A 113,921-nucleotide genomic window follows, 5' to 3' on the forward strand; every position below is an offset into this window, starting at 1 on the left:
GCTCGTCGGTGAGGCTCATGCTCCGGTTGTCCGGTGCGGTGGCCGCCTGGGCGCGGTCGTTGTTGCCGCGGTCGAGCGAGGCGAGCGTCAGACCGCCGCCGACGAGCGCGACGGCGGTCGCCACCGCGGCCCGGCGCTTGTTCTTCTTCCAGCGGGCCAGCTGCCGGCGGCGGGCGGCGCGTCCCTGGCCGGCGGGCGGGGCGTCGGTGACGTCGGCGGGCGGTGTGCCCTCGGCGTCGGCGGGCGATGCCGAGGCAGGCTCCTTGGCTCCGAACCAGTCGTCGGCGGCGGGCCGTACGGCCGTGACGGCGGAGGTGGAGCGGGGCGGGGCTATGTCCGGGGCGTAGGCACCGCACCCCGGGCAGACCAGGGCGCCGTTGAGGTGCCGGCGGCACGAGGAGCAGTAGTCCATCTGTGGTCTTCCTGAGTCCAATGGGGAGCGGGCGACCGTCACGGTAACGAGCCTTTCGAAAGGCTGTGTGCAGCCCGTGTGGCACTCCTGCGCAGATTTGCGGGGGCCTTTTGCCGTGTCCCGGCCGGGTCCGGGCCGTTCGCGTCGGCATAGTGGCGGGCGTCTTCCGCACCGGACGCAGGAGGAGACGCATGCTCGGCACGGAGTTCCGCACCGGCTCGCCCATCTGGATCGACCTCGGCAGCCCCGACACACAGGCGGCCGCCGCCTTCTACACCGCCGTCTTCGGCTGGGAGTTCGCCTCCGCGGGCCCGGAAGGCGGCGGCTACGGCTTCTTCCAGAAGGACGGCGGCACGGTGGCCGGTCTCGGCCCGCTGACCGAACAGGGGGCCAGGTCCGCCTGGATGACGTACTTCCGCAGCGACGACGCCCAGGCCACCGCCCGGGCCGTGACCGACAGCGGGGGCACGGTGCGCGCCGAGCCGATGAGCATGGGCGAGACCACCTTCGCCCAGTTCACCGACCCGCAGGGCGCGCAGTTCGCGGTGCTGCAGAACGGGCAGGGTCTGCAGCGGGCGTCGGAGGACGGGGCGCTGGTGTGGGTGGAGCTGCACGTCGGCGACCCGCAGGCGGCCATCGGCTTCTACCGCGGGCTGTTCGGCTGGCGGTCGCAGGAGATGCAGGCGCCGGGCATGACGTACCAGGTGCTCAGCATCGCGGAGGGCGACCAGCAGGAGGGTTCCTTCGGCGGTGTGGCCCCGACGCGGGACGACTCGGAGGGCGCGCGCTGGGTGCCGTACTTCGCCGTGACCGACCCGGACGCGATCGTCACCTCGGTCGACGCCAACGGCGGCTCGGTGCTGATGCCGGCGGCGAACGTCCCCGGCGTCGGCCGCATCGCCTGGCTGGCCGACCCGGCGAAGGCGGTCTTCGCCGTCCTCAGGCCGGACCCGCGGCAGACCTGAGACGACAAGCCCGCATCGGCCGTTGGCACTCAGGCTCCGGTACGGGCGAGCCCCTCCCGCACGGGCGCGGTGACCCGCCGTCCCCACGGCTTGAACACGGACAGCACGACCATCGCCAGACACAGCAGCAGCGCGACGGCCGGCACGATCACCGTGTCGTAGCGGACGAACCCCGGATGCATGGCCGCGATCGGCATGACCCTGAGCTTCCTGCCGGCCTTCCTCTCACCGGTGCGGACCCCGCGCGGCACCTCGCTCACGACCCGGTAGCCGACCGGCCGTCGGTGCCGTCGGTGCCTTCGTGGCCGACTGCCGAGGACCGTGTCCGTACGACGGCCTGGTCGCCGCGCGGGCCGTACAGGTGCAGGATCTCCACCGGGTGGGCGTCGGCCGGACCGAACCAGTGGGGCTCTCTCGTGTCGAACTCGGCCACCTCACCGGGCCGGAGCGTGCAGGCGCGGTCCCCGAGGACCAGGCGCAGCTCGCCGGCGAGGACGTAGAGCCACTCGTACCCTTCGTGACTCACCAGTCTCGGCTCGCGCGGAGCGAGCACGTGCTTGAAGACCTGGACGCGGCCGGGGTACCGGGTCAGCGGCACGAGGACGCTGCCCTGGCCTCTGCGCAGGGGGGTGAGATGCACCCGGGGGTCACCGGTGGCCGGTGGGTCCACGAGCTGGTCGAGTGCGACGCGGTGGGCCCGCGCGAGGGGGATGAGCAGGTCAAGCGTCGGCCGGCGGCCGCCTGATTCGAGACGGGACAGCGTGCTCACGGACAGCCCCGTGGCGGCCGCCAGCGCCTGAAGGGTCAGTCCGCGGTAGCGGCGCAGGGCACGCAGCCGTGGCCCGATGGCGTCGAGGGTCCGCCGCAGTTCCGTGTCCATGCCCATACGGCTCAGTGTCCGGTCTCCGCCGCGGTCCCCGTCCGGTTTTTTGCGGTCTTCGCAAAGCTCCTCGGCGGCGGCCGGCGCCCTGTCCGAGCCTGGCCGCTCAGTGCTCCCGAAGCGAGAGGCAGACCGGACCATGACCACCACGACGACTCTTTCGGACCCGCCCGTTCCGAGTGCCCGCAGACGCTGGACGGTGCTGGCCGTCTGCTGTCTGAGCATGTTCCTGGTGGGCCTGGACACCACCATCGTCAATGTGGGTCTGCCGGCCATCGGGCAGGGCCTGGGTGTCGGGACACGCGGTCTCGAGTGGACCGTGGACGCCTACACCATCGTCCTGGCCGGTCTGCTCATCTCCTCCGGTGCGCTGGCGGACCGGTTCGGGCGCCGCCGGGTGTTCCAGACGGGTCTGGCCGTGTTCGGAGCGGCCTCGCTGGTCTGTGCTACGGCGGACTCGGTGGGCGCTCTTGTCGCGGCCCGCGCGGTGCAGGGCGTCGGCGCCTCGATGCTCAGTCCCGTGGCGCTGGCCATCGTGGTGAACGCGATGCCGGACCCGAGAGAGCGGGCGCAGGCGATCGGCATCTGGGCGTCCGTCTTCGGGCTGAGCATGGCCGCCGGCCCCATCACGGGCGGCGTCCTGGTCGCGGAGCTCGGCTGGCGGTCGCTGTTCTGGGCGGGCCTTCCGGTCGTCGTGGCCGCTCTGCTGCTCAGCGTGGTGTTCGTGCCCGAGTCCAGGGGGCCGCGGGCGCGGCGCCTCGACGTGCCGGGGCAGGTCCTGCTCAGCACCGCGATCGCCGTCTGGGTCGGCGTCCTCATCGAAGGGCCGCGCATCGGCTGGACCGCACCGGCGGCGCTGGCCGCGTACGGGATCGGCGCCGTGGCCACGGCCGGACTCGTCCGGGTGGAGTCCCGCCGGGCCGAGCCGCTCATGGATCCGGGGCTCTTCCGCAGCCCCGCCTTCAGCGGCGCGGTGCTCGGCGCGGTGGCGGTGTTCGTCGCCCTGAACGTGACGCTGCTGCTGAACACCCTCTATCTGCAGCACGCCCGCGGGTTCACGCCGCCGGCCGCCGGGCTGGCGACCCTGCCCATGGCCGTGGGGGCGACCGTCTGCGCGCCGTGGTCCGGGCGGCTGGTCGGCCGTAGGGGAGCGCGGCTGCCGTTGACCCTGGCCGGCGGCTTCCTCACGGGCGGCGGACTGTGCCTGGTGGGGCTCGACCGCACCACAGGCCTGCCGCTTCTGCTCCTCGCGTACTCGCTCATCGGCATCGGGTTCGGTTTCGCCAACGCGCCGATCACCAACACCGCGGTGAGCGGGCTGCCTTCGGCCCGGGCCGGCGTGGCCGGAGCGATCACCTCGACGGCACGACAGGTCGGCTCCGCCCTCGGTATCGCCCTGGCCGGCGGCCTGGTGGCGGACAGCACCCCGGCCGCCCTGGCCCACGCCTCCCGCCCGGGCTGGATCCTGGTGGCCGCCTGCGGACTCCTGCTGCTCGTCCTGGCCCACGCCGCACGGACGAAGCACGCGGGAGGCCACGGCGCGTGAGGCGCCGGGCCGGGCAGCCGGCCTCTCCTGCCGGCACAGCGCGCGTTGTTCACCCACTGTTCGAACGCGCTTTCCGGTACCCCCCGTGCGTCATCACATACGGTCCTGCTGCCGACGAGTGATCGCTGTCGCCCGGAAGAGCGCTGCGCGAGTCGCGCGCGTCGGGGCTGCACGGCCGTACCCCGGGATGCGAGGGGCCGAGACGCTCGCGGCGGACAAGCACGCACTCTTCAGGGGGCTTCGAGTTGAGATCTCGCACGCGCCGCCATCTCGCGGCGCTCACGTCGGCCGCCTCGCTGGCGGCCGGCCTGCTCGGTGCGACCGCGCCGGGCGCGCAGGCCGCGACGGACGACGTGACGGCTGGTCAGGTCAGCCTGTACGGCGGCTCCACAGGAGTGGAGACCGTCAACCCGGACGGGACGGGACTGCGTTCCGTGCCCAACATCCCGAACTACGGCTACACCCCGAACTGGGCGCCGGACGGCAGCAGGGTCGTGGCCGGCTGGAGCCAGCTGGCCACCGGCCGGGTCACCGGCACCACCTCGCTCGTCACGCTGCCGTGGGCCACCAAGGTGCGCTCCAGCGCGTCGTACGAGGACCCCACGTTCTGGCTGGACGGCCGGTATGTGGTCTTCAGCACCGCCGGCCAGCTCGCCTACGGGCCCTCGGACGGGTCCTGGGCGCCGGAGCCGCTGCTGACGGACACCCAGGAGCCGTCGACGGTCTGTGACGTCCACCCGACGGCGAGCCCGACGGGCACGCTGGCCTTCGAACGGCGGCACAACTACGGCTGCTACGACAGCCAGGGCATCTGGACCTTCAACCCGTCCACCAAGGCGCTGAAGAACATCATCGCCTCGGGTTCCTCGCCGGTGTTCTCGGCGGACGGCACCAAGCTGGTCTTCACGCGCGAAGTGGACGGCTGGACCCAGCTGTTCACGGCGAACGCCGACGGCAGCGACGTCAAGCAGGTCACCAGCGACGCCTCCGACCACCTGTCCCCGACCTGGGACCCGGACGGCGGACGGATCGCCTACGAGGCGCACAGCTCGCACGCCGGCTGGTCCGACGACGTGCAGACGGTGCGCGTCCTGGACCTGGCGAGCGGTACGACGAGCGAGGTCACCGGCGCGGGCAAGGGCGCCAAGCCGGCCTGGCAGCCGCTGCGGAAGAACACCCTGGTCCGGGTCTACGGCACCGGCTCCACCGGCATCGACGCCGCCGCCTCCCGGTGGACGTTCGACACCGTGGGCGCGACGCACGTACCCGGCCTGATCACGGCCAAGTCCGCTGTGCTGGTCAACAAGGGCAACGCCACCTACTCGGCCCCCGCGATCGCGCTGGCCGCCGAGAAGCAGGCCCCGGTCCTGATGACCTCCGGCAGCGGACTGGACTCCGCCGCGGCGCAGGAACTCAAGCGCTCGCTTCCCAAGGGCAGCACCGTCTACCTCAACGGCAGCACGCGCATCCTCGCCTCCAAGGTGGCCAGCCAGGTCCAGGCGCTCGGCTACAAGCCGCTGCGTCTCGACGCCCCCGACCTGTCCTCGCTGTCGGCCCGGGTCGCCAAGCAGATCAGCGCGACCCCGAGCTGGATCTTCGTCGCCGACGGCAACGACTACCACGACCCGATCGCCGCCTCCACGGCCGCCGGCGCGCTGGGCTACCACGGCACCGGAGTGGTCCTGCTGACGAACGGCAAGACGGTCCCCACCTCGGTGAAGAACTACCTGAACGCCCTGAACCCGGCGGCCACGAACATGGTCACGGTCGGCTACAACGCCACCCAGGCGATGGAGCACGTGACGCTGAACAAGTCGTGGAGCTTCTGGACGATCGGCGGCAAGACCCACGAGGACGTCGCCGCCAACCTGGCCCGCTTCTGGTGGACCGCGCCGACGCAGGCCGCCGTGGAGGACACCTGGACCTGGCAGAACGCGGTCGCGGGCGGCGCCGCCACGGCCACGTACGGCCCGATGCTCTGGTCGACCGAGTCCACGCTCTCGGCACCGGCCTCGTACTACCTGGGCCAGGAGGCCGCGAGCATCTGGGTGGTGCAGACCTTCGGCGGCAACACGTCGTACGCGGCGGCCAACCGCACCGCCATCGCCTCGGCGATCGCCGCGAGCAGCGCCTGGACGACCACCTACTGGGCGGCGAACGGCGGCCTGCCCGCGACGGCCACGGCGCGGTCCACGTTCTCCTCGGCGCCGTCCGCGGCCGACGGCGCCCGGCCGGTGCCCGACCCCACCGTGGTCCCCGACCGGCAGCACCTGCCGGCACGCGACGCGCACACCGCCCGCTGACCGGAGACGGTTCGCGGTCCGCAACCCCCGGGTCGTGTCCGGCCCGGGGGTTGCGCCGGGATCCGGCGCCGTAATGCGGCGGTCCTCCCGCCGCGGGCGGGCTAGGATCCCGGGCATGGCCCTGACCATGAGCGACGTGGACCGGTTCGAGGCGTCCAGGCCCCGGCTGGAGGCCATCGCCTACCGGCTGCTGGGCTCCGCGAGCGAGGCCGAGGACGCCGTGCAGGAGACGTTCCTGCGCTGGCAGGCCGCCGACGTCGAGCGGGTCGAGGTCCCCGAGGCCTGGCTGACGAAGGTGCTCACCAACCTGTGCCTCAACCAGCTCGCCTCGGCCCGCGCGCGGCGCGAGACCTATGTGGGCCAGTGGCTTCCCGAGCCGCTGCTCGCCGGGGACCCGATGCTCGGCCCCGCCGACACCGCCGAGCAGCGCGAATCGGTGTCGTACGCGGTCCTCGTCCTGCTGGAGCGGCTCACCCCCAACGAGCGGGCGGTGTACGTGCTGCGGGAGGCCTTCGGCTATGCGCACCGGGAGATCGCCGGGATCCTCGACCTCACCGAGGCAGCCAGCCAGCAGATCTTCCACCGCGCCAGGAAGCACGTCGCCGACGGCAGGGCCCGCACCGAGATCGACCAGGCCGCCGCCCGGCGGGTCGTCGAGGAGTTCCTCGCGGCCGCCACCAGCGGGAAGACCGAGCCGCTGGTACGGCTGCTGACCCAGGACGCCGTCTCGATCGGCGACGGCGGCGGGAAGGTCCCGGCTCGCGCCAAGGCGTTCGAGGGCGCCCTCGCGGTCGCGACGTTCATGCGGGGCCTGTTCAAGCCCAGCGAGGCCAAGCGCCGCCTGGTCGGCGGCTCGTCCGAGCTGTACGTCACGACCGCCAACGGCGAACCCGCCCTCGTGGCGGTCGTCGACGGCCGGGTCATCGGTGTCATGTGCCTGGAGATCACCGCCGAGGGCATCGCCGCGTTCCGCAACCAGGTCAACCCGGACAAGCTGGAGCGCGCGAACCGGCGGTGGGCCGCCGCCGACCACGATGAACCCCTGCTCCGCATCTTCTGATCCGCATGTGAGCTGGTTCACACCCGACTCCTGTCAGGAATCGGCGGGCCGCCCGGTTCAAGGGGCGGATCCGCTGAAGGCAGCGGCTGAAGACAGCAGCAGACAGGAGCCGGGAAATGCAGCACCGTATCGTCGTCCTCGGAGCGGGATACACCGGAGCCGTCGCCGCCGGGCGCCTCGCCAGGCGGCTGCGCCCCGAAGACGTCGCCATCACCCTCGTCAACGCCGAACCCGACTTCGTGGAACGCGTCCGGATGCACCAGCTCGCGGTCGGACAGTCCCTCAAGACCCGGCCCCTCGCCGAGATGTTCGCGGGCACCGGCGTCGAACTGAAGCTCGCGCGGGTCACCGGCGTCGACGCCGACCGCAGGACCGTCGCCGTCACCGGCGCGGACGGGGCCGAGGAACTGGCGTACGACACCCTCGTGTACGCCCTCGGCAGCGGCTGGAACGACCAGGGCGTCCCCGGCACCGCCGAGCACGCCGAGCAGATCGCGAGCCGCCCCGGAGCGCTCCGGCTGCGCGAGCGGCTGGCCGCCCTGGACGCCGGACGGCCCGTGGTCGTGGTCGGCGGCGGCCTCACCGGCGTGGAAGCCGCGACCGAGATCGCCGAGGCCCGCCCGGACCTCGACGTCGCCCTCGTCGCCCGCGCCGGCCTCGGCGACTGGCTCTCCCCGAAGGGCCGCGGGCACCTGCGGAAGGTCTTCGGCAAGCTCGGCGTCACCGCGCACGAGGACACCGCCGTCACCGCCGTCGAGGCCGACCGCGTCATCACCGCCGACGGCACGTCGATCCCGGCCGCGGTCACCGTGTGGACCACCGGCTTTGCCGTACACCCGATCGCGCGGGCCACCACCCTGGAGGTCACCGGCACCGGTCAGATCGTGGTCGACCGGACCATGCGCTCGGTCTCGCACCCGGACGTGTACGCCATCGGCGACGCGGCCATGGCGATGGGCCCCGGCGACAAGCCGCTGCGCATGTCGTGCGCCTCGGGCGGCTTCACCGCGTGGCAGGCCGCCGACGCCATCGTGGCCCGCCTGACCGGCGGCAAGCTCCCCAAGGTGCCGATCCGCTACTTCAACCAGTGCATCTCGCTGGGCCGCAGGGAAGGCCTGATCCAGTACGTCACCGCCGACGACCGGGCCGTCCGGGCGGCCCTGACGGGACGGTTCGCCGCCGTCTACAAGGAACTGGTCTGCAAGGGCGCGGCCTGGAGCGTCGCCAACCCGATGCTCGGAATGCCGGCCCGCCGCCGCCACGCCGTACCGAAGCCGACCCGGACGACCACACCGGCCACGGCACAGGCCTGACCGGGGACCTCCGGCGCGGGGCGCGGCGCCGACGCTCCGCGCCGGCGCGAACCCGGCTAGTGCTTCCCGCCGCTTCGGCCGTCGCCTTCCTGGCCCTTTCCGGACGTGTTGTCCGTGCCGCCAGAGGCGCCGCCGGAGTTGTTGCCGGACGTGCCGTTGCCCGAGGTGCCTGTGCCGCCCTTGCCGGTGTTGTCCGACTTGCCTGTGGCGGCCGGCCTGCTCGGTGTGGCGGTCGTGCGCGTCAGCTGTTCGGAGCAGTACGCGGCGACCTTGTCCTCGCCGCCGGCGGCCGTGACGAGCCGTTGCCAGGCCGTCGCGTCGAGCGCCTTGCCCCGGCTCCGGACCTGCTCGTAGGCACGGCAGTGGGCCTCGGTGTCCTGGGCGGACGGCGGGCGGTCCGCCGACCGGTTGCCGTCGGAGGGAGCCGACGGCCCGGTGCCGCCCGGCCGCTCGGAGGCGACCGCCGACGGGTGCCCGGTATGCGGGCCGGCGCCGGTACCGCCCGTCGACGAGCCGGCGGAGCCGATGGCGGCGACGGCGACGCCGCCCAGGGCGAGGCTGGCGAACACCGCGCCGAACGTCATCTTCAGCGGGCGCCGGGCCCGCCGCTCCGCGGCCGGCCGCCAGTCGTCGCGCCGCCGGGTCCGTGCGTGGTGCGTCCCGGTGGCGCGAGCGTCCCGGAACGCGGCCACGGCGTGCTGCTCGGCCCGGGGGTCGATTTCGCCGGTGCGCAGGACGGCGGCCAGCGCCTTCTCCAGCGCGGCCTCAGCCGCACCCGGCGCGGACACGGCGCCGGGCCGCACACGTCGACGGCCCTGGACTCCGTCGCCGCTCAGCCGTTCACCCATGTCCGTCTTCCGTTCTCGTCCGTTCCTGTCCGGCCGTTTCGATTGCTTCGATGCACCGGGCCGTTCGGGGCACCGGGTCGTGCGGTGCGCCGGGCCCGGCACCTGTCCGTCGGCCGCTGTGGCAGGAGTCGTTCATATCGACTCCCCCAGCGTTCGTGAGGCCCCATCCGTCACACCCGTCTCCGCCTCGCCGCCGATTCCGAGTTGCCGCGCGAGGCGTTTCAGGCCCCGGTGGGCCGCGGTGCGCACCGCTCCGGGGCGCTTGCCGAGGACGCGTGCGGCGGCGGGGCCGTCGAGTCCGACCACGACCCGCAGCAGCACGGCCTCGGCCTGGTCCCGGGGCAGCCCGCGGACGAGTTCCAGGGCCCGCTCGGTGGAGAGGGACTCCAGGGCCTGCTCGTGGGTGCTGTGCGGACCGGGCAGGTCCAGCACGTCCTGCTCGGTCCCGCCCGCCCGGGGCCGCACCCGCTGGCGGCGCAGATGGTCCAGCGCCCGGTGCCGGGCGATGGTCGCGGTCCAGCCGCGGAAACCGGCGCCGTCGCCCTTGAACCGCCCGAGGTCGCGGGCTATCTCCAGCCAGGCGTCGGCGGCCACGTCCTCGGCGTCGTCGCCGACGATGCCGTGCAGATAGCCGAGCAGACCCGGCTGCACGAACCGGTAGGCGACCGCGAAGGCGGCCTCGTCGCCCTCCTGGGCCCGTGCGACCGCCGCGCCGAGTTCCCCGTCGTACGCCTGTACGCGCCGGGGTTGCCGTACCTGGCCCAAAATTGCCCTCGTTCGCACCGGTTCATAGCGATTTCCTGCCGTCCGTCGCGCTCCGGACGCATCGACGGCCCCCCACAGTGACCAGCGTCCGCGCTCACAGAAATGTCACAACGCACCAGGAGCCCCTCACGCGCCACCGTTGACCGGCGGCCACGGCCGGGTGACGTTTCCCCCGGGCGGCGCGCTGGGGGAGTGCCGGGTGCGGCACACGCGGGCCGGCCGACCGATCGCCCGCACCGCTGCCGCAGCCCGCCCCGGACCCCTCTCCGTGTCGTCCGTGACTCCCCCCCTTGGGCGGCACGGAGAGGGATGGGGCGGCCAGGGCCCCGACCACTGCACAGGGCCCGGCCGCCCCGCGCGCCCCGCACCGCCCTCGGCCTCCTCGCGCCCCGCACCGGGGGCGGCCGGTCCGGACCCCCTCCCGTTACGGCCGCGTGATGCTTAGGCACCCCCGTGCGCTCCTTGTGGCATGAGCGCGTACCTCCGTCTGCGAGCGGTGCCGCCGCCGGCACTGCGCAACAGCCCGACCTGGCTGGAACGGCTTTTCGAGGGTGACTCGGAGACCGTCCGCCGCTACCGCGACCAGGAGCGCCTCTACGCCGGCGCTTCCCCGCACCCCCTTGCCCAGGACCGGCCCCAGACCCAGGTGGTGCTCGGCGGCCGGCCGGTGTTCCGCACCGACCGGCACAAGCCACCGCTGCTGGTGCTGACGGCGGCCCAGACCCGCCGGGTGTCCGGGTTCCTGGCGATGGCCGACTTCGACGCCCTGTGGCACTTCGCCCGGGACACGCTGCTGCCGCGCTACGGCGGCGTGCGAGCGGAGCCCGAGACATGGAGTGCGTTCGCGGCGGCGCACCGGGAACTGACCGCGTTCTACACGCACACGGCCGAGCGCGGGGACGCGGTGGTGAAGTGGCTGCCCGAGGAGCCCGAGGGGTGCGCAGTGCCTGCCGAGGGGTGAGGTGTAACAGTTCCGGGCCGCCGCGCTCTGTCCATGCGGACGACCATGTCGGTCGGCCAGGACAGGGGACACGACTCGTGCGGTGGACGGACGAAAGCGGCAGAACGTACGGCGAGGAGCCGTACGGCGGTGCCGGGTACGGGTATGCCTACGGTCACGACGGCGGCGGCGCCTTCGCCGACACGGCCACGCTGTCGTACGACGCCGCGCGCCAGGCGCAGTGGCCGTACCCGCAGCCGGCGGTGTGGGACGCCGCGTACGGGGACGTCGGCACCGTGCCGTCCCCGGCCCCGCAGACCGACACACAGCCCATCCCTTTCGCTCAGCCCATCCCTTTCGTGCCGGAACCGGGCTGGTCGGAGCAGAACTGGGGAGCGGGGCAGAACTGGGAGACGGAACCGGTCCCGGACGGTGAGCCGGGCACATCGGCGAGCGAGCCGGAGCGGCCCGTCTTCGTGGACTCCTCGGGGCAACGCCAGCGCCGCGCGCTGCGCGCCGCCCGGCTGCTGATGATTCCGGCCGGCGGCTATGTCGCCCTGCTGATCAGCACCCTGCTGGGCGGTCCGAGCGTCAGCGCCCCGTTCGTCCCCCAGCCGGACACCGCGCACCCGGCCAAGCCCGGCGTGACCACGCCCGACTCCCCCGCCGGCACCGGCCGCCCGGCGGGCAGCGCGAACCCCGCCGCGGTGCACGCAGCCCCCCGTCCCACGGCGCGGAAGACGTCCGGCCGGACGGCGGCCCCGACCGCCCCCGCGGCCACGGCCGGGCCCGCCGGGACCACCGCGCCGACCTCCACCTCGGCCCCCGCCCCGTTGTCGAAGGGGCGTGCCCTCGGCTCGTCCCACAAGCCCGTGAAGTGATCCAAGGCCCGAAGTGACCGACCGCCGACGCCGTACCGCCCCCGCCCGCCGCAAGGCCCCTGTCCGCCGCCGCGGCCGCACCCGCCAGATCACACCGCGCACCCACTGGCTCCTGCTGAGCGTGCTCATGGTGACCCTGTCGACGGCCCTCCTGCTGCAGGGCTACACCCACCACATGTTCGGGATCAGCCAGGACGACGTGACCGGTGCCCGCGGCCGTGCCGACGCGGTGCCCGGCCGGGTGACCCACGGCGGCCCGGTGATCGCGAACGCCGCCGGCTCCCCGCACACCGTCCGGGTCGAGGACCGCACCATCGCCCTCACCTTCGACGACGGCCCCGACCCCACCTGGACGCCGCGCGTCCTCGACGTGCTGCGCCGCAACCACGTGCACGCGACCTTCTTCGTCGTCGGCACCGAGGTCGTGGACCACCCGGACCTGGTCCGCCGGATGCTCGCCGACGGCCACCAGATCGGCATCCACACCTTCACGCACCCCGACCTGGCCCGCCTCGCCCCATGGCAGCGTTCCCTGGAACTGCGCGAGACACAGCTCGCGGTGGCCGGCGCGGCCGGGGTCACCACCGCACTGCTGAGACCGCCGTACTCCTCGAAGAACGCCGCGCTGGACGACGCCGACTGGTCCGTCCTGAAGCAGGCCGACCAGGCGGGCTACGTCACGGTGCTGTCCACCCAGGACGCCGAGGACTGGCAGCGACCCGGCACCGCCCGCGTCCTCGCGAACGCGACCCCGCACGGCCACGCCGGGCAGATCCTGCTGATGCACGACGGCGGCGGTGACCGCTCCCAGACCGTCGCCGCCCTGAACACCCTGATCCCGCGGCTCAAGGCGCACGGCTTCCGGTTCGCGACGGTCGGCGCGGCGGTCGGCATGGCCGGCCCCGTCCAGCGCGCCGGCCTCGGCGACCACCTGCAGGGCATGGCCCTCATCGCCGTGCTGAAGACCGGCGACTGGGCCGTCCGGCTGCTGGGCGTGCTGATGTACGCGGCCGGAGCGATCAGCGTGCTGCGCGCGGCGGTCGTGCTGATCGCGGCCCGCCGGCACCGAAAGCTGCGCACGGGGCGCCGGGGCCGCTCCTGGGGGCCGCCGGTGGCCGAACCGGTCAGCGTCATCGTCCCCGCGTACAACGAGAGCGCCGGGATCGAGGCGGCCGTGCGCTCCCTCGTCGCCTCGGACCACCCGGTGGAGGTGATCGTGGTGGACGACGGCTCCACCGACGGCACCGCGGACCTGGTGGAGTCGCTGCGGCTGCCCGGGGTGCGGGTGATCCGGCAGGAGAACGCGGGCAAACCGGCCGCGCTCAACACCGGGCTCGCCGCGGCCTCCTGCGAGCTGGTGGTCATGGTCGACGGCGACACGGTCTTCGAACCCGGCACCGTCCGCACCCTCGTGCAGCCCTTCGCCGACCCCCGGGTGGGCGCCGTCTCGGGCAACGCCAAGGTCGTCAACCGCGGCGGCCTGCTGGGCCGTTGGCAGCACATCGAGTACGTGATCGGCTTCAACCTCGACCGCCGGCTGTTCGACCTCGCCCAGTGCATGCCGACCGTGCCCGGAGCGGTCGGCGCCTTCCGCCGCCGGGCCCTGCTGGACCTCGGCGGCGTCAGCGACGTCACCCTCGCCGAGGACACCGACCTCACCATGGCGCTGTGCCGCGACGGCTGGCGCGTGGTGTACGAGGAGGGGGCGGTGGCCTGGACGGAGGCACCCGCGTCCCTGAACGCCCTGTGGCGGCAGCGGTACCGCTGGTGCTACGGCACCCTGCAGGCGATGTGGAAGCACCGCGGCGCGCTGGTGCAGCGCGGCGCCGCCGGCAAACTGGGCCGCCGGGGCCTGGTCTACCTCCTCCTCTTCCAGGTCCTGCTGCCGCTGCTCGCGCCGGTCGTGGACATCTTCGCCGTGTACGGCCTGGTCTTCCTCGACCCCCTCCGGATCGCCGGCCTGTGGCTGGCCTTCCTGCTGCTGCAACTCGGCATGGGCCTGTACGCCTTCCGCCTGGACGGCGAACGCCCCGGCCCGCTGTGGAGCCTGCCGCTCCAGCAGTTCGTCTACCGGCAGCTGATGTACCTGGTGGTGATCCAGTCCGTCTTCACCGCCGTGTCCGGCTCCCGCCTGCGCTGGCAGCGCATGGAGCGCTACGGCAGCCTGCAGGCTCCGCCGGGCACGGACCTCTCCGGACCCTCGGGCCACGCCCCGACCACGGCGGAACCGTACGGGGGCGTTGCACGGCCGGACCCGTACCGGGGCGCCGCGCAGCCGGAACCCTACGGGGGACCTCCCCGGCCCGCGCCGGTCCCCGTGCCCCCGGCCGGCCACGAACAGCCGGTCCCCCGCGACGCCACCCAGTGGTACTGAAAGGAAAGTGATCCGAGCCCATGAGCGGAACCCGGCGCCGACCGCCGCAGCGCGGCAGCTCCGGCAGCCGTGCGGCGGCCGGCCGCGGCAGGCGGCGCCGTACCGGCGTGCGGAAACGTTGGATCGACTATCCCAGAGCGGGCCGCACCGGCCCGCGCCGCTGGCTGCCGTCGTGGCGTCAGGTGGCGTCGTCGTTCCTGTTCTGCGTCGGCGCCGTGGCCGCGGCGGTCGGGTACGCCTACGCCACGATCACCATTCCCGACCCGAACCCCAAGGCGCTGCTCCAGAACAACGTCTACTACTGGTCCGACGGCAGCGTGCTGGCGACCGACGGCAGCGTCAACCGGGAGAACGTCACCCTGGCGCAGGTCCCCGCCGACGTGCAGGGGGACTTCATCGCCGCCGAGAACGCCTCCTTCTACACCGACCCGGGCATCGACCCGCAGGGCATCGCGCGCGCCCTCGTGCACATGGCCGAGGGCGGCGACGTCCAGTCCGGCTCGACGATCACCCAGCAGTTCGTCAAGAACACCTACCTCGACCAGTCGCAGACGCTCTCCCGCAAGTTCAAGGAGGTGCTCATCTCCGCCAAGATCGGCGCGAGCATGAGCAAGCAGCAGATTCTCCAGGGCTATCTGAACACCTGCTACTTCGGCCGGCAGGCCAACGGCATCCAGGCCGCGGCCCGCGTGTACTACGGACTCCCGGTCGAGAAGCTCAGCGTGAGCCAGGGCGCGTTCCTCGCCGCCGCGGTCAACGAGCCGAGCCTCATCCAGTACGCGGACACCGACCCCACGGCCCGGGCCCGGGCGCAGGCCCGCTGGTCCTGGGTGCTGGACCGGATGGTCAAGACCGGCAAGCTGACGGAGCGGCAACGCGCCCGCATCGCGGCGGCCGGCTTCCCGACGCCCAGGAAGTGGGCCCCCGGATCCGGGCTCACCGGCCAGACCGGCTATCTGGTCCAGCTGGCCCGTTCGTACGCCCAGGCACACGACCCCGGCATCACCGACAGCGGCCTGAGCCGGGGCGGTTACCAGATCCACACCACCTTCGACCGCAAGCGGACGGCGGAACTGGCCAAGGCCGTGGCGAAGGTGCGCACGGAACGCCTCGACCCCGCCCACCGGACCGCCGACCGGAACGTCCAGGTCGGCGCCGCCTCGGTGGACCCGGCGACCGGCCGGATCCTGGCCGTCTACGGCGGCCCCGGCTACCAGCAGGCCCACTACTCGGACAACGCCGACACCTCCGGCGTCCCGGTGGGGTCCACGTTCAAACCTGTCGTCCTCGCCTCCGCGCTCCAGTACGGGGCCGTCCTCAAACCCGGCACGCCCCCGGCACCGATCACCCCGAGCAGCAAGTTCGACGGCGACGACGGCATCCAGATCAAGGACCGGCAGGGCAACTACGTCACCGACGACAAGGACCCCACCGGCCTCCTCCACCAGCACAACGACACCACGCACCGCTGGGGGTACATCTCCCTGCGCACGGCGATGGAGCAGTCGGTCAACACGCCGTACGTGCAGCTCGGCGAGGACGTCGGCTACGACGACGTGGCCCGCACGGCGAAGACCCTGGGCCTGCGCCCACAGAGCCTCGCCGCGTCCAGCGCCGGCTTCTACATCGGCACCTCCACCCCGAGCGCCATCCGCATGGCGGGCGCCTACGCGACCTTCGCCGCCTCCGGGATGCAGGCCGACCCGTATTCGGTGACCAAGGTGACCCACAACGGTTCCGTACTGCCCGGCTTCACCGCCCCCGCCCCCGTACGGGCCCTGCCGGCGGCGGTCGCCGACAACGTGACCGACGTCCTGCGGGGCGTCATCGCCCGGGGCACCGGCACCAAGGCCCAGGCGCTCGGCCGTACGGCGGCGGGCAAGACCGGGACCACCGACGACTACCGCTCGGCCTGGTTCATCGGCTACACCCGGCAACTCGCCACCTCCGTCGTGCTGTTCAAGGAGGACCCGGCCCACCCGCAGCTGCAGTCCCTGGCCGGTGTCGGCGGCCTGCAGAAGGTGTTCGGCGGGGACATCCCGACCGAGATCTGGACCCGGTACATGCGCGACGCCCTGTCCGGCCTGCCCGACCTCCCGTTCCCCACCCCGGCGTCCCTGGGCGCCGGCAGCAACGAGCCCGGCATGCCGTCGCCCAAGCCCAGCCCGACCCGCAAACACGCCGACAGGCCGGGCAAGCGGCCGACCGCCACGGTGACCCCCAAGCCGGGCCAGCAACCGACGCCCACCAAGTGCCATGCGCACAAGTGCCGTTGACGGCATTGACGGCACTTCGCCCCGCCGGACGACCGGCGGGGCGAAGTGATCCGTTGGGTTCGCTCTGTTACTTGGTGAAGGCGGCGACGCCGTTCGGGGTGCCGAGACCCGTAGGCCCGTCGTAGCCCTTGCCCGCCTTGCACAGGTAGGTGCCGCAGGACCCGTTGGAGCCGTCGGTGACGTCGTTCAGCTTGTCCGGGTGGGCGTAGGGGTAGGACGCCGGGACGTCACCGGAGCCCGGCGTGCCCGCGAGGGCGTAGACGCCGGCGACGAGCGGCGCCGAGGCACTGGTGCCGCCGTACACGTTCCAGCCGCCGGCCTGGTAGGTGTCGTAGACGGCGAGACCGGTGGCCGGGTCGGCGACGGCCGCGACGTCGGCGACGGCCCGCTTGGCGCAGCCGGTGTCCTTCTGCCAGGACGGCTTGGCGTCGAACTGCGAGCAGCCCGAGCCCGCTCCGTCGCCGCCGGCGGAGGTGCCCCACACGGACTCGGACCAGCCGCGGCTGCTGCCGTCCTTCTTGAGCGAGGTGCCGCCGACGGCCGTCACGTACTGCGAGGCGGCCGGGTACTCGGTGCCGTAGCCGCTGTCGCCGGAGCTGACGGTGATCGCGACGCCGGGGTGCTTGAAGTACTTGTCGTCGGCGGAGGCGTCGGCGGCCTCCTCGCTGCCGCCGTAGCTGTTGGAGACGTACTTGGCGCCCTGCTTGACCGCCTGGTTCACGGCCGCGCCGAGGTCGTCCATGCCGGCGGACTTGGCCTCGACGAGCAGGATGTGGCACTGCGGGCAGGCCGCGCTGACCATGTCGACGTCGAGGGAGATCTCCCCGGCCCAACCGGCGTCCGGCGCAGGATAGTTCGTGCCGCCGTCCTGGTCGATCTTCTTGAAGCAGCCGTTGCCCGTGCTGCACTCCGGCAGGCCGTACTGGGACCGGTAGGCCGCCAGGTCCTTCTCGGCGTTGGGGTCGTCGTTCGCGTCGACGATCGCGACGGTGGCGCCCTTGCCGCCGTCCTTGGGGAGGTCGTAGGCGGCCTGCAGATCCGCCGGTCCGAAGCCCTTGGGGGTGTCGTGCCGGCCGAGGGACGTCCGCGGTGTCAGGTCGGTGCGGACGACCGCCTGGCAGGCCATGTAGCCGGGCTTGCCGGGCTCCGCACACAGCTGCCGTGTGTGTACGGCGGATGTGGTGGGGGAGGCGAAGGCCGCCGCCTGGGTGGCGACCGCCAGGCCGCCGGTGATCAGGGCCGCTGCGGACAGGAGCGCGGGCGCGCCGCGGCGTATCAAGGTCCTTCTGCGGTGAGACTGCAATGAACTGCCCTCCGTGGGGGGATGGATGGCGGCTCCGCACCGACGGCCGGATCGAGGTCGGTCATGGCCTAGCTAGTCATGTCCATGACAACCACTTTCCGCTGGGGGTGGCCGATGAGAGCCGATTGCCTGTCGGGCATCTCGCTGATGCTGCCACCCCGGTCAGTGGTGGCTACACATGAGGCTATGGACAATGTGCCGAAGAGAACAGGGGCGGTTGGTAAAAAACTCGCACCCAACTCACCGGCCGCGCCCGGTACGTTGTGCAGCCATGGAGCTTGAAGACGGGACCATCAACGACCTGATGTCGCTGGGCCTGGCCCGGTACGAGGCACGGGTCTACCTGACCCTCATCAGGCGTGGTTCTTACACCGCCGCCGAGGTGGCGCGCGAGGCCGACGTACCGCGCCAGCGCGTGTACGACGTGCTGGACGCCCTCGTACGGCGGCACCTGGTCACCACCCACCCCGGTCGGGTGGCCACGTACTCCGCCGTCACGCCCGAACTGGCCCTCGCCCGCCTGATGACCGCGCAACGGGAGTCCGTCGACCGGCTGGAGCGGGTCTCGCAGGACTTGGCCGGCATCCTCCAGCCCCTGTGGTCCCAGGGCCGGGACCACACCGACCCGCTGGACTACATCGAGATCCTGCGCGACCCGAAGGCGATCGCCGAACGCTTCGCCGACATCCAGCGGCAGGCACGGCACGAACTGCTCACCTTCTGCAAACCCCCGTTCGTCGCCCCCACCGAGAACGCGGACGGCCTCGCGGTGGTCCACCGGCTCAACCGCTCGGGCGGCACCGTCCGCGCGATCTACCTCGACGACGCCCTGGACGACCCCGAGACGGTGGACCACGTACGGCGCTTCGCCGCGGCGGGGGAGGAGGCCCGTTTCGCCCCCGAACTCCCCCTGAAACTGGTCATCGCCGACGCTTCCCTTGTCCTGTGCGACATGCCCGACCCCGTGGCCGGCGCCGACTCCACCACCACCCTCTTCATCGAGCACCCGGCCCTCGCGGGCTGCCTGCGCCTGGCCTTCCACACGGTGTGGACGAACGCCGCGCCCGCCCCTCATGACGGTGCGTGAAGTCGGCCCGCACTGTGGGGCGTGCCGCTGTCCGGGTGCTCGTGGGGCAGCGAGGCGCGCACGAATCGGGCGCAGTACTCGTCGCACGAGCCGAACGCCGCGAAGTTCCGTCGTGCCTGACCCAGGCTGAGGTCGAGGTTGGACCCGCCGCGCACCACATGGGCGTCGTGCTGGTCCTGCCCGTCCTCCGCCCCGCCGCAGACATTTGTTCCGCGGGCCACCTGTGGCTCGGTGAAATGGTCGCCACCGCGGGGCTGGTGCTGCTCGTCCTCGGGCTCGGACGCACCGGCCGGGACCGCCTCGCGCCGGTGGCCGTGGCGTCGTACATCGGAGCGGCCTACTGGTTCACGTCCTCCACGTCGTTCGCCAACCCGGCCGTCACCATCGGCCGCGCCTTCACCGACACGTTCGCCGGTATCGCACCCGCCTCGGTCGGCCCGTTCGTCGCGGCACAGATCGCCGGCGCCGTACTCGGCCTCGGACTCGTGGCCTGCGTGTTCGCCCACCCGGCGCCCAGGCGGGCCGCCGCCGTCCCGGCCCAGGGCGACCCCGAACTCGCCGCGCCCTCCCGCTCCTGACCCGCCGCACCGGAAAGAACCCCGCCATGACCCCTGCCGACCAGCGCCCCTGCGTCCTCTTCGTCTGGTGCGCTCCGCCGGCTCCGCACCCGCCGACAGCGTCAACCCCGCTGTCGTCGCGGCCATGACCGAGGTCGGCATCGACATCGCGGCCGAGGTGCCCAAGGTGCTCACCGTGGAGGCGGTCCAGGCGTCCGACGTCGTGATCACGATGGGCTGCGGCGATACCTGCCCCGTGTTCCCCGGCAAGCGCTACCTCGACTGGGAGCTCCCCGACCCCGCGGGGCAGGGAGTCGAAGCCGTCCGCCCGATCCGCGACGAGATCGAGAAGCGCGTGCGCGGCCTGATCGACGAGATCACCCCGTTGGGCTGACCATTTCGTACCGGTTCTCACTACTTAGTGTTAGCCCACGCTGATGATGTCAGTGGCTCGGCCGCGGACCGGCCGCCGGGTCGCCCTACTGGAGCCGGCCTGCGGAAACGAGGCTGAACCACTGCGTGTCCAGCCTCTGGGGCGGCGTGTGTGCGTGGCGTTCGGGCGTACCTGGGGCAGACACCCGACGTGGAGATCCATCACCGCAAAGTCTTTCTTATTTACACTTGCGCCGTCACACAGCGTGAGGACTAATGTGAGAAGCGTGATCGAAGCGCTGCGTAGCCCGCGGCGCAACCATGTGCTCGGCGCAGTGCTGACCGTTGCGCTTGTCGCGCAGTCAGCAGCGCTCGTCGCCCAGCAGGTGCAGATCGACGATCTGCAGACCCAGCCCATCGACTTCCAGGACCAACAGCTCGTGCCCGGCCCCTCCGGCCCGTCCGGCCCCTCCGGCCCTCGCGGTCCTGCCGGCCCCATGGGCCCGCCGGGCAAGGACGGGACCGACGGGAAGGACGGGACCGAGGGGCGTGCCGGGAAGGACGGGAAGGACGGGACCAACGGGAAGGACGCTGTCGCCCCGCCGGCGCCTGCGGCGAGCTAGACCCTCGACCGCAGGCTTGCGAGGCCGGATGGCGCCATCGCGGTTGCGGACGCTCGCCCGGGAGCGGGTCGGTGCCCCGGCCCCTGGTGCGCCCGCTTCGGCCAGGCCGTGAAGTCGCGCCTTGAGCAAGTGAATACGGGCTACGTGCTCGCTTCCGTCACACAGCGTGAGGAACGATGTGAGAAACGTGAACGAGGTGTTGCGCGGCCCGCAGCGCCGCCTTCTGCTCGGCGCACTGCTGACCATCGCGGTCGCCGCGCAGTCAGCTGCGATCGTCGCCCACCAGCAGCAGCTCGACGCAATCCAGTCACGACGCATCGACCTCCAGGGCGACGGCGTCAAGCAGGGCCCGCCCGGCCCGCCCGGACCCTCAGGTCCCTCGGGTGCGGCCGGTCCTACCGGCCCGCCAGGCAAAACGGGCCGCCACGGCAAGGACGGTCATCCCGGTAGGCCGGGCCCCAACGGCAGAAGAGGACACAACGGCAGGAACGGGCAGGTCATCCACCTCGACCCAGTACGGGATGAGCCCGACTAGTCGGGGAGGAAGCCGGCCGGACGCGCTGATCGGTCTCCAGGCTCTGCCTGGGGGTTCCACCTGGAGCGGAGCAAGAGAACCTCCGCTGCCGGCCTGGCCGTCGGCATCCCCTCGTTCCCGGCGGCCGCAGGGGCGCGGTACCTTCGACGCCCCAGCGTGCCCCCGGGAGGAACCCACAGTGACCGTCGAACGCGTTGGCCCGCCCCTGTTCGGTACGGAGCGCGAGACGCTGCGGGCGTTCCTGGAGTTCCACCGGGCGACCCTGGCGATGAAGTGCGAGGGCCTCACGGAGGAGCAGCTCAAGGAGCGGTCGAGCCCGCCGTCCACCCTCTCCCTGCTCGCCCTGGTCCGGCACATGGCCGAGGTCGAACGCGCCTGGTTCCGCCGCGTGTTCGACGACAACGCCGCCCCGATGCTCTGGTCGGACAAGGAGTTCGACTTCCAGGCCGCGTACGACACCACGGGCGCGAGCGCCGAGGAGGCGTTCGCGGTGTGGGAGGCCGAGGTCGAGCACTCGCGCCGCATCGAGCGCGAGGCCGAGTCCCTGGACCTCGCCGGGTACCAGCCGCGCTGGGGCGAGGACGTGTCCCTGCGGATGGTGATGCTTCACATGATCCTGGAGTACGGCCGCCACAACGGCCACGCGGACTTCCTCCGCGAGGGCGTGGACGGCACGGTCGGCGCCTGACCCGAGCGCCCGCGACGGAAAGGGACCCGGGGCCGGCGCTCCGGGTGCGGACATGCCACACCGGTTGTCGCCGGAGCAGCCCTCGCGGCGACAACCGGGGGAACCAGGCCGGTACCGCCCTCGTGCGGCTCGCGGCTCAGTGCCGAACCGTTGGCCCCTACGGGACGCGGTTCGCGCGTCCGGCCGGCCACTGGCCGGGTGCCACATCCTTCGGGTTCCAACCAGCGGACGGCGCATCACCTGCCGACGTTCGCGAACTTCACCAGCCGAGCGCACCCTCGTCCGCTCGTGCGTCCCTGGCCGGCGCGGCCGGGGGCGCGTCGTGGCAGGTGAAGCCGAGCCGGGTCAGTGCCCGGCGCATCTCGACCACCGTGAAGTCCCGGCGGTTCTGCCTGGTGATCACCTCGCCGACCTGCATCACGGGGTAGACGCGGCGGTCGATGGTCACGGACACGCCGGTGACGGGTTCGGGCGTGATGCCGCTCATGGACTGCTCGACCTCGCTTTTGATCAGGTCGAACGGGAAACGGGCGATGACACAGCGCATGGATGCCTCCACAGGGGGATGGGGAAGGACGCCGGAGAGGCCGGCCGCGCGACGGCGGCCGGGCGGGGGCGGACGACGCTCAGGGCGTGAGAGCGAGGACCCCCAGGGCGTAACCGTGCTCGTCGATCACGGGGGACACGTCCAGGGTCCGGTCCCGCATGGCGGCTTCCGCCTCGCTGAGCACGGCCATGGACGGGGTGAACGGTCCGCGGTCGAGCGGGATGTCCCGCAGCCGCGTCCGGTCGCTGTACCACGTGCCGCCGCGGTGCGCGGCGAGCTGGTCCCGGGTGACCAGTCCCGCACACCGCCCGTCCTCGTCCCGCAGGAGCAGGTGCGGGACGCGGGCCCCGATGAGCACGGACAGGGCCACGTCGACCGCCATGTGGTCGTCCACCTGGGGTCCGGGAGCATGCATGGCGTCACGTGCGGTCAGACCGGTGCCGTCGGGCTGTCGTGTGCGGGGCGGAATCGGCGTCAAGCGCTTCTCCTCTTCGTCGGTCCGGGCGGGCCGGGTCGGGCTATGCGTTCTTCCTCGCGGTGAAGCGACGGGCTCGGGCGGCGGCCCGGTCGCTCCCGCCACGGCCGGCGGCCCGGCCTCTGCGGCTCCGGGCGGCGGATCCCGCGCCCTCGCGCGGTCCGTCGGCCGCCGCGGTGACGGTGACGGGCACGCCGGAGGGGGTCCGGGCGCCGGTGATGCGCTGCAACTCCGCCTCGCCGGGACGGACCCGGGCGGCACGCGGGGTGATTCCGGCGTCGGCCATCAGCCGGTCCATCGCGCGCCGCTGGTGCGGCAGGACGAGGGTGACGACGGTGCCGGACTCGCCGGCGCGGGCGGTACGGCCGCCGCGGTGCAGGTAGTCCTTGTGGTCGTTCGGAGGGTCGACGTTCACGACGAGGTCGAGGCCCGCGACATGGATTCCGCGGGCGGCGACGTTGGTGGCCACCAGGACCGTGACATGGCCGTTCTTGAACTGGGCGAGCGTCCGGTTGCGCTGCGGCTGGGACTTCCCGCCGTGCAGGGCCGCGGCACGCACCCCGACGGACAGCAGGTGCTTGGCCAGCCGGTCGACCGCGTGCTTGGTGTCCAGGAACATCATCACGCGCCCGTCACGGGCGGCGATCTCGGTCGCGGCGGTGTGCTTGTCGTCGTCGTGCACGTGCAGCAGATGGTGCTCCATGGTGGCGACGGCTCCCGCGGACGGGTCGACCGAGTGCACGACGGGGTCGTGGAGGTAGCGGCGTACCAGGAGGTCGATGTTGCGGTCCAGGGTGGCCGAGAACAGCAACCGCTGGCCGCGCGCGGGGACTTGGTCGAGCAGCGCGGTCACCTGCGGCATGAAACCCATGTCGGCCATCTGGTCGGCCTCGTCCAGGACGGTGACGGCGACCTGGTCCAGCCGGCAGGCTCCTCGCTCGATGAGGTCCTTGAGGCGGCCCGGCGTCGCGACGACGACCTCGGCTCCGCCGCGCAGCGCACTCGTCTGCCGGCCGATCGACACGCCGCCCACCACGGTGGCGAGCCGCAGGCGCAGGGCGCGGGCGTAGGGGGTGAGCGCGTCGGTGACCTGCTGGGCCAGTTCCCGGGTCGGGACGAGGACGAGGGCGAGCGGCTGGCGGGGCTGGGCGCGCTGACCGTCCAGGCGGGCCAGCAGCGGCAGGCCGAAGGCGAGTGTCTTGCCCGAGCCCGTACGGCCCCGGCCCAGGACGTCCCGGCCGGCCAGCGCGTTCGGCAGCGTGGCCGCCTGGATCGGGAAGGGAACGGTCACGCCCTCGGCGCCGAGGGCGGCCAGCAGGCGTGCGGGCATGTCCAGTTCGGCGAACGTCTCGACCGCCGGCAGCGGCTCGGTCAGGGTGACCGGCAGCGCGAACTCCTGTGCGCGTGCGGTGGAGCGCGTTCCCTGGCCGCCCTTGCGCCCGGTGGCCGGACGGGGGCCCTGCCGGCCCGGCTCCTGACCTCGGAAGCGGCTGCCGCGAGCGGACCCTGCCGAGCGCGCGGAACTCTTGTCGGTGCGGGAGCGGCTCTGGTCCGTGTGGAAGCGACTGGAACTGCCGCCGGTGCGACGGGTGCGGTTCATGGTGGAACCTTCCTCGATGCGGCGTATCGAGGAATTCCCACCGGCGGCGCGCGGCCGTACCGGGAATCACAAGAATGAGCCGGAGAAAAAAGAGAAAAGCTGGGACCCGCGCCCAAGAGCGCGGGCCCCAGCCATGTCATGCGCGAACCATTGGCTCGCGACGATTCGCGTCAGCGTCAGGCGGGAACGATGTTCTCGGCCTGCGGGCCCTTCTGGCCCTGCGTGACGTCGAAGGTCACCTTCTGGCCTTCCTGAAGCTCGCGGAAGCCGCTGGTGGCGATGTTCGAGTAGTGGGCGAACACGTCAGCGCCGCCGCCGTCCTGCTCGATGAAGCCGAAGCCCTTTTCCGCGTTGAACCACTTCACGGTGCCAGATGCCATATTGAATCTCCCTTGGGGGGCAGTGCCGGACTCCGCACTTTGCGAAGCCGAGTCGCCGCGATGATCACCCCTCCGGAAAGATCCGGAAAGCTCTGCAAAGAAAAAATCTCTGGCAACCAAAACTGCAACTGCTATCACGCTAACACAGTCGGGTGGCAGCGCCCATGATGTTTTTGGGCGCGTCCGGCAATTCTCGTGCCGACATGGCCCGTAATTCTGTACCGGCGGGACTAGATATCCGCGTGGGGCTCGTCCAGCTTCCGGCGCATTTCCCGGTTCCGCCGCAGGGCGTCGTCGAGCTGGTCCTCCAGGGAGACGATGCGGCACGCGGCCTCGATGGGGGTGCCCTGGTCGACCATCTCACGGGCGCGGGCGGCGACGCGCAACTGGCGGCGCGAGTACCGGCGGTGGCCGCCTTCCGAACGCAGGGGAGTGATCAGCCCGGCTTCGCCGACGGCGCGGAGGAAGGCAGGGGTGGTGCCGAGAACGTCCGCGGCCCGCCCCATCGTGTAGGCGGGGTAGTCGTCGTCGTCGAGGTTGCCGGTGACAGGGGCGTTCTCGGCGGGCATAGCACCTTCGTTTCGGGGACGCGGCGGGGGGACCCGGGCGTGCGTGGCACCCGCGCTCGAAGACTCGGCGCCATCTGCCTCGTCCGACAACCCTAACTCCGCAGGGCGCGCAGATGTGGCCTCGCCGTGACAGATTTCCACCTGCGGCCGCACCAGCCGCGGTACGAAGTGACCGCATGCGCTTCCTTCGGGCCGTGGGCTTCCGGTGGGCCGTGTGTCTCATCGCGGGTTCCCCGTCGTGCCGTCCGGGCGCCGGGTCTGGCCGAGTGCCGGCGTTCGGGCGGCGGTCAGGGGGTTCTCTGGGTCGGCGGCGGCTGTCAGCAGCCGGGCGGCCGAAGGGGCGGGCTCCTCGGGCGGTATCAGGAGGAGCACCCGGCGCCCGACGGTGCCGCGGTCGACGGTGATGACGTGGGCCCCGCCCTCCGGGTCCGGCCGGCTCCCCGTCGTGCCGTCCGGGCGCCGGGTCGGTATCAGGAGGAGCACCGGCGCCCGACGGTGCCGCGGTCCACGGTGATGACGTGGGCCTCGCCTCCGGGCCCGGCCGGCTTCACGGCGACCCGCCGGCCGGGCGCCATGACCGTGTGCGTGGCGCCGGGCCGATCGGCGGGGTCACCATGACCCGTACCGTCGTGCCCGTGTCCGGATCCAACGAGCCGACGTACGGGGGAAGTTCGAACTTCAGTCCGTCGTAGCGCGGCCACCGGGCCCCGCCCTGCGGGCCGTGGCCGCCCACCGAGGTGAGGGTGTGCGCGTCGGCCGGCGTTCCGCTGGGTTCCATCGTGCGGCCGGGAACGGCACCGCCGGTCGCGCCGCGCGATACCGCCAGGTGCGGCCTGGGGCGACGAACCCCAGGCCGCTGACCTGGGGTTTCAATCAGGGGCGTGGCAGGGCCACGAGGCGGGCTCCGTCAGGCGCTCCGCGAGTAAGACCGACACGTCACCGGTGAACTCCTCCTCGTTGACCCAGACGATGCCGACCTCGCCATCCGGCGCGTCGATGACCACCTTCGCGCCATGAGGGATGCCCCGGACTCGCTCCACGCGCCATTCGTTGGTCTCCATGCGGACACCCCATCCCCAGATACCTTTTTGCGGTCAGACCCCGCCAGAGGTAGACGGAATGGAACCACGCGAATACAGCGCGTGTGTAGTGATTGGGTGAAAGTCCTCAAATGTCTATTTATCGAGGGAGTCACCGTCGGACGCGAGACCGCGCAGCCGGCGCTGCACACGCGTCCATTCCCGGATGTCCTCGGCCTTCTCGGCCCTGTTCTCCGGGGCCTGCTCGGGATCGCGCGTGGCGAAGACGATCAGCCGCATGCCCTTGCGCTTCAACTCGATGACGTCGGTGTCCACGAGCTCCCCGTCGGCCAGCTCGTGCTGGATGCGGGCCGGGAGCCGTGACACGAACCCGGCGGCGTCCCCTGAGTCGGACGCCGGGGTCTCGGCGGCCGGCCCGGGTATGGCCGAATCCGTCACCAGGGTGGGTGTGCCGCCCTCCAGGACCGTCCTGGCGCTTCCGGGTGCCCAGCCCAGAGCCCTTTCGATCTTGTCGATGGTGAGCGGCATGGTCTTGTAGCCGTCGCTGGACTCTGCGCGCTGCACCGTGGAGTAGCCGGTCCCCGCCGCTTCCGCGAGGTCTTCCTGTCTCCAGCCGCGCGCCTTTCGTGCGTCACGGATGGCCTCTGCGAGGCGCTTCCAGTCTCGGGGGGTGGTGGTCACAGTTGTCATGATGCCTCACCGTAGGGCAACACATACAGATACTTTCAAGCTGTTGACCAGTAACGAGTCTGGGTCCCGGCCGGTAATCCGTTGCCCTGGTGGATTCAGCCTCACCAGTGACACGCCCAGCTCGCCGGTGACACGTTCATTGGCCCCTCCGTGCGGTTGACGAGCCTGGTCAACGCATCACGGTGATGTATTCCCACTTCTCCCGATTGCATTCACTCCTTGCGGTGAGGTGTGTCACTCGCTAGTGTCCTCCCCGTGACACCTAACGGAGCCACGATTCGCGCCTTTCGTGAAGCGCGCGGGCACTCGCTGAGGAGCCTTGCAAGCCTCACGGATAGGCATCCCAGCACCATCATGCGCATCGAAGAAGGATGCCGGGGTACGACCCCCGAGACCCTGAGGCGGATCGCCGCAGCTCTGGAGATCCCCGTCGAGGCCATCACCAGGGAGGGGCCGTGAGCGAGGAATCGTTCCTGTCCCGTCGGGTGGGCGGTGGCGGGCAGCCCAGGGGAGGGAACCGAGAACGGCGATCTCCCGGGTGTCGGCAGGGTTGGCCGTATCCCGCCGCTTCCTCGCCGATGCCCAAGCCGAACGGAGACAGTCAAGTGACTCAAGCCTGGGCTGAGACCGGTCCTCTCAGAGGGCTGGAACCCGAGCTCATCACCCGAGCGAGAAGCGGCGACCGGAAGGCGTTCGCGGCCCTGTACCGCCAGCACCGTGACACGGTCTACGCCGGCATCGTCCGCCGGGTGCGCAACCGGGACCTGGCGGAGGACCTCACCCAGGAGGTGTTCGTACGGGCGCTGCGCCGCATCGAGACCTTCACCTGGCAGGGCAAGAGCATCGACGCCTGGCTGCTGACGATCGCCCGGAACCTGATCGCCGACCACTACACCTCCAGCCGGGCCCGCCGCGAGGTACCCACCGGCGAGTTCGGCGAGTGGGTCGAAGGGGAGGGCAACGCCGAGGACACCGTGCTGCACAGTCTGCTGGCCGCGGAGGCCCGCAAGGTCGTCGGCGACGCGCTGCCCCTGCTCAACCCGCACCAGCGCACCTGCCTCCGGCTCAGGTTTCTCGAGGAGCTGTCCGTGCCCGAGACGGCCCGGGTGATGGGCCGGCAACCCAACGCGGTCAGGTCCCTCCAGCATCGGGCCATGCGCAGCCTGACCGAGCTGGTCCGGGAGACCTGGGCGGTGGGAGCGTGACGCAGGAGGGGAGCATCCGTACGACCGCCACCGTCATCCGTGAGTGCTTCGCGACCTTCGAGGCGGAGGTGGCGGTCAGGGTCGCACTGGCGCTGGACACCGACACCGTGTCGCGGCTGACGTCCGCAACGGCCGAGGAGGAGCGGCAGCCGCAGTTGCTGGGGCGCGACACGGTGGTTGTGCGGCAGGGCCCGGTCTTCGCCGGGCAACCGGAGACCGAGCCGGTGGGCTCGCTGGAGGCCGAAGCGGTGGCATGGGAGGCGAAGTGCGCCCGGGCGAAGACCGTCTGGGCCGCGCTGGGGCTGCAGTTCCACGGCCACAGGCCGGAGCTCATGGCCATCGAGTGGGACCGCGACCGCGTGGTGGTCTGCATCAAGGCGGCATCCCTGGCCGACTGGGACTTCTGGCTCACCGTCATCGGGGCACCGGTGGAGGCCGACACCCGGCAGGCCGGTTATGCGCAACTGGCCTTCGGCACACGGGACGGAGTGCCGGTGCATCTGGTCGCGCACGATGTGCCGCGTCTCCTCAGCGAGGCATGGGCGGCGGCCCGCGAACCGTATTTCCTGTGGGGCCGCGTCTACGACCTGGCACGGCCGCTGACCGACCGCAACGGCGAGACCTGGCACCACCACCGATTCCGGCCCCGGGACCACGTACCCCTGCTGTGGCGGGGCGACCGCGACGAGCCCTCGGCGCTGACACACCTCATCCGCGACGCCGGTCCGCTGACCGCCGATGCCGCCCGCTCCGCCCCCGACCCGGCGGCCGGGGCCGCCGGCTTCGCCTTCGGTTCGGTGGCCGGGGCCGTCTGTTTCGCCCCCGGCTACACCCCCGATCCGGCGGCCGGGGTCTCTCACCCCGCCCCCGATCCGGCCGGCGCCGAGGAGGGCGGCGACGAGTGAGCCCGGCATCCCCCCTCGACTCCGGAGAGCACCTGGTACCTCTTGCCCGGTTGCGCCGGGAGCTCTCCGGTGTGCCCGTCTCGGGCACACGGGCCGCACCGCACCGCCCCCGAAGCGGTGCGGCCCGACTCCCCTCCTCACCACGGCCGGCGGCGTGGCGCCGTGACCGTGGGCGGCGGACATGGTGGTAGGGCGCGGCGTGGACGACCTGCTGCTCCAGCCCGCCCAGGGCGCCTCCGCCGCCGCGGACGATTCCGACGGGCCCGTCTTCGTCGACGCGTCCGGCCGTCGCAGCCGCCGCTTCCGCCGCCTCGGCGTCGCCGTCGGACTCGCCTGCGTGGCCTACCCCGTCGTCATCCTCGTCACCCTCTTGTCGGGCAACTCGAGCGCGCCATGGCTGCCGGTGCCCGACCGGGACGCCGGCACGTCGGCAGTGCGGGTCGACATCTCGCCGCGTCCCTCCGGCTCGGCCGAGCCCTCCCACTCCCAGGGCAGCTCGGCCGAGCCGGCCCCACCCTCGAACGGCGCCTTCGGACCCGGGGTCCCGGCCGGGGGTCTTACGACCTCGCCGGCGGCGGCGACGGCCACGCCCGCACCCTCGGGCAGCGCCGTCGGCCCGGGGGCGTCCATCACCCCCGAACCGTCGACGAGTTCCGTCAGGCCCACCTCCGGCCGCACCACCGATGCCCCGGACCCCGAGCCGTCCACCTCGGAGGACTCCTCGCCGGACCCCACCACCTCCGGCGGCGGGGTCACACCCGGCCCCGGCGCGTCCACGGCGGACGGCGGTTCCGCCGATCCCGTACAGGCCGGAGCCGACTCCACCGGCCGCCTCGCGTTCCCGGAGATCGTCCGGTGACGGCAGCCCGCCCCGGCCCGTGCGCTCCCGCTCGGGAGGACCCGCAGAAGAACGCGGCGAGCGTCCGGCGCGCCCGGCTGCGCATGCGCCTCCTGCTGCCGCTGCTGGTCCTCCTCGCCGTGATGGCGATGCTGATGCTGCGCGGGTACGTGCACAGCGAGATCCTCGCCGACTACCGCGTCCGTCCCGAGGCCGCCACCGACAAGGTGCCGCAGAGCATCCTCGAGGGCGGCCCGGTCATCGACACCCGCGACGGGCGTACGACCAGCCTGCGCGTCCCCGACCACCGGCTCGTCCTCACCTTCGACGACGGCCCGGACCCCACGTGGACCCCCAAGGTCCTGGACGTGCTGAAGAAGTACCACGCGCACGCGGTCTTCTTCGTCACCGGCACCATGACCTCGCAACACCCGGGCCTCGTCCGCCGCATGGTGGCCGAGGGTCACGAGGTCGGCCTGCACACCTTCGACCACCCCGACCTCTCCTACCAGTCCAAGCGCCGCATCGACTGGGAGCTGTCCCAGAGCCAGCTCGCGCTCACCGGGGCGGCCGGCATCCGCTCGTCCCTCTTCCGGCCGCCGTACTGCTCCTTCGCCGATGCCATGGACAACGCGTCCTGGCCGGTGGCGAAGTACATCGGCACCCGCGGCTACCTCACCGTCGTCAACGACACCGACAGCGAGGACTGGAAGAGGCCGGGCGTCGGCCAGATCGTCCGCCGGGCCACCCCCCAGGGCGGCAAGGGCGCGATCGTCCTCATGCACGACGCCGGCGGCGACCGCCGCCAGACCGTCGAGGCCCTGGACGAGCTCCTGCCCCGGCTGCAGGCCGAGGGCTACCGGTTCCAGAACCTCAGCGAGGCGCTCCACACCCCCGGCGCGAACACCCCGGTGACCGGCGCGAACCTGTGGCAGGGCAAGGCGTGGATCTTCCTGGTCCGCGTCTCGGACGACGTCACCGACGGCCTGGTCGTCGGGCTGGTGGTCATCGGTGTGCTGGTCCTCACGCGTTTCGGTCTGATGCTGCTGCTGTCGGGCGCGCATGCCCGCCGCGTACGCCGCAAGGACTTCCGCTGGGGTCCGGCCCCGGTCACCGAACCGGTGTCGGTGCTGGTGCCGGCGTACAACGAGGCCGCGTGCATCGAGAAGACGGTCCGCTCCCTGATGGCGAGCGAGCACCCGATCGAGGTGGTCGTCGTCGACGACGGGTCCGGCGACGGCACGGCCCGCATCGTGGAGGACCTGGGTCTGCCGAACGTACGCGTCGAGCGCCAGCCCAACGCGGGCAAGTCCGCGGCGCTGAACAGGGGCCTCGCGGTCGCCCGCCATGACCTGGTGGTGATGATGGACGGCGACACGGTGTTCGAACCGTCCACCGTGCGCGAACTGGTGCAGCCCTTCGCGAACCCCCGGGTGGGCGCGGTCGCCGGCAACGCCAAGGTCGGCAACAAGGACTCCCTGATCGGCGCCTGGCAGCACATCGAGTACGTGATGGGCTTCAACCTCGACCGCCGGATGTACGACATCCTGCGCTGCATGCCGACGGTTCCGGGCGCGGTCGGGGCCTTCCGCCGGTCGGCACTGGAAGGCGTCGGCGGCATGAGCGACGACACGCTCGCCGAGGACACCGACATCACGATGGCCCTCCAGCGCGACGGCTGGCGGGTGGTGTACGCGGAGAACGCGCGTGCCTGGACCGAAGCGCCGCAGTCCGTAGGGCAGTTGTGGTCGCAGCGCTACCGCTGGTCCTACGGCACGATGCAGGCGATCTGGAAACACCGCCGCGCCCTCGTCGACAAGGGACCGTCGGGCCGCTTCGGACGCGTCGGTCTGCCGCTCGTCTCCCTGTTCACGGTCGTGGCCCCGCTGCTGGCCCCGCTGATCGACGTGTTCCTGCTGTACGGGGTGGTCTTCGGTCCCACGCGGAAGACGCTGGTCGCCTGGCTGGGCGTCCTGGCCGTCCAGGCGGCCTGTGCGGCGTACGCGTTCCGGCTCGACCGGGAGAAGACGACGCACCTCATCTCCCTCCCGCTCCAGCAGATCCTCTATCGGCAGTTGATGTACGTCGTCCTGCTCCAGTCCTGGATCACCGCACTCACCGGAGGCCGCCTGCGCTGGCAGAAGCTGCGGCGCACGGGCGTGGTGGAGGTCCCCGCCGCGGTCCCGCGGCAGCAGCCGGGCGGAGCGGGAGTGATCGGAGGCCCGTCGGATGACGACACACCAGTCCACGGCGGAGGCGACCTCGCCCCCGCATCCACCGGGGTACGCCCGGCAGCCGAGCCCGGCGTCCACGTCCGCCCCCGCTCCGGCCGCGTCGAAGCCGGGCCGTGACCGCTACCTGGACCTGCTCCGCTCGATGGCGCTCGTCCGCGTGGTCGTCTACCACCTCTTCGGCTGGGCCTGGCTGACCATCGTCTTCCCGTCCATGGGCGTGATGTTCGCGCTGGCGGGCTCGTTGACGGCGCGCTCGCTGAACCGTCCTGCACGGGACGTGATCAGGAGCCGGCTCCGCCGCCTGCTGCCCCCGCTGTGGGCGTTCGGCGCGGTGGTGCTGCTCCTGATGTTCGCGGACGGCTGGAACCCGATGAAGGACCCGGACCACGGCGGCACCTGGGGCCTGGTCGAACTCCTCGACTACGTCGTCCCGCTCGGCACCCCGCCGTACCCCGAGCATCTCGGTTCCGACTCGGGCCTGCTGGAAGGCACATGGGCGGCCCAGGCGGCGGGCCCGCTGTGGTACCTGCGCGCGTACCTGTGGTTCGTCATCGCCTCACCCCTGCTGCTGCGGGCGTTCCGCCGCGCCCCGTGGGTGACGCTGCTGACGCCGCCGGCACTGACGGCGATCGTCGGCACCGGCCTCGTCACCATCCCCGGTGAGACGGCCGACGTGGTGACCGACTTCGCGGTGTACGGCGGCTGCTGGGTCCTCGGCTTCGCCCACCACGAGGGAATGCTGAAGCGGATCCCGCGGTACAAGGTGGTGTCCTGCGCGGTCCTGGCGATGGTGTTCGCCCTGTGGTGGGCGTCGGGACATCCGGGCCCCGACGGCTGGGACCTGAACGACATCCCCCTGGCGCAGGCCATCTGGTCCTTCGGTTTCGTGGCGATCCTGCTCCAGTACTCCCCGTCCTGGCGGCGGCTGCCGGGCCGGCTGGCGCGCTGGGACAAGCTGGTCACGCTCTCCAACGACCGCGCGGTCACGATCTACCTGTGGCACAACCTGCTGATCATGGCCACGGTCCCGATCATCGACCGGGCGTACGGCCTGCCGTTCCTGCAGAGCGACCGCGCGACGGCGGCGCTCGACGCGACGTCCCCGCTGTGGACGTTCGTCCTGGTCTGGCCCCTGATCGCCCTCACGGCCCTCGCCTTCGGCTGGATCGAGGACATCGCCGCGAAGCGGACCCCCTGGCTGTGGCCGGACGGAACCGGGAGGCCGGCCGGGCGCCATGCCCGCCGGGCGTAGCCGCGACACGAATTTCCGGGCGAGGCCCGCTTCACAGCCCGAACAGCCTTGCCGCGTTGTCGTGGCACACCGCCCGGAGCCACTCCTGTCCGAGCCCCGGGCGTTCCGGGGCGTGGAGTTGGTGCACGTAGGGATAGGGGAAGTTGGGGAAGTCGGAGCCGAGCAGGATGCGGTCGCCGAGTCCGGCGAGCCGGGGCAGGGCACGGCGGGGGAACGGCATGAGGTCCTCGGTGAAGTCGGTCAACGCCATCGTCGTGTCCAGCCGCACCTGGAGAAAGCGGTGGCCAAGTGAAACGCGCGCATCACCATCTCAGTGATCTATGTCACTGCGGCCTGTGTTTCCCGTGATGTTCGTCGGTGGGTCTGCGCTGTAGGTGTGGGCCACTCCTGTAATAGGTGTGCCCCACGTGACTTTTCTCTGCGGCCTTTGCCGGCCTTCTGATGGGGTGGATACGTCGTGAGTCGTCGTACGTCGCATGCGTACAGACCGCTGAGCTTGAAACGACGGGCGTGGCTGACGCTCGGTGCCGTGGTCCTGGGAGGCGGCGGCGTGGTGACGTACGCGGTCGCCAGCCCCTCCGACGGCCCCGGTGCGGCGGGCCGGGCCAAGCGGCCCGTGAAGGTCTACGACCTCGCGCTCAAGGGGACCACGGGCGGCAAGCGGGAGCTGCCGCGCACCCAGACGCAGCAGTTCTCCCTGGTGGGCGTCTCCTGGACAGGGGCCGTCAAGCGGCTCGACGGCACGGCACAGGTGCGCACCCGCAGCCTGGACAGCGGTGCGTGGAGCGCCTGGCACGACCTCGAAGTGAACATCGACCCGCCGGAGGACCCCAAGGCCGGGATGCGCGGCGCGTCCGAGCCTCTGTGGGTCGGTCCCTCCGACGGCGTCGAGGCCCAGGTGGTCCACAAGGACGGCACCACGGGCGCGCTGCCCAAGGGACTCCAGGTCAACCTGGTCGACCCGGGCGTGGTGACCGACGCCGAGGCCAAGGCGACCGAGCCGGCGGCGTTCGTCGCCGAGGCGAGCAGCCCGGCGGCCACGCCCACCGATTCCACGGCACCCACCGACGGTACGACCGTGACGCCGACGGACGGCCAGACCGGCACGTCCCCCGCGCCGACCGATCCCACCTCCCCGGCTGCCACCGACACCACGACCACGGCGACGCCCACCGGCTCGGCGTCCGCCTCGGCTTCGACGAGCGCGTCCCCGAGCCCCTCGGTCACGACGCCGTCCGCGCCGCCGTCCACCGTGCCCGAGCCGCCGATCACCTCGCGCGCCGACTGGGGCGCCGACGAATCGCTCAGCCCCGACCCGTCGGAGTACAACGCCGACGTCAAGGCCGTCTTCGTCCACCACACCGACGGGGCCAACGACTACTCCTGCGCCGACTCGGCCTCCGTCGTGCGCGGCATCTACGCGTACCACACGCAGGTCAACGGCTGGAACGACATCGGCTACAACTTCCTCGTCGACAAGTGCGGCACGATCTTCGAGGGCCGCAAGGGCGGCGTCGACCTGCCGGTGCTCGGTGCCCACACCTACGGCTGGAACCGGGAGTCCACCGGTATCGCGGTGCTCGGCGAGTACACCTCCACCAGCGCATCCAACGCCGCGCTGGCCTCCATCGCCCGCGTGGCCGCCTGGAAGCTGGGCCAGTACGGCGCCGACGCGGCCGGCACGGTGCAGCTCAACGCCGGGGCGGCCCAGCAGAACTACTCCGGCACCAGCTTCACCGCCGGCACCGCGTACACGTTCCAGCGGATCTCCGCCCACCGCGACGGCTACAACACCCAGTGCCCGGGCAACGCGCTGTACGCCCAGCTGCCCACCATCCGCGCCTGGGCGGCCGGACCGGTGCAGGGCCTGAAGGCGGCCTCGGTCGGCGGCGCGGGCCTGTCCGGCTCGACGTACTACACCAAGGGCGCCGTCACCCTGAACTGGACGACCACCACTCCCGGTTCGCTCATCTCCAAGTTCGAGCTGCTGGTCGACGGCAAGGCCGTGACGTCCGTCGCCGGCACCGCCACCTCCGCCGGCACCACCCTGGCCCTCGGCAACCACACCGTCGCCGTGCGCGCCGTCCACCAGTCCGGCAAGACCACGACGAGCGCCGCGGTGAACGTGGTGGCGGAGACGACCGCTCCGACGTTCACCACCACGCCGAACCTCTCGCTGCGCACCGGCACGGTCAACACCAGCGCGGTCCCGGTCACGCTCGGCTGGAAGGCCACCGACAACGCGGCGCTGCAGAGCGTGAAGCTGCTGTCGCCGGCCACGGCCACCTTCGGCCCGACCACCACCAGCTCCAGCCGCACGGCCGCCTCCGGCACCGCGGCCACCTGGTCGATGCGGGCCTACGACTACGCCGGCAACTACCGCACCTCCTCCCCCTCCTACACCCCGGTGATCCTGCAGGAGACCTCGGCGGTGAAGTCCGGCAGCTGGACGACCCGTTCCTCCACCAGCTACCTGGGCGGGAAGTCGTACTCCAGCGGCTCCAAGGGTGCGAGCCTCACCTGGACCTTCACCGGCCGCTCCGCCTCCTGGGTGGTCTCCCGGGCCTCCAGCTCCGGCCAGGCGTACGTCTACGTCGACGGAGTCAAGGTCAGCACGGTCGACCTGAAGTCCTCCACCACCCTGTACCGGCAGGCGATCTGGACGAAGACCTGGTCCAGCAGCGCCAAGCACACCGTCAAGATCGTCGTGGTCGCCACCAGCGGCCGCCCCACCATCACCACCGACGGCCTCGTCTACATCAAGTAATTCCCCAACCCCCGTCTGAGCGGGGGTGTACGGCACACGGGGGCCCTTGTCCCGCCAGGTCAGCCAGGCGCGACAAGGGCCCCTCGCGCATCGGGCGCTGCCTAGGGCCGGTCGGCGTCCAAGGCATGGCCCCGGTCCTTGATCCGCTCGTAGGCACGGCAGTGTGCCTCGACACAACGGTCCGGCGCCAGTGCGCCGTGCCTGTCAAAGCCCCCTGTCAGCCTCGGCGTTCCGTGTCGTCGTCAGGGATGGCCCACGAGGGCCGGGGAGATCGCCTGCCGTGGCCGCCGCGCGGGGACGGGGTGCGAGCGGAGAGCGGGGGCGGCGGCCGGTCGCTGCGGACCGGATGCGGGCACGGGCGTGAGCTGCCCTGGGCCGGCGGGTGACGAGCCGCGCGGCGGCGTGAAGCGGGCCACCTCCCCCGGAGGCATGCCGAGCAGACGCCCGGCGTCACCCTGGCTCACGTGTAGCTTGTCCACGAGCTCGTGAACAGCCCGTATCCGGGCCTGCCCCCGCTCTCCCGGCTCGCAGAGCCGTGGGGCGTTGGGCGCTCCAGGGGTGTGACGGCCCGGCACTCCAGTGCGCTGTAGGAGTGGGCCCGGGGACCCAGGGGCCACGTGGCACCCGCTCGCCCCCGAATCCGAGCGGGTGGTCGCGCACCGAGGGGCAGGCAGGTGAATCCCCCGTCGCCTGCCTGCCCCCTGCGCACCCCGGCGCCCGGTCCGAGCGGGAGTGTGCGTCGACCCGGGCAACCGGGACCTGATGACCGCAGGCCGAACCATCGGGCCCGGGGGGACTACGAGCAACGCGATGATCGGGGTGTGTGTGCAGGGTCTGCTGGCGGACCGCTACGAGTTGCAGGAGCTGCTGGGACGCGGCGCGATGGGCGAGGTCTGGAGAGCCTGCGACCACCTCCTGGGGCGGCCCGTGGCCGTCAAACTGCTGCATGCCGAGGAGGCGGCGGACGCCGAGCGATTCCGCCTGGAGGCGCAGATCGCGGCCCGGCTCAACCACCCCAACGTCGTGGGCATGTACGACTTCGGCGCGCACCATGACCAGCCCCACCTGGTCATGGAACTCGTCGACGGCTGGAACCTGGCCCAGGAACGCTCCCTGCGCGGCGCCCTGCCCCCGGCCGAGGCGGCGGCCATCACGGCCCAGGCGGCCGCCGGCCTCGCCGCGGCACACCAGCAGGGAGTGGTCCACCGGGACGTCAAGCCCGCCAACGTCATGCTGACCACCGACCGCACGGTGAAGATCACCGACTTCGGCATCGCGCGCTTCGCCGAGGAGGCCGCCAGCAACCTGACCGCCACAGGCAAGATCATCGGCACCGCCGACTACCTCGCTCCGGAACGCGCGCTGGGCCGTCCCGCACAGCCCGCCTCCGACGTCTACTCCCTCGGCTGCGTCCTGTACGAACTGCTCACCGGGCGGCCTCCGTTCAGCGGAGCCACGTCACTCGCCGTGGTCCAGCAGCACGTCAGTGCCACACCCGCACCGCCCGACCGCCTGCGCCCCGGCATACCGCAGCCGCTCTCCGACTACGTCCTGCTCATGCTCGCGAAGGACCCGGCCCACCGGCCCACCGCCGAACAGGCAGCCGCCTGGCTCGCCGCGCAGAACGGGGCCCCACGACCGGCCGGGCACGACAGCACCACCCTCATGCCCACGCCGGCAATTCCACCGCCTCCTCCGACCCCGCACGCCGGTGCATCCCGCGCCGGCACGCACTCCCGTCCCAGCGGCCGCCGCAAACTGGCCTCCAGGACAGTTCTCGCCGGGGCCGGCCTCGCCCTGTTCGCCGGGGCCACGGCCTTCGGAGTCTCGCTCAATTCCGGCGACACGGCGCCCACTTCTCCGACCTCTCCCTCACCCACTCGCATCGCACCGACACCCTCCGGACGGACCCCGGACACGACGCCATCGCCGGCGACTCCGACCACCACCACGCCACCCGGGCCGGAACACGGCGACGGCAAGGACGGCCAGCGGTCGGGCAAGCACGACGACGGGAAAGGAGGAAAAGGACGGCAACGGCAATCCGGCGACTGAGCCGCCGGGAGATGCCGCGTACAGCCGTGAGGCAGACAGGCGGCCAGGTTCGTCTGCGTGAGGACTGCGATGAAGATTCAAGGGTATTCGAGTGCGCAACTAGAGGCGCTTCGGATCTGAGGCTGAACGTATGGGGCTGCCTGGGCAGGAGGAGGGTCCACAGCCGCTCGTGGACCGCCTGATCTCGGCGTCCGCCGCGTTCGAGGGCACTGAGGAGATCGCCGAGGGCCGGGACCTGGCCCGATCCTTCCTGACCGCTGTGCAAGCGGTGCATGGACTGCCGGTGTGAGGCCGCGCGATGGGCATGGTGCAGCTGGTCGTCAGCGAGCTGGTGACCAACGCCCACACATACGCTCCCGCCCCGTGGCCTGCTGACGTTGGAGGTCATCGAGGGCTGCGTGGAGGTGACCGTGTGGGACAGTGAGCCGCGCCTGCCGGTCGCCCGCGCGGCCGACCCGCACCGGGTGGGGCAGCACGGACTCGAGATCGTCATGGCGGTCTGCCGGAGCTTCGAGACGCATCGAGAGCCGGTGGGCAAGCGGATCACCGCGACCGTCGTGCCGGCCGATGATCCCGGCGGGGCAGCGGCCGGCCGCCAGTTCCTCTGAGGCCCATGTGCAGGCGAGTGCCTCTCCATCTCCTCGTGGCACGACGTGCTCCAGGCGTTCTGCCAGAGGTTCGCCACGGAGACCGCACCCTCGTGTCCATCGTGATCACCTCGGGCTGTGATCAGTGGACCGCAGCCCCCACTGTGCGATGGTGTTCCGTCGGCTTTGCGGGACACTCATCCGGCTGGGGGCAGGCGATGTGCACGGTCTCTGCTCGCGCGGATCGCCCGCACCGTTAGAGGCCGTTCTCACAAATCGAGCAAGTGTCCCAGCGTTTAGCTCGCTCGTCTGCGTCTGGGGGGCTGACCTGGTCGTATGGCCTGATCGGGGCCTCCTTCGCGCAGGTACCATCCCTCACTGCCCCCGGCTGTTTCCCGGCGGCCGTGGCCGATCTGTGCCGGTGGACCACGGTGGCGGCTCAGGAGCGGGTCCTTATCGGTCAGGCGTGACGTGGCTGGTTTGGGCATGGTGCGCTGCGGTCCATTCGCCAGGCAATTGCCTGGCGAGTGGGCCAGTGTCGGTATGTGTCGGGTGCTGATCAGGGCTGGGCGGTTTCTGATCCGGATGTGGTGCGAGCGAGCAAGCGCGGTACCACATCGCACAGTTGGGGACGGGAGGCAAGAGTGGCAGTTTTGGCCAAACCTATGTGGTGATCTTGGCCGAGTTGGATCGACAAGTAGACACTGTGCGAGGCGAGTCAGCCAGAAGGCGATGAAGCCCGACGGACGACCTCTGACTCCGGACGAACGGGGTAGCAAACAGGAGGGGTTGTGGAGCGCTACTTCACCAGCAGGTGGCATGAGGATCTCCGGCATCGTGTGCGTGAGTTCGCCGAGTACAAAGTGCGTCCCCGGATCGCGGAGATGGAGGCTTCACGGAAGGTGGCCCACGAGCTGTCCCGGCTCATCGCGCGGCAGGGATGGATCGGGGTGACCATCGGCAAGGAGTACGGAGGTATGGGGGCCGGACACCTGGCCAAGACGGTCATCATTGAGGAACTCGCCCGAGTCAGTGGGGCCATGGGGGCCATGGTGCAGGCATCCCAGCTCGGCGTCGCCAAGATCGTCCATTTCGGCAACGAGAGGCAGAAACGAACCTGGCTGCCGCGCATCGCTGCGGGCGACTGCCTGCCCACGATCGCTGTCACCGAGCCGGAGTCCGGCGGCCACGTCCTGGGCATGGGCTGCACCGCCGTCCGCGACGGCGACGAATACGTTCTCAATGGCCGCAAGGTCTTCGTCGGCAACAGCCACGTCGGGGATCTGCACGGCGTGGTCGTCCGTACGGGAGAGGGTTCGAAGGGACTGTCGGCGTTCCTCGTCGAGGCCGACCGCCCCGGCTTCTCCCTGGCGCCGCACAAGCCCGCCATGGGACTGCACGGCTTCAGTTTCGGCGAGCTGATCTTCAACGACTGCCGGGTGCCGGCGGAGAATCGGCTCGGCTCGGAGGGCCAGGGCCTGGCTGTCGCCTACTCCTCCAGCGTGCTCTACGGCCGGCCCAACCTGACCGCCGTCTCCCTCGGGATCCACCAGGCCGTCTTCGAGGAGACAACTGCCCTGTGCATCGAGCGCGAGCGGTACGGCGCGCCGCTCGGCGCACTCAACAACATCAAACTCAAGCTGGGCAGGTTGAAGTCCCGGCTGATGACGGCCAGGCTGGCCGCGTACCACGCGGTGCACCTGCTCGACCAGGGGCTGCCGTGCGACGCGGAGTTGATGAGCGCCAAGTTCCTCAACGTTGAGTCCGCCATCGAATCGGCGAAGGACGGCATGGACATCCACGCCGCGGCCGGCCTGTTCACCGATCGCCCGATGGAGCGATACCTGCGCGACGCCCACCACATATACGCGCCCGCCGGTACCTCCGACATACAGCTGCTGCGCCTGGGGGAAATGGCGCTCGGCGAGGCCAAGGGCCAGTGGTCCGAGCGTCTGGCCGACCTGGTGCGGACGGCACCGGCGGAGGGCCGGCAAGAGCAGTCCGAGCCCTTGCCGCTGGAAACGGTCGGCCGCACGGGCTGAAACTCACAGGGAGCCGCCGACACAGTTCCGTGCCCGCGGCTCCCCACCACGCATCATGGGGCCGGTTGTAGCCGACCGCCCCTCACACGTGCTCAGATCCCGCCCCGGCGTTCCATTTCGGCGATGCGGTCGGTCAGTCGCTGCGCCATCGACTTGATGGTCTCCAGGCCCGCCCGTCCCCACGGGCGGGTGTCCGTGTCCACCACGCAGATCGTCCCCAGAGCCATCCCGGTCTGCTGGTCGATCAGCGGCGCACCCATGTAGGAGCGGATGCCGATCTCGTCGACGACCGGATTCCCGGCGAACCGCGGATAGTCGCAGACGTCCTCCAGTACCAGTGCCTTGCGCCGTACGACCACGTGCGGGCAGTAGCCGTGGTCACGGGCCATCACCCGGCCCACCTGCGGCCCCGGCTGCAGCTCCATCCCAGGCCGGCCGGCCGCGTAGAGGCCGGCGAAGTACTGGCGGTTCTCGTCGATGAAGTTGACCATCGAGAACGGCGCGTTGGTGACGCGCGCGAGATCGGCGGCGAAGTCGTCGAATTCCTCGACCGGACTGTCCCCGATGCCGATGTCGCGCAGCCTGGCGACGCGGGCGGGGGCGTCCCTGTCCTCGGGCGTCAGAAGCAGGTGGGAGGTCGGGTCGTACTGGCTGTAGGGAACCGGGGCGGACATGCAGGCTCCAATCGGCCGCGCTGAGCGTGTCTCAGCGCAGCGGGTCAAGCTCCGCGGACGGTACTCCGGGAGTCGAGGTGAGCAAGTGCTGTACGAGTGCGACCAACACGCTGGTGCTGGAGGAGCACTGCCGCGCGTCGCACATCACGACGGGGATGTGGGGCTTGATGTCGAGGGCCGCACGGACCTCGTCGGGCGTGTAGCGGTAGGCGCCGTCGAACTCGTTGACGGCCACGACGAAACCGATGCCGCGACGTTCGAAGAAGTCGACGGCCGCGAAGCAGTGCTCCAGTCGGCGGGTGTCGGCCAGGACCACGGCGCCCAGAGCCCCGTTGGACAACTCGTCCCACATGAACCAGAACCGTTCCTGTCCGGGGGTTCCGAACAGGTACAGGATGTGTTGATCGTCCAGGGTGATGCGGCCGAAGTCCATCGCCACGGTGGTGGTCGACTTGTCCTCGACGCCGACCAGGCTGTCCGTGCGGGCACTGACCTGAGTCAGCAGTTCCTCGGTGCTCAACGGCTCGATCTCGCTGACTGCCCCGACAAAGGTGGTCTTGCCCACCCCGAAGCCCCCGGCAACGAGGATCTTCAGGGCGGTACGGAAGGGGTCAGAGCCGCTTACGAAGGCCATTCAGCACCGCCTCCAGGAGAGTTCGATCGGTTGGGGAGCCCGCCCTCATGAGGTGCGGCGCCCGCGTGGTGAGCGCGTCGTGCTGCACGAGGTCGGACAGAAGAACTTTGGTGATGACGGCCGGCAGCCGCATGTGAGCGGCCACCTCGGCAACCGACAGGGGCACGCCGCACAGATTCAGGACCTGTTCGTAGTCGGGGCCCAGATAGAGGTTCGGCCGGACGCCGGTGGCCACCACTTGGGTGAGCAGGTCGAAGTGCGCCGAGGGACGGGTGCGCCCGTTGCTGACCGTGTACGGGCGTACCAACCGCCCGGCGTCGTCGTCGAGCCACGCCTCGTCCTGCTCCTCCGTCATCCTCAGCGCCTCGGATCATGGGCCGCGGTGGGCGCCTGTTGGCGGGCGGGAGTGGCGAGATACGTGCGGACGCTCTTGACCAGCTTGGCCATCTCGTAGCCGAGCACGGCAGCGTCAGCTTCCCGCCCGGCCAGGACCGCCAGACAGGCCCCGGAGCCCGCCGCGCACACGAACAGCAGTGCGGTGTCCAGCTCTACGACCACCTGACGCACGTCCGCACCGTCGGCGAACCGCACGCCCGCGCTGCGCGCGAGGGAATGCAGACCGGACGCCACAGCCGCCAGGTGTTCTGCTTCGTCGATGGTCTCCAGACCGTCGAAAGCCTTCGCCAGTCCGTCCGAGGACAGCAATAGGGCGCTGCGGGCGTGGGGGACCCTTTGGACGAGCCCGGTCAGGAGCCAGTCGAGATTCTGGTTCTGGACGGTAGGCATGTCGCTCACGGTGGCGTTCTTCTCCTCGGGGGTGGTGTGAAGCCTGCGGGTCAGCGAGAGCTTTCAGCGGAACTGTCGTCGGGTTCGTTCTCGGCGAGGCCGAAACCTCGCTGGAACGTGGCCATCAGGCCCGGATCGTGCTCCACCTCTTGCTCGTTCCCCCTGTGCGTGCCGGGAGTGTCCCGCAGCTGCGGCACGAGGTGCTCCTGCGCACGGCGCTGCGGCAGCCGCGGCCGCTCGTCGTCGGCCGGCCCGCCGGTGTGCGAGGGCCCTCGGTCGTACGGCTGCGCGCCGTCCACCGGTCCTGCGTGCTGCGACGCCATGGGTGTCGGCGCGCCTTGAGGCAGCGGCTGCGCCGCGCGCGGCGCAGCCACGGGTCGGGCAGCCGGCTGCGGCGCGGGCGGCGGGGCCACAGACCGTGCAGCCGGCTGCGGCTGCGGCAGCGGGCCCGCGAGCTGGGCGGCCGGCTGTGGCGTGGCGGCAGCCTGGATCGGCCGGGGCCTGTCGGCAGCCCGGTCCGGCGTCTCGTCCGGGTCGTCACCGATCAGTCCGCGCGGGATGATCAAGATGGCCTGGATGCCGCCGAAGATGTTGTTCTGCAGCCGGACCGCGAGGCCATGGCGGCGGGCCAGCGCGGAAACCACGTACAAACCGATGCGGCCGTCCGCGAGCAGCTTGCTGATGTCGATGCGGTCCGGCTCGGCAAGCAGCTGGTTGTACCGGGCCTGCTCCTCCAGCGGCATGCCGAGACCGCGGTCCTCGACCTCGACGGCCAGCCCCGCGGCCACCCGTTGGGAACGCAGCAGTACCTGGGTGTGCGGATCCGAGAAGGCCGTGGCGTTCTCGACCAGCTCGGCCAGCAGGTGGATGACGTCGGCGACGGCGTGACCGCGTACCGTTCCCTCGATCGGCGGCACCAGCTTGACCCGGGGGTAGTGCTCGACCTCGGCGATCGATGAACGCAGTACCTCGGTCAGGGTCACCGGGCGGGTCCACTGGCGGCGGGAGACGGAGCCGCCGAGCACGGCGACGTTCTCCGCGTGCCGCCGGATGCGGGTGGCCAGGTGGTCGACGTGGAAGAGGCCCTTGAGCAGCTCCGGGTCCTCAACCTCGTTCTCGAGCTGGTCGAGCATGCTGATCGCACGGTGCACGAGGGACTGCAGGCGCCGGGCGAGGTTGACGAAGACCTCGACCCTCTCCTGGCTGTCCTGCGTGCCGTCCCTGGAGGGCTTCGCGGCCCGCGCGGCCTGGGCGGCCTGCGCAACGGCCGTCTTGGCCTGCCACAGCAAGACGTTGATCTCGTAGGTCAGAGGGCCCTGTACGTCCACCTCGGGCGGCGCGTGATGGGTGAACGAAAGCTGCTCGACGCTCTCCCCCCGGCCCAGTCTCTCCAGCAGGCCCTGCAGTTCCGCCTGGCCCGCGGCGACCGCGCGGGCCAGTACCTCGTACTGCTGCAGTGCGTTGCGGGCCTCGGCACGGCCTGCGAACACGGCCCCGACCAGAACGCCGATGCCGAGTACGGCGCCCGCGACGAGCACGCCCCAGGTCGCGGCGTCGGCGGCGCCGGCCTGAGCAAGCAGTACGAAGACGATCAGGGCCGCCGCCAGGACCGCCATGAGGACTGCCGGCCACAGTGCCAGACGTACCGTGCGGGACCGAGTAGCCGCATCGGTCGGCCGATTCCGGACTGTCATCCTGGCATGCCTGCTGCGTCCCGGGCCTGCCGCGGTCGTTGTCCGACCGGCATCCGAACGCACTGTGAATGTCGGGGAATCGGGCATCGAAGACCTCTCGATCAGCCAGTTCGGACACCTGGCCGCGCAGCGCAGACCAGCCGTCAACTCGGGTTCGTGATGGGAGGGTTATTCGGTCGGCCACCCTACGCCAGTCTCATCCGTATGGCGTAATCACATGAGTACTGCCGGGCCGCAAAAGAGGATTCCCGGACTGCTGAAACGATTGGCCTGCCAACGGCGTCGGCACGCCGCACGGTGCCCGCGCAGGGCACTGACCCGCGGACCCGATGAGCCCCCTGAGGCTGCTGGGAGGCGGCGGCGTGGCGGTGCGAGCAGGTCGCGGTGCCACCGCAGCACCGTGTCCGGACGCATCAGCAGCCGCAGCCTGGGCAGCACGTCCTTCGGGAGCTGGTGCGGCGGCGCCGCCATGCATGCCCGATCACCCGGGTGGAACCGCACCCTCTTCTTGCCGAGTCGGCGGTCCAGGACGGCTGATGGCGCAGGACGAGGATCTCGACGTCCTTGTCCCTGTCGCTCATCGCCAGCAGACACCGCATGGCGAACGCGCTCGTGACGCCGAAAATGGGCCAGTCGTAGCAGCACGGCCGATCACCATGTCGCAGCGATCGCCAACTGCGGGAGAGCACAGGCGCAAGCGGCCGGCAACGGGGAGCCGGAAGGCCGAGTCGAACTACCGGAGGGACGGGCATGAGGGCAGCGAAGCACGCCGCCCCGCAACCGTAGGCGCGGACTGGTCACGGGCGTTCCCTTGGCGCTGCTGGTCGTCGGGTGCTGGCGTGCCGTCCCCCGGGAGCGGAACCGGTGTCAGGATCACCGCCATCTACGGGGAGCGGCTGACCGTCGACGGCACCGCCGTGCAGCCAGACGTCGCGCAGCCGACCGGCGTCCATTTCGCCTGGCATTGACCAGCCCGCCGGACAGCCTTCACCGGTCCGCAACCGAGCACGACCGCCGTTCGAATCCCGGGCCGAGCACTGTTAGGCTGCGCCCCCTGTTGTTAAACGCGCAACTAACGCGCACATCATCGCCAGGAGAGGGCGACGGAGGGATGCTCCTCGACGACGCGTCCGCGGAGTTCCACGAATTCTTCGAACGCCACTATGCCGAACTCGCCCGTCTGGCACATCTGCTGACCGGCGAGACCGACGCGGCGGACGACCTCGCGGCGGATGCCCTGGTCGCCCTGTGGCAGCGCTGGGACCGGTTGCGGCAGGCCGACCACCCGCTCGCCTACGCCCGCGGTGTGGTGGCCAACCTGGCGCGGGGAAGGATCCGCAGCGCGGTGCGCGAGCGACGCCGCATCACGCTGTTCTGGTCCCGCAGCCCCGAGAAGGTGGAGGGGCCGGACACGGCGGCCGTGCTGGACGTCCGCGCGGCGCTCGCCCGGCTGCCCTTCCGCAAGCGCGCCTGCGTGGTGCTGCGGCACGCCTTCGACCTGTCGGAGAAGGACACGGCGGCGGCGCTGGGCATATCGGTCGGCACGGTGAAGAGCCAGACCTCGAAGGGAATGGCCGAGCTGGAAAGGATACTGGGCGCACGAGCGGCCGGGGACCTGGTGGCAGGGAGGAGGAACCGGTGAACGAGGAGATCACCCGTCGGCTGCGCGAGGCCGCCGAGGCCCACCGGCCCGACCGCGCGCGGATGCTGGCCCGGGTGCAACGCGGCATGGCCGGCCCCGCCGTCCGTCACCGCGCGCGGCCGTTCGCGAGGTCCGGGACCAGGGTCGCGCTCGCCGGGCTCGCCGCCGCCGGCATCCTGGCGACCGGCGGCCTCGCCGTCGCCGCCATCGTCGCGCACTCGTCGCCGTCGGCCACCGTGACCACGCCTGCCACCCCGTCCCCGACCGCCGGCTCCCCGCACCCGACGTCGGCCCGACCCACCCCTGTCGCGCCGCCCCCGGTCACCACCCCGGGCAGCGCGCGCCCGACAGCGCCGGCCACCAGTCCATCGCCGACCGCCGGCGAGAGCCAGAACGGGGTGCTGTGGTCGGCCGGCTCGGTGGACCCGCACAGCACCGTCTACTGGACGCAGAGCGACCTCGCCCTCAAGACGACCCGGCCGCTCACCTCGCTCACGATCGAGATGCGGATCGCGCAGACCGGCGGGGTGAAGAACACCGGCACCTGGCAGACCCTGCCGAGTGCTGACTTCACCGTCACCGCCCAGGAGGCCGGCGGCACGCTGGTCTACCGCTGGGTCCTCAAGCCGGGCCTGACCGTGCCGGCCGGGAGCTATGAGTTCGCCGCCCAGTTCAACAACGGCACCGGCGTGCGCAGTGCCGCGGGCGACGGCTACCGCGTCGACGCGCAGGGTTCGGGGCGCACCGCGTCGGTCCGGGGACGGTTCGTCCCGACCCGGTGAACCCCGCAGTGCGGCAAAGGGACGAGTCCCTTTGCCGCACAGCTCGATGGGAGAACAAGTACCCGCACTGCTGGTACGGGGTCCAGTCGGCCGGGCCCACTTGACGGCGGCCGTGAAAATTCTTCCCTCGATCGCGGCAACCTTTGTGTGCGCGGCGGCGACTGACAGGAAACGGGGGACCGAGACCAAGGTCCACCTCGCCAGAAGGACAAGCCGTTGCCAGATCAGAACCCCTCTCATCGCCGCCGTCCGGCAACCCGTCGCCTGATCGCCGCCGCCGTGGTGCTCGCCGCCGTGGGTGCTGCCGTACCGCTGGTCGCCCAGGCCGCATTGACGTCGAGCGGCGGCACGCCGACCGTGCTCGCCGATGCGGCGGCCGGCAGCGGCCGCTACTTCGGCACGGCGGTGGCCGCGGGCAGGCTCGGCGACTCGACGTACTCCACCCTTCTCGACCGGGAGTTCAACATGACCACCCCGGAGAACGAGATGAAGTGGGACACCATCGAACCGTCCCGCGGCAACTTCAACTTCGGGCCCGGCGACCAGATCGTCAGCCACGCCGCCGCGCACGGCCAGAGGATGCGCGGGCATACGCTCGTCTGGCACTCCCAGCTGCCCAGCTGGGTCAGTTCCATCACCGACGCCGGCACCCTGCGCAGTGTGATGGACAACCACATCACCCAGGAGATGACCCACTACAAGGGCAAGATCTACGCCTGGGACGTGGTCAACGAAGCCTTCGCCGACGGCGGCACCGGCCAGCACCGCAGCTCGGTGTTCCAGAACGTGCTGGGCAACGGCTTCATCGAGGAGGCGTTCCGCACCGCGCGGGCCGCCGACCCGGCGGCCAAGCTCTGCTACAACGACTACAACATCGAGAACTGGTCCGACGCCAAGACCCAGGGCGTCTACAACATGGTCAAGGACTTCAAGTCCCGCGGCGTACCCATCGACTGCGTCGGCTTCCAGAGTCACTTCGGCACCGGCGGCCCGCCGTCGAGCTTCCAGACCACCCTGTCCAACTTCGCCGCGCTCGGCGTGGACGTCCAGATCACCGAGCTCGACATCGCGCAGGCGCCGGCAACCGCGTACGCCAACACCGTCCAGGACTGCCTCAACGTCCCCCGCTGCACCGGCATCACCGTGTGGGGCATCCGCGACAGCGACTCCTGGCGCACCGGCGAGAACCCGCTGCTGTTCGACAACAACGGCAACAAGAAGCCCGCCTACGATGCGGTACTCACCACCCTGGGCGGCACCAGCGGCACCAGCGGCACCAGCGGCACCACGTCGGGCGGCGACATCACCTCCGGCACTGTCTACACGCTCTCCGACGTGGCTGCCGGACGCGTTCTCGACGAGCCCGCCGGCCAGAACGGCAACGGCACCCCGCTCCAGGTGTGGGACGCCAGCGGCGCCACCAACCAGCAGTGGCGGGCCACCAAGAACGGCGACGGCTCCTACACGCTGACCAACGTCGCCAGCGGCCGGGTCCTGGACGAGCCGGGCGGCCAGACCGCCAACGGGACCAAGCTGCTGGTCTGGGACAACAACGGCGGCGCCAACCAGCACTGGAAGGCCGCCCGGAACAGCGACGGCTCCTACACGCTGACCAACGTCGCCAGCGGCCGAGCCCTGGAGACCCCCGGCGGCCAGACCGCCAACGGCACCCCCGTCCAGATCTGGGACTCCTGGGGCGCCGCCAACCAGCACTGGAACTTCAGAACGACCACGTCCACATCCACATCCACGTCCACGTCTGCGTCCACGCCGGTATCGACATCGACATCGACGGGCGGCACCTGCGCTCTTTCGTCGACCTACCGGTGGTCCTCGACGGGTGCGTTGGCGCAGCCGGCGAACGGGTGGGACGCGGTGAAGGACTTCACCACCGTGACGTACAACGGCAAGCACCTGGTCTACGCGTCGAACGTGTCGGGATCGTCGTACGGCTCGATGATGTTCAAGCCCTTCACGAACTGGTCGGACATGGCGTCGGCCGGCCAGACCGGCATGAGCCAGAAGGCGGTGGCGCCCACGCTGTTCTACTTCGCGCCCAAGAACATCTGGGTGCTGGCGTCCCAGTGGGGCGCGTCGCCCTTCGTCTACCGCACGTCGAGCGACCCCACCAACCCCGACGGCTGGTCCGCGCCGCAGCCGCTGTTCACTGGCAGCATCCCTGGCACCGAATCCGCCACCGGCCCGATCGACCAGACTCTGATCGCCGACGGCCAGAACATGTACCTGTTCTTCGCCGGCGACAACGGCAAGATCTACCGGGCGAGCATGCCGATCGGGAACTTCCCGGGCAGCTTCGGCTCGTCGTACACGACGGTCATGAGCGACACGACGAAGAACCTGTTCGAGGCGCCGCAGGTCTACAAGGTCCAGAGCCAGAACCAGTACCTCATGATCGTCGAGGCGCGGGGCGCGAACGAGCAGCGCTACTTCCGCTCGTTCACCGCCACCAGCCTGAACGGTTCCTGGACCCCGCAGGCCGCCACCGAGTCCAACCCCTTCGCGGGCAAGGCCAACAGCGGTGCCACCTGGACCAACGACATCAGCCACGGCGACCTGGTCCGCAACAACCCCGACCAGACCATGACCATCGACCCCTGCAACCTGCAGTTCCTCTACCAGGGCAAGTCCCCCACCGCGACCGGCCCCTACGACCAGCTGCCGTGGCGGCCGGGCGTCCTCACCCTGCAGCGCTGACCCGCCTGATCCACGGTGACGGCGATCGGGCGCGGTGCACCGGCGCGTAGACGAGCGGTCTACGGCGTGGGCACCTCCACCCGCTGACCGCTACTCACCGCCTCGTCGAGGAACCCCAGCCGTGCATCGGCTGGGGTTCCCATCGTTTGGGGACCAGGCGGAGGCTCGGCGAGGCTTGTCGGGCTGATGGGTGGGCTGAGGGTCCTGCGCGGTGCGGGCGCCGGCGTCCCGGGCCGCATTCACCTTCCGCCACATCGGCGCATTCATCGACCGGGACGGCCCGCACTGTCCCGGCATCGCGGTCGAACTCGGCTTCCCCGCCGTCACCTGTCAGCACGATCATCCCCTTCGCCGAGGCCGCCTCGATCGGCGCCCGCACCGACGGCGGCATGGCCGGCGCCGACCGGAGAAGTCCTCAGCTTCGCCTACTTGAGTGCTGTACCGCCCGAGTTGTGGTATGCGATCGTCTTGTTGATCAGGTTTCCGCCGTCGGACTCGACCGTGGTCTGTTCCTGCTGTCCTGGACCGAAGAACAAGCCGGCGACATGGGCGTTTGCCACCTGGTCCATGTGCCCGAAGAACCAGTCCACCTTGTCGTCCTTGTAATGGTTGAGGGTGTTGTTCTGCGCCATGTTGCCCACGGGGATCTGCCACAGGACCACCGGCTTGCCCACGGACTCGGCCATCGTCTTGTAGAACTGCAGCGCGGCGGCGGCCTTCTGGTCGGTCCAGAAGTGGTCACTGCCGCCGTGGGCCGGCTGTGCGTACCAGCCCGCGTCGCGGTCCGACACATCGGTGACCAGGACGTCGGCGTTCTTCGCCCCGAGGCTCGCGTAGTCCTTGACGCATGCCTGTGTGTTGGTCTCCCAGTCGAAGCAGGAAAGGTGCATTCCCACGGCGGTGTTCGGCGCGTACTTGTGCGCCATCGAGATCAGGCACTGGGCGAGTCCGGTGGCACTGTTCTCCTGCGATCCGCAATCCTTCGGATTCGCGCCCGAGACCTGTGCGGGAACCTGGTGCGGATCGCCGAGCGACCGGACGTAGCCCCAGAAGTCGGGCTCAAGGTCGATCGCGTCGTGCGACGTGCCGATCTTCTGGAGGAAGAAACGGTAGTCGTTCAGGTACCGGGTGAGCAGGTCGAGCCGGTTGATGGCCTTGACCTCGCCCGGACCGTCGCCCTGGCCTGCCGCATCCCCGAGGTCGCGCAACGAGTACCAGGTCCACAGCATCTTCTGCGGACGCGCGCTGCCCTTGTACGTCGCCTGGGCCGCCACGCTGTCCCGCCAGGTCACGTAAGTGCCGGGCGCCGTGGTGCTGCCGTTCCAGCAGCCCCACCAACCCGACCAATCGTCGTGGCAGCGCGCTGCCGTGTAGTAGTCCGACGAGGGCGCGGGCTGGCTGTGCACATAGGCGTACCGCACGTCGAACGGCGCGGCGGCCGCCGAAGCGTCGGACATCGAGCCGCCGATGAGCACCGTGCTACTGCCCATGAAACGCTTCGTCGAGCTGCCGCCACCGGCCACGGGAGACGGCGTGGACGACGGCGTGGACGACGGGTGCGAGCTGCTCGGAGCCGGGCTGGTGGGAACGCTGCTGCTCGGCGCGGTGGGCGTACCGGAGCTGCCGACACTCCCGGCCGGGACGAGTTGCCACTGCTGCTCGGCGCCGCCCCGGTCGCGGTTCTGGACGACGTCGCCCCCGTCGGCCTTGGCGGCGTTGTGGACATCGACGGCCATGCCACTGAAGCGATTGACCAAACGCACGTAGCCGTCCGGCGACTTGGCCAGTTTGAACTGCTGGTTGGTGCCGTTCAGGTCTTTCCACTGCACGAGGGCGGAGCCGGCGGTCTTCGACCAGCCGAGGTCGTCCAGCACCTTGCCGGAGTTCCGGTTCTTCAGCCGGTAGTACCCGTCACCCGCGTCGATGAACCGCCACTGCTGGTTGGCCCCGCCGTGGCGCGCCCACTGCACCACCGCCGCGCCGTCGTTCTTGGCGTAGGCGCGGTCGTCCAGCACCTTGCCGCTGTTGCGGTTGACCAGCACGTACCACTTCTTCAGATCCAGGGTTTGCTGCGCCGAAGCCTGGCTGACCACGACAGCCGAGCCGGCCACGACCACCATGGCGAGACCCGCCCAGAGACCCCGACGCGCGAGCAACCGACGGCCACGATGCTTCGGGCGGCCACCGCGCGCGCCGCCGTCGGCACGGTGGCCGCCGGCGCGGGACGCCACCGATGACGTGGGTGGGCCGGGGACATGTCTGTGCTCTCGTTCCAGGGACACGCCTGTGCTCTCTTTCAGCCGTTGCATCTGACCGGACCACTTGGCCGGACAACGCTGAGTGGTCCCAGAGGCCGAAAAGGTTGCCGCGAAGAGCCACAGATTTTTCTCGCGGGACAGCAGCGAGATCCCGACCCGGCAAGGCCGCTCCGAGCGCCTCGCCGACCTTGCGGCAGCCACCGGCAGTACCCACTGTCTGTGCGGCACCGGTGGTCTGCGTTACCTCGACGCCAGCCCCTTCGACGCCCACGGCATTCCCGTGCTGCCCTTCCACACCCCTGTGGATGACCCACTCTGGCAGGGGGCTCGCCGATCCAGCAGCCTGTGGGCCCTGAGCAAGACCGGGTCCGTGCGCTTGCGGACCATCTGGCAGCCCAACGAGAAGCCCACCATCCTGGACCCCACCCGTGACCGCCAGCATCTCCGACACCCTCGCCCTGGGCATCCTGGTCCCCCCCGTGTACCGCCGGAGTCCGGGCGAGCTGCGCGAGATGGGCGTGCTGGTCGGCTCGTACGAGCCTCACTCACCGGCCCAAGGCCGGCGATGGTGCTGATCGATACCGCTGGGAGGCACTGGTCTTTGTAGACCGCCTGGAAACGCGACCGCTGATCACCCCACACAGCACAAAGGCCCGGGTCTCTGACCTGGGCCTTGATCATGGAGCGGGTGACGAGAATCGAACCCGCGCTCTCAGCTTGGGAAGCGACGGCGCTTGGACGGGTTCCGTGGGCCCTGACCAGCGCAGTTGCTTGGTCCTTGAGGCGGTCGCGTGGGCCGGACAGCACCGCTGCTGACCGTCGGTTTCCGTCCTTACGGGCACGCTATGGGCACGGCGCCGAAGCCATTGGTCTGGGCGATGGGGCGACGGACATCGGTGTGGTTGCGGATGTGTAGGTGGGGCCGACTCCCGGCTGTCATTCGACGTCGACTCCGTAGGCGCGGGCGAGGCCGTCGAGGCCGTCTGCCCATCTCGGCCGACCCTCGGCAACGGGGAAATAAGCGGATACATCAATCCGGTACATGGACTACGCTTGGTACATGTCCATGAAGCGCACCAACGTCTACGCCGACCCCGAAGACCTGGCGATCATCAAGGAGGCCGCCAAGCGCCGAGGTATAAGCGAAGCCGAGATCATCCGCCAGGGCATCCACCTTGCGGCCATGGCGAACCGGGTCTGGGACGAGCCGCTGTTCTCGCGCACGTTTGAGGGGCCGGGGCGCACGCTGTCCAAGTCGGAGGTCCGCGACACGGTCGCCGAGGCCGCCCGGCGTGAGACCGGCTCGGGCTCCGGATCCGCCGCGTGATCATTGTCATCGCCGATACGTCCGGGCTTCTGGCGGCCCTGGACTCGGCTCATCCGGAACACCGGGCGGCGAACGAGGCCATCATGGCGGCGGGCCTGCTGGTCATGTCCCCGCTCCTGCTGGCCGAACTGGATCACGTGGCGACGCGTGAGCTCGGCAGGGAGGCTGCCGTCAGCGCGGTCGACGACCTGCGGCGCTGGATGAGCCGGGGTCGTGTCGTCCTGCCGGAGATCACGGAGGACCACCTGGGCGCCGCCCAGTCCGTCCGTGTCCGCTACCGCGCGCTGGACCTCGACCTCGCCGACGCGGTGAACGTGGCACTTGCCGCCGATTACGACACGGACGCGATTCTCACCCTCGACCGACGAGACTTCCGGGCCGTACGCCCGTTGGGCCATTACAAGGCGTTCAGGGTGCTTCCCGACGACCTCCCGCTCTGACGCAGGACCCTCGGCCGTCAAGTGCCCGGCCGGGACGTGGCTACCGCCAAGGACGGGGCTGGCCGGAGATCATCGGGTGGTGTCGATACACCACTCCCGCGGACGTGACCCGAGGAAGGAGACCACCGGCAGCCAATGGTGCGGTTGTGGTGCGCATCCCGCCCACCGGTCTAGACAATAAAGAACCCCCGGGTCTCCGACCTGGGGGTTTCACATGGAGCGGGTGACGAGAATCGAACTCGCGCTCTCAGCTTGGGAAGCTGATGTTCTACCATTAAACTACACCCGCGTAAGCACGGACATGATCCCCGCGGAGTCGATGTCCGGACGCTCGCTCACTGTACATCATCGCAGACCCCTGGTGCCGAGCCCCGGGGGTCTGCGTCTGTTTCAGGGTGCGATCCGGCTGCGGCTGGGGCGAGTTGGGGCGTACCGTGGAGGCCTGGCGGAGGGGTCGGGGGAGGTCGGAGTGCCGCCTGGAGAGTCGCGTCTTTGATCCCGTAACGTGGCTTTTGTCGTCAGGGCGGTACGCCCGACGAGGCTCTTGGGGAAGGGACTTAAGGGACTTGATGGAACGCACCGTCGTCCGTTGCGCGGACGGGCACGTCTTCAGCACCGCTTCGTTCCCGATGCAGCAGGCCGAGCGGCTCGGCCCCGGCCGGCTCATGAGGTGCCCCCGGTGCGCCCGGCTCCGCAGCGTGGTGCCGGTCGCCCTGGAGAAGCGGTAGCGGGCCCGGTACAGGCAGCAGCGGTAACAGAGGCGAGCGGTCGTCACGGAGATCGCATTCGGTAACACAGACGCGCGGAGTCGTCACGATTGTCACGGCTCCGCGCGCCTTGCGTATCCTCGCTACGTGCTTCTCTCAGACAAGGACATCCGGGCCGAGATCGACGCCGGGCGGGTACGGATCGATCCCTACGACGAATCCATGGTGCAGCCGTCGAGCGTCGATGTTCGGCTGGACCGTTACTTCCGGGTGTTCGAGAACCACCGGTACCCGCACATCGACCCCTCGGTCGAGCAGCCCGATCTGACCCGGCTGGTCGAGCCGGAGGGCGACGAGCCGTTCATCCTGCACCCCGGGGAGTTCGTGCTCGCCTCCACGTACGAGGTCATCTCCCTGCCCGATGATCTTGCCTCCCGGCTCGAGGGGAAGAGCTCGCTCGGGCGGCTCGGGCTCGTCACGCACTCCACCGCCGGGTTCATCGACCCCGGGTTCAGCGGGCACGTGACGCTGGAGCTGTCCAATCTGGCCACGCTCCCCATCAAGCTCTGGCCGGGGATGAAGATCGGCCAGCTGTGCATGTTCCGGCTGTCCTCGCCCGCCGAGTTCCCCTACGGCAGCGAGCGCTACGGCTCCCGGTACCAGGGCCAGCGTGGGCCGACCGCCTCGCGGTCCTACGTCAATTTCCATCGGACCCAGGTGTGAGGGCCACAGCAACATGAGTGAAGTGCGGGAGAACCTGACCTACGAGGCGTTCGGCGGTGCCATTCGGGAGCTGGCGCAGACCATCGCCGACGACGGGTACGAACCCGACATCGTGCTCAGCATCGCCCGGGGCGGCGTGTTCGTCGCGGGCGGCCTCGCCTACGCCCTCGACTGCAAGAACATCCATCTGGTGAACGTGGAGTTCTACACCGGGGTGGGGACCACCCTGGAAATGCCGGTCATGCTCGCGCCCGTCCCGAACGTCATCGACTTCTCCGACAAGAAGGTCCTGATCACCGACGACGTGGCCGACACCGGCAAGACGCTGAAGCTCGTGCGCGACTTCTGCCTCGACACCGTCGCCGAGGTGCGCTCCGCGGTGATCTACGAGAAGTCCCACTCCCTCGTGAAGTGCGAGTACGTCTGGAAGCGGACCGACGACTGGATCAACTTCCCCTGGAGCGTCGAACCGCCCGTCGTGCAGCGGGCCGGGCAGGTTCTCGACGCCTGAGGCGCGGTCAACGGGGGACCGGACCGTCGCCCGGGCTCGTGCCGGTCGGGTGGATGTCGTTCAGGCTGTCGACGATCGTCACGGGCGGTGGAGGCGACGGTGTGGGCACCTGGATGAGGATGGGGACGTAGACCACTTCGCCGTGTCTGTACTCGGCCTTCCACGAAGACCGGTAGCAGACGGTCGCGCTGGGGTCGCTCTGGGTCGCGTAACACCGAAGTGCGGACCGTGATTTCTGGGGCAGGGCACCTGCTTCAGCGGTTGCCGCGCCCCAGGCGCCGAACGCCATGCAGCAGGAGGCGGCCGCGGTCACGAGGCTGACGCCCCGCAAAGGTGCTTTCTGCATGCTCATCACCCGTCGAAGTGGCGAGGGGACTTCAAGGTCGCGCGTGGACTTCAGCGCTCGGAATGGTGGAGTTTGCGGGCGGCTTCCTGGCGGGAATGGACGCCGAGCTTGGTCAGCACCGCGCCCACGTGATGCCCGGCGGTCTTGGGAGTGATGTAGAGGCGGGCGGCGATCTCGGCATCCGACAGGCCCTCGTGCAGCAGCTTGAGGACGTCCATTTCCCGGATGGTCAGCCCGTACGGATTGGCCCGGGTGGCCGCCCGCGGGCCACGCCGGATCGGGCGGACGCCGAGGGTGCGCATCACCGCGCGGGTGTGTGCCACGGCCGGCCGGGCGCCGAGGGCCTCGAAAGCGGTCAGGGCCTGGTGCAGCGCGGGCGCGTCGCCGGACAGGCGGACCAGCGCGGCGTTGTGCGGGCAGCCGAGCGTGTCCCACTGGGCGGCGGCGCCGGCCCAGTCGCCTGCCAGCTCCAGCGCGTAGGGTCCGGCCGCGGCCACCTGCGGGGGTGTCCCTCCGACGCGGCGGATCCAGCAGGCCAGGGAGCCGGACAGCCAGGGATGGGTACGGTCCGCCAGCGCGTCCAGACCGCGTTGTGCCTCCGTCCGCACCAGCTCGTGGTCACCGGCCAGCCAGGCCGCCTCGACCCGGGCCTCCCACCCCAGGCCCGTGTCCAGCAGGCAGTTCGAGTCGACCAGGCTCGCGGCTTCCTCCAGCAGCGGCCACACCTGGCCCTTGCCCTGGTGGGCCCGCACCAGGGCCAGCACGGTCAGGACGAGGGCCCGGACGACCGGCGGTGAGCTGGGATGGGACAGGACGTTCTGTGCGGCGTCGGCGGCCTGGGGCCACAGGCCCCGGTTCAGCAGGCCCCAGCTGCCCCAGGCCCTCGTGCACAGCAGGTACGACAGCAGGTCGCGATCGAGGCAATAGGCTTCCGCCCGGTTCACGGCCTCGGTGGTCTGGGCGGCATCACGCTGCAGCGCCATCAGCCAGCACATGATGAGCGCCAGGAAAGCCGCGTCCTCCGGCAGATCCTGCGCCATCGCGCCCGACACCGCGCGTTCGCAGTCCTTCCAGCCGGTTCCCTCGCTCAGCATGCGTGCCGCCGCGGCATGGAAGCGGGCCTGGAGGACCGCCCCGGCATCGCCGAAGCGCTCACCCAGAGCGATCGCCTTGTCGGCGTAGGCGGTGGTCACCGCCACGCCCTCGTGCCCGTAGCAGGCCAGCTGGCAGAGGTTCAGGTACGCCCGGGCCAGCTCCCGGCTCGGCTCCAGACCTTCGAGCACCCGCACCGCGTCCAGGCCGGTCCGTTTGGCCTCGACGGTCCGCCCGGCCGGCCACAGCCAGCACGACAGCCAGCGCAGGTCCTCGCCCTCGCGCAGCCGGTCGCCCTGGGCACGGCGCAGCTGCACCGCCCTACGCCGAGACGTGACGCCTTCGTCAAGCCGGCTGGACAGGAGACAGGCCTGCGAGTGGCCCTCCAGCAGGAAGGTGTGCTGGTCGGGCGGCAGGCGGTCGGCGTACCTGAGGGCCCGGGTGTACTGGGCGGCCGCCTCCCGGTGCGCGCCCGACGCGGCAGCGTGGGCGGCAGCGGCGGGCGCGTACTCCAACACGGCCGTCACATCCCCGGCACCTTCGGCATGGTCGGCCAGCAGGGCCAGTTCGTCCGCGGCGACGGGGCGGGACCGCATCGCCGTCAGCACCTCCCGGTGCACCCGCAGACGGTAGGCGGCGGGCACGGACTCCAGCACCGCCAGCCGGGTCAGCTCATGGCGGAACTCGGCCGCGTGCCCGTCGGTCCGTACGATTCCGCAGGCCACGGCCTCGTCGAGCGACTCCTCCGGTGCCGGCAGCAGGCCGGCCAGCAGCGGCAGCGAGACCCGGCGCCCCAGGACGGCCAGCACGTCGACGACCCCGCGTGCCGCTTCCGACAGGCCGGCCAGGCGGCCGGCGACGGCCTCGCGCACGGTGGCCGGGATGGGTTCGGCGGGAGCGGCCAGGATCTCGGTGACGATGAACGGGTTGCCGGCGGAGACGTGATACAGCTGCTCGGCGTCGACGGCGTGTCCGGCGGCCAGCCGGGCCACGGCCCGGCGGCTCAGCGGGGCCAGGTCGTGGCGGCACACCCAGGAGTAGCCGGCCAGGGTGCCGAGGAGGGCGGTCACGTTGTGGGTGCGGCCGATCTCGTCGTCGCGGTAGGTGACCACCACCAGCGCCGGAACGCTGGGCAGGCGCCGGGCCAGGTAGCGCAGCAGGTCCATCGTGGCCTCATCGGCCCAGTGGACGTCCTCCACCACCAGCAGGCTGGGGTAGGAGCTCAGGTCGGCGAGGAGGCAGTCGAAGACCTCGTCGGAACGGCAGGTGCCGGCCAGCGCTCCGGTCAGGGCGGTGCGTGCCGCCCGGCCCAGGTGCGGGGCCAGGTCCACCAGGGGGCCCAGGGGGCGGGGTGTGGCCAGCGGGTCACAGGCGCCGACCAGGACCCGGATGTGGGGATCGGCCAGCCGAGCAAGACGGTTGATGACGCTGGTCTTGCCGATGCCGGCCTCGCCGCGTACAAGGGCCAGGCGTCCAGGGCCGCTCACGGCATCCTGCAGGTGACCGGTTAGGTCCTGGAGCACGGCCTCTCGCTCTAGCAGGTCCATCACCGGCCAGTTTCCCTCGGTGGCCGGAGCGGCGCAAAAGATCCAGACCGATCAAGACAGGTCGGCAGGTGGGGTGCGTCTCGCGATTCCGGGGTGGGACGTGGGGTGTGCCGGGGTGGAACTTGGGGTGTCCACCCGATGTGTCCCCGGCTGTGATCAGAGCATGCTGACGAAAGAAGCCCGGACGTGGGTTCCCCGGTTCTCGCGGCTCAAACCGGTACGACTCCGGTAGAGCATCCAGCCAATGAGGACGTAGGAAACAACGGCTTGCCGCCGTCTGTCAAGTCACGAGATTTCGGGAAATGACGCGGGGCGGAGCGGCGGGGCCTAATTGAGTCATCAGATCGAACGGATGGCTCGCTCGGAGAATCCTCCGCAAATGAAATGGGCCCCGGATCGGCACAGTCCGAATCACCGAAAAGGAATCATCATGCTGAAGAAGATCGCAAAGCGCACTGCGGTGCTGACCGCCTCGGCTGCACTGGCCGCGGGAGGCGCCCTGGTACCGTCCGCCGCCTTCGCCGCCCCGACGCCTACGGTCGCTCACACGATGGCGCCAAGTGACAACGGCGGAAACAATAACAACAATAACAACAACAACGGCGGAGGCGGGAACAACAACAATAACAACAACAACAACGGCGGAGGCGGGAACAACAACAACAATAACAACAACAACAACAACGGAGGCGGCAACAACAATAACAACAACAATAACAACAACCGCGGAGGGAACAACAACAATAACAATAACAACAACAACGGCAAGAAGAAGGGCCACCGAAACAACAACAACAACAATAACAACAACAATCGGGGCGGGAACAACAACAACAATAACAACAACAACGGCGGAGGCGGGAACAACAACAATAATAACAACAACAACGGCGGAGGCGGGAACAACAACAACAATAACAACAACAACGGCGGAGGCGGGAACAACAACAACAATAACAACAACAACGGCGGAGGCGGGAACAACAACAACAATAACAACAACAACGGCGGAGGCGGGAACAACAACAACAATAACAACAACAACGGCGGGGGCGCGAACAACAACAACAACAATAACAACAACAACGGCGGGGGCGCGAACAACAACAACAATAACAACAACAACGGCGGGGGCGCGAACAACAACAACAATAACAACAACGGCTGAACTTCACAGTCCGGCGGCCGCTGGTGCACAGGCACCCGGTCGCCGGGCTGTTTTGCGTGCGCGTCTTCAGTGCCTCGATCCGGCCTGTGCCGTCGGATGGCAGACCTGGAAGTTGATGAGTGGCTCACTCAACAGGGGTGTCGTCTTTTCCGGCCAGTTTTGCCGGGTGAGTGACCCGAAGAACGGGAAATATTGCCCAGCAGCGAGCGGAACACCCCGGCGCCTTGAGCCTGGCGCCGCCGGCGCTGAAGAGATTCGCCGCCGTCGTAGCGGCGCTGATCTCTCGTCGTCCCTGGTGCCGAATCTAGGGCGCCTTAGGGGACAGGATTGCGAGGACAGGCGTTGAACGATTACGCAGCCGCAGAATTCACGGCGTCAGAACTCACCCCCGCAGAACTCGCGCCCGGAGAAATGCCGATCCGACGAAGCGCATACGAGAAGGGCCCCCGGCTGTCATGCCGGGGGCCCTTTCGCGCTCACTGGGACTGGGACGAGGGACTAGAACGTACCCAGCTTCACGATCGACAGCAGCGCGATCAGCTGGATCGCCGACGCCCCCAGCGCCCTCGGCCAGGGCAGATCGTGGGAGCGGGAGACCATCAGGGTCAGCAGCGCGCCCGCGCCGATCCAGGTGGCCCAGCCGAGCAGCTGGACGAAGGTCGCGTCGCCGCCGACGAACATGGCGACCAGCAGTCGCGGCGCGTCCGTCAGGGCCGTGATCAGCATGGACAGGCCGACCGTGGGCTGCCAGGCGCCGTCGCCGCCGAGCTGACGGGCCAGGGTGTGGGTGACCACGCCTAGGACGAACAGGCCGAGCACCATCACGACCGCCGTGATCAGCACGATCGGCACCGCGTTGGACAGTGTGGCGCCGATCGCGTCCTTGCGGGCGCCGTCGAAGCCGAAGACGGCAAGCAGGCCGTAGAGGAAGGTGGTGATGAGCGCCGGGGCCCACATCGTGTAGTCCCGCATGCGCAGGAAGGTCTGGTCGGGGGAGAGGACGATCCCCTTCAGCAGCTGCTTCCAGTGCAGCGGCGGGCCCAGCGGGGCGGCGGGCGCCGGGGCCGATCCGGCCTGGTAGGTCGCGCCCTGTGTGTAACCGGCGGCCTCGTCGACCGAGAACGCCTGGGTGTGGCCCGGGTTGTTGGCCGCGTACGGGTCGTGACCGGCAGCGGTGCCCGGGTGGCCGCCGTCCCCGAAGTACTCCGGCCCGTCGTCGGCCGGGCCCGGGTAGCCGTACGACTGCCCCGGCCGCCCGTACGACTGCCCCTGCCGGCCGTACGGCGGCTGCCCCTGCTGCGGGTACGGCCGCTGCGGCGTCTGCGGGTAGCCGTACGCGGGCCCCGCGGGCTGCCCGTACGACGGCCCCGGCTGACCGTGCTGCGGTCCGGGCCGGCCGTACGACGGTCCCTGCGGCGCCTGCTGTCCTTGGGGGGTGCGGTTGTCCCGGCCCCCGCGTCCGATCCTGAATCCAGCCACGTCATCGAACGTACCCGGTCCCGGAGAGTGGTGTGCCGGGCCCGGGCGTCCGGGCCCGGCATTGCGGCCGACCTGTGACATCCCCTAAGGGACCGTCAGGGACTTGACCAGGGGGCGCTCAGGGATTTCCCCCGGTTACCCGCCCCGGGCCCCACCCTCGGCCGGCCGTCAGTCCAGGAAGTGACCGCCCACGGTCGTCAGGTGGACGGCCCCGGACGTCGTCGGGACGGTGGAGGTGCCGCGCAGCAGCACGGCGCCGCCGCTCAGGCCGATCGCCAGGTCGGCCTTGCCGTCGCCGGTCAGGTCGCGCAGGTGCACGGTGTAACCGAACTCGGCGTCGACGGCGGCCGGGCCGGCGGCCGTCTGCGCGATCCAGGAGGAGCGGGTGCCGGTCAGGCCGCCGGAACCGCCGCGGAAGACGTGGACGCCGCCCTGGTCCTCGTGGCCGTCGACGTCCTCCAGGGGCACCCCGACCGCGAGGTCCGCGTAGCCGTCGCCGTTGGTGTCGGCGGCCGAGAGGTCCCGGCCGAAGTTGTCGTCGGCCTCGGGGGTGCCGGAGACGCCCGTGGTGGCCTGGGTGAACGTGGTGGAGCCGCTGGGGCCCGAGGACCCGCCGCGCCAGACGGTCACCGCGCCCTTGCCGTTGTCGTGGTCGGGCAGGCCGATGGCGATGTCTCCGTGGCCGTCCTTGTCGAAGTCGCCGACGGCCGCGTCGACGGCGGCGGAGTCCAGGGTCTTGGAGGCCCCCGAGACCAGGCCGGAGGACGAGCCCTTGAGGAACCAGACGCGCTGCGCCGGGGTGCTGTCGGCGGCGCTGAGGAACTGCTCGCCGAGGACGACGAGGTCCGTTCTGCCGTCGCCGTCGACCTTGCCGGCCGCGAGACCGGAGGAGTACCAGCCGGCGTTCTCCTTGTCGATCTTGCCGACGCTTCCGGTGCCGCCCGACTTGGTGAAGGGGCCGCGGTACAGCCAGGCCTCCATCCCGCCGATGACCGCGAGGTCGGGCGAGCCGTCTCCGGTGAAGTCGCCGGCGACCAGGTCGGAGCCGAAGTGGGCCTGCGAGGCGTTCGCGGTGCTCTTCGGGGTGAGGGTGGTGCCGCCGGACAGGCCGGAGCGGGAGCCCCACAGGATCGTGACCGTGCCCCGGTACTCCGCGCTGCCGACGTGCTCGGTCGGGTTGCCGACGACGAGGTCGGAGTACCCGTCCTTGTCGAGGTCCGCGGCGGCGAGGGCATCGCCGAAGCTGTCGTCCTCCTCGCCGCTGCCGGGGACGCCGGCGCTGTCCTGGTCGACGGTCTGGGTGTGCGCGGTGTCCAGGCCGTTCGCGCTTCCGTAGACGACGGTGACGGCGCCGCCGGTGTGGTAGTCCTGGTTGTAGCCGAGGAAGGCGAGGTCGCGGTAGCCGTCGCCGTTGAAGTCGTCGTAGTTCTTGGCGACCGCGGCCGTGGCGGGAGTGCTCAGCATCAGGGGCGTCAGGCCTGCCGTCAGCAGGGTGGCCGCGAGAGCGGCGGAGGTGGCTTTGCGCATCGAGGTTCTCCGAGGGGTCGGCTGATCGAGCGGCTGGAGCTTGGACGGGAGCCTGGGGCCGGGGGCAAGGCCGGGGCCCACGCGGTCGCGGTCCCCGCGCTGCGAGCGCGCGGGGACCGCGATTCCCGGGGCGCGGAGCGTCAGTCGGCGAAGTTGGCGCCGAAGTACGGCGTGCCCGACGTGGAGACGCCCGAGTCGCCGGGCCAGATCGAGCGCGAGCCGGTCGTCGTGATCTTCGTGCCGTCGGAGGGCAGGTAGGTCACGGCGCCGTCGCCCGCGTTCTCCTGCGAGCCGACGATCAGGTCGGCCTTGCCGTCGCCGGTGACGTCGTCGAGCTTGACGTCCGTACCGAAGTAGTCGTCCTGCTCGTCGTTGCCGGGCACGCCCGGGGTGGACTGGGCGAAGCCCTGGGCGCCGGAGGTGGTGTCCAGGCCGTTCGCGGTGCCGTAGAGGACGGCGACGGAGCCGGTGTTCGTCGCGGTGCCGATGTTCTCGCCCGCCACGCCGATCGCGAGGTCCAGGAAGCCGTCGCCGTTGATGTCGCCGAGGTCGAGCTCGTAGCCGAACCAGTCGTTGCCCTCGGCCGTGCCGGGGACGTTCCCGGTGTCCTGGGTGATGCCGGTGGCGGCGGTGGTGAGGGGGCCGCCGTCGGAGCCGTAGGTCACCCAGACCTTGCCGCCCTTGCCGGAGTCGGGCACGGCGGTGCCGTCCTCGGTGGTGGTGTTCCAGTAGGCGCCGCTGACGACGTCGCCGTAGCCGTCGTGGTCGATGTCGCCGATCGCGGTGATCACGCCGGGCTTGAGGGTCTCGGACTGGGACATGTCCAGGCCGCTCGCGGTGCCGGGGATGTAGTAGTTGCGGTTCCAGCCGTAGTCGGTGGAGGTCTCGTAGCCGTCCACGACCAGGTCCGTCTCGCGGCCGCCGTTGATGTTGCCGGCGGTCAGGTTGAGCGGGCCGTTCGCGTCGGTGCCCATGATCGGGGGCTTGATCGTGTACTTGCCGCCGGGCACGCCGGAGGCGTTGAAGCCGCCCTTGAAGACGTAGATCGTGGCGGCGGAGCTGCCGACGGCCAGGTCGGCCTTGCCGTCGCCGTCGAAGTCGCCGGCGGCGAGGTTCTTGCCCCAGTAGTCGTGCGCGCTGGGGGCCGGGTCGGCGATCGAGACGCCCTTGCCGGTGATGCCCTGGGCGGAGCCCCACAGGATCGCGAGGCCGCCGCCGTCCTTGTCGGTGCCGACGTCCTCGCCGGGGGAGCCGACCGCGACGTCGTCGTAGCCGTCGCCGTTGAAGTCGGCGTAGGCGCTCTCCGCGCCGAAGTGGTCGCCGGCCTCGGCGGTGCCCGGGTTGCCGGTGGTGTCCTGGCTGATCGAGGAGCGCTTGGCGGAGGAGACGCCGCTCTTCGTGCCGTAGAGGACCACCAGCCGGCCGGCGGCGCTCCTGCTGTTCACGGACGCGCCGTCGGCGGAGAAGGCCACGTCGCCGATGCCGTCGCCGTTGAAGTCGGCCTGCGGGACGGAGGTGGAGTCCGCGGCCGTCGCCGTCGCGGCCGAGAAGGTGAGCAGACCGCCCGTCAGTGCGGCCGCGGTGGCCGTGGCGAGGGCGAGTCGCAGAGGCTTGTGCATGCGGGTTTCTCCTGCGGCATGCGGGGGATGCCTGGCTGACATCCGGAGTCGATGGGCTGCGGACCGCCCCCGTTCGCCGTGAGTTGTCCCACGGTTCACCGGGCGGTCGGCGATCAGGAGACCCGCCGGGATGCGTAAGGGTTGTACGTGAGCGGGGTAAATTTACGGGGCTGCTGTGCGTGTCGGGTCGACGCGTTACGGCGCCAGGAACTCCGAGGTCGAGAAGGTGGTCGCCGGCCTGGCCGCGAGCAGGCCCTGCGCCGTGCCCCGGTAGACGGCGACCGTGTCCTTGGTCTCGCCCCGGTGCGTCCGCACCACCAGGTCCGCCCGCCCGTCCCCGTCGAAGTCGCCGACCGCGAGGACACGGGTCGTGCCGGGCGCGGGCGGTACGACGGTGACCGCTCCCGCCGTCGACGGGCCGCCGGCGCCGGCCCGCAGGACGCGCAGCCGGGAGCCGCCGCAGAGGAGCTCGTCGTGCCCGTCCCCGTCGAAGTCGGCGGCGCCCGGCGTCGATCCGGGGCAGCCGAGGGTGCCGCGGGCGGACGCGGCCGGCAGGTCGTAGCGCAGGGACGTTTCCGCCGTGCCGCCCACCGCAGCGTCCAGGGCCGCGCCCCGGCCGAAGCGGCCGAGGGCCACATCGCTGCCGGTGGGCAGGACGGTGCCGGTGCGGGCCGGTCCCGCCGGTCCGCCGAGCACGACGGCGGCCTTGCCGGGGCCGTCGGCGGCCCGGACGAGGAGGTCGTCGTACCCGTCCCGGTTCACATCGGCCGCGGGGCCGGTGGGCACCTCTCCGGGGGCAGGCAGCGGGGCGCCTGCCGCGTGCGGTGCGCCCTGACGGGTGAAGGGTCCGCGCAGGTACGTCAGTCGGCCGCCGGACGCGTGCAGCACCAGGTCCTCGCCGCCGTCGCCGTCGAAGTCGCCGCACACCGGCTGGTCGGGCCAGTCGTTGCCGAAGCGGGCGCGGGCCGGGACGGTGAGCCGGACGGCGCGTCCGGTCAGCCCGGCCGGCGAGCCGAAGAGGATCTGCAGCGGCACCGGGGGCCGGCCCTGTCCGTCGTACGGCGGATCGGTCGACACGATCAGGTCGGTGAAGCCGTCGCCGTCCAGGTCGCAGCGGTCCTCCGCGTCGAAGACGGCCGGGAGCCGGCCCTCGGCGGGGGCGGCCTGCCTCTTCGGGGTGAGCAACTGCCGTGCGCCGGGGACGAGTCCGCGCGCGCTGCCGTACACGATCCCGATGCCGGCGTCGTCGGCGTGGCTCTGCGCCTTGACGAGGTCGTCGAGGACGAGGTCGCGGTGTCCGTCGCCGTTGAAGTCGTCGGGAACCCTGCTGCCCTTGCCGGGCGGGACGGGGAGCCGGGCGGGGGCGTGCGGGGACTTCGTCCCGGCCGGTTCGGTGCCGTCGGAGGGGCCGCAGGAGGCCAGGGTGAGGGCGAGGGCCGAGGTGAGCGCGAGGGCGCGGGGGAGGACGAGCGCCGTGAGCGTCCTGGTTCTCAACACCTCCGCAATCATGCACGCGTTCGACCGGCGGCGACACCCCGGGGCGGCGCCGCAGCGCGAGGGCGGTGGGCCAGGATGGTGCCATGAGCGTAGTGAAGATCAACGTGCTGACCGTGCCCGCCGAGCAGCGGGAGGTGCTGGAGAAGCGGTTCGCTTCCCGGGCGCACGCGGTGGAGAGTTCCGACGGCTTCGAGTGGTTCGAGCTGCTGCGTCCCGTGGAGGGCACCGACACCTATCTCGTCTACACGCGCTGGCGGGACGAGGAGTCCTTCCAGGCGTGGCTTGAGGGTCCGATGAAGGCCGCGCACCAGGGCGGCGGAGAGGGCGCCGAGCGCCCGAAGCCCGCGGCTTCCGGCTCCACCCTGTGGTCCTTCGAGGTGGTGCAGCAGTCGGGCCCGAAGGGGGCGTAGGCGAGGATTGGCAGGTACGTTCCGCCCCGGAGCTGGCTCCCGGCCTCTGACCTGCGCGTTCGTGTCAGGCTGGTGGAACGGATCTGCCGATCTCGGCTTCGCCCGTGGGCGGGGTCGGCGGGGTGCGGCGGAAGGTTTCGGCCAGGGCCGTGTTCGCGGTCACTGCGACCGCCATGGTCACGGCGGCCAGGGGGTGGCCGACGCCGTAGAGGGCCGCGGCCCCGCCTCCGAGCACCACCGCCTTGACCGTGAGGACGAGCGGCAGGCCGGGGCGCAGCCGTGCCCTCGGTGCCGCGAACAACGCCCACAGCACGATCGCCGCCAGGGGCGTGCCCAGCCCGAGCAGGACGTGGAGGGCCGCGTCGCCGCCGACGGTGAATCCCCACCAGCCCAGGCACGCCAGTGCGGCGAGTTCCAGCAGGAACGCCAGGAGTTCGTTGGCGGTGTACCAGCGCCGCGCGTCTATAACGGCCTGGGCGGAGGGGCCTGTTGGCATGGGGTCCTCTCGGTGCGCCGGGGGGCCCAGCATGACAGGGTGGTGACGGGTGGGACGGGTTTTTGCCGGACCGTCGTGGCTCGCCGCCCCGCCCCTTCTCGAAAGGCATCGGCATCATGGACGAGCGGCTGCAGCGCACCGGTGACTCGCTGGACGAAGCGGCGGACGTGTTCCAGGAGGTGCGGCCGCGGCTGTTCGGGGTCGCCTACCGCATCCTGGGCAGCGTGTCCGAGGCCGAGGACGTGGTGCAGGACGTGTGGGAGCGCTGGCAGGGCACCGACCGGAGCGCCGTGCAGGATCCGGGGGCGTTCCTGGCGACGATCGCCACCCGGCTGGCCATCAACGTGGCCCAGTCCGCCCGGGTCCGCCGTGAGGCGTACGTGGGGCCGTGGCTGCCGGAGCCCGTGGACACCGGCGTGGATCCGCAGGTCGGCGCGGAGCGCGGCGAGGCGCTGGAGATGGCCGTGCTGCTGGTCCTGCAGAAGCTGAACCCCGTGGAGCGCGCGGCCTACGTGCTGCGGGAGGCCTTCGACTACTCGTACGGCGAGATCGCGGACATGCTCCAGCTGAGCCAGGCCAATGCGCGGCAGGTCTTCAGCCGGGCCCGCAAGCGCCTGACCGCCGAGCGCCGGGAACCCGTCGAGGCGGCACAGCACCGGCGGCTGGTCGAGGCCTTCGTCGCCGCCGCGCGGCACGGTGACGTCGCCGAGCTGGAGAACGTGCTGTCGGCCGACGCCGTCGCCTACGCGGACGGCAACGGCATGCGCGGCGTGGCACGGGTGGCGGTCGTGGGCGCCGAGCGCGTGGCCAGGGTCAGTGCCGTCGCCCACAAGTTCTTCCCCCGCGCCGAGTACGGCGTGGTCGAGGCCAACGGCCGGCCCGGCCTGCTGCTCGTCCAGGACGGGGCCGCCGTCGCCCTGGTGTCCGTCACGGTGGGGCCGGACGGCATCGACGGGCTGTACTGGGTCCTGGCGCCCGAGAAGCTCAGGGCGTACGAGCGGTCCGCGCACAGGCCCACGGGACGGTCGCAGGCGTCGTAGCCGTAGCCGCCGGGCAGGCAGCCGGCCGGTCGCGGTGGCCCCGCTACCGGCCGTGTGTCGCTGTGGACCGAGGCGCCTCGGTCAGTGCCGCTTGAGCCAGTCCTCGTAGCGCGTGGTGACCCGGTGCGCGGTGTCGTCGCCGGTGAGCACGTCGGGCATGCCCGCGAACGGGCTGGCGGACTCGTCGGTGACGACGGAACGGCCGTCCGGCTTCGCCTCCAGGGTCAGCTCACCGAGCCGGTCGAGCCGGTGCACCTCGGGGCCCGCGATGTTCCGGATGCCGTTCGACGGCTCGCCCTGCGCCGCGTCGGCGACGGCGGCGGCGACGTCGGCGGAGGCCATCGGGCGCAGCCGGTTGGACGGCAGGTGCACCTGCTTGCCCTCCGTGCACATGTCCATCACCGGGGCGATGAACTCGTAGAACTGGGTGGCGCGCACCAGGCTGTAGGGGATTCCGCTGTCGCGCACGGCCTGCTCCTGGGCGACCTTGGCCCGGTAGTAGCCGTAGTCGGGTACCTGGTCGACGCCCACGATGGAGAGCGCGACGTGGTGGCGGACCCCCGCCGCCTTCTCGGCCGCGAACAGGTGCTGCGCCGAGCGGGTGAAGAAGTCCAGGGCCGGCTCGGTGTCGAAGGAGGGGGAGTTCGACACGTCCACGACCACGTCGGCGCCCTTGAGCGCATCCGCCAGGCCCTCGCCGGTGTAGGCGTTGACGCCGGTGGAGGGAGTGGCCGGCACGGCCTCGTGGCCGTTCTTGCGCAGCAGCGCGACCACCTGCGAGCCGATGAGCCCGGTACCGCCGACAACCACGATCCTCATCACTGTCTCCGTTCGCTGAGTACGTCCGTACATCAGCAGGACAGCGCAGCGGCCGGGTTTGTGACAGCGGGGGTCAGCCGTCGGGGTGGGAGAACGACGGCGCCCCCTGCCTGTGCGGGGCAGGGGGCGCCGTACGACCGGGACGGCCGGTGTCACTTCACCGGTTCGGGCTCCGGCTCGGTCTCGCTCGCCGTCTCGCCGGTGGGGTCGACCGGGGTCTTGACGGAGTCGAGGAGGAGCTGGGCCACGTCCACGACCTGGATGGACTCCTTGGCCTTGCCCTCGTTCTTCTTGCCGTTGACCGAGTCGGTGAGCATGACCAGGCAGAACGGGCAGGCGGTGGAGACGATGTCCGGGTTGAGGGAGAGGGCCTCGTCGACGCGCTCGTTGTTGATGCGCTTGCCGATCCGCTCCTCCATCCACATCCGGGCGCCGCCGGCGCCGCAGCAGAAGCCGCGCTCCTTGTGGCGGTGCATCTCCTCGTTGCGCAGGCCCGGGACCTTGCCGATGATCTCGCGCGGGGGCGTGTAGATCTTGTTGTGGCGGCCCAGGTAGCACGGGTCGTGGTAGGTGATGATGCCCTCGACCGGGGTGACCGGGACCAGCTTGCCCTCGTCCACCAGGTGCTGCAGCAGCTGGGTGTGGTGGATGACCTCGTAGTCGCCGCCGAGCTGCGGGTACTCGTTGCCGATCGTGTTGAGGCAGTGCGGGCAGGTCGCGACGATCTTCTTCGCGGACTTCGGCTTCCTGGTCGACTCGTCCTCGTCGTCCTCGCCGAACGCCATGTTGAGGGCCGCCACGTTCTCCATGCCGAGCTCCTGGAAGAGGGGCTCGTTGCCGAGGCGGCGGGCGGAGTCACCGGTGCACTTCTCGTCGCCGCCCATGATCGCGAACTTGACGCCCGCGATGTGCAGCAGCTCGGCGAAGGCCTTGGTGGTCTTCTTGGCGCGGTCCTCCAGGGCGCCGGCGCAGCCGACCCAGTACAGGTACTCGACCTCGGTGAGGTCCTCGATGTCCTTGCCGACGACCGGGACCTCGAAGTCGACCTCCTTGGTCCACTCCAGGCGCTGCTTCTTCGCCAGGCCCCAGGGGTTGCCCTTCTTCTCCAGGTTCTTGAGCATCGTGCCCGCCTCGGACGGGAACGCGGACTCGATCATGACCTGGTAACGGCGCATGTCGACGATGTGGTCGACGTGCTCGATGTCCACCGGGCACTGCTCGACGCAGGCGCCGCAGGTGGTGCAGGACCACAGGACGTCCGGGTCGATGACGCCGTTCTCCTCGGCGGTGCCGATCAGCGGCCGCTCGGCCTCGGCCAGCGCCGCCGCGGGCACCGAAGCGAGCTGCTCCTCGGACGCCTTCTCCTCGCCCTCCATCGTCTTGCCGCCGCCGGCCAGCAGGTAGGGCGCCTTGGCGTGCGCGTGGTCCCGCAGGGACATGATCAGCAGCTTCGGGGAGAGCGGCTTGCCGGTGTTCCAGGCGGGGCACTGCGACTGGCAGCGGCCGCACTCGGTGCAGGTGGAGAAGTCCAGCAGGCCCTTCCAGGAGAACTGCTCGACCTGGGAGACACCGAAGACGTCGTCCTCGCCGGGGTCGGTGAAGTCGATCGGCTTGCCGCCGCTCGTCATCGGCAGCAGGCCGCCGAGGGAGGTCTCACCGCCGGCGTTGCGCTTGAAGAAGATGTTCGGGAACGCCAGGAAGCGGTGCCAGGCCACGCCCATGTCGGTCATCAGCGAGACCGTGATCATCCAGACGAAGGACGTCCCGATCTTGATCATGGCGGTGAGGTAGACCAGGTTCTGCAGCGTGGAGACGCTCAGGCCCTTGAACGCGAGCACCAGGGGGTACGAGGCGAAGTACGCGGCCTCGTAGCCGTGCACGTCGGCGAGGGCACCCTCCAGGCCGCGCAGGGTCATGATCGCGAGGCCGATGATGAGGATGACGGACTCGACGAAGTACGCCTGACCGAAGTTGGAGCCCGCGAAGCGGGACTTGCGGCCCGGGTTGCGCGGGTGGCTCAGCTGCCGGATGACGATCAGCGTGAGGATGCCGAGCGTGGTCATCGTGCCGATGAACTCGACGAACAGCTCGTATGGCAGCCAGTGCCCGATGACCGGCAGCGCCCAGTCGGCCTGGAAGAGCTGGCCGAAGGCGTTCACCAGCGTCAGCACGAGCGAGAAGAAGCCGACGGCGACGAACCAGTGAGCGACGCCGACGACGCCCCACCGGTTCATCCGGGTGTGGCCGAGGAACTCCCGGATCACCGTGGCGGTGCGGGCGGTCCAGTCGTTGGTCCGGGTACCCGCCGGGACGTCCTGCCCGAGCCGGACGAACCGGTAGATCTGCGCGATGGCGCGGCTGAACAACGCGACGCCGACCACGGCGAGTACCAGCGACACGATGATCGCGGCGAGTTGCATGTGGGGCTCCTCGGGCCTGCGAGGGTTCTTCGAGGGAAATTATTACTAAGCGGTAACTTATGTAGTCCGTCTGAGACTACCCCCATCTTCCGCCGGGATGCAGCCGAGTGCGGGGTGACGAGCGTCATCCCAGACTCATCAGATCGTGTTATTCGTACCGAATTGCTACATTCGCCCCTACCTTAGAGCCGTGCTCTACGGGATCGCCGCCGCAACCGCCGCCCTGCTTCTCGCCGCCGTGCTCTCGGCGCTGCTCAGGGTGCCTGCGCTGCGGGCCGGCATCCTCGACCGGCGGCGGCAGCGGCGGCTGCCGCTGCTCGGCGGGCTCGCCGTGGTGGCCGTCACCTGTCTCGTCGCCTGGGTGGGGCAGCGGACCGCGATCGCGCCGCTCGGGGACGGGGTCGACCGGCTGCTGATCGCCGCCGCCGCGGTCGCCGCGCTGGGCCTGGTCGGCGACGTCTGGCGGATCCGCGCGCGCGTGTTCGTCGCCGGTACGGCCGTGGCGGCGGCCTTCGTGGTGCCCTACGAGGAGACGGGCGTGCTGGGCGGGATCCTCGCCGTCGGGTGGATCGTCCTCGCCTCCCTCGCCTTCAAGGGGCTCGATCACGCGGACGGGCTCGCGGGGACCGTCGGGGTCGTCACCGCGTTCGGGGCGGGGGCCTGCGCGGCCGCCGAGCTGATGGACGGGCTCGCGGTCCTGCTGAGCGTCCTCGCCGCCGCCCTCACCGGCTTCCTGATGCACAACTGGCATCCCGCGCGGATCGGGCTCGGCGCCTGCGGCTCGCTGTTCACCGGGTTCCTGCTGTCGTCGTCCCTGGTCTTCACGCGCGCGGGGTACGCGCTCGCGCCGAGCGTGGCGGTGATGTTCTGCCTCAGCGCGGTGGCCCTCGCCGACGCCGTCCTCGTGGTCCTCGCCCGGCGGCTGGCCCGGCGCCCGCTGGTCAGGCGGGGCCCCGACCATCTCGTGCACCGGCTGCGCCCGCTCGGGCTCACCATGCAGGGCTCGGTCGTCCTGCTGGGCGCCGGCTCCTTCTCCTCCGTGCTCGTGGGGGTGCTCGTGCACACCGGGTGGACGGGGGAGGGGGCCGTGGCGTGGGTGGGCGCAGGGGTGCTGCTGGTGGTCGCCGTCCTCCTTCGCACCCCTGTCCAGCAGCCCCGACGGATGCCATCGACGCAGGTCAGCGGCCACTTGCGTGTAAGGAACGGATAAGACTTGAGCCCTGCCGACTCAGGTCTGTTGACCCAGCGGTGGCCGTCATGCACACTTGAGCCTGTTCCACTCAAGTCAGCTGGAGGAATCAACCATGGCACGTGCGGTCGGCATCGACCTGGGCACGACTAACTCCGTCGTCAGCGTTCTGGAGGGCGGCGAGCCCACCGTCATCACCAACGCCGAGGGTGCCAGGACCACGCCGTCCGTCGTCGCCTTCGCCAAGAACGGTGAGGTGCTCGTCGGCGAGGTCGCCAAGCGCCAGGCGGTCACGAACGTGGACCGGACCATCCGCTCGGTGAAGCGCCACATGGGCACCGACTGGAAGATCCAGCTCGACGGCAAGGACTTCAACCCGCAGCAGATCTCCGCGTTCATCCTGCAGAAGCTGAAGCGGGACGCCGAGGCCTACCTGGGCGAGAAGGTGACCGACGCGGTCATCACCGTCCCTGCCTACTTCAACGACTCCGAGCGTCAGGCGACCAAGGAGGCCGGTGAGATCGCCGGTCTGAACGTCCTGCGCATCGTCAACGAGCCGACCGCCGCCGCGCTGGCCTACGGCCTCGACAAGGACGACCAGACGATCCTCGTCTTCGACCTCGGTGGCGGCACCTTCGACGTGTCCCTGCTGGAGATCGGCGACGGCGTCGTCGAGGTGAAGGCCACCAACGGTGACAACCACCTCGGTGGTGACGACTGGGACCAGCGCGTCGTCGACTACCTGGTCAAGCAGTTCCAGTCCGGCCACGGCGTGGACCTGTCCAAGGACAAGATGGCCCTGCAGCGTCTGCGCGAGGCCGCCGAGAAGGCCAAGATCGAGCTGTCCTCCTCCACCGAGACCTCGATCAACCTGCCCTACATCACCGCGTCCGCCGAGGGCCCGCTGCACCTGGACGAGAAGCTCACCCGGGCCCAGTTCCAGCAGCTGACGGCAGACCTGCTGGAGCGCTGCAAGACGCCGTTCCACAACGTCATCAAGGACGCCGGCATCTCCATCAACGAGATCGACCACGTCGTCCTCGTCGGTGGCTCCACCCGTATGCCCGCCGTCGCCGAGCTCGTCAAGGAGCTGACCGGCGGCAAGGAGGCCAACAAGGGCGTGAACCCGGACGAGGTCGTCGCCATCGGCGCCTCGCTCCAGGCCGGTGTCCTCAAGGGCGAGGTCAAGGACGTCCTGCTGCTCGACGTCACCCCGCTGTCCCTCGGTATCGAGACCAAGGGCGGCATCATGACCAAGCTGATCGAGCGCAACACCACGATCCCGACCAAGCGCTCGGAGATCTTCACCACGGCCGAGGACAACCAGCCGTCGGTGCAGATCCAGGTCTACCAGGGCGAGCGCGAGATCGCGGCGTACAACAAGAAGCTCGGCATGTTCGAGCTGACCGGTCTGCCGCCGGCGCCCCGTGGCGTCCCGCAGATCGAGGTGTCCTTCGACATCGACGCCAACGGCATCATGCACGTGACCGCCAAGGACCTGGGCACGGGCAAGGAGCAGAAGATGACCGTCACCGGCGGCTCCTCGCTCCCGAAGGACGAGGTCGACCGCATGCGCCAGGAGGCCGAGCAGTACGCGGAGGAGGACCACCGCCGCCGCGAGGCCGCCGAGACCCGCAACCAGGGCGAGCAGCTCGTCTACCAGACGGAGAAGTTCCTCAAGGACAACGAGGACAAGGTCCCCGGCGAGGTCAAGACCGAGGTCGAGGCCGCCGTCGAGGAGCTGAAGACCGCGCTCAAGGGCGAGGACACCGCGGAGATCCGCACCGCCACCGAGAAGGTCGCCGCGGTCTCCCAGAAGGTCGGCCAGGCCATGTACGCCGACGCCCAGGCCGCGCAGGCCGCGGGCGGCCCCGAGGGTGCCGCGCAGGGTGGCCGGGCCGCTGACGACGACGTCGTGGACGCCGAGATCGTGGACGACGAGCGCAAGGACGGTGCCGCGTGACGGAGGAGACCCCGGGCTTCGAGGAGAAGCCCGACGTCCCCTCCGGCGCGACCCCCGACGACGCCGAGCCGAAGGCCGCCCCCCAGGAGGGGGCGGCCCCGGCCGGGGACGGAAACGAGAACGCCGGTCTGGTGGCCCAGCTGGACCAGGTGCGCACGGCGCTGAACGAGCGCACGGTGGACCTCCAGCGCCTCCAGGCCGAGTACCAGAACTACCGCCGCCGGGTCGAGCGGGACCGCATCACGGTCAAGGAGATCGCCGTCGCGAACCTCCTGACCGAGCTCCTGCCCGTGCTCGACGACATCGGCCGCGCGCGGGAACACGGCGAACTGGTCGGCGGCTTCAAGTCGGTGGCCGAGTCGCTGGAGACCGTCGCGGCCAAGATGGGCCTGCAGCAGTTCGGCAAGGAGGGCGAGCCCTTCGACCCGATCATCCACGAGGCCCTGATGCACAGTTACGCGCCGGACGTCACCGAGACGACCTGCGTGGCGATCCTGCAGCCCGGGTATCGCATCGGCGAGCGCACCATCCGCCCCGCGCGGGTGGCCGTCGCCGAACCGCAGCCCGGCGCGCAGACCGTCAAGGCCGAGGGCGCCGAAGACAAGGCGTCCGAGGCGCAGCAGGCCGACGCCGCCGATGGCAAGGAGAACGGTGGCCCGGACGAGGGCTGACGTGAGGACACTCAAGGGGAAGGAGGGGCGTCGGGGATGAGCACCAAGGACTTCATCGAGAAGGACTACTACAAGGTCCTCGGCGTCCCCAAGGACGCCACCGAGGCCGAGATCAAGAAGGCGTACCGGAAGCTCGCCCGCGAGTTCCACCCGGACGCCAACAAGGGCAACGTCAAGGCCGAGGAGCGCTTCAAGGAGATCTCCGAGGCGAACGACGTCCTCGGCGACCCCAAGAAGCGCAAGGAGTACGACGAGGCCCGCGCCCTGTTCGGCAACGGCGGCTTCCGCCCCGGGCCGGGCGCCGGCGGCTCCTTCAACTTCGACCTGGGCGACCTCTTCGGAGGCGGCGGGACCACCACCCAGGGCGGAGGCTTCGGGGGCGGACTCGGTGACGTCTTCGGGGGCCTGTTCAACCGCGGCGGCGCGGGCACGACCCGTACCCAGCCCCGGCGCGGCCAGGACATCGACACCGAGGTCACGCTGAGCTTCACGGAGGCCATCGAGGGCGCCACGGTGCCGCTGCGGATGTCCTCCCAGGCGCCCTGCAAGGCCTGTTCGGGCACCGGCGACAAGAACGGCACGCCCCGTGTGTGCCCGACCTGCGTCGGCACCGGGCAGGTCGCCCGGGGCTCCGGCGGCGGCTTCTCGCTCACCGACCCCTGCCCCGACTGCAAGGGCCGCGGCCTGATCGCGGAGCACCCCTGCATGGAGTGCAAGGGCAGCGGCCGCGCGAAGTCCTCGCGCACGATGCAGGTCCGCATCCCGGCCGGCGTCACCGACGGGCAGCGGATCCGGCTGCGCGGCAAGGGCGCCCCCGGCGAGCGGGGCGGACCGGCGGGCGACCTGTACGTGGTCGTGCACGTCGGCGAGCACCCGGTGTTCGGGCGCAAGGGCGACAACCTCACCGTCACCGTGCCGGTGACGTTCACCGAGGCGGCCCTCGGCGGCGAGGTCCGGGTACCGACCCTCGGCGGCCCGGCCGTCACCCTGAAACTGCCGCCCGGCACGCCCAACGGCCGCACCATGCGCGCCCGGGGCAAGGGCGCGGTCCGCAAGGACGGCACCCGCGGCGACCTGTTGGTCACCGTCGAGGTGCGTGTTCCCAAGGACCTGTCGGGGAAGGCTCGTGACGCGCTCGAGGCGTATCGCGAGGCGACCGCGGGCGAGGACCCGCGGGCGGAGCTGTTCGAGGCCGCGAAGGGAGACTGAGAGTGATGGACGGCCGTCGACGTAACCCGTATGAACTGACCGAGGAGACCCCGGTCTACGTCATCTCGGTGGCGGCCCAGCTCTCCGGACTCCACCCGCAGACGCTGCGCCAGTACGACCGCCTGGGCCTGGTCTCCCCCGACCGCACCGCGGGCCGGGGCCGGCGCTACTCGGCCCGCGACATCGAACTGCTCCGCCAGGTGCAGCAGTTGTCGCAGGACGAGGGCATCAACCTGGCCGGCATCAAGCGCATCATCGAACTGGAGAACCAGGTCGCCGCCCTTCAGTCCCGCGTCGTGGAACTGGAGGCGGCCCTGGACGGCGCGGCGGCCGCGATGCAGCAGCGCGAGGCGGCCGTCCACGCCTCCTACCGCCGCGACCTGGTCCCGTACCAGGAGGTCCAGCAGACCAGCGCGCTGGTGGTGTGGCGGCCGAAGCGGCAGCAGTCCTCGGACTGACCCGCGTGTCTGTGGGAAAGGGGCCCGGAATCGATTCCGGGCCCCTTTCACGTGTTCGGGTCTCCCGTGCTCACGGGAGCAGGATCGCGTAGTCCGCCCCCGGCGCCGACTCGGTGCCGTCCGCGTACAGCGCCGTCACCCAGTAGTACTGGGTGGTGCCGCCCGCGGCGCCGGTGTCCTGGTAGGACGTCTCCGTGGTGGCCGCCAGCTTCTCGTAGGCCTGGGTGTCGGCGTTCCAGCGGTAGACCTGGTAGCCGGTGGCGTCGGCCACCGTGTTCCAGCTCAGCCCGACGACGCCCTTTCCCGCGGAGGCGTCCAGGCCGACCGGCGAGCCCTCCGGGGTCGGCACGCTCGGGGTGGTGTCCCGCTCGGTCGCGACCACGATGTTCGGGGAACGCGTCCACTCGAAGTGGGAGTTCCAGTCGTCGTCCACCGCGTCGACGAACAGGCAGCGCTCCTCGCCGTCCGGGAGGGTGGCGTAGTCGTAGGACGTGGTGTCGGTGAACAGCCACTCCACCTGGTGGACCGAGCAGACCTTCTCCTCGTCGTCGCCGATGAGTTCACCGGCGTAGACGACGTAGCGGGCGAGGTCGGGCGTCGGGTTGGCGTCCCACTGGAGGTGAAAGCCGTAGCCGGTCGGGGAGACCGTCAGCCCGGTGACGGCGGACGGCGGGGTCTCGTCCCAGTGCACCCCGCTGACCGTGGCCGACCGCCCGGACTCGTTGCCGGCGGCGTCGACGGCCGTGACACGGTAGTAGTACCGCGTGCCCTCGGTGGCGGACGCGTCGAGGTAGGACGGCTGGTCGACGGTGGCGATGCGGGTGTAGGCGCCGTCGGTGCTCGTGGCGCGGTAGACACGGTACGAGTCCGCGTCCGCGAGCGCGTCCCACGCGATGCTCACCCCCTTGCCGCCGCTGTCGGCCGTCACCCCGGAAGGGACGGCGGGCGGGGTGCGGTCGGCGGTCGTCACGCCCTGGTCCGCCGTGCCCGCGGACTCGTTGCCCGCCTTGTCGTAGGCGCGGACCTCGTAGTAGTAGGTGGCGCCCGTCTTCGGCAGGGTGGTGTCGGTGTACGTGGTGGAGGTGGTCGTGGCCAGCGGTTTGCCGGGGTACGAGGTGCCCTTCAGGCGCCGGTAGACGCGGTAACCGGCGAGGTCCATCTCGGCGTTCTTCGCCCAGCTGATCCCGGTGCTTCCGGTCGAGGAGTCGTATCTGACCGAAGTCCCGGTCGGCACCAGGGGTTTGACCGTGTCGACGGTGGCGGAGGTGCGCGGGGTGTAGGCGAACTCGACGCTCGCGGTGCCGGTCCAGTTGACGTGGTCGACGCGCAGGGTGTGTCTGCCGGACGGGACGGTGAGGTTGACGGTCTTGGCGCGGGCGCCCGAGGTGTTCGACCACAGGTCCACCTTGCGGACGCCGTCCAGGTAGACGCGGATGCCGTCGGTTCCGGAGACGGCGAACGCGAAGGGCCCGCCGGAGCCGAAGTCGCGGGTGACGGTCCAGCGGACGCCGAAGTTGTCCTTCGGCAGCCCGGTGGCGGGCGATCCGGTCCAGTTCTGGTCGATGACGGGGTCGCAGTCCGTCTTCTTCGGCGTGCCGGAGAACGTGGTGTTCGCGTAGAACGTCCGCTTGTACACCGGTGAGCTGCACGTCACCGTGGCGGAGGCGGGCGTGGCGGCCGCGCTCAGCAGGGCGCCCGCGGTGGCGAGCACGACGGCCGTGGCGGTCGCGCGTCTGGCTGGGTTCATTCGGTCCTCTGGTCGAATCGGGGGAGCGGCGCACGGCCGCCGATGATCACGACTCGCGGGGACCCGGGTTGGTTGTGCCGATCTTTACCGGTCCATGGACTCCCTTTGAATGGAGGGTCCGTAAAGAGAACTTGGAGGCGATTCCGCTCCTCCTTCACAGGGTCAGCCGAGCGTGGTGTTGCGGACTCGTTAAGTAGTTCCGCTTGACGTCGGGTGCGGCCTCCGCGTTGTCTTTTCAGACACCTGGGTCGTATAGCAGGCCTACGTCCGGAACGCACCTGAAGTGAGCCCTCGAATGCGTCGAATCGCCATATCCGTGGCCGCGTCCACGATGACCCTCTCGCTTGCCGGCTGTGGCGTGCTGGGAGCGACGGGGGACGGCGCGAGCGCGAGCCCGAGCAAGGGCAACGACATCACCGTGGGCCTGCTGCTGCCGGAGAAGGCGAACACCCGTTACGACAAGTTCGACTACCCCATCATCAGGGACAAGGTGGCCGAACTCACCCGTAAGCAGGGCAGCGTCGAGTACGACAACGCCGACGCGGACGCCTCCCGGCAGGCCTCGCAGATGCAGAAGATGATCGACGAGAAGGTCGACATCATCATGCTCGACGCGGTCGACTCGCACGCCATCGCGCCCGAGGTGAAGAAGGCCAAGGACGCGGGCATCCCGGTCATCGCCTACGACCGTCTCGCCGAGGGTCCGATCGACGCCTACGTCTCCTTCGACAACGAGCTCGTCGGCGAGGTGCAGGGCCGCACCCTGCTGGAGGCCCTCGGGTCGGGCGCCGACAGCTCCGACAAGATCGTCATGGTGAACGGCTCGCCGACCGACCCGAACGCCAAGCAGTTCAAGCAGGGCGCGCTCTCCGAGCTGAACGGCCATGTGCAGATCGCGGCGACGTACGACACCACGGACTGGAAGCCGGAGCTCGCCGAGACCGAGATGGCCAGGGCCATCAGCGCGATCGGCGAGAGCAACATCGCCGGTGTCTACGCGGCCAACGACGGCATGGCGGGCGGTGTCATCAAGGCCCTGAAGGCGGCCGGCGTCACGAAGCTGCCCCCGGTCACCGGCCAGGACGCCGAACTCGACGCGGTGCAGCGGATCGTGGCCGGCCAGCAGTACATGAGCGTCTACAAGGCCTACCCGGACGAGGCCCAGGCCGCCGCGCAGATGGCCGTCGCCAAGGTGCAGGGCAAGGACATCCAGTTCGACGCGCTCACGCAGGACAAGGTCGACAGCCCGACCGACAAGAACATCCCCTCGAAGCTGATCCAGCCGGTCGCCCTGACCAAGAGCAACATCAAGGCCACGGTCATCGCGGACGGCATCTACACCGTGGGCGACATCTGCACCGCCCAGTACAAGGCGGCCTGCGCGGCGAGCCACCTGAAGTAGGAGCGTCCCTCCCCGCGCCCCCTGAAGGGGCGCGGGGTTTTTTTCCGGGAAGCGCCCCCGCTCCGCGTCACCCCCGTGAACGCGGTGCGACGGCTCCGCGGCTCTCCCGGCGGAACTTCCCGCTCCGGGGTGTCCGGTGATCCGGTGACACCCGGGGGAGACGTGACCAACGATGCCCTGACGCAGTCCGCCCCACCACCATCAGCTTGTTGCAATGCGAGGGGCGGAGCCTGGCATATACCCGGACATAACAGCGCTTTGGGACAGCCCTGTTGAGGCGAGCCGTGTTGCGGACCCGGTCGGCGCCCGCGCATAGTTGCGCTGCGGAAGTGACAGCACACCGGGGGTGAAATGGGCGATGGCCGGGCGTGGGGCGGAGCAGCATCCACACGGCGCCGACCGACTGTGCGCGGCCGGCGACCGGGTCTATTCCCGGGCCGTACGCCGGGGGCGCGTGCCGCGCACTGATGCCGAGGCGGTGCCCTGCCTGCTGGAACTGGCCCTGCTGCACCCGGACCCCGACGACATGGACTGGCTGGTGCCGACCTCCCCGCAGGAGGTCATGACCAGGCTGTTGCGCGGGGTCTACGACGAGGTCAGCGCGAGCCAGCGGCGGGTGGGCTCGGCGGTGGCCGCCTTCGAGTGGTACGCGGGACTCGGCCGTCAGCTCGGCGCGCTGGCCGCACCGGCCGAGGGCAGCGCGATCCGGGTGCTGGACGGGCTGTCCCGGATCCAGGCCGCGATGGACGAGGCGACCGAGGCGTGCACGACCGAGGTGCTCACCGTGCAGCCCGGCGGCATCCGCCGGGAGGCCGAGCTGACCGAGGGGCTGCACCGGGCGCTGGCCCTGCGCGGCCGCGGCGTGCGCATGCGCGACCTGTACACGCATGTGGCCCGGCACGGCCAGGGCCTGCTGAACTACCTGGAGCTGATGGGCGACACGGTCGAGGCCAGGACGCTGGACGAGGTGATCGACCGCCTGATCCTCTTCGACCGCACGGTGGCCTTCATCCCGGCGAACGCCGACCGCACGATGGCTCTGGAACTGCGCCACCCGGCCCTGGTGGAGTACCTGGTGACGGTCTTCGAACGCCTCTGGCGCCTGGCCATCCCGCTCACCGCCCCGCTCCCCGACACCGGCATCGAAGGCATCTCGCACCGCGAGCAGTCCATCGCCGCGCTGCTCGCCGAGGGGCACCAGGACGCGGTGATCGCCGAGCGGCTCGGCATCAGCGTGCGCACCTGCCGCGCCCATATCGCCCGGCTCTCGGAGACCCTGGGCGCGGCCAGCCGTACCCAGCTGGGCGTCCGGATCGCCCAGGTCGGCCTGGACGGCCACCGCGGGTCCGGGCTGCCGGCCGGCGCGCTCACGGCTCCTGATCGAGGATCCCCGAGCGTGCGATGAGGTAGCCCAGCTGGGCCCGGCTGTCGCTGCCGAGGGTGGCGGCGAGCTTGGCGATGTGCAGCCGGGCGGTGCGGATGTTCATGCCCAGGCGGTCGGCGATGACGGCGTCGGTGTGGCCCTCGACGAGGAGGGCGGCGATGGCGCGCTGGCGGGGTGTGACGCCGTTGACCGACGGCGGCTGCACCGCCTTCGGGAACATCGGCGTGGCCAGCCGCCAGAGCCGGTCGAAGGTCGTGACGAAGTACTTGATCAGCGCCGGGTGGCGGACCTCCAGGGCGAGCTTGCCGTCGTCGTCGGCGGGGAGGAAGGCGACCTTGCGGTCGATGACGATGAGCCGGTCCGGCACCTCGTCGAGGCTGCGCGCCTCGGTGTCGCCGCGCCGGAAGTGCTCCAACGGCCCGTACACCTCCGGCACATGGCGCAGGGTGTGCTGGTAGAGGGTGCGGATGCGGCCGCCGCGGTCCAGCAGGGCCTGATCGCGCCCGAAGGCGGTGTCGCGGGCGGCCTCGCCGCGCGGGCCGGTGAGGCCGGCGTGCGGCTGGATGGTCAGGGACTCCTCGGTGGCGTCCACCATCGCGTCGGAGATGGCCCGGTTGATCTGCTCGGTGCCGCTGAGCAGCCGCAGCATCGCCGGCTCGGTACCGGTGCCGGGCGTCTGCCCCACGCCGATCCGCAGCAGCGGTTCGAACCGCTCCACCAGCCTGTCCTCGCGCCGCCGTTCCTCGGCGACCCGTGCCGAGGAGGCGCGCAGCAGCCGGTGCAGGGCCGCGGCGGGTGCGACCGGCTCCAGCAGCCCCAGGTCGTCCAGGGCGGGGTGGAGCAGCCCGAAGTCGGTGAGGCACGGCACGCCGGCGGCGTCGCCGACAGGTATCCGCCCCTCCCGCAGGGCCCGCTCGTACAGTTCCTGCCCGGCGGCACACAACTCCTCGATCCCGTGCTCCCGGTGCGTCACCGGCTCACCTCCCCCTGCTGGTCGAGCCCTTGTTCCGTACAGTGACCTTCTCGTTCCGCCGGCGTCAGGGCTCCTGCTTGAGAATCCCCGACTGCGCTATGAGGAAGCCGAGCTGGGCCCGGCTGCCGCTGCCGAGGGCGTTGGCCAGCTTGGCGATGTGGGCCCGGCAGGTGCGCACGTTCATGCCGAGCCGGCGGGCGATGGCCTCGTCGACGTGCCCCTCGACCAGGAGCTTGGCGATGGAGTGCTGGATCTCCGTGATGCCGTCCGGGGCGGTTTCGTAGGGTGCGCCGGTGCTGAGCGGCACCGCGCGGGCCCACATGAACTCGAACACCTTGATCAGATAGCGCACCAGGCCGGGATGCCGGAGTTCCAGGGCGACCTGCCGGTCGTCGCGGATGGGGATGAAGGCGACAGTCTCGTCGCAGATGATGAGCCGCTCCACCAGCTCGTCGATGGTGCGGTACTCGACCTTGCCTTCGGAGAACTGGGACACGTACCCGAGCGTCTCGGGACTGTAGCGGGCCGTGTGCTGGTAGAGGGTCCGGATGCGCACACCGCGTTCGAGGAGCGGACGGTCGCGTTCCAGTCCCTGCAGGAGGGTGTGTTCGAGGCGACGGCTGCTCGGCTGCACGGTGAGGACCTCGGAGCGGCACTCGGCCGTCGCCACGTCGAGGGCCGCGTTGATGCGGTCCAGGCCTTCCAGGACGGAGATGGCGTGCGTGGGTGTGGTGCTCTGGGCGCTGAGCGTCATGAACGGTTCGAACGCCTCGGCCAGTTCGACCGACAGCCGCCTGCGTTCGGATATCTCGCGTTCGATCGGGTTGAGCCGCTGGGCCAGGGCGACCGAGGGAGGGGTGGGGCGCAGCCAGTTCGCGTCGTCGGGGTCCGGGTGCAGGAGGGCGAACTCCATGAGGCAGGGGGCGGCTTCCACATCCGCGCGGGCGATGCGCCCCGAGCGCAGCGCCTGAGCGTAGAGGCGGCTACCCTCCTCGCAGAGCTCGGTCATCGCATGGGGATGTGGCACTTTGGTCCGATTTATTGTCAAATCTCCACCCCCCAGGGTCCTGAACATGCAGGAACATGATGCATCGATCGTGTGGCCATGACGTGCCCAAATGAGACATCGTCTTGTTCGACGGGGGAAGAGGGGACCATCAAGTGAGGACGAAGCCGACTATGCGCAAGAGAATGCTTCGGTCGATGCTTGCCGTTACCTTCTCCGCCGTTGTGGCCATCGGCGCGCTGAGTGGCCTCTCCGGTGGAAAGCGTGACGTCACGGCGGACACTACCTGGGGAGTGGCTCCTCGGACCGTCGCTGTGAGTGCCGACAGCACCGTGACCGCCCATACCGATGGTGCAGACGACACCACCTGGGGCTGACTGATGACTACTCCACCCGACGACCGGTCCTTCCGTCGCGAAATGGCCACGGCCTACCGCTCCGGCTGGCACTTCATCGACCTGGTCACCGCCATCCCCCACAGCGGTGACTCGCTGATGGTGACCGTGTTCGGTGAGCCGGTCGTCGTGACGCGGGACGAGGACGAGGACGTGCGGGCGTACCGGTGCCTGCGAAAGCCGCGTGGCGCGCCCCAGCCGGTGCGGTGCGCCGTCCGGTACGGAATGATCTTTGTGAACCTCGACCAGCGGGACCACCGGCTCGCCGAGCCGACGGACCAGGACCTGAGGACCATCGCCACCCCCCGCAGTGCCTGACGCGATTCCCCCGTCGTAAAAGATCGCTCAGGTGCTTCCCCCCGCAGCGGCGTCACCGTGACCTGAACACGGTGACGCCGCTGCAGTTTTTGGGGACATTTCGGGGTATGGGCCGTTTCCAGGGTGGCTGAAAATGTTCAGTCGCCTGTTCACCCGCGCCCCAGCGTCCGCTCCACCTCGATCTCGATCACCACCCGCGCCGGGTTCGGCGAGGGCACCCGCTCGTACCGCTCGGCATAGCGGCGCTCCGCCTCCGCGACCCGTTCCGGCTCCGTCCGCACCCTCGCCCGCCCCTCCAGGGTGGCCCAGCGCCGGCCGTCCACCTGGCACACCGCGACCCGGGCGCCCTCGGGCCCGGCCGCCTGGACGTGTCCGGCCTTCACGCTCGACTTGTTGGTGATCACCCTGGCCAGCCCGGCCTCGGCGTCGTACGTCACCCCCACCGGGACCACGTGCGGACTGCCGTCGGGCCGGAGCGTCGTCAGGGTGCACAGGTGACGTTCCCGCCAGAACTCCAGGTACTGCTCCGAGTGCTTCGCCATGCCCGCAACCTAGTCCCCGCACGGCTTCCTTCCCTACCTTGAGCGGAATAGACTCAACTTTGTGTACGCTGGTGAAGTCAGCAGTGGACAGTGGCCGAGGAGGAGAACGGACGACGTGGACGCCGAGCTGACCAACAGGAGCCGGGACGCGATCAACACGGCCGGCAACCGGGCCGTGACCGAGGGGCACCCGGACCTCACCCCCGCTCACCTGCTGCTGGCTCTGCTCCAGGGGCAGGACAACGAGAACATCACCGACCTGCTCGCGGCCGTCGAGGCCGACCAGGCCGCCGTTCGCGCGGGCGCCGAGAAGATCCTGGCCGCGCTGCCCAGCGTGACCGGGTCCACGGTCGCGCCGCCGCAGCCCAACCGCGAGCTGCTGGCCGTGCTCGCCGACGCCGACGAGCGCGCGAAGCAGCTCGGTGACGAGTACCTGTCGACCGAGCATCTGCTCATCGGCATCGCCGCCGAGGGCGGCCGGGCCGGTGAACTGCTCAAGGCGCAGGGCGCCGACGCGAAGAAGCTGCTGGAGGCCTTCAAGAAGGCCAGGGGAGGACGCCGCGTGACCACCGCCGACCCCGAGGGCCAGTACAAGGCCCTGGAGAAGTTCGGCACCGACTTCACCGCCGCCGCCCGCGAGGGCCGGCTCGACCCGGTCATCGGGCGGGACCAGGAGATCCGGCGGGTCGTGCAGGTGCTGTCCCGCCGTACCAAGAACAACCCCGTGCTCATCGGTGAGCCCGGCGTCGGCAAGACCGCCGTCGTCGAGGGGCTCGCCCAGCGGATCGTCAAGGGTGACGTGCCCTCGTCACTGAAGGACAAGCGGCTGGTCGCGCTCGACCTCGGCGCGATGGTGGCCGGCGCCAAGTACCGCGGCGAGTTCGAGGAGCGGCTGAAGGCCGTCCTCGGCGAGATCAAGGACTCCGACGGGCAGATCATCACCTTCATCGACGAGCTGCACACCGTCGTCGGCGCCGGCGCGGGCGGCGACTCCGCCATGGACGCGGGCAACATGCTCAAGCCCATGCTGGCCCGCGGCGAGCTGCGCATGGTCGGCGCCACCACCCTGGACGAGTACCGGGAGCGGATCGAGAAGGACCCGGCGCTGGAGCGGCGCTTCCAGCAGGTGCTGGTCGCCGAGCCGACCGTCGAGGACACCATCGCCATCCTGCGCGGTCTCAAGGGCCGGTACGAGGCCCACCACAAGGTGCAGATCGCGGACTCGGCGCTGGTGGCCGCCGCCACCCTCTCCGACCGCTACATCACCTCCCGCTTCCTGCCCGACAAGGCCATCGACCTCGTCGACGAGTCCGCCTCCCGACTGCGCATGGAGATCGACTCCTCGCCGGTCGAGATCGACGAACTCCAGCGCGCCGTGGACCGGCTGAAGATGGAGGAGCTGGCGATCGCCAAGGAGACCGACCCGGCCTCCGTCGCCCGGCTGGAGAAGCTGCGCCGCGACCTCGCCGACAAGGAGGAGGAGCTGCGGCACCTGACCGCCCGCTGGGAGAAGGAGAAGCAGTCCCTCAACCGGGTCGGCGAGCTCAAGGAGCGCCTGGACGACCTGCGCGGTCAGGCCGAACGCGCCCAGCGCGACGGCGACTTCGACACCGCCGCCAAGCTGCTCTACGGCGAGATCCCGCAGCTGGAGAAGGAGCTGGAGGCCGCCTCCGAGGCCGAGGAGGAGGCCGCCCGGGACACCATGGTCAAGGAGGAGGTCGGCTCCGACGACATCGCCGACGTCGTCGCCGCCTGGACCGGCATCCCGGCCGGCCGCCTGATGGAGGGCGAGACGCAGAAGCTGCTGCGCATGGAGGACGAGCTGGGCAAGCGCCTCATCGGCCAGGGCGAGGCCGTACGCGCGGTCAGCGACGCCGTACGGCGCTCCCGCGCGGGCATCGCCGACCCCGACCGCCCCACCGGCTCCTTCCTCTTCCTCGGCCCGACCGGCGTCGGCAAGACCGAACTCGCCAAGGCGCTCGCGGACTTCCTCTTCGACGACGAACGGGCCATGGTCCGCATCGACATGTCGGAGTACGGCGAGAAGCACAGCGTGGCCCGGCTGGTCGGCGCGCCTCCCGGCTACGTCGGCTACGAGGAGGGCGGCCAGCTCACCGAGGCGGTCCGCCGCCGCCCGTACTCCGTCGTCCTGCTGGACGAGGTGGAGAAGGCCCACCCGGAGGTCTTCGACGTCCTCCTCCAGGTGCTGGACGACGGCCGCCTGACGGACGGCCAGGGCCGCACGGTCGACTTCCGCAACACCATCCTGGTGCTCACCTCCAACCTGGGCAGCCAGTTCCTGGTCGACCCGCTGACGTCCGAGGCGGAGAAGAAGGAACAGGTCCTGGAGGCCGTCCGGGCCTCCTTCAAGCCGGAGTTCCTCAACCGGCTGGACGACCTGGTGGTCTTCTCGGCACTGACCAAGCCAGAGCTGGAGCGGATCGCGCAGCTCCAGATCGGCCGCCTGGGCAAGCGGCTCGCCGAGCGGCGCCTGACCCTGGACGTCACCCCCGAGGCGCTGGCCTGGCTCGCGGAGGAGGGCCTGGACCCGGCCTACGGCGCCCGCCCGCTGCGCCGCCTCGTCCAGACCGCCATCGGCGACCGCCTCGCCAAGGAGATCCTCGCCGGCGAGATCAAGGACGGCGACACGGTCCGCGTCGACCGCTTCGGCGAAGGGCTGCTGGTGGGGCCGGCGACGGGGAAGACGCTGTGACGCTCACACGGTGAACGCGGCGAACCGTACGAGGGCCTGGTCGGGGCCCTCGTACGTCACGTCGATCTCCACCGCGCTCGCGTCGATGCCGGGCGGCACGGTGCCCTCGCTGTCCATGTTCACGCAGAAATCCGCGCCGTCGAGACAGAGGTCGGTGTCCGGCTCGGGAGCGTCCGGGTAGGTGTGCCTCAACCACGCCCACAGCTGTGCCCGGGGCATGTGGAACTCGGCGTGGTAGTCGGTGTCCAGCCAGGTCTGCACCGTGCACCCGTCCTCGAACGCCGCGTCCGGGAGCTTCGCCCCGCCGAAGGCCAGCGCCTGCGCGCACGGCACCTTCTCCGGGGCCCCGCCCAGCGGGTAGTCCGCAGACCCCACCACCATCACGGCCGCCCCGGCCATGATCAGCACGGGCAGCGCCAGGATCGCCGCGACCACCCCCCACCTGGTCCGTCCCCGCCCCGTCACCTCTGCCCCCGTCCGCTCACGGCCCCGCCGACCCGGCAGCCGGAATCATGTCAGCCAAAGGCGGACAGGCGGGCGTCGGGGCTTGCCTCCCCCCTCCCCGGATGAGGGAGGATGGCGGAATCCGCACGAAGGGAAAAACACGGTGAGCATCGACCCGTCCTCGATTCCGAACTTCGGGGGCCAGCCCGAACCGCAGCCCCAAGGACCGGCGGGCCCCGTCGTCCCGGATCAGGATCTTGTGAAGCAGCTCCTCGACCAGATGGAGCTGAAGTACGTCGTCGACGAGGAGGGCGACCTCGCGGCTCCGTGGGAGCAGTTCCGCACCTACTTCATGTTCCGCGGGGAGGCCGAACAGGCCGTCTTCTCGGTGCGGACGTTCTACGACCGCCCCCACAAGATCGACGAGAAGCCGCAGCTGCTGGAGTCCGTCGACGACTGGAACCGCCGCACCCTGTGGCCCAAGGTGTACACCCACACCCACGACGACGGCACCGTCCGTCTGATCGGCGAGGCCCAGATGCTGATCGGCACGGGCGTCGACATCAACCACTTCGTCTCCTCGACCGTCAGCTGGGTGCGGGCCGCGATCGAGTTCGACCGGTGGCTCGTCGAGCAGCTCGGCCTGGAGCAGGAGGTCAACGAGGCGGACAAGCCCGAGAACCCCGAGGACGACGGCGAGTAGGCCCCATCCCGCCACCTACAGCGGTACCTGCGCGTACACCACGAGGTACGCGCCGTAGACATAGCTGAGCCCGGCCAGGGCCGCGACCAGCACGGTCGCGTGCCAGGGCCGGGTTTTCGCCGTTCTCGCCAGCAGTTGGGCCAGGGGCAGCAGCAGCGGGAACGCCGGCAGCAGAAACCGCGGCTTGGACTCGAAGAAGCCCGACCCGCCGAGCGCGACCAGCAGCAGCACCCCGCTGAACACCAGCAGTGGCAGCGGGGTGCGGTCCAGGAGCAGCAGCGCGTACAGCAGCGTCGCCGCCGCGACCAGGAGCAGGGCCATCGGGAACACGAACCGGGTGGCGTGCAGCAGCATCGCGCGCACGAACTCCAGCGAGCCGTGCCCGAGGTCGAACGTCGACCCCCACAGCCGCTGCACCTCGAAGTAGCCCCCGAGCGGATCGCCCTTCCGCAGCCCCACCCACAGCACATACGCCGTCCAGCCCAGCGGGGCGAGCGCCGCGCCCGTCCACAGCCTGTGGGAAACCTTTCCGCGGCGCCGCCACACCTCGGCTCCGGCCGTGGCGAGCACCGCGGCGGCGACCGCGAACCCGTTCGGCCGGGCCAGCCCCGCCAGCGCCGCCAGCGCGCCCGCCCACAGCCAGTTCCCGGCCAGCAGCGCGTACAGCGACCAGGCCGCGAACGCGGACAGCACCGGCTCGGTGTACGCCATCGACAGCACGACCGCGTGCGGCAGCAGCCCCCACAGCAGCACCAGCGCGACACCGGTGGCCCGCCCGTGCAACCGGGAGCCGACGGCGTGGATCCCGGCGGCGGCCACCGCGGCCGCGGTCCAGGAGATCAGCAGCCCGGCGATGCCACCGCCGACCGGGGCGGGCGCCGTCACCGCCCGCAGCAGCGCCGGGTACAGCGGGAAGAAGGCGAGGTCGCTGTGCGGGCCCGGGTCGGAGGAGGGCAGGTCGTGACCGTAGCCGTGCGCGGCGATGCCCAGGTACCAGACCGAGTCCCAGGACCGGGCGAGCAGCGGCAGCGGGTGCCGGCCGGCGGCATGGGCGACGAGGGCGAGCACGGCGACCCCGGTGAGCCGGACGCCGAGAAAGAGGCCTACGGCGGCCCCGCCCGCACGGATCAGGGAGGGCCGGGCGCGGTCGCGCGGCGCCGGCTTCGCCGCGGCTACGGGCGGGGCGAGGGTGGTGCTGGCGTGGATCACATCACCGCACCCTGCAAGGGCGGCGGCGCCGATGCGAGCAGGTGGGCGCCGAGTGCGGTGCGGGTTCACCTGTGTCGAGTAAGCGGTGGAGCGTGTCGAGTAAGCGGTGAAGCGCCGCTTCGCCGTCGGCCGGGCGCCTACAGGGCCCGAAGTCGTTCGGCCGCCTCCCGCAGCACCTCCTCCCGCTTGCAGAACGCGAACCGCACGAACGGCGCCCCCGCCTCCCGGTCGTCGTAGAAGACGGCGTTGGGGATCGCCACGACGCCGGCCCGTTCCGGCAGGGTCCGGCAGAAGGCGAAGCCGTCCTTCTCGCCGAGGGGGCGGATGTCGGTGGTGACGAAGTATGTGCCGGCCGGCCGGAAGACCTCGAAGCCCGCCTCCGTCAGGCCCTGCGCGAGGATGTCCCGGCGGGCCAGCATGGACCGGCGGAACTCCTCGAAGTAGGAGTCGGGCAGGGCGAGCGCCTCGGCGACCGCGTACTGGAAGGGGCCCGAGGAGACGTACGTCAGGAACTGCTTCACCGCGCGGACCGCGGACACCAGCTCCGGTGCGGCCGTGACCCAGCCGACCTTCCAGCCGGTGAAGGAGAACGTCTTGCCGGCCGAGCCGATCGTCACCGTGCGCTCGCGCATCCCGGGGAAGGACGCGAGCGGCAGGTGCTCGGCGTCGTCGAAGACCAGGTGCTCGTAGACCTCGTCCGTGACCACCAGCAGGTCCCGCTCGACCGCCAGCTCGGCGATCGCGGCCAGTTCGGCGCGCGTGAGGACCGTACCGGTCGGATTGTGCGGCGTGTTGATCAGCAGCAGCCGGGTGCGGTCGGTGACGGCGGCGCGCAGCTCGTCCAGGTCCAGGCGGAAGGCCGCCCCCTCCGCGAAGTGCGGCCGCAGCGTCACCGGCACGCGTGTGCCGCCCGCCATGGCGATGCTCGCCGCGTAGGAGTCGTAGTACGGCTCCAGGGCCACGACCTCGTCCCCCGGCTCCACCAGCGCCAGCAGCGCGGCCGCGATCGCCTCCGTGGCGCCCGCCGTGACCAGCACCTCGGTGTCCGGGTCGAAGCTCAGCCCGTAGCGGCGCAGCTGGTGTGCGGCGATCGCGGTGCGCAGCTCCGGGATGCCCGGCCCCGGCGGGTACTGGTTGCCGCGGCCGTCGCGCAGTGCCCGTACGGCCGCCTCCCTGACCTCCTCCGGGCCGTCGGTGTCGGGGAAGCCCTGGCCCAGGTTGATCGACCCGGTCGACAGGGCGAGGGCGGACATCTCGGCGAAGATCGTCGTCCCGAACTCGGCGAGCCGGCGGTTGAGGCGGGGGCGTGCGCTGGAGGTCATGGCGGCCATCCTCCGCCCAAGCTCTGGAGTTCCTCAACTCTGCTTTGCGCCCCCGGGCGGCCGGGCATCTGCCGGTCACCGCGGTCCACGGGGGGCCGCTTCGGGGGAACGGAAGGAGGGTGACGCCGTGATCGCCGGCATCATCTTCATCCTGGTCGTGGCCGCGTTCGTGGCCCTCACGGCGCTGGCGGGCGCGCGGACCGGGAACCGGCAGCGCAAGGTGTCGCTCGGCAAGAGCGGCCGCGGCAGGTCCCGGTCGTACCGCGCATCGTCTTCTTCTTCGTCCTCGGCGTACGACGACAGCCGTAGCTGGTGGGCGGGCGGCATCGACTCCGGCTCGTCGGGCGGCCACCACGGGGGGCACCACGGCGGTCACTCCTGCGGTGGCGGCCACTCCTGCGGAGGCCACTCCTCCTGTGGTGGAGGTTCGTCCTGTGGCGGGGGTTCGTCGTGCGGCGGCGGGGGCGGATGCGGGGGAGGCAACTGACAGGGGGCGGCCGAGCCTTCGGGGGAACCGTATCCGGGCCGCATCCGGGCGCCCGCCGGGCGAAACAGCCGGCGGGCGCTCGCCGTTCGATTCCCGCGCCAGGCGCACGCCTTGGTTGAACAGTTGAACTGTGGAGCCCTCTGAGGGATGGAAACCCCACGAAGTTGGGTAAAAACGCTGTGGGGGTGCCTCTGTTCATGATTCCCTATAAATCGCCAATGCAGCCCCCGGACGCTCCTGAGACTCCCGCCCCGGCCGAGCCGGCTGGGCTGACGTGGCCGATCTCCCCCTCATCGCGTGTTAGCGGAGCCGACCCATGCTCACGACCCTGAACACCTCCTACACCGATACGCGTGCGGCCGACCTGGCCTGGGCCCTGGGACGCGAGCCGCTGCCGGCCCTCGCCACGCTCGACCTGGAACTCGCCGGGGCCAAGCTGCAGTTGAGACTGCTCGGCGCGTCCCACCAGGTGTTGCTGGACGAGGAGGGCGGCCGCTGTTCGGAGACCGTCGCCTGCATCCCCGGCTCCAGCACCCCGCTGCCGCTCGGCGTCGCCAAGCGGGTCGGCGACTGGGAGTACGAGTTCGCCGCTCGCGTCGAGGTGCTCACCCCCGGCTCGTTCGCGGGCCGCGCGCAGGAGTTGCTGGCCCTCGTCTCCGACCATCCGCACGGCCTCGCCGGTGTCTTCCCGGGCAGCCCGCACGCCTTCACCGCGTTGCTGGCCCAGCGCCACGAGGGCCAGGTGCACTGGCGCACCTGGCACGCCTACCCGCAGGACGGGCAGTTGGTGGCCACCCGGACTCGGGTCGGCGTGCGCGTGCCGACCGCACAACTGAACTGAGCAGCCCGCCCGGAGATAAACCCACCAGACGTCAACTGCCCCCAGATCCACACGTGTGGGTGACGAAGCGTACCTGGCGTGTGACGTAACGTCGCAGAGTGATCGAACCGCACGCCCCCGCGCCCCCGGGCTGCCCGCCGTCCTGGACAGCCCCCGCACGGCTGCCCGTCCGGCCCGGCACCGGGCGGTTCCTGGTCCTCGTGTGTGTCTTCGTATGCGCGGCCTGCGGACTCGTGTACGAACTCGAACTGGTCGCGTTCGCCTCGTACTTGATGGGCGACTCGGTCACCCAGGCCTCCGTCGTGCTGTCCGTGATGGTGTTCGCGATGGGCGTCGGCTCCCTCGGCGCCAAGCGGCTGCGCTGGCACGCGGCAGCCGGCTTCGGCGCCATCGAGACCGCCCTCGCGCTGATCGGCGGCTGCAGCGCGATGGCGCTGTACGCCGTCTTCGCCTGGACCGGCGGCTGGGGCGGGGTGTGGGCCGAGGGCCCCCGCTGCCTGCTGGTCGCCTTCTCCCTCGCCATCGGCCTGCTCATCGGCGCCGAAGTCCCGCTGCTGATGGAGCTGATCCAGCGCATCCGGCACCAGGACGCGGGCGGCGCGGTGGCCGACCTGTTCGCGGCGGACTACGTCGGCGCGCTCGTCGGCGGCCTGGCCTTCCCCTTCCTTCTCCTGCCGGTCCTGGGCCAGTTGACGGGCGCGCTGTTCACCGGCACGGTCAACGTGGTGGCCGGCGGCGCCCTGGTCCTCGGGCTCTTCCGCCGCGACCTCACCCGCCGGGCACGCTGGACCCTGCTCCTCGCCGGACTCGCCGTCCTCGGCGTCCTCGCCTCCGCCGCGGCCCTCGCCGACGAGTTCGAACGCGCCGCCCGGCACGCCGTCTACGGCAAGGACGTCCGGGTCGCCGAACAGACCGACGTCCAGGAGGTCGTCCTCGCCGGCGGCACCGGCGGCGAGCCCCTCGACCTCTTCCTCGACGGCCGGCTCCGCGTCGGCGGCCGCGACGAACGCCGCTACCACGAGGCCCTCGTCCACCCGGCCATGTCCGGCGGCCCGCACGCGCGCGTGCTGATCCTCGGCGGCGGCGACGGGCTGGCCGCCCGCGAGGTGCTGCGCCGGCCCGGGGTGCGCCGGGTCGACGTCGTCGAACTCGATCCCGGCCTGCTCCGCCTGGCCCGCCACGACCCCGGTCTCGCCGCCGCCAACCACCACGTCTACGACGACCCCCGCGTCCACCCCACCACCGCCGACGCCCTGGGCTGGCTGCGCGGCGCGCCCCGCTCCCGGTACGACGTGGTGATCGCCGACCTCCCCGACCCTTGCATCACCGCCAGCACCAAGCTCTACTCCCAGGAGTTCTACGGCCTGGCCCGCCGCGTCCTCGCCCCCGGCGGCCGGCTCGTCGTCCACGCCGGCTCCGTCACCACCCGCCCCCGCGTCTTCTGGACGGTCGCCGCGACCCTGCGCGCCGCCGGCCTCGCCGGCTCCGCCTACCGGGTCCTCGGCCACGACTCCGGCTTCCCGGCCGGCCCCGACCGCTCGGCGGGCGCGTCCGGGGCCCCGCACGACTGGGCCTTCCTGCTCGCGACCCCGGGGACCACCCCGCCACCGCTGCGACTGACCACCGGGCGGTCGCACCCCCTGACGCAGGCGGAACTGACGGCGGACGCGCGGGCGGCGCAACGCACCCGGATCGGGCGGCTGCCCGCGTCCACGCTGGTGCATCCGCGGTACTGACGAGCCGGTCAGGTGAGGGTGAATTCCGGTCACGGCTGGGTAGGCTCACCGGACATGGAGCACCTGGTCTTCGTCCCGGTCCCGCCCGAGCCGCTCAGAGCCGCCCTCGCCGACCCCGCGCGCATCGCCCGCGCGCTGCCCGGCCTGCAACAGGACGCCGGTGCCGAACCCGTCGCCGGACGCCTCAAGCTCCGCGTCCAAGGACACTCCGTCACCTACCGGGGTACGGCACGGGTGGCCGCCCGCGCCGACGGCACGTACGCCGTCGAGGCCGACGCCACCGAGGCCCGCGGCACCGGCGCCGTGAAACTCGCCCTCACCCTGCGCCTCGCGGAGGCCGAGGGCGGTACGACGGTCACCGTCGAGGGCACGGCGAACGCGGACGGCCGTATCGCGGAACTCCCGCCGGACGCGGTGGACGCGGCGGCGGCCCGCCTGCTGAACCGTTTCGTGGAGAACCTGGCGACGGTGGAGCCCGCGGCGGATGCGGAGGAGGGGCAGGAGCAGGCACCGGAACCCGGGACCGAACACACCTCGGTCTTCGACACCGAGATCCCGCCGCCGTCCCTGGACCCGGCGGCCGACCGCCTCGCCGAGGACTTCGCCGACACCGGCGAGCCCCCCGCCGAGGCCGCCCACGCCCGCCGCACGATGATCGGCCGCAGCGCGGAGGAGGTCGACCACGCGCCACCGCGGGGCCGCTACGCACCAGTCCCGGCACCCCAGACGGTGACGGCGACATCGGCACTGCGCTGGGCGGCGCCGGCGGCGGCACTGGTGGTGGCGTCGGCGATCGTCGTGAGCAGGGCACTGCGCAAACGCCGCTGAGCGCGATGAACCCCGGTCTCCCCCCAGTACTGTCGTCCCGTGAGTAACGAAGACATCACGCTGACCGCAGGTGAAGCGGACGTACGCGTCAGCCCCGCCAACGGCGGCCGTATCAGCGGACTGCGGATCAACGGCACGGAACTGCTCCGGCAAGGCGAACGCTACGGGTGTTTCCCCATGGTGCCCTGGTGCGGCCGTATCCGCGACGGCCGCTTCCTGGACGGCGGCACCGTCCGCCAGATGCCGCTCAACTCCCCGCCCCACGCCATCCACGGCACCACCCGCGACGGCGCCTGGCGCACCGCGCGCGTCTCGGAGAACGAGGCGGTGATCACGTACGACCTGGTCGACCCCTGGCCGCACCCCGGCCGCGTCACCCACGTCGTCACGCTCGCCGAGGACGGTCTGACGCTGACCATGTCGGTGGAGGCGCGGGACGACTCCTTCCCGGCGCAGATCGGCTGGCACCCCTGGTTCAACCGCAACCTGGGCGGCGAGGACGTCACGGTCGACTTCAAGCCCGCCTGGCAGGAGGAGCGCGGGGACGACCATCTGCCCACCGGCAACCGGATCGACCCCAGGCCCGGCCCCTGGGACGACTGCTTCGGCATGCCCGGCGGCGTCGACGTCACCCTCACCTGGCCCGCACAGCTCCAGCTGAAGGTGGCCAGCCGCGAGGAGTGGGTGGTCGTCTACGACGAGCAGGCCGAGGCCGTGTGCGTGGAGCCGCAGACCGGCCCGCCCAACGGCCTGAACACCCTCCCGCGCCTGGTCACCCCGCTGGAGCCGCTGGAGGCGACGACGACCTGGAGCTGGCGGCGCCTTTAAGCTGGTCGGCATGACGGACGTACGCGGCGCGCTGCTGCAGCAGATCAAGGACAAGGCCGTGGTGCACGGCAAGGTGACCCTCTCCTCGGGTCTGGAGGCCGACTACTACGTCGACCTGCGCCGCATCACCCTCGACGGCGAGGCCGCCCCGCTGGTCGGTCAGGTGCTCCTGGATCTCACCGCGGACCTGGAGTTCGACGCGGTGGGCGGTCTGACCATGGGCGCCGACCCGGTCGCGGCCGCCATGCTGCACGCCGCCGCGGCGCGCGGGAAGCGGCTCGACGCGTTCGTCGTCCGCAAGGCCGCGAAGGCGCACGGGCTGCAGCGGCGCGTGGAGGGCCCGGACATCGCGGGCCGCCGGGTGCTCGTCGTCGAGGACACCTCCACCACCGGCGGCTCCCCGCTGACCGCCGTGGAGGCCGTGCGCGAGGCCGGCGCCGAGGTCGTCGCCGTGGCGACCATCGTGGACCGCGCGACCGGCGCCGCCGAGAAGATCGAAGCCGGCGCGGGTGTTCCGTACCGGTTCGCCTTCTCGAAGGATGAACTGGGTCTGGACTGACGACGCGTAGTGACCTGGACTTGACCGGCGCATGGACCATCGGTCCATGTCTGGAAAGATGGGGACGACGACGGCGTCGAAACCCTCAGGTCTAGGTCAGGGCCGTAACGCACAACCCCAACCCGCAACACAAGGAGCGGACAGATGCCCATCGCAACCCCCGAGGTCTACAACGAGATGCTCGACCGGGCGAAGGCAGGCAAGTTCGCCTACCCGGCCATCAACGTCACCTCGAGCCAGACCCTGAACGCGGCGCTGCGCGGCTTCGCGGAGGCGGAGAGCGACGGCATCGTCCAGATCTCGACCGGTGGTGCCGAGTTCCTCGGCGGCCAGTACAGCAAGGACATGGTCACCGGCGCGGTCGCGCTCGCCGAGTACGCGCACATCCTCGCCGAGAAGTACCCGGTCAACATCGCGCTGCACACCGACCACTGCCCGAAGGACAAGCTCGACGGGTACGTACGCCCGCTGATCGCGGTCTCCGAGGAGCGCGTGAAGGCCGGCCGGAACCCGCTGTTCCAGTCCCACATGTGGGACGGCTCCGCCGAGACCCTCGCCGACAACCTCGCCATCGCCCAGGAGCTGCTGGAGCGCACCCGCGCCGCCAACATCATCCTGGAGGTGGAGATCACCCCGACCGGCGGCGAGGAGGACGGCGTCTCGCACGAGATCAACGACTCCCTCTACACCACGGTCGAGGACGCGATCCGCACCGCCGAGGCCCTGGGCCTGGGCGAGAAGGGCCGCTACCTGCTGGCCGCCTCCTTCGGCAACGTGCACGGCGTCTACAAGCCGGGCAACGTCGTCCTGCGCCCCGAGCTGCTGAAGGAGCTGAACGAGGGCGTGGCCGCCAAGTTCGGCAAGGCCTCCCCCTTCGACTTCGTCTTCCACGGCGGCTCCGGCTCCACCGAGCAGGAGATCCTGACCGCGCTGGACAACGGTGTGGTGAAGATGAACATCGACACGGACACCCAGTACGCCTTCACCCGTCCGGTCGCCGCGCACATGTTCCAGAACTACGACGGCGTCCTGAAGGTCGACGGCGAGGTCGGCAACAAGAAGGCCTACGACCCGCGCACCTGGGGCAAGCTGGCCGAGGCGAGCATGGCCGCGCGTGTCGTCGAGGCCACGCAGAACCTGCGCTCGGCGGGCAACAAGATCAAGTAAGCGGTACGTCCGTTCCGCGGCGGGCCCGGCGGCTGTTCTCGGCCGCCGGGCCGCTGTATACCTGGGGCATGCCCGACGTCCGGCTGGCCTCGCCCCAGGGCAAGTGGATCCTGTTCACCACCGTTCTCGGCTCCAGCATGGCGCTGCTGGACTCGACCGTCGTCAACGTGGCGCTCCCGCGCATCGGCGACGACCTGGGCGCGAGCCTGTCCGCCCTGCAGTGGACGGTCAACGCGTACATGGTCACGCTGGCCGGGCTGATCCTGCTGGGGGGCTCGCTGGGCGACCACTACGGCCGGCGGAAGATCTTCATGCTGGGCGTGGTGTGGTTCGCCGCGGCGTCGTTGCTGTGCGGCCTGGCCCTGAACGCGGGCATGCTCATCGCCGCGCGGGCCCTGCAGGGCATCGGCGGCGCGCTCCTGACCCCCGGCTCGCTGGCGATCATCCAGTCGTCCTTCCACCGCGACGACCGCAGCCGGGCCGTCGGCCTCTGGTCCGGCTTCGGCGGGATCGGCGCGGCGGTCGGCCCGTTCCTGGGCGGGTGGCTGGTGGCCGGCCCCGGCTGGCGCTGGGTGTTCCTGCTGAACGTCCCGCTGGCGCTGCTGTGCGTGCCGGTGGCGCTGCGGCACGTCCCGGAGTCGCGGGACGGCGGCAAGCACGCCCGCTTCGACGTCCTCGGCGCGGCGCTGGGCGCCCTGGCCCTGGCCCTGCTGACGTACGCGCTGATCGAGGCGAGATCGGGCTCCCTGGTGGTGGCGCTGACCGGGTTGGCCGGTGTGGCGGCGGCGGTGGCCTTCGTACAGGTGGAGCGACACCGCCCGGACCCGATGCTCCCGCCGGACATCTTCTCCTCGCGCCAGTTCACGGCGGTCAACCTGGTCACCCTCTGTGTGTACGCGGCGTTCGGCGGCTTCTTCTTCCTCACCGCGCTCCAACTGCAGGTGGTGTCGGGCTACTCGCCCCTGCAGGCCGGTACGGCCCTGCTGCCGACGACGGCCCTGATGCTCCTCTTCTCCGCCCGCTCGGGCGCCCTGGCGGACCGCACGGGCCCGCGCCTGCCCCTGACGGTCGGCCCTCTCCTCTGCGCGGCGGCGATGCTGCTGATGCTCCGGGTGGGCAAGGGCGCCGACTATCTCACCGACGTCCTCCCGGCCCTCCTGGTCATGGGCGCGGGGATGGTGACCCTCGTGGCCCCCCTGACGGCGACGGTGCTCGCCTCCGTGGACACCGCGCGGGCCGGTCTGGCCAGCGGCATCAACAACGCGGCGGCGAGGGCGGCGGGCCTGATCGCGGTCGCCGCGCTGCCCCTGCTCGCGGGCATGGGCCCGGACGCGTACCGGTCGCCCACGGCGTTCGACGCCGCGTTCGACCGTGCGATGCCGATCTGCGCGGGGGTGCTGGTGGCCGGGTCCCTGCTGGCCTTCACCCTGGTGCGCCGCCTGCCTCCCGAGTGCCGCCGCCCGGAATGCCAGGTACACGGCTGCGTGACGGCTCCGCCGCTGGAGGGGGAGCGGAGGGGGTAGGCGCGGGCACCGCCCGGCGAGCAGCGGCCCGACCCCGCCCGGCAGCTCAGGGGCACGGACCGGCACGCGCCGGCCGCACATGACGCCGGCACAGGACACCGGGCAGGAAACCGGTGGGCGGGAGCGGCAGACTGGACCCCATGACGATTCACGAAAACCTCCTCGGCGGTCCGCCCCCCACCCACCTCCCCGACGACCCCGAGCCCCGCGAACAGCTCGCGGCCGGCACCGCTCCCGCGGACGTCGCCGCCAAGTACCCCACCTCCTCCCTCGCCTGGGCCCAGCTGGCCGACGAGGCGTTCGAGCGCGGCGCGGTCGTGGAGTCGTACGCCTACGCCCGTACCGGCTACCACCGCGGCCTGGACGCCCTGCGCCGCAACGGCTGGAAGGGCCACGGCCCGGTCCCCTGGGAGCACGAGCCCAACCGCGGCTTCCTGCGCGCCCTGCACGCCCTCGCCCGCGCCGCGCAGGCGATCGGCGAGCAGGAGGAGTACGAGCGCTGCGCGCAGTTCCTGAAGGACTCCTCCCCGACGGCGGCCCAGACCCTCGGCTAGTCGAAACGCACGTGACCGGTGTGGCCCGTCTGGCAACGGACGGGCCTTGCCGTATCCGGGCCCATTGCGGAGGATGCCGGGTGGGGACCGGGGCCCCCGTGCCGGCATCGGCAGGGGCGGACCGCTACCCGGAGCTACAACAGGAGACAGCGATGTCCCAATCGGCTCAGCAGTCCTTGGAGACTCAGGAGCCCGAGACTCCGCATCTCGATTTCGCGGGCACGACGCCGTACGAGGACTACGTCAGGGCGGACGTGCTCACCCACCTCCAGCACACCCTCTCCGACGATCCCGGAGAGATGGTCTTCCTGGTCACGACCCAGGTCATGGAGCTGTGGTTCACCGTCATCGTCCACGAGTGGGAGACCGCGGCCGCCGCCCTGCGCGGCGACGACGTACCGACCGCGATCGCCGCGCTGAAGCGTTCCGTACGGGAACTGGAGGCCCTCAACGCCTCCTGGACGCCGCTCGGCCAGCTCACCCCGGCGCAGTTCAACTCGTACCGCTCCGCCCTCGGCGAGGGCTCCGGCTTCCAGTCGGCGATGTACCGGCGCCTGGAGTTCCTGCTCGGCGAGAAGTCCGCGTCCATGCTCGTACCGCACCGCGGCGCCCCCCGCGCGCACGCGGAGCTGGAGAAGGCGCTGCACGAGCCGAGCCTGTACGACGAGGTGCTGCGGCTGCTGGCCCGGCGCGGCCACGCGATCCCCGCGTCCGTCCTGCGCCGCGACGTCTCCCAGCGCTACGAGCCCTCCGAGGCGGTCGAGCGGGCCTGGACGGCGGTCTACTCCGGCGACCAGGACGCCGAACTCGCCCGCCTGGGCGAGGCGTTGACCGACGTGGCCGAGCTCGTCTGGCGCTGGCGCAACGACCACCTGGTCGCCACCCGCCGCGCGATGGGCGCCAAGCCCGGCACGGGCGGCTCGGCCGGCGTGGCCTGGCTGGAGAAGCGCGCCCGCAAGAACGTGTTCCCGGAGCTGTGGACGGCGAGGTCCCATGTCTGAACCGGCCCTGGAGGCAGCGAAGCTGGACGCGGCCGACGAGCTCGCACCGCTGCGTTCCCGTTTCGTCCTCGACGATGTGATCTACCTCGACGGCAACTCGCTCGGCGCGCTGCCCGCGAACGTCCCGGACCGGGTGGCCGACGTGGTCCGCCGCCAGTGGGGCGAACTGCGCATCCGCTCCTGGGAGGAGAGCGGCTGGTGGACCGCGCCGGAGCGGATCGGCGACCGGATCGCCCCGCTGGTCGGCGCGGCGGCCGGGCAGATCGTCGTGGGCGACTCCACAAGCGTCAACGTGTTCAAGGCGCTTGTGGCCGCCGTGCGGATGGCGGGCGAGGACCGCACCGAGATCCTGGTGGACGCCACCACCTTCCCCACGGACGGCTACATCGCCGAGTCGGCCGCGCGCCTGACCGGCCGCACCCTGCGCGCGGTGACGCCCGCGCAGGTGCCGGGGGAGCTGAGCGGCCGTACGGCGGCGGTGCTGCTGAACCACGTCGACTACCGCGCGGGGCGCCTGCACGACCTGCCGGGACTGACCGCCGCGATCCACGCGGCCGGTGCCCTCGCGGTGTGGGACCTGTGCCACAGCGCGGGCGCGCTGGAGGTGGGCCTGGACGAGCACGGGGTCGACCTCGCGGTCGGCTGCACCTACAAGTACCTGAACGGCGGCCCGGGTTCCCCGGCGTACCTGTACGTCCGCAGGGAGCTCCAGCCCCGCTTCGACTCCCCGCTGCCCGGCTGGAACTCGCACACCGACCCCTTCGGCATGAGCCCGTCGTACACCCCGGCGCCGGGCGCCCTGCGCGGCCGGGTGGGCACCCCGGACATCCTGTCGATGCTGGCCCTGGAGGCGGCCCTGGACGTCTGGGACGAGGTGTCCGTCGCCGCCGTCCGCGCCAAGTCCCTCGCGCTGACGGACTTCTTCCTGCGGTGCGTGCGGGCCTACACCGAGCCGGGGCGCGTGGAGTCCGTGACCCCGGAACGCCACGAGGAACGCGGCAGTCAGGTCGCCCTGCGCTGTGACGACGCGGGCGAGGTGATGAAGCGTCTGATCGCCCGGGGCGTCGTGGGCGACTTCCGCCACCCCGACGTCCTCCGGTTCGGCTTCACCCCGCTGTACGTGACCTTCGCCGAGACGGAGCGGGCGGCGCGGATCCTGGGCGAGGAACTGGCGTAAGGGGGCCGAAGCCCCGAGGCCGGGCCTGGGAGAAGGGGGGACCCGTCTCCCAGGCCCAGGCCTTTCCCTACAGAACCGTTTATTCCTCACCCTGCGTGACATCCCCATGTCCGCGCATGTCACCGGCCTGATACGGTCCCGCCAACGCGAACGGGAATTCCCCACCCGGTCCGCCAGACGCCAAACGCGTTCCATCGCTGAGAGGTTGGAGCATGCCGGACGACGCCGCAGCAGCCCGCGCCGCCGCAGAAGAGGAGTCGGCCTTCTCGCATCCGCCGGTCGACCCCGACATCACCTCCGCGTACGGCAGCCACCCCGACCAGGTGATCGACTTCTACGCCCCCCGGAGCGCCCAGGACTCGCCGGCCCCCCTGGTGGTGGTCCTGCACGGCGGCGCCTGGCGCGCCCGCTACGACCGCCGCCACATCACCCCCTTCGCGGACTTCCTGGCCCGCCGGGGCTTCGCCGTGGCCAACGTCGAGTACCGGCGCGGCGCCGACCCCCTGATCCCCGGGCAGAACACGGGTGACGGCGGCGACGCCACCACCCCTCCGGCCGGTCGCTGGCCCGCCACCTTCGACGACGTCGCGGCCGCCCTGGACGCGCTGCCCGCCCTGGTCCGCGAGGCGCTGCCGCAGGCCGACCCCCGCCGCACGGTGCTCACGGGCCACTCGGCCGGCGGTCACCTGGCGCTGTGGGCGGCGGCCCGCCACGTCCTGCCCCCGGACAGCCCCTGGCGCACCGACAGCCCGGCCGCCCTGCGGGGTGTCGTGGCCCTGGCCCCGATCGCGGACTTCGAGGTGGCGGAGAAGCTGGACGTCTGCGGCAACGCCAGCCTGCAACTCCTGGGCGGCCACGACACCTTCAGTGAGCGCCGTCCCTACGCCGACCCCGTCCTGCTCCTGCCGACCGGCATCGCGACGACCCTCGTCCAGGGCCGCACGGACCTGGTGGTGCCGCAGGCGGTGGCCGAGTCGTACGCGGACGCGTCGGCGAAGGCCGGCGAGGTGGTGGGCCTGACCCTGCTGGAAGAGGTCGGCCACTTCCCGCTCATCGACCCGGCGGCGGACGCGTGCGCGGTGGTGGCGGAGGAGATCGCCCAACTGGCGTGGTGACAGGGGGGTTCCGGGTCCGCCCCGGTGATACCCGTAATACCTGAGAGCTACCCCGCGAAACAGCTCCCTGGCGGGACGCCGACGACACGCCCCGATCCATAACTTCCTTGTCAGACAAGCCCGATGGCCGGGCGATCTGAAAGGAAGCCCGACCATGGGGCACCCCCACCGCACCACACACCCGCACGCACCGACGGACGACGCGTCCTGCTCCACGGACACGCAGCCGCCGACGGCGACCGCGCCCCACGAGGGCCCCCCGCACCCGACGACGAAGGCAGCACGGGCGGTGCGGACGGGAACGAAGACCCGGCCGAAGGCCGGCTCCCCACCCACGGACCCGCAGCCGAACTCCGCCGGCACGCACCCCGTCCGCCGCCACCGCAGGGCCCGCCGCGCCCTCCTCGCCACCCTCCTCACCGCAGCCGTAGCCGCCCCCCTCTCCGGGGCCGCCCGCCCCCAGATCCCGGCCCCGGCCCCGGCCGCCCTGCCCCCACTCACGGCGACGACCCTCCAGACGGCCTACGCCGCCAACCGAGCCGACGCCACCCGCGCCGCCGGCATGGCCGCCGCACACGGCGACACCCACCGCGCCGCCGCTGACCGCGCCCTGGCCGCCTCGTCCCGCCACCTCCTCACCTTCGACGGCCGAGGCGCCGGCCAGGCGACGGAGGTGCTGGGCGACCTCGCCCACGCGGACGACATCGCCGTCCTGGTCCCCGGCTCCGACACCTCCCTGGACACCTACGCCCGCTTCCACAAGGCGGCCGCGGCCCTGTACACGGACCTCACCCACCGCGCGCCCCGAGGCACCCGCACCGCGGTCGTCGCCTGGCTCGGCTACGAGACACCGGCCACCGTCAGCACCACGGTGACCACGACCACCCGCGCCGAGGAAGCCGCCCCCCACCTGCGCGCGTTCGTACGCGAGCTGCGCACCGCGAGCAAACCGCAGGCGCACCTCACCCTGATCTGCCACTCCTACGGCACGGTCGTCTGCGGCCGGGCCGCCCATGGCCTGGACGCCGACGACATCGCCCTGATCGGCAGCCCCGGCACCGGCGCGGACTCCGCCGAGGCCCTGCACACCCGCGCGCGAGTCTGGGCGGCCCGCGGCAGCGAGGACTGGATCGCGCATGTCCCGCACGTCAGCGCAACCGTCTTCGGCACCACCGCCGGCTTCGGCACCGACCCGGTCTCCCACGCCTTCGGCGCGCGGGTCTTCAACGCCGGCAACGCCAACCACAGCGGCTACTTCACCCCGGGCTCGGCCTCCCTCACCAACCTGGCCGGAATCACCCTCGGCGACCTCCTGGAGGTGCCCCGTGCCTGACCCCGGCACCAGCACACCACACACGCGCCGCACGCCCCCGCCGACGGTGAAACGGTCAGGGGCGGTGCCGGTGGGCTCCCGAACCCCGCCGAAGGCGCCCCGCACCCGCACCCGCACCCAAGAATGGCGCCGAGCCCTCGACACCGTCTCCCGATCCGCCCGCCACCTGGACGCCCTCGCGCCCGCCACCCGGGACCGGGCCGTCGACGCCCTCCGGGCGATCGCGATCCTCGGAGTGGTCCTGGGCCACTGGCTGGTAACCGCACTCGTGGCGAGCGACGGCGGGCTGCACACCACGAGCCCGCTGCAGCACATGCCCTGGCTGGCCCCGATCTCCTGGCTGTTCCAGACCCTGGCCGTGTTCTTCCTGGTCGGCGGTCACGTGGCGAGTCGAAGCCTCGCCACCGCCCGGGACAGAGGCGAGACCTACGGCTCCTGGCTGCGCGCCCGCCTGACCCGCCTCCTGCGCCCGGTGGCCGCACTCCTGTGCCTGTGGGCGGTGGCGGCCACCGTCCTCCTCCTCACCGGCACCCCGCTCGCCACGATCGAGGCCCTGGTCAAGCTCGCCCTGTCACCGCTGTGGTTCCTGCTGGTCTTCGCCGCTCTGACGGCCGCCACACCGCTCCTGACCCGCCTCAACCCACTCTGGCCGCTCGCCGTCGTCCTGCACGTGGACCTGCTCCGCTTCGGCCTGCACAGCGGCCCGTCCTGGCTCGGCTGGCTGAACCTCCCGGCGGGCTGGCTGGTCCCGTACACCCTGGGCGCGGCCTGGACCCGGGGCGAGCTGGACAGCCGCCGCGCGGCCCGGGTCCTGTTCCTCGGCGGTACGGCGGCCACGGCCGTCCTCGTCGGCTGCGCCGGCTACCCGGCGTCCATGGTCGGCGTCCCCGGCGCGAGGATCTCCAACCTCGACCCCCCGACCCTGGCGGCCGTCACCTTCGGACTGGCCCAGTGCGGGCTCGCCCTGCTCCTCCGCGACCGGCTGCGCCGCGCGATGGCCCGCCCGCTGCTCTGGGCGGCCGTGGCCCTGGTCAACCTGTCCGCGATGACGATCTACCTGTGGCACCAGACGGCCATGATGGCCACGACGGCCACGGGGCTCCTGGCCGGCCGGCTCCCCGGCCTGCACACCTCACCCGACTCCCTGGGCTGGGTGCCCTGCCGCCTCGCCTGGCTCCCCGTCTTCGGCCTGGCCCTCGCCCTGTGCCGGACGGCCTTCCGCCACCACGAACAGGGCCCCCGAAACCGCAGGTCCTCCGTGGTCCGCCGCCATCTGCCCCCATCGAAGAAGCCACGCAATGCCTAGAGTTGACCTCGTGAAGCCCGCGGCCGCCGACGGTGAGAACCCCCAGAGGACACCGGCACCCGAGAACGCACACGCCACCGACCGCGCACACGCCCCCGGCACCACCGCGCGCCGCCTGCGGACCTGGCTCGGCGAGAACCCCTCGCCGAACTCGCCTCCCTTCTCCCGGCACCGCTGGGTCCGCGTCCTCACCTACCTGCTCGTCGGCTACCTCGCCCTGGGCATCGTCCTCGGCGGCGGCGAGGAGCTGGCCGACAGCTACGGCCTCACCCCGGCCGTGGCGTTCTTCAGCACGTTCCTCCAGGCCGCCGCCGTCGTCCTGGCCCTCTGGCGCCCGGTACCCGCCTGGGTCCTGTCCCTGACCGGTGCCCTCGCCACCGCGCTGCTCGCCCGCCAGCAGATGGCGACACCCACGCTTCGGCTGACGAGCCCCAACTGGCCCTGGTCCACCCCCGTCCTGCTGGCCCACATGGCCGTCCTGCTGCTCCTCGCCCTGCGTGTCCGGTTCCGCGGGACGGTCGCCGCGCTCGTGACGACCGCCCTGGTCACCGCCGTCGTGGAAGGCGGCATAGGGGCCCTGCGCTACTCCCCGACAGGCACGGTCGCCGTCGGCCTGTTCGCGATCGCCGCCGTCATCGGCGCCGCCCTGCGCAGCCGCAGCGAGGCCCGCACCGAACTGGTCCAGCAGACGACGATCACCGCCGAGGAACGGGCCCGGCGCACGCTCCTGGAGGAGCGCAGCCGTATAGCCCGCGAGCTGCACGACGTGGTCGCGCACCACATGTCGGTGATCTCGATCCAGGCCCAGGTGGCCCCGCACCTGGTGGAGAACCCCTCCGAGGAGCTGAAGGAGAACCTCGCCGGCATCCGCAACAACGCCCTGGAGGCCCTGACCGAGCTGCGCCGGGTCCTCGGGGTGCTGCGGTCGGAGGGCCCGGACGACCCCGAGACGGCCGAGGAGACCCACCGGCTTTTCGCCCCCGGCACCGGTCCGGCCCCCGACGCCCCGCAGCCGGATCTCGCGCGCCTGGACGCCCTGCTGGAGAACACCAGGGCGGCCGGCCTCGACGTGGTCAAGACGGTGCAGGGCGAGCCCCGGGCCTACCCGCCGGGCGTGGAGCTGTCGGCGTACCGGATCGTCCAGGAGGCCCTGAGCAACGTCCTGCGGCACGCCCCGGGCGCGCGGGTCGGCGTGGACGTCCTCCACCACCCGCACGGGATATGCCTGGACATCACCAACTCCCGGCCCAGCCGTCCGGCCCCGCCGTCCCCGGGCGGCGGTCATGGTCTGCTCGGCATGCGGGAGCGGGCGGCGATGCTGGGCGGTCACGTCGTCGCGCGGCCGGAGCAGGGAGGCGGCTTCCGGGTGACCGCGTTCCTCCTGCGTGACGGCACCCCGGTGCCGACCGACCTGGCCCTGCCCGCCGCCTTGCGGCGGCAGCTGCCATCCGGCTCCACCCCCGATCCGTACCCGCCCGAGCCCCCGACAGGAGAACAGGACCCATGACGAGCGGCGCCGGTCCCATCCGCGTACTCATCGCCGACGACCAGCAGATGGTCCGGCAGGGTTTCAGCGTGCTGCTCGGCGCCCAGCCCGGCATCGAGGTGGTCGGGCAGGCGGTGGACGGTCTGGACGCGATTCGGCAGACCGCCGAGCTGGCCCCGGACGTGGTGCTGATGGACATCCGGATGCCCGAACTCGGCGGCATCGAGGCGACCCGCCGGATCACCGCCGAGCATCCCGCCATCAAGGTGCTGGTGCTGACCACGTTCGACCTGGACGAGTACGTGTACGAGGCGCTGCGGGCCGGGGCCTCCGGCTTTCTGCTCAAGGACGCCTCCGCGGACAAGCTGGCAGAGGCGGTCCGGGTCGTGGCGGCGGGCGACGCCCTGCTCGCGCCCGGTGTCACCCGTCGTCTCATCGCCGAGTTCTCCCGCATGGACGGCACTCGCCGGGCCCCGCTCAAGCAGCGCGTCGGCGACCTGACCGAGCGGGAGACGGAGGTGCTGGCACTGATCGCGCAGGGCCTGTCGAACGCGGAGATCGCCGAGCGGCTGGTCGTGGCCGAGCAGACCGTGAAGACGCACGTGGGCCGCATCCTGGTGAAGCTGGGCCTGCGCGACCGCACCCAGGCGGCGGTCTTCGCCTACGAGTCCGGCGTGGTCCGCCCGGGCGGCCGGTGAACCCCCGCACGCGACCCGTAGTACCTGAGGGGGACGCCCGAGAACCCCTCTCCAAGGTGACGACCCCGCCCCGCCGCCCGCCTACCGTTTCGTACGTGACCCAGACGACGCACACGCAGACGACACCGCCGGGCCAGGCCGGCCGGCCGCGCAGCCCGGAGTTCCGGCTGGCCGCGGACGCTTTGCGCGGGCTGCGACAGGACCTGTTCCAGGACGCCTTCGCCTACGACCCGCTGCCCCGCCGGAGCGCCGACGGCGCGCTCACCCGCCGGCTGTCCGCGGGCTGGCTGCCGCACGCGGTGGTGGCCGCGCTGGGCGTGATGGCGATGTCCCTCGCCATGGCGAGCTCCTTCGACTCCGGGCCGGCCGCCCTGCTGTGCGGGCTGCTGGCGCTGGCGCCGGTCCTGCTGACGCTGGCGCGACCGGTGGGGGCGTTCTGGTTCTCGCTGGCCGCGAGCACGGCCGCCGCCGTCATCGGCCGGGGCGACTTCAGCGACTGGCCCTGGCTGCCGGGCAGTTTCCTGTCCCACCTGGTGGTGCTCACGGTCGTCGCGCTGCGCACCCGCCCGCGCACGGCGGCCTCGATGTGGGTGATGACCGCGGTCTACGGCTTCGTCACCGCGGGCCTCTTCGGCTGGCACCGCTACGACTCCAACGTCACCCCGATGCTGTTCGTGTCGGCCCTGATCCTGCTGGCCGTCTCGCTCCGGCACATCCGCCGCCAGGCCCAGCAGGAGGTGACCGCCCAGCAGACGGTCACCGAGCACGAGCGCTCCCGCCGCACTCTTCTGGAGGAGCGCACGACGATCGCCCGCGAGCTGCACGACGTGGTCGCCCACCACATGTCGGTGGTCGCCATCCAGGCGGAAGCCGCGCCCTACCGGGTGGAGAACCCGCCGGAGGAGCTGGAGAAGGCGTTCGTCACCATCCGGGAGAACGCGGTGGCGGCCCTGACCGAGCTGCGCCGGGTCCTCGGGGTCGTACGCGCGGAGGACTACGAGGCGCCGGACGCCCCCCAGCCGACCCTGGCCGACCTCGACGGGCTGCTCGCCAATGTGCGGGAGGCCGGCCTGACGGTGGAGAAGGCGGTGACCGGCGCGGTGCGGGAGCTGCCCCAGGGCGTGGAGCTGTCGGCGTACCGAATAGTGCAGGAGGCCCTCAGCAACACCCTGCGGCACGCGCCGGGAGCGAGCGCCCGGGTGGAGATCGGCTATGTCCTCGGCGGTCTGGGCCTGCGCATAGTCAACACCCCGCCGCCGGCACCGCAGCTGATAAAGCCTTCTCCCGGTGCGGGGCACGGCATCACGGGCATGCGGGAGCGCGTGTCGATGCTGAACGGGGAGATGACAGCGGCCGCGACGGAGGACGGGGGCTATGAGGTGACGGTGTTCCTGCCGGTGCCGGCGGCCACCGCGAGCGAAGGGGACGCATGACCATCCGCGTGCTGATCGCGGACGACCAGATGATGGTCCGCGAGGGCTTCTCCGTCCTGCTGAACGCGATGCCGGACATCGAGGTCGTCGGTGAGGCCGTCAACGGAAGGGAGGCGGTGGACCGGGTCCGTGAACTCGCCCCGGACGTCGTGCTGATGGACATCCGCATGCCGGAGCTGAACGGCATCGAGGCCACCCGGGAGATCGTGGCGGCGGACGCGGCGGCGAAGGTGCTGGTCCTGACGACCTTCGACCTGGACGAGTACGTGTACCAGGCGCTGCGCGCGGGAGCCTCCGGCTTCCTCCTGAAGGACGCCTCCGCCCGCCAACTGGCCGACGGAGTGAGGGTGGTGGCCGCGGGCGAGGCCCTGCTGGCCCCCTCGGTCACCAAGCGGCTGCTCACGGAGTTCTCCCGCCTCTCGGACGCCCCGCGCCTGGTCCCGTCGGCCCAGGCGGCGTACGGCGAACTCACCGAACGCGAGACCGAGGTCCTGATCCTGATCGCCCAGGGCCTGTCCAACGCGGAGATCGCCGAGCGCCTGGTGGTGGCGGAGTCGACGATCAAGACCCATGTGAGCCGCATCCTGGTCAAACTGGGTCTCAGAGACCGCACCCAGGCAGCGGTGTTCGCGTACGAGGCGCGCCTGGTGACACCGGGCTGACGGGCCGGGAGTCGCGCCGCTCCGGTTGGGAATGACGCTCGACGAGGCGGCCGCGGCGGTGTCCGACTGGGGTGAGCCCGGGCTCGTCCGGCGCCGGGACGCGGCGCGGGCTTCCTGGTCCCTGGACGGGGTGGGAGGGGCGACCGGTCCCGGCCCGAGTACCCCGTGATCCCCGGTGTGTCCCTGGGCTTCACCCGGCAGACCTCCCAGGAGATCCGGCGCGACGCCGAGGGTCTGCCTGAACACCCCTGGTCAGACCGCGGCCCGGCGCGTTAGCGTCCCCGCATGGCTGGCACCACCGATCTGAGCTTCGACCCCTGGGATCCGGCGTTCGTGACCGACCCGTACCCGGCCTACGCCGAGCTGCGGGCGCGGGGCCGGGTGATCCGGTACGAGCCGACCGACCAGTGGCTGGTTCCGCACCACGCGGATGTCGCGGCGCTGCTGCGGGACCGCCGGCTGGGGCGGACGTATCAGCACCGGTTCTCGCACGAGGAGTTCGGGCGGACCCCGCCCGCGCCGGAGCACGAGCCGTTCCACACGCTCAACGACCACGGCATGCTCGACCTGGAGCCGCCGGACCACACCCGGATCCGGCGCCTGGTGTCGAAGGCGTTCACGCCGCGCACCGTCGAGCGCCTGAAGCCGTATGTGCACGGCCTGGCGAACGACCTGGTGGCGGCGCTCGTCCACAACGGCGGCGGGGATCTGCTCACCGACGTGGCCGAGCCGTTGCCGGTGGCGGTGATCGCCGAGATGCTGGGCATCCCGGAGGCGGACCGGGGGCAGCTGCGCCCCTGGTCGGCGGCCATCTGCGGGATGTACGAGCTGAACCCCTCCGAGGAGACGGCCGCGAAGGCGGTCCGGGCGTCCGTGGAGTTCTCGGAGTACCTGCGGGAGCTGATCGCTGCCCGCCGCAAGGAGCCGGGCGAGGACCTCGTCTCCGGCCTGATCGCGGCCCACGACGAGGACGACGACCGGCTGACCGAACAGGAGATGATCTCGACGGCGGTCCTGCTCCTCAACGCCGGCCACGAGGCCACGGTCAACGCCACGGTGAACGGCTGGTGGGCGCTGTTCCGCAACCCCGGCCAGCTGGCCGCCCTGCGCGCCGACCACTCCCTGATCCCGTCCGCGATCGAGGAGCTGATGCGCTATGACACCCCGCTCCAGCTCTTCGAACGCTGGGTGCTGGACGACGTCGAGATCGACGGCACGGTGATCCCGAGGGGCTCGGAGATCGCGATGCTCTTCGGCTCCGCCAACCACGACCCGGCCGTCTTCACCGACCCCGACCGCCTGGACCTGACCCGCGCCGACAACCCGCACATCTCCTTCAGTGCCGGCATCCACTACTGCATCGGCGCCCCACTGGCCCGCATCGAGCTGGCCGCCTCCATGACGGCCCTCCTCCGGCAGGCCCCCACACTGACCCTGGCGGCGGAGCCGCGGCGCAAGCCGAACTTCGTGATCCGGGGGCTGGAGGGGCTGAGCGTCGAGGTGGGGTGATCACCCGTTCGGCTGGTCCATGGCGAACTCCAGCAGTGGACGCGGGCGACTCGGCAAGGTGGTGCCCGTCGGAGAGGGGAAGGGGCCATGGCGGGCACTTCGGATCAGCTGTTGGTGGAGGAATTCGAGCGGATCGCCGCCTTTGCCGAGCGGGAGATCGAGACCGTCCGGTTCGAGTTCGTCGGCGGCCGGATCGGACTGAGAAAAGCGGTCGACGGGAACCACAGCACGCTCGTCATGTGTCTCGTCCGGCTGTGGATGCAGGCCCGGCCCGAGCTCGGGCTCTTCCCCGCGCGGGGTCTGAAGGTGGAGGCGCGGCGCGGGGGCCGTGTCCTGCCCGATGGTGTGCTCGCTCCCCTCGGGCACTTCGCGGGTCACGGGGACTGGTCCGACCCCGACGGGGTGCTCATGACGTTGGAGATCACGTCGTTCGACCCGGACACACACCACCGTGACCGCGTGGTGAAACCCCGCGCCTACGCCGAGGCGGGGATCCCCGTCCATCTGCTGATCGACAGGGACAACCTCTCCGTCCTTGTGCACAGCGATCCCGACCCGGAGCACGGATACCGGGACGTCCACATGGTGAAGCTCGGCGGCAAGGTCACCCTCCCCGACCCCGTCGGTATCGAACTCGACACCGAGGACTTCAAGCAGTACGTCGACTGAGCCTCAGCCCTCCAGATCACGGCGCCGCACGCCCGCCAGCCCGCCGGCCACCAGCACCGCGGCCAGCCCCAGCAGCACCAGCACCGGCCCCCACTCCATCCCCCCACCCGGCAGCTTCGGCAGATGACCGAACGGGGACAGGTCCAGCACCGCCCGCGGCACGTTCAGCGCCGGGCCGATCCAGCCGATCAGCAGGACCGCGCCGGCCACGCCCCACGCCGCGACCGCGCCCCGCGGCAGGACGCCGAACAACAGGACCGCGACCCCGCCGATGACCCAGACCGCGGCGACCTGGAGCAGGCACGCCCCCAGCACCGGGCCGATCTGCCGGCCGTAGCCGACGGCGAAGCCCAGGCCGGCCAGGAGCATCAGCAGGGCCGAGCCGCCGAAGGCGATGATCAGGTGGCCGGCGGCCCAGCGCAGCCGGCCCACGGCCGCCGCCAGCACCGGTTCGGCCCGGCCGGAGGTCTCCTCGGCGCTCAGCCGCAGCACGGAGGAGACGACGTAGAGCGCGGCGACCAGTCCGAGCATGCCGACCATCGCGGCGAGGAACGCGTCCGTCAGGCCCGACTGGCCGCCCATCCGCTGGAAGATCTCCCGCGCCTTGGCGTTGTCACCGACCAGCTTGGCCGCGCCGTCCGTCATCCCGCCGTAGACGACTCCGGCGAGGAAGAAGCCGGTCGACCAGCCGAGCACGCTGCCGCGCTGCAGGCGCCAGGCCAGCGCGCCCGCCGTGCCGAGGCGGCCGGCCGCCGGTCCCGGCCGGGTCGGCAGGAAGCTCATGCCGATGTCCCGTCGCCCGGCCAGCTCGTAGGCGACCACCGCCTGGAGGGCCGCGGCGGCGACGAACAGCAGCAGCACCCACCAGCGTTCGGCCGCGAAGGCGCGCAGGTCCTCCAGCCAGCCCAGCGGGGACAGCCAGGTCAGTGCCGACGATCCGTCGTCCGACGCCGAGTCGCCCGCCGCGCGCAGCACGAACGCCGCGCCCAGCACGGCCGCGGTCAGCCCCCGGGCCAGCCGGGCGCTCTCCGTCAGCTGGGCGACGATCGCCGCCATCGTGGCGAAGACCATGCCGGCCCCCGCCACCCCGAGCCCGAAGGCCACGGCACCCGGCGCGCCCTGTCCGGCCAGCCCCGCGACGATCAGGATGCACAGGGCCGCGTTCGCCACGGCCGCCGTCAGCAGGGCCGCCGTGAGCGGGGCCCGGCGCCCCACCATCCCGGAGGACAACAGCTCCTGCCGCCCGCTCTCCTCCTCGTCCCGGGTGTGCCGTACGACGACGAGCAGGCTCATCACGGCCGCGAGGGCGCCCGCGTACACCCCGACCCGCCAGGCCGTCAGCGCACCGATGGAGTCGTCGAAGACCGGCCCGACCATGGCGCGCAGGGAGGTGTTGGTCGCCATCTGGTGCATCAGGTCGGCGCGGGCGGCCGGGGTGTCGTACAGGCCCTTCAGCGTCTTCGGCATGGAGAGGACCATCAGCGCGTTCACCGCGACCCAGACCGGGATCAGCACGCGGTCGCGGCGCAGGGCGAACCGCAGCAGGGTTCCCGTGCCGGCGAGTTGGCACGTCATACCGCCACCCCGTCCGGCTCGTCCTGGTAGTGCCGCAGGAACAGCTCCTCCAGCGTCGGCGGCGTCGAGGTCAGCGAGCGCACCCCGGAAGCGGTCAACGAGCGCAGCACGGCGTCGAGTTGGTCGGTGTCCACCTGGAGCCGGACCCGGTGGCCCTGCACGTCGAGGTCGTGCACGCCCGGCAGGTGGGCCAGCCCGTTGGGCGGGCCGGCGAGTTCGGCGCTCACACTGGTGCGGGTCAGATGCCGCAGATCGGCCAGCGACCCGCTCTCCACCGTCCGGCCCTTGCGGATGATGCTGACCCGGTCGCAGAGTTCCTCGACCTCGCTCAGGATGTGCGAGGAGAGCAGGACCGTGCGGCCGCGCTCCCGCTCCTCCTCCACACAGCGCTGGAAGACCTCCTCCATCAGCGGGTCCAGGCCCGAGGTCGGCTCGTCCAGGATCAGCAGGTCCACGTCCGAGGCGAAGGCGGCGACCAGGGCGACCTTCTGCCGGTTGCCCTTGGAGTACGTGCGGCCC

Annotated in this window: 102 protein-coding genes, 1 tRNA gene and 6 pseudogenes (2 of these 109 running past the window's edge); 68 read left to right on the top strand and 41 right to left on the bottom strand. The window is 71.2% G+C overall.

Features of this window, described 5'->3' with window-relative positions; all coding sequences use genetic code 11:
• Nucleotides 1-412 carry the start of an SCO2400 family protein gene (locus ACQPXS_RS24890; protein ID WP_433451463.1) on the bottom strand. It extends 434 nt beyond the left edge of the window, so only the first 412 of its 846 coding nucleotides appear in the window; it begins with the start codon at nt 410-412; its stop codon lies beyond the left edge, outside the window.
• Nucleotides 413-603: 191 nt separating this feature from the next.
• On the opposite strand from ACQPXS_RS24890, the gene ACQPXS_RS24895 reads away from it, so the two are divergent.
• Nucleotides 604-1,377 (top strand): VOC family protein, encoded by a 774-nt coding sequence (locus tag ACQPXS_RS24895; RefSeq protein WP_433451464.1) that lies wholly within the window; start codon nt 604-606, stop codon nt 1,375-1,377.
• Nucleotides 1,378-1,406: 29 nt separating this feature from the next.
• Here the strand turns inward: ACQPXS_RS24895 and ACQPXS_RS24900 are convergent, their stop codons facing one another.
• The gene (locus tag ACQPXS_RS24900; protein WP_433451466.1) at nt 1,407-1,637 is read right to left on the bottom strand and encodes a hypothetical protein; all 231 of its coding nucleotides are present in this window, start codon (nt 1,635-1,637) and stop codon (nt 1,407-1,409) included.
• Nucleotides 1,634-2,263, bottom strand: a complete 630-nt coding sequence (locus tag ACQPXS_RS24905; RefSeq protein WP_433451467.1) for a helix-turn-helix domain-containing protein — start codon at nt 2,261-2,263, stop codon at nt 1,634-1,636. The genes ACQPXS_RS24900 and ACQPXS_RS24905 overlap by 4 nt, the downstream gene beginning before the upstream one ends.
• A 133-nt stretch (nt 2,264-2,396) precedes the next feature.
• Here ACQPXS_RS24905 and ACQPXS_RS24910 point away from each other — a divergent pair, with 133 nt between their 5' ends.
• From ACQPXS_RS24910 to ACQPXS_RS24925, 4 genes are all read left to right on the top strand, one after another.
• The gene (locus ACQPXS_RS24910) at nt 2,397-3,803 is read left to right on the top strand and encodes an MFS transporter (RefSeq protein ID WP_433451469.1); all 1,407 of its coding nucleotides are present in this window, start codon (nt 2,397-2,399) and stop codon (nt 3,801-3,803) included.
• Nucleotides 3,804-4,048: 245 nt separating this feature from the next.
• Complete coding sequence (locus ACQPXS_RS24915) at nt 4,049-6,106, top strand: TolB family protein (RefSeq protein ID WP_433451470.1); 2,058 nt, start codon at nt 4,049-4,051, stop codon at nt 6,104-6,106.
• 115 nt (nt 6,107-6,221) lie between these two features.
• Nucleotides 6,222-7,166, top strand: a complete 945-nt coding sequence (locus tag ACQPXS_RS24920; protein WP_433451471.1) for an RNA polymerase sigma-70 factor — start codon at nt 6,222-6,224, stop codon at nt 7,164-7,166.
• A 116-nt stretch (nt 7,167-7,282) separates the two neighbouring features.
• Nucleotides 7,283-8,479, top strand: coding sequence for an NAD(P)/FAD-dependent oxidoreductase (locus ACQPXS_RS24925; protein ID WP_433451473.1), 1,197 nt, complete (start codon nt 7,283-7,285; stop codon nt 8,477-8,479).
• A 56-nt stretch (nt 8,480-8,535) separates the two neighbouring features.
• Here ACQPXS_RS24925 and ACQPXS_RS24930 read toward each other — a convergent pair whose 3' ends face one another.
• Together ACQPXS_RS24930 and ACQPXS_RS24935 are read right to left on the bottom strand one after the other, a co-directional pair.
• Entirely contained in the window at nt 8,536-9,327 is a 792-nt protein-coding gene (locus ACQPXS_RS24930) for a hypothetical protein (RefSeq protein WP_433451475.1), read from the bottom strand.
• A gap of 132 nt (nt 9,328-9,459) precedes the next feature.
• Nucleotides 9,460-10,092 carry an RNA polymerase sigma factor gene (locus ACQPXS_RS24935; protein ID WP_351803135.1) on the bottom strand — a complete coding sequence of 211 codons (633 nt, stop codon included), beginning with the start codon at nt 10,090-10,092 and terminating at the stop codon, nt 9,460-9,462.
• A 469-nt stretch (nt 10,093-10,561) separates the two neighbouring features.
• Between ACQPXS_RS24935 and ACQPXS_RS24940 the strand changes: the two genes are divergently transcribed.
• The 4 genes from ACQPXS_RS24940 (at nt 10,562) to ACQPXS_RS24955 (ending at nt 16,563) form a co-directional block, all read left to right on the top strand.
• A complete protein-coding gene (locus ACQPXS_RS24940) occupies nt 10,562-11,053 on the top strand; it encodes a DUF1877 family protein (protein ID WP_433451476.1) in 492 nt (163 codons plus the stop codon).
• Nucleotides 11,054-11,130: 77 nt separating this feature from the next.
• The gene (locus ACQPXS_RS24945) at nt 11,131-11,913 is read left to right on the top strand and encodes a hypothetical protein (RefSeq protein ID WP_433451477.1); all 783 of its coding nucleotides are present in this window, start codon (nt 11,131-11,133) and stop codon (nt 11,911-11,913) included.
• A 127-nt stretch (nt 11,914-12,040) separates the two neighbouring features.
• Nucleotides 12,041-14,287 (top strand): bifunctional polysaccharide deacetylase/glycosyltransferase family 2 protein, encoded by a 2,247-nt coding sequence (locus ACQPXS_RS24950; RefSeq protein WP_433455928.1) that lies wholly within the window; start codon nt 12,041-12,043, stop codon nt 14,285-14,287.
• Between the two features lie 20 nt (nt 14,288-14,307).
• On the top strand, nt 14,308-16,563 hold the full coding sequence (locus ACQPXS_RS24955; RefSeq protein ID WP_433451478.1) for a transglycosylase domain-containing protein: 2,256 nt from the start codon (nt 14,308-14,310) through the stop codon (nt 16,561-16,563).
• Nucleotides 16,564-16,630: 67 nt separating this feature from the next.
• Here the strand turns inward: ACQPXS_RS24955 and ACQPXS_RS24960 are convergent, their stop codons facing one another.
• Entirely contained in the window at nt 16,631-17,842 is a 1,212-nt protein-coding gene (locus tag ACQPXS_RS24960; RefSeq protein ID WP_433451479.1) for a S53 family peptidase, read from the bottom strand.
• A 295-nt stretch (nt 17,843-18,137) separates the two neighbouring features.
• Between ACQPXS_RS24960 and ACQPXS_RS24965 the strand changes: the two genes are divergently transcribed.
• Nucleotides 18,138-18,953, top strand: coding sequence for a TrmB family transcriptional regulator (locus tag ACQPXS_RS24965; RefSeq protein ID WP_433451480.1), 816 nt, complete (start codon nt 18,138-18,140; stop codon nt 18,951-18,953).
• On the opposite strand, the gene ACQPXS_RS24970 is transcribed toward ACQPXS_RS24965, so the two are convergent.
• Nucleotides 18,938-19,174 (bottom strand): CPCC family cysteine-rich protein, encoded by a 237-nt coding sequence (locus tag ACQPXS_RS24970; RefSeq protein ID WP_433451481.1) that lies wholly within the window; start codon nt 19,172-19,174, stop codon nt 18,938-18,940. The two genes, ACQPXS_RS24965 and ACQPXS_RS24970, sit on opposite strands and share 16 nt — an antisense overlap.
• Between ACQPXS_RS24970 and ACQPXS_RS24975 the strand changes: the two are divergent.
• The 5 genes and pseudogenes from ACQPXS_RS24975 to ACQPXS_RS24995 form a co-directional block, all read left to right on the top strand.
• Nucleotides 19,160-19,531 (top strand): annotated as a pseudogene (locus ACQPXS_RS24975) (antitoxin); the annotation flags it as partial. The gene ACQPXS_RS24970 and the pseudogene ACQPXS_RS24975 sit on opposite strands and share 15 nt — an antisense overlap.
• A gap of 67 nt (nt 19,532-19,598) precedes the next feature.
• Nucleotides 19,599-19,904 (top strand): annotated as a pseudogene (locus ACQPXS_RS24980) (phosphotyrosine protein phosphatase); the annotation flags it as partial.
• 265 nt (nt 19,905-20,169) lie between these two features.
• Nucleotides 20,170-20,505, top strand: coding sequence for a hypothetical protein (locus ACQPXS_RS24985; protein ID WP_433451483.1), 336 nt, complete (start codon nt 20,170-20,172; stop codon nt 20,503-20,505).
• Between the two features lie 187 nt (nt 20,506-20,692).
• A complete protein-coding gene (locus ACQPXS_RS24990) occupies nt 20,693-21,040 on the top strand; it encodes a hypothetical protein (protein WP_433451484.1) in 348 nt (115 codons plus the stop codon).
• 178 nt (nt 21,041-21,218) lie between these two features.
• Entirely contained in the window at nt 21,219-21,728 is a 510-nt protein-coding gene (locus ACQPXS_RS24995; RefSeq protein ID WP_433451485.1) for a DinB family protein, read from the top strand.
• A gap of 259 nt (nt 21,729-21,987) precedes the next feature.
• On the opposite strand, the gene ACQPXS_RS25000 is transcribed toward ACQPXS_RS24995, so the two are convergent.
• The 9 genes from ACQPXS_RS25000 to ACQPXS_RS25040 all read right to left on the bottom strand — a co-directional run bounded on the left by ACQPXS_RS25000 (nt 21,988) and on the right by ACQPXS_RS25040 (nt 27,029).
• On the bottom strand, nt 21,988-22,275 hold the full coding sequence (locus tag ACQPXS_RS25000) for an SCO5918 family protein (RefSeq protein ID WP_433451487.1): 288 nt from the start codon (nt 22,273-22,275) through the stop codon (nt 21,988-21,990).
• 79 nt (nt 22,276-22,354) lie between these two features.
• On the bottom strand, nt 22,355-22,753 hold the full coding sequence (locus ACQPXS_RS25005; RefSeq protein ID WP_433451489.1) for a CBS domain-containing protein: 399 nt from the start codon (nt 22,751-22,753) through the stop codon (nt 22,355-22,357).
• A gap of 40 nt (nt 22,754-22,793) precedes the next feature.
• Nucleotides 22,794-24,350, bottom strand: a complete 1,557-nt coding sequence (locus tag ACQPXS_RS25010) for a DEAD/DEAH box helicase (protein ID WP_433451490.1) — start codon at nt 24,348-24,350, stop codon at nt 22,794-22,796.
• Between the two features lie 176 nt (nt 24,351-24,526).
• Nucleotides 24,527-24,730 (bottom strand): cold-shock protein, encoded by a 204-nt coding sequence (locus ACQPXS_RS25015; protein ID WP_007383480.1) that lies wholly within the window; start codon nt 24,728-24,730, stop codon nt 24,527-24,529.
• Nucleotides 24,731-24,960: 230 nt separating this feature from the next.
• Nucleotides 24,961-25,299: a MerR family transcriptional regulator gene (locus ACQPXS_RS25020; RefSeq protein WP_433451491.1), complete on the bottom strand. Its 339-nt coding sequence runs from the start codon at nt 25,297-25,299 to the stop codon at nt 24,961-24,963.
• 219 nt (nt 25,300-25,518) lie between these two features.
• Nucleotides 25,519-25,782 (bottom strand): hypothetical protein, encoded by a 264-nt coding sequence (locus ACQPXS_RS25025; protein ID WP_433451492.1) that lies wholly within the window; start codon nt 25,780-25,782, stop codon nt 25,519-25,521.
• 64 nt (nt 25,783-25,846) lie between these two features.
• The gene (locus tag ACQPXS_RS25030) at nt 25,847-26,077 is read right to left on the bottom strand and encodes a hypothetical protein (RefSeq protein WP_433451493.1); all 231 of its coding nucleotides are present in this window, start codon (nt 26,075-26,077) and stop codon (nt 25,847-25,849) included.
• A gap of 91 nt (nt 26,078-26,168) precedes the next feature.
• A complete protein-coding gene (locus ACQPXS_RS25035) occupies nt 26,169-26,360 on the bottom strand; it encodes a hypothetical protein (protein ID WP_433451494.1) in 192 nt (63 codons plus the stop codon).
• 114 nt (nt 26,361-26,474) lie between these two features.
• Nucleotides 26,475-27,029, bottom strand: a complete 555-nt coding sequence (locus ACQPXS_RS25040) for a helix-turn-helix domain-containing protein (protein WP_433451495.1) — start codon at nt 27,027-27,029, stop codon at nt 26,475-26,477.
• A gap of 255 nt (nt 27,030-27,284) precedes the next feature.
• On the opposite strand from ACQPXS_RS25040, the gene ACQPXS_RS25045 reads away from it, so the two are divergent.
• The 6 genes and pseudogenes from ACQPXS_RS25045 to ACQPXS_RS25070 all read left to right on the top strand — a co-directional run bounded on the left by ACQPXS_RS25045 (nt 27,285) and on the right by ACQPXS_RS25070 (nt 33,463).
• A complete protein-coding gene (locus ACQPXS_RS25045; protein WP_351803175.1) occupies nt 27,285-27,488 on the top strand; it encodes a helix-turn-helix domain-containing protein in 204 nt (67 codons plus the stop codon).
• Nucleotides 27,489-27,634: 146 nt separating this feature from the next.
• Nucleotides 27,635-28,234: a sigma-70 family RNA polymerase sigma factor gene (locus ACQPXS_RS25050; protein WP_356300465.1), complete on the top strand. Its 600-nt coding sequence runs from the start codon at nt 27,635-27,637 to the stop codon at nt 28,232-28,234.
• Entirely contained in the window at nt 28,231-29,139 is a 909-nt protein-coding gene (locus ACQPXS_RS25055; RefSeq protein WP_433451496.1) for a BN159_2729 family protein, read from the top strand. Before ACQPXS_RS25050 ends, ACQPXS_RS25055 begins: the two co-directional genes overlap by 4 nt.
• 181 nt (nt 29,140-29,320) lie before the next feature.
• Nucleotides 29,321-29,998 carry a hypothetical protein gene (locus ACQPXS_RS25060; protein WP_433451497.1) on the top strand — a complete coding sequence of 226 codons (678 nt, stop codon included), beginning with the start codon at nt 29,321-29,323 and terminating at the stop codon, nt 29,996-29,998.
• Nucleotides 29,995-32,187: pseudogene (locus ACQPXS_RS25065) on the top strand (glycosyltransferase); the annotation flags it as partial. The gene ACQPXS_RS25060 and the pseudogene ACQPXS_RS25065, both read left to right, overlap by 4 nt.
• A 19-nt stretch (nt 32,188-32,206) precedes the next feature.
• A complete protein-coding gene (locus ACQPXS_RS25070) occupies nt 32,207-33,463 on the top strand; it encodes an acyltransferase family protein (RefSeq protein ID WP_433451498.1) in 1,257 nt (418 codons plus the stop codon).
• Nucleotides 33,464-33,494: 31 nt separating this feature from the next.
• Here ACQPXS_RS25070 and ACQPXS_RS25075 read toward each other — a convergent pair.
• Nucleotides 33,495-33,743, bottom strand: a pseudogene (locus tag ACQPXS_RS25075) (amidohydrolase family protein); the annotation flags it as partial.
• A gap of 216 nt (nt 33,744-33,959) precedes the next feature.
• On the opposite strand from ACQPXS_RS25075, the gene ACQPXS_RS25080 reads away from it, so the two are divergent.
• The 4 genes and pseudogenes from ACQPXS_RS25080 to ACQPXS_RS25095 all read left to right on the top strand — a co-directional run bounded on the left by ACQPXS_RS25080 (nt 33,960) and on the right by ACQPXS_RS25095 (nt 40,914).
• Entirely contained in the window at nt 33,960-36,230 is a 2,271-nt protein-coding gene (locus tag ACQPXS_RS25080; protein ID WP_433451500.1) for a peptidoglycan recognition protein family protein, read from the top strand.
• A 762-nt stretch (nt 36,231-36,992) separates the two neighbouring features.
• Complete coding sequence (locus ACQPXS_RS25085; RefSeq protein WP_433451501.1) at nt 36,993-38,285, top strand: serine/threonine-protein kinase; 1,293 nt, start codon at nt 36,993-36,995, stop codon at nt 38,283-38,285.
• A 130-nt stretch (nt 38,286-38,415) separates the two neighbouring features.
• Nucleotides 38,416-38,893, top strand: a pseudogene (locus ACQPXS_RS25090) (ATP-binding protein).
• A gap of 770 nt (nt 38,894-39,663) precedes the next feature.
• Entirely contained in the window at nt 39,664-40,914 is a 1,251-nt protein-coding gene (locus tag ACQPXS_RS25095) for an acyl-CoA dehydrogenase family protein (RefSeq protein ID WP_433451503.1), read from the top strand.
• Between the two features lie 92 nt (nt 40,915-41,006).
• Here the strand turns inward: ACQPXS_RS25095 and ACQPXS_RS25100 are convergent, their stop codons facing one another.
• From ACQPXS_RS25100 to ACQPXS_RS25120, 5 genes are read right to left on the bottom strand one after another with little or no spacing between them, the layout of a single operon-like run.
• Nucleotides 41,007-41,588 carry a GAF domain-containing protein gene (locus ACQPXS_RS25100; protein WP_433451504.1) on the bottom strand — a complete coding sequence of 194 codons (582 nt, stop codon included), beginning with the start codon at nt 41,586-41,588 and terminating at the stop codon, nt 41,007-41,009.
• Between the two features lie 31 nt (nt 41,589-41,619).
• Complete coding sequence (locus tag ACQPXS_RS25105; protein ID WP_351812474.1) at nt 41,620-42,222, bottom strand: GTP-binding protein; 603 nt, start codon at nt 42,220-42,222, stop codon at nt 41,620-41,622.
• The gene (locus ACQPXS_RS25110) at nt 42,200-42,577 is read right to left on the bottom strand and encodes a DUF742 domain-containing protein (protein WP_433451505.1); all 378 of its coding nucleotides are present in this window, start codon (nt 42,575-42,577) and stop codon (nt 42,200-42,202) included. Before ACQPXS_RS25110 ends, ACQPXS_RS25105 begins: the two co-directional genes overlap by 23 nt.
• A gap of 2 nt (nt 42,578-42,579) precedes the next feature.
• The gene (locus tag ACQPXS_RS25115; RefSeq protein ID WP_433455930.1) at nt 42,580-43,008 is read right to left on the bottom strand and encodes a roadblock/LC7 domain-containing protein; all 429 of its coding nucleotides are present in this window, start codon (nt 43,006-43,008) and stop codon (nt 42,580-42,582) included.
• Nucleotides 43,009-43,058: 50 nt separating this feature from the next.
• Nucleotides 43,059-44,624 carry a sensor histidine kinase gene (locus tag ACQPXS_RS25120; RefSeq protein ID WP_433451506.1) on the bottom strand — a complete coding sequence of 522 codons (1,566 nt, stop codon included), beginning with the start codon at nt 44,622-44,624 and terminating at the stop codon, nt 43,059-43,061.
• Nucleotides 44,625-45,541: 917 nt separating this feature from the next.
• On the opposite strand from ACQPXS_RS25120, the gene ACQPXS_RS25125 reads away from it, so the two are divergent.
• The 4 genes from ACQPXS_RS25125 to ACQPXS_RS25140 all read left to right on the top strand — a co-directional run bounded on the left by ACQPXS_RS25125 (nt 45,542) and on the right by ACQPXS_RS25140 (nt 49,841).
• Complete coding sequence (locus tag ACQPXS_RS25125; protein WP_433451508.1) at nt 45,542-45,670, top strand: hypothetical protein; 129 nt, start codon at nt 45,542-45,544, stop codon at nt 45,668-45,670.
• A gap of 143 nt (nt 45,671-45,813) precedes the next feature.
• Nucleotides 45,814-46,344 (top strand): SigE family RNA polymerase sigma factor, encoded by a 531-nt coding sequence (locus ACQPXS_RS25130; RefSeq protein ID WP_433451509.1) that lies wholly within the window; start codon nt 45,814-45,816, stop codon nt 46,342-46,344.
• On the top strand, nt 46,341-47,126 hold the full coding sequence (locus tag ACQPXS_RS25135; RefSeq protein WP_433451510.1) for a hypothetical protein: 786 nt from the start codon (nt 46,341-46,343) through the stop codon (nt 47,124-47,126). The genes ACQPXS_RS25130 and ACQPXS_RS25135 overlap by 4 nt, the downstream gene beginning before the upstream one ends.
• A 264-nt stretch (nt 47,127-47,390) precedes the next feature.
• Nucleotides 47,391-49,841, top strand: a complete 2,451-nt coding sequence (locus tag ACQPXS_RS25140; RefSeq protein ID WP_433455932.1) for a non-reducing end alpha-L-arabinofuranosidase family hydrolase — start codon at nt 47,391-47,393, stop codon at nt 49,839-49,841.
• A 425-nt stretch (nt 49,842-50,266) separates the two neighbouring features.
• Here the strand turns inward: ACQPXS_RS25140 and ACQPXS_RS25145 are convergent, their stop codons facing one another.
• Nucleotides 50,267-51,961: an RICIN domain-containing protein gene (locus ACQPXS_RS25145; protein ID WP_433451512.1), complete on the bottom strand. Its 1,695-nt coding sequence runs from the start codon at nt 51,959-51,961 to the stop codon at nt 50,267-50,269.
• A 572-nt stretch (nt 51,962-52,533) separates the two neighbouring features.
• Here ACQPXS_RS25145 and ACQPXS_RS25150 point away from each other — a divergent pair.
• The 3 genes and pseudogenes from ACQPXS_RS25150 to ACQPXS_RS25160 all read left to right on the top strand — a co-directional run.
• A pseudogene (locus ACQPXS_RS25150) lies at nt 52,534-52,699 on the top strand (flavoprotein); the annotation flags it as partial.
• A gap of 460 nt (nt 52,700-53,159) precedes the next feature.
• Nucleotides 53,160-53,426, top strand: coding sequence for a CopG family transcriptional regulator (locus ACQPXS_RS25155; RefSeq protein ID WP_252425166.1), 267 nt, complete (start codon nt 53,160-53,162; stop codon nt 53,424-53,426).
• Complete coding sequence (locus ACQPXS_RS25160) at nt 53,423-53,866, top strand: PIN domain-containing protein (protein WP_433451513.1); 444 nt, start codon at nt 53,423-53,425, stop codon at nt 53,864-53,866. Before ACQPXS_RS25155 ends, ACQPXS_RS25160 begins: the two co-directional genes overlap by 4 nt.
• A 215-nt stretch (nt 53,867-54,081) precedes the next feature.
• Here the strand turns inward: ACQPXS_RS25160 and ACQPXS_RS25165 are convergent.
• Nucleotides 54,082-54,155, bottom strand: a tRNA-Gly gene (locus ACQPXS_RS25165).
• 280 nt (nt 54,156-54,435) lie between these two features.
• On the opposite strand from ACQPXS_RS25165, the gene ACQPXS_RS25170 reads away from it, so the two are divergent.
• The 3 genes from ACQPXS_RS25170 to ACQPXS_RS25180 all read left to right on the top strand — a co-directional run bounded on the left by ACQPXS_RS25170 (nt 54,436) and on the right by ACQPXS_RS25180 (nt 55,807).
• Entirely contained in the window at nt 54,436-54,594 is a 159-nt protein-coding gene (locus ACQPXS_RS25170; RefSeq protein WP_351812453.1) for a hypothetical protein, read from the top strand.
• Nucleotides 54,595-54,720: 126 nt separating this feature from the next.
• Nucleotides 54,721-55,296, top strand: coding sequence for a dCTP deaminase (gene dcd / locus ACQPXS_RS25175; RefSeq protein ID WP_055705140.1), 576 nt, complete (start codon nt 54,721-54,723; stop codon nt 55,294-55,296).
• Between the two features lie 13 nt (nt 55,297-55,309).
• The gene (locus ACQPXS_RS25180) at nt 55,310-55,807 is read left to right on the top strand and encodes a phosphoribosyltransferase (RefSeq protein WP_356300409.1); all 498 of its coding nucleotides are present in this window, start codon (nt 55,310-55,312) and stop codon (nt 55,805-55,807) included.
• 396 nt (nt 55,808-56,203) lie between these two features.
• On the opposite strand, the gene ACQPXS_RS25185 is transcribed toward ACQPXS_RS25180, so the two are convergent.
• A complete protein-coding gene (locus ACQPXS_RS25185) occupies nt 56,204-58,732 on the bottom strand; it encodes a helix-turn-helix transcriptional regulator (RefSeq protein ID WP_433451515.1) in 2,529 nt (842 codons plus the stop codon).
• Nucleotides 58,733-59,222: 490 nt separating this feature from the next.
• Here ACQPXS_RS25185 and ACQPXS_RS25190 point away from each other — a divergent pair, with 490 nt between their 5' ends.
• Nucleotides 59,223-59,960, top strand: coding sequence for a hypothetical protein (locus ACQPXS_RS25190; protein WP_433451516.1), 738 nt, complete (start codon nt 59,223-59,225; stop codon nt 59,958-59,960).
• Between the two features lie 498 nt (nt 59,961-60,458).
• On the opposite strand, the gene ACQPXS_RS25195 is transcribed toward ACQPXS_RS25190, so the two are convergent.
• From ACQPXS_RS25195 to ACQPXS_RS25210, 4 genes are all read right to left on the bottom strand, one after another.
• Nucleotides 60,459-61,520: a YIP1 family protein gene (locus ACQPXS_RS25195; RefSeq protein ID WP_433451518.1), complete on the bottom strand. Its 1,062-nt coding sequence runs from the start codon at nt 61,518-61,520 to the stop codon at nt 60,459-60,461.
• A gap of 87 nt (nt 61,521-61,607) precedes the next feature.
• On the bottom strand, nt 61,608-62,966 hold the full coding sequence (locus tag ACQPXS_RS25200) for an FG-GAP and VCBS repeat-containing protein (protein WP_433451520.1): 1,359 nt from the start codon (nt 62,964-62,966) through the stop codon (nt 61,608-61,610).
• A 140-nt stretch (nt 62,967-63,106) separates the two neighbouring features.
• The gene (locus ACQPXS_RS25205) at nt 63,107-64,585 is read right to left on the bottom strand and encodes a VCBS repeat-containing protein (RefSeq protein WP_433451522.1); all 1,479 of its coding nucleotides are present in this window, start codon (nt 64,583-64,585) and stop codon (nt 63,107-63,109) included.
• Between the two features lie 195 nt (nt 64,586-64,780).
• Nucleotides 64,781-66,094 carry an FG-GAP repeat domain-containing protein gene (locus ACQPXS_RS25210; protein WP_433451523.1) on the bottom strand — a complete coding sequence of 438 codons (1,314 nt, stop codon included), beginning with the start codon at nt 66,092-66,094 and terminating at the stop codon, nt 64,781-64,783.
• Between the two features lie 71 nt (nt 66,095-66,165).
• On the opposite strand from ACQPXS_RS25210, the gene ACQPXS_RS25215 reads away from it, so the two are divergent.
• On the top strand, nt 66,166-66,492 hold the full coding sequence (locus ACQPXS_RS25215; RefSeq protein WP_433451524.1) for an antibiotic biosynthesis monooxygenase family protein: 327 nt from the start codon (nt 66,166-66,168) through the stop codon (nt 66,490-66,492).
• Between the two features lie 64 nt (nt 66,493-66,556).
• Here the strand turns inward: ACQPXS_RS25215 and ACQPXS_RS25220 are convergent, their stop codons facing one another.
• A complete protein-coding gene (locus tag ACQPXS_RS25220; protein WP_433451525.1) occupies nt 66,557-66,988 on the bottom strand; it encodes a YrdB family protein in 432 nt (143 codons plus the stop codon).
• Nucleotides 66,989-67,104: 116 nt separating this feature from the next.
• Here ACQPXS_RS25220 and ACQPXS_RS25225 point away from each other — a divergent pair, with 116 nt between their 5' ends.
• Nucleotides 67,105-68,028, top strand: a complete 924-nt coding sequence (locus tag ACQPXS_RS25225) for an RNA polymerase sigma-70 factor (RefSeq protein WP_433451526.1) — start codon at nt 67,105-67,107, stop codon at nt 68,026-68,028.
• 81 nt (nt 68,029-68,109) lie between these two features.
• Here ACQPXS_RS25225 and ACQPXS_RS25230 read toward each other — a convergent pair whose 3' ends face one another.
• Nucleotides 68,110-68,847 carry an SDR family oxidoreductase gene (locus tag ACQPXS_RS25230; RefSeq protein WP_433451528.1) on the bottom strand — a complete coding sequence of 246 codons (738 nt, stop codon included), beginning with the start codon at nt 68,845-68,847 and terminating at the stop codon, nt 68,110-68,112.
• 152 nt (nt 68,848-68,999) lie between these two features.
• Complete coding sequence (locus ACQPXS_RS25235) at nt 69,000-71,267, bottom strand: (Fe-S)-binding protein (RefSeq protein ID WP_433451530.1); 2,268 nt, start codon at nt 71,265-71,267, stop codon at nt 69,000-69,002.
• A gap of 190 nt (nt 71,268-71,457) precedes the next feature.
• Here ACQPXS_RS25235 and ACQPXS_RS25240 point away from each other — a divergent pair, with 190 nt between their 5' ends.
• From ACQPXS_RS25240 to ACQPXS_RS25260, 5 genes are all read left to right on the top strand, one after another.
• Nucleotides 71,458-72,477, top strand: coding sequence for an MraY family glycosyltransferase (locus tag ACQPXS_RS25240; RefSeq protein ID WP_433451531.1), 1,020 nt, complete (start codon nt 71,458-71,460; stop codon nt 72,475-72,477).
• A gap of 94 nt (nt 72,478-72,571) precedes the next feature.
• On the top strand, nt 72,572-74,419 hold the full coding sequence (dnaK, locus tag ACQPXS_RS25245) for a molecular chaperone DnaK (RefSeq protein ID WP_351807502.1): 1,848 nt from the start codon (nt 72,572-72,574) through the stop codon (nt 74,417-74,419).
• Nucleotides 74,416-75,090: a nucleotide exchange factor GrpE gene (grpE, locus tag ACQPXS_RS25250; RefSeq protein ID WP_356300316.1), complete on the top strand. Its 675-nt coding sequence runs from the start codon at nt 74,416-74,418 to the stop codon at nt 75,088-75,090. The genes dnaK and grpE overlap by 4 nt, the downstream gene beginning before the upstream one ends.
• A 36-nt stretch (nt 75,091-75,126) precedes the next feature.
• The gene (gene dnaJ, locus ACQPXS_RS25255) at nt 75,127-76,299 is read left to right on the top strand and encodes a molecular chaperone DnaJ (RefSeq protein ID WP_433451532.1); all 1,173 of its coding nucleotides are present in this window, start codon (nt 75,127-75,129) and stop codon (nt 76,297-76,299) included.
• A gap of 5 nt (nt 76,300-76,304) precedes the next feature.
• Nucleotides 76,305-76,757: a heat shock protein transcriptional repressor HspR gene (locus ACQPXS_RS25260; protein WP_351807505.1), complete on the top strand. Its 453-nt coding sequence runs from the start codon at nt 76,305-76,307 to the stop codon at nt 76,755-76,757.
• Nucleotides 76,758-76,827: 70 nt separating this feature from the next.
• Here the strand turns inward: ACQPXS_RS25260 and ACQPXS_RS25265 are convergent, their stop codons facing one another.
• Nucleotides 76,828-78,504, bottom strand: a complete 1,677-nt coding sequence (locus ACQPXS_RS25265; RefSeq protein WP_433451533.1) for a fibronectin type III domain-containing protein — start codon at nt 78,502-78,504, stop codon at nt 76,828-76,830.
• A gap of 295 nt (nt 78,505-78,799) precedes the next feature.
• On the opposite strand from ACQPXS_RS25265, the gene ACQPXS_RS25270 reads away from it, so the two are divergent.
• The gene (locus tag ACQPXS_RS25270; RefSeq protein WP_433451534.1) at nt 78,800-79,906 is read left to right on the top strand and encodes a sugar ABC transporter substrate-binding protein; all 1,107 of its coding nucleotides are present in this window, start codon (nt 78,800-78,802) and stop codon (nt 79,904-79,906) included.
• Nucleotides 79,907-80,264: 358 nt separating this feature from the next.
• Nucleotides 80,265-81,311 carry a helix-turn-helix transcriptional regulator gene (locus tag ACQPXS_RS25275; protein WP_351807508.1) on the top strand — a complete coding sequence of 349 codons (1,047 nt, stop codon included), beginning with the start codon at nt 80,265-80,267 and terminating at the stop codon, nt 81,309-81,311.
• Here ACQPXS_RS25275 and ACQPXS_RS25280 read toward each other — a convergent pair.
• The gene (locus ACQPXS_RS25280) at nt 81,274-82,263 is read right to left on the bottom strand and encodes a helix-turn-helix transcriptional regulator (RefSeq protein WP_351807509.1); all 990 of its coding nucleotides are present in this window, start codon (nt 82,261-82,263) and stop codon (nt 81,274-81,276) included. The two genes, ACQPXS_RS25275 and ACQPXS_RS25280, sit on opposite strands and share 38 nt — an antisense overlap.
• A gap of 64 nt (nt 82,264-82,327) precedes the next feature.
• Entirely contained in the window at nt 82,328-83,272 is a 945-nt protein-coding gene (locus tag ACQPXS_RS25285; RefSeq protein ID WP_351807510.1) for a helix-turn-helix transcriptional regulator, read from the bottom strand.
• 377 nt (nt 83,273-83,649) lie between these two features.
• Here ACQPXS_RS25285 and ACQPXS_RS25290 point away from each other — a divergent pair, with 377 nt between their 5' ends.
• Nucleotides 83,650-83,982, top strand: a complete 333-nt coding sequence (locus tag ACQPXS_RS25290) for a hypothetical protein (protein ID WP_351807511.1) — start codon at nt 83,650-83,652, stop codon at nt 83,980-83,982.
• A gap of 149 nt (nt 83,983-84,131) precedes the next feature.
• On the opposite strand, the gene ACQPXS_RS25295 is transcribed toward ACQPXS_RS25290, so the two are convergent.
• Nucleotides 84,132-84,524 (bottom strand): pyridoxamine 5'-phosphate oxidase family protein, encoded by a 393-nt coding sequence (locus ACQPXS_RS25295; protein ID WP_356300297.1) that lies wholly within the window; start codon nt 84,522-84,524, stop codon nt 84,132-84,134.
• A 115-nt stretch (nt 84,525-84,639) separates the two neighbouring features.
• Here ACQPXS_RS25295 and clpB point away from each other — a divergent pair, with 115 nt between their 5' ends.
• The gene (gene clpB / locus ACQPXS_RS25300; RefSeq protein WP_433451537.1) at nt 84,640-87,237 is read left to right on the top strand and encodes an ATP-dependent chaperone ClpB; all 2,598 of its coding nucleotides are present in this window, start codon (nt 84,640-84,642) and stop codon (nt 87,235-87,237) included.
• Between the two features lie 3 nt (nt 87,238-87,240).
• Here clpB and ACQPXS_RS25305 read toward each other — a convergent pair whose 3' ends face one another.
• Nucleotides 87,241-87,672 carry a hypothetical protein gene (locus ACQPXS_RS25305; protein WP_433451539.1) on the bottom strand — a complete coding sequence of 144 codons (432 nt, stop codon included), beginning with the start codon at nt 87,670-87,672 and terminating at the stop codon, nt 87,241-87,243.
• Between the two features lie 172 nt (nt 87,673-87,844).
• Between ACQPXS_RS25305 and ACQPXS_RS25310 the strand changes: the two genes are divergently transcribed.
• Complete coding sequence (locus ACQPXS_RS25310) at nt 87,845-88,384, top strand: YbjN domain-containing protein (RefSeq protein ID WP_351807515.1); 540 nt, start codon at nt 87,845-87,847, stop codon at nt 88,382-88,384.
• Between the two features lie 15 nt (nt 88,385-88,399).
• Here the strand turns inward: ACQPXS_RS25310 and ACQPXS_RS25315 are convergent, their stop codons facing one another.
• Complete coding sequence (locus tag ACQPXS_RS25315) at nt 88,400-89,590, bottom strand: hypothetical protein (protein ID WP_433455934.1); 1,191 nt, start codon at nt 89,588-89,590, stop codon at nt 88,400-88,402.
• Nucleotides 89,591-89,730: 140 nt separating this feature from the next.
• Nucleotides 89,731-90,924 (bottom strand): pyridoxal phosphate-dependent aminotransferase, encoded by a 1,194-nt coding sequence (locus ACQPXS_RS25320; RefSeq protein ID WP_433451540.1) that lies wholly within the window; start codon nt 90,922-90,924, stop codon nt 89,731-89,733.
• 118 nt (nt 90,925-91,042) lie between these two features.
• Between ACQPXS_RS25320 and ACQPXS_RS25325 the strand changes: the two genes are divergently transcribed.
• From ACQPXS_RS25325 to ACQPXS_RS25420, 20 genes are all read left to right on the top strand, one after another.
• Complete coding sequence (locus ACQPXS_RS25325; RefSeq protein ID WP_351807517.1) at nt 91,043-91,402, top strand: hypothetical protein; 360 nt, start codon at nt 91,043-91,045, stop codon at nt 91,400-91,402.
• 316 nt (nt 91,403-91,718) lie between these two features.
• Nucleotides 91,719-92,243 carry a DUF2617 family protein gene (locus ACQPXS_RS25330; protein WP_433451541.1) on the top strand — a complete coding sequence of 175 codons (525 nt, stop codon included), beginning with the start codon at nt 91,719-91,721 and terminating at the stop codon, nt 92,241-92,243.
• A gap of 98 nt (nt 92,244-92,341) precedes the next feature.
• The gene (locus ACQPXS_RS25335) at nt 92,342-93,979 is read left to right on the top strand and encodes a polyamine aminopropyltransferase (protein ID WP_433451542.1); all 1,638 of its coding nucleotides are present in this window, start codon (nt 92,342-92,344) and stop codon (nt 93,977-93,979) included.
• Between the two features lie 54 nt (nt 93,980-94,033).
• Nucleotides 94,034-94,807 carry an SRPBCC domain-containing protein gene (locus tag ACQPXS_RS25340; protein WP_433451543.1) on the top strand — a complete coding sequence of 258 codons (774 nt, stop codon included), beginning with the start codon at nt 94,034-94,036 and terminating at the stop codon, nt 94,805-94,807.
• 39 nt (nt 94,808-94,846) lie between these two features.
• Nucleotides 94,847-95,635: an aldose 1-epimerase gene (locus ACQPXS_RS25345; RefSeq protein ID WP_433451544.1), complete on the top strand. Its 789-nt coding sequence runs from the start codon at nt 94,847-94,849 to the stop codon at nt 95,633-95,635.
• A gap of 10 nt (nt 95,636-95,645) precedes the next feature.
• Nucleotides 95,646-96,194, top strand: a complete 549-nt coding sequence (gene pyrE / locus ACQPXS_RS25350; protein ID WP_356300279.1) for an orotate phosphoribosyltransferase — start codon at nt 95,646-95,648, stop codon at nt 96,192-96,194.
• A gap of 144 nt (nt 96,195-96,338) precedes the next feature.
• Complete coding sequence (fbaA, locus tag ACQPXS_RS25355) at nt 96,339-97,361, top strand: class II fructose-bisphosphate aldolase (RefSeq protein WP_433451546.1); 1,023 nt, start codon at nt 96,339-96,341, stop codon at nt 97,359-97,361.
• 68 nt (nt 97,362-97,429) lie between these two features.
• Nucleotides 97,430-98,884 (top strand): MFS transporter, encoded by a 1,455-nt coding sequence (locus ACQPXS_RS25360; protein WP_433451547.1) that lies wholly within the window; start codon nt 97,430-97,432, stop codon nt 98,882-98,884.
• Nucleotides 98,885-99,024: 140 nt separating this feature from the next.
• Nucleotides 99,025-99,438 (top strand): DUF3151 domain-containing protein, encoded by a 414-nt coding sequence (locus ACQPXS_RS25365; protein WP_208899685.1) that lies wholly within the window; start codon nt 99,025-99,027, stop codon nt 99,436-99,438.
• 152 nt (nt 99,439-99,590) lie between these two features.
• Nucleotides 99,591-100,439: a tryptophan 2,3-dioxygenase family protein gene (locus ACQPXS_RS25370; protein ID WP_351807525.1), complete on the top strand. Its 849-nt coding sequence runs from the start codon at nt 99,591-99,593 to the stop codon at nt 100,437-100,439.
• Complete coding sequence (kynU, locus tag ACQPXS_RS25375) at nt 100,432-101,616, top strand: kynureninase (protein ID WP_433451549.1); 1,185 nt, start codon at nt 100,432-100,434, stop codon at nt 101,614-101,616. Before ACQPXS_RS25370 ends, kynU begins: the two co-directional genes overlap by 8 nt.
• Before the next feature lie 212 nt (nt 101,617-101,828).
• Complete coding sequence (locus tag ACQPXS_RS25380) at nt 101,829-102,731, top strand: alpha/beta hydrolase (protein ID WP_433451550.1); 903 nt, start codon at nt 101,829-101,831, stop codon at nt 102,729-102,731.
• Between the two features lie 154 nt (nt 102,732-102,885).
• Entirely contained in the window at nt 102,886-104,064 is a 1,179-nt protein-coding gene (locus tag ACQPXS_RS25385) for an alpha/beta hydrolase (protein WP_433451552.1), read from the top strand.
• Nucleotides 104,065-104,134: 70 nt separating this feature from the next.
• Nucleotides 104,135-105,370, top strand: coding sequence for an acyltransferase family protein (locus ACQPXS_RS25390; RefSeq protein WP_433451553.1), 1,236 nt, complete (start codon nt 104,135-104,137; stop codon nt 105,368-105,370).
• A 10-nt stretch (nt 105,371-105,380) separates the two neighbouring features.
• On the top strand, nt 105,381-106,877 hold the full coding sequence (locus ACQPXS_RS25395; protein WP_433451554.1) for a sensor histidine kinase: 1,497 nt from the start codon (nt 105,381-105,383) through the stop codon (nt 106,875-106,877).
• Nucleotides 106,874-107,554 carry a response regulator gene (locus tag ACQPXS_RS25400; RefSeq protein WP_433451555.1) on the top strand — a complete coding sequence of 227 codons (681 nt, stop codon included), beginning with the start codon at nt 106,874-106,876 and terminating at the stop codon, nt 107,552-107,554. The genes ACQPXS_RS25395 and ACQPXS_RS25400 overlap by 4 nt, the downstream gene beginning before the upstream one ends.
• A 95-nt stretch (nt 107,555-107,649) precedes the next feature.
• On the top strand, nt 107,650-108,987 hold the full coding sequence (locus ACQPXS_RS25405; protein WP_433451556.1) for a sensor histidine kinase: 1,338 nt from the start codon (nt 107,650-107,652) through the stop codon (nt 108,985-108,987).
• The gene (locus ACQPXS_RS25410) at nt 108,984-109,649 is read left to right on the top strand and encodes a response regulator (RefSeq protein WP_433451557.1); all 666 of its coding nucleotides are present in this window, start codon (nt 108,984-108,986) and stop codon (nt 109,647-109,649) included. Before ACQPXS_RS25405 ends, ACQPXS_RS25410 begins: the two co-directional genes overlap by 4 nt.
• Before the next feature lie 285 nt (nt 109,650-109,934).
• The gene (locus ACQPXS_RS25415; RefSeq protein WP_433451558.1) at nt 109,935-111,158 is read left to right on the top strand and encodes a cytochrome P450; all 1,224 of its coding nucleotides are present in this window, start codon (nt 109,935-109,937) and stop codon (nt 111,156-111,158) included.
• 87 nt (nt 111,159-111,245) lie between these two features.
• Nucleotides 111,246-111,827: a Uma2 family endonuclease gene (locus ACQPXS_RS25420; RefSeq protein WP_433451560.1), complete on the top strand. Its 582-nt coding sequence runs from the start codon at nt 111,246-111,248 to the stop codon at nt 111,825-111,827.
• 3 nt (nt 111,828-111,830) lie between these two features.
• Here ACQPXS_RS25420 and ACQPXS_RS25425 read toward each other — a convergent pair whose 3' ends face one another.
• Together ACQPXS_RS25425 and ACQPXS_RS25430 are read right to left on the bottom strand one after the other, a co-directional pair.
• Nucleotides 111,831-113,402, bottom strand: coding sequence for an ABC transporter permease (locus ACQPXS_RS25425; protein ID WP_433451561.1), 1,572 nt, complete (start codon nt 113,400-113,402; stop codon nt 111,831-111,833).
• Nucleotides 113,399-113,921 carry the 3' portion of an ABC transporter ATP-binding protein gene (locus ACQPXS_RS25430; RefSeq protein WP_433451563.1) on the bottom strand. 380 nt of this gene lie beyond the right edge of the window, so the window shows 523 of its 903 coding nt (coding positions 381-903); the start codon falls outside the window, past its right edge; it ends in the stop codon at nt 113,399-113,401. The genes ACQPXS_RS25425 and ACQPXS_RS25430 overlap by 4 nt, the downstream gene beginning before the upstream one ends.

The sequence above is a fragment of the Streptomyces sp. CA-142005 genome (assembly GCF_050942335.1).
Lineage (GTDB): Bacteria > Actinomycetota > Actinomycetes > Streptomycetales > Streptomycetaceae > Streptomyces.

Coding starts and splice junctions, on each gene's coding strand:
- ACQPXS_RS24965 (WP_433451480.1), top strand. CDS start 18,138: ATGGAGCTTGAAGACGGGACCATCAACGACCTGATGTCGCTGGGCCTG.
- ACQPXS_RS24925 (WP_433451473.1), top strand. CDS start 7,283: ATGCAGCACCGTATCGTCGTCCTCGGAGCGGGATACACCGGAGCCGTC.
- dnaJ (WP_433451532.1), top strand. CDS start 75,127: ATGAGCACCAAGGACTTCATCGAGAAGGACTACTACAAGGTCCTCGGC.
- ACQPXS_RS25145 (WP_433451512.1), bottom strand. CDS start 51,961: ATGGTGGTCGTGGCCGGCTCGGCTGTCGTGGTCAGCCAGGCTTCGGCG.
- ACQPXS_RS25410 (WP_433451557.1), top strand. CDS start 108,984: ATGACCATCCGCGTGCTGATCGCGGACGACCAGATGATGGTCCGCGAG.
- kynU (WP_433451549.1), top strand. CDS start 100,432: ATGTCTGAACCGGCCCTGGAGGCAGCGAAGCTGGACGCGGCCGACGAG.
- ACQPXS_RS24930 (WP_433451475.1), bottom strand. CDS start 9,327: ATGGGTGAACGGCTGAGCGGCGACGGAGTCCAGGGCCGTCGACGTGTG.
- ACQPXS_RS24895 (WP_433451464.1), top strand. CDS start 604: ATGCTCGGCACGGAGTTCCGCACCGGCTCGCCCATCTGGATCGACCTC.
- ACQPXS_RS24920 (WP_433451471.1), top strand. CDS start 6,222: ATGGCCCTGACCATGAGCGACGTGGACCGGTTCGAGGCGTCCAGGCCC.
- ACQPXS_RS24910 (WP_433451469.1), top strand. CDS start 2,397: ATGACCACCACGACGACTCTTTCGGACCCGCCCGTTCCGAGTGCCCGC.
- ACQPXS_RS25120 (WP_433451506.1), bottom strand. CDS start 44,624: ATGGCGGTCCTGGCGGCGGCCCTGATCGTCTTCGTACTGCTTGCTCAG.
- ACQPXS_RS25365 (WP_208899685.1), top strand. CDS start 99,025: ATGACGATTCACGAAAACCTCCTCGGCGGTCCGCCCCCCACCCACCTC.
- ACQPXS_RS25105 (WP_351812474.1), bottom strand. CDS start 42,222: ATGGCCTTCGTAAGCGGCTCTGACCCCTTCCGTACCGCCCTGAAGATC.
- fbaA (WP_433451546.1), top strand. CDS start 96,339: ATGCCCATCGCAACCCCCGAGGTCTACAACGAGATGCTCGACCGGGCG.
- ACQPXS_RS24905 (WP_433451467.1), bottom strand. CDS start 2,263: ATGGGCATGGACACGGAACTGCGGCGGACCCTCGACGCCATCGGGCCA.
- ACQPXS_RS25195 (WP_433451518.1), bottom strand. CDS start 61,520: ATGTCACAGGTCGGCCGCAATGCCGGGCCCGGACGCCCGGGCCCGGCA.
- ACQPXS_RS25260 (WP_351807505.1), top strand. CDS start 76,305: ATGGACGGCCGTCGACGTAACCCGTATGAACTGACCGAGGAGACCCCG.
- ACQPXS_RS25040 (WP_433451495.1), bottom strand. CDS start 27,029: ATGACAACTGTGACCACCACCCCCCGAGACTGGAAGCGCCTCGCAGAG.
- ACQPXS_RS25225 (WP_433451526.1), top strand. CDS start 67,105: ATGGACGAGCGGCTGCAGCGCACCGGTGACTCGCTGGACGAAGCGGCG.
- ACQPXS_RS25370 (WP_351807525.1), top strand. CDS start 99,591: ATGTCCCAATCGGCTCAGCAGTCCTTGGAGACTCAGGAGCCCGAGACT.
- ACQPXS_RS25360 (WP_433451547.1), top strand. CDS start 97,430: ATGCCCGACGTCCGGCTGGCCTCGCCCCAGGGCAAGTGGATCCTGTTC.
- ACQPXS_RS25170 (WP_351812453.1), top strand. CDS start 54,436: ATGGAACGCACCGTCGTCCGTTGCGCGGACGGGCACGTCTTCAGCACC.
- ACQPXS_RS25275 (WP_351807508.1), top strand. CDS start 80,265: ATGGCCGGGCGTGGGGCGGAGCAGCATCCACACGGCGCCGACCGACTG.
- ACQPXS_RS25270 (WP_433451534.1), top strand. CDS start 78,800: ATGCGTCGAATCGCCATATCCGTGGCCGCGTCCACGATGACCCTCTCG.
- ACQPXS_RS25010 (WP_433451490.1), bottom strand. CDS start 24,350: ATGAACCGCACCCGTCGCACCGGCGGCAGTTCCAGTCGCTTCCACACG.
- ACQPXS_RS25085 (WP_433451501.1), top strand. CDS start 36,993: ATGACCGCAGGCCGAACCATCGGGCCCGGGGGGACTACGAGCAACGCG.
- ACQPXS_RS25155 (WP_252425166.1), top strand. CDS start 53,160: ATGTCCATGAAGCGCACCAACGTCTACGCCGACCCCGAAGACCTGGCG.
- ACQPXS_RS25420 (WP_433451560.1), top strand. CDS start 111,246: ATGGCGGGCACTTCGGATCAGCTGTTGGTGGAGGAATTCGAGCGGATC.
- ACQPXS_RS25340 (WP_433451543.1), top strand. CDS start 94,034: ATGGAGCACCTGGTCTTCGTCCCGGTCCCGCCCGAGCCGCTCAGAGCC.
- ACQPXS_RS25210 (WP_433451523.1), bottom strand. CDS start 66,094: ATGATTGCGGAGGTGTTGAGAACCAGGACGCTCACGGCGCTCGTCCTC.
- ACQPXS_RS25290 (WP_351807511.1), top strand. CDS start 83,650: ATGACTACTCCACCCGACGACCGGTCCTTCCGTCGCGAAATGGCCACG.
- ACQPXS_RS25030 (WP_433451493.1), bottom strand. CDS start 26,077: ATGGAACCCAGCGGAACGCCGGCCGACGCGCACACCCTCACCTCGGTG.
- ACQPXS_RS25115 (WP_433455930.1), bottom strand. CDS start 43,008: ATGCCTACCGTCCAGAACCAGAATCTCGACTGGCTCCTGACCGGGCTC.
- ACQPXS_RS25265 (WP_433451533.1), bottom strand. CDS start 78,504: ATGAACCCAGCCAGACGCGCGACCGCCACGGCCGTCGTGCTCGCCACC.
- pyrE (WP_356300279.1), top strand. CDS start 95,646: ATGACGGACGTACGCGGCGCGCTGCTGCAGCAGATCAAGGACAAGGCC.
- ACQPXS_RS25330 (WP_433451541.1), top strand. CDS start 91,719: ATGCTCACGACCCTGAACACCTCCTACACCGATACGCGTGCGGCCGAC.
- ACQPXS_RS25060 (WP_433451497.1), top strand. CDS start 29,321: ATGGTGGTAGGGCGCGGCGTGGACGACCTGCTGCTCCAGCCCGCCCAG.
- ACQPXS_RS25035 (WP_433451494.1), bottom strand. CDS start 26,360: ATGGAGACCAACGAATGGCGCGTGGAGCGAGTCCGGGGCATCCCTCAT.
- ACQPXS_RS25000 (WP_433451487.1), bottom strand. CDS start 22,275: ATGCGCTGTGTCATCGCCCGTTTCCCGTTCGACCTGATCAAAAGCGAG.
- ACQPXS_RS25110 (WP_433451505.1), bottom strand. CDS start 42,577: ATGACGGAGGAGCAGGACGAGGCGTGGCTCGACGACGACGCCGGGCGG.
- ACQPXS_RS25230 (WP_433451528.1), bottom strand. CDS start 68,847: ATGAGGATCGTGGTTGTCGGCGGTACCGGGCTCATCGGCTCGCAGGTG.
- ACQPXS_RS24955 (WP_433451478.1), top strand. CDS start 14,308: ATGAGCGGAACCCGGCGCCGACCGCCGCAGCGCGGCAGCTCCGGCAGC.
- ACQPXS_RS25295 (WP_356300297.1), bottom strand. CDS start 84,524: ATGGCGAAGCACTCGGAGCAGTACCTGGAGTTCTGGCGGGAACGTCAC.
- dnaK (WP_351807502.1), top strand. CDS start 72,572: ATGGCACGTGCGGTCGGCATCGACCTGGGCACGACTAACTCCGTCGTC.
- ACQPXS_RS25320 (WP_433451540.1), bottom strand. CDS start 90,924: ATGGCCGCCATGACCTCCAGCGCACGCCCCCGCCTCAACCGCCGGCTC.
- ACQPXS_RS25400 (WP_433451555.1), top strand. CDS start 106,874: ATGACGAGCGGCGCCGGTCCCATCCGCGTACTCATCGCCGACGACCAG.
- ACQPXS_RS25015 (WP_007383480.1), bottom strand. CDS start 24,730: ATGGCATCTGGCACCGTGAAGTGGTTCAACGCGGAAAAGGGCTTCGGC.
- ACQPXS_RS25235 (WP_433451530.1), bottom strand. CDS start 71,267: ATGCAACTCGCCGCGATCATCGTGTCGCTGGTACTCGCCGTGGTCGGC.
- ACQPXS_RS25380 (WP_433451550.1), top strand. CDS start 101,829: ATGCCGGACGACGCCGCAGCAGCCCGCGCCGCCGCAGAAGAGGAGTCG.
- ACQPXS_RS25020 (WP_433451491.1), bottom strand. CDS start 25,299: ATGCCCGCCGAGAACGCCCCTGTCACCGGCAACCTCGACGACGACGAC.
- ACQPXS_RS24950 (WP_433455928.1), top strand. CDS start 12,041: ATGGTGACCCTGTCGACGGCCCTCCTGCTGCAGGGCTACACCCACCAC.
- ACQPXS_RS25070 (WP_433451498.1), top strand. CDS start 32,207: ATGACGACACACCAGTCCACGGCGGAGGCGACCTCGCCCCCGCATCCA.
- ACQPXS_RS25385 (WP_433451552.1), top strand. CDS start 102,886: ATGGGGCACCCCCACCGCACCACACACCCGCACGCACCGACGGACGAC.
- ACQPXS_RS25190 (WP_433451516.1), top strand. CDS start 59,223: ATGCTGAAGAAGATCGCAAAGCGCACTGCGGTGCTGACCGCCTCGGCT.
- ACQPXS_RS25205 (WP_433451522.1), bottom strand. CDS start 64,585: ATGCACAAGCCTCTGCGACTCGCCCTCGCCACGGCCACCGCGGCCGCA.
- ACQPXS_RS25200 (WP_433451520.1), bottom strand. CDS start 62,966: ATGCGCAAAGCCACCTCCGCCGCTCTCGCGGCCACCCTGCTGACGGCA.
- ACQPXS_RS25215 (WP_433451524.1), top strand. CDS start 66,166: ATGAGCGTAGTGAAGATCAACGTGCTGACCGTGCCCGCCGAGCAGCGG.
- ACQPXS_RS24940 (WP_433451476.1), top strand. CDS start 10,562: ATGAGCGCGTACCTCCGTCTGCGAGCGGTGCCGCCGCCGGCACTGCGC.
- ACQPXS_RS25220 (WP_433451525.1), bottom strand. CDS start 66,988: ATGCCAACAGGCCCCTCCGCCCAGGCCGTTATAGACGCGCGGCGCTGG.
- ACQPXS_RS25130 (WP_433451509.1), top strand. CDS start 45,814: ATGCTCCTCGACGACGCGTCCGCGGAGTTCCACGAATTCTTCGAACGC.
- ACQPXS_RS25100 (WP_433451504.1), bottom strand. CDS start 41,588: ATGTCCGCCCCGGTTCCCTACAGCCAGTACGACCCGACCTCCCACCTG.
- ACQPXS_RS25285 (WP_351807510.1), bottom strand. CDS start 83,272: ATGACCGAGCTCTGCGAGGAGGGTAGCCGCCTCTACGCTCAGGCGCTG.
- ACQPXS_RS25425 (WP_433451561.1), bottom strand. CDS start 113,402: ATGACGTGCCAACTCGCCGGCACGGGAACCCTGCTGCGGTTCGCCCTG.
- ACQPXS_RS25180 (WP_356300409.1), top strand. CDS start 55,310: ATGAGTGAAGTGCGGGAGAACCTGACCTACGAGGCGTTCGGCGGTGCC.
- ACQPXS_RS25415 (WP_433451558.1), top strand. CDS start 109,935: ATGGCTGGCACCACCGATCTGAGCTTCGACCCCTGGGATCCGGCGTTC.